Source organism: Bacillus sp. SIMBA_008 (assembly GCF_046535495.1).
GTDB classification, from domain to species: Bacteria; Bacillota; Bacilli; order Bacillales; family Bacillaceae; genus Bacillus; species Bacillus subtilis.
This window is the reverse complement of sequence record NZ_JAWRWL010000002.1, coordinates 744,089-858,924: the sequence shown is the minus strand read 5'-3', so window position 1 is coordinate 858,924 and position 114,836 is coordinate 744,089. Positions and strand designations below refer to the sequence as shown.

General features: G+C 45.2%; 117 protein-coding genes, 5 pseudogenes and 1 riboswitch (2 of these 123 running past the window's edge). Of the genes and pseudogenes, 58 read left to right on the top strand and 64 right to left on the bottom strand.

Features of this window, described 5'->3' with window-relative positions:
- On the top strand, window positions 1-265 hold the 3' end of the coding sequence (gene yhaM, locus SB658_RS09955; protein ID WP_003245698.1) for a 3'-5' exoribonuclease YhaM. 680 nt of this gene lie to the left of the window's left edge; only the last 265 of its 945 coding nucleotides appear in the window; its start codon lies beyond the left edge, outside the window; the stop codon is at window positions 263-265.
- 124 nt (window positions 266-389) lie between these two features.
- Complete coding sequence (gene yhaL, locus SB658_RS09950) at window positions 390-602, top strand: sporulation protein YhaL (RefSeq protein WP_003233252.1); 213 nt, start codon at window positions 390-392, stop codon at window positions 600-602.
- Window positions 603-642: 40 nt separating this feature from the next.
- Here the strand turns inward: yhaL and SB658_RS09945 are convergent, their stop codons facing one another.
- Entirely contained in the window at window positions 643-1,518 is an 876-nt protein-coding gene (locus SB658_RS09945; RefSeq protein WP_072173867.1) for a peptidylprolyl isomerase, read from the bottom strand.
- A 159-nt stretch (window positions 1,519-1,677) separates the two neighbouring features.
- Between SB658_RS09945 and yhzE1 the strand changes: the two genes are divergently transcribed.
- A complete protein-coding gene (gene yhzE1, locus SB658_RS09940) occupies window positions 1,678-1,764 on the top strand; it encodes a sporulation protein YhzE1 (RefSeq protein WP_003327753.1) in 87 nt (28 codons plus the stop codon).
- A gap of 124 nt (window positions 1,765-1,888) precedes the next feature.
- On the top strand, window positions 1,889-1,975 hold the full coding sequence (gene yhzE2 / locus SB658_RS09935) for a sporulation protein YhzE2 (protein WP_003155248.1): 87 nt from the start codon (window positions 1,889-1,891) through the stop codon (window positions 1,973-1,975).
- Between the two features lie 52 nt (window positions 1,976-2,027).
- Here the strand turns inward: yhzE2 and SB658_RS09930 are convergent, their stop codons facing one another.
- On the bottom strand, window positions 2,028-2,210 hold the full coding sequence (locus SB658_RS09930; protein ID WP_024571667.1) for a hypothetical protein: 183 nt from the start codon (window positions 2,208-2,210) through the stop codon (window positions 2,028-2,030).
- Window positions 2,211-2,317: 107 nt separating this feature from the next.
- On the bottom strand, window positions 2,318-2,836 hold the full coding sequence (locus tag SB658_RS09925; RefSeq protein ID WP_088467604.1) for a DUF3267 domain-containing protein: 519 nt from the start codon (window positions 2,834-2,836) through the stop codon (window positions 2,318-2,320).
- 207 nt (window positions 2,837-3,043) lie between these two features.
- Between SB658_RS09925 and SB658_RS09920 the strand changes: the two genes are divergently transcribed.
- Complete coding sequence (locus SB658_RS09920) at window positions 3,044-3,385, top strand: YhaI family protein (RefSeq protein ID WP_009966921.1); 342 nt, start codon at window positions 3,044-3,046, stop codon at window positions 3,383-3,385.
- Here the strand turns inward: SB658_RS09920 and SB658_RS09915 are convergent.
- Together SB658_RS09915 and SB658_RS09910 are read right to left on the bottom strand one after the other, a co-directional pair.
- Window positions 3,382-3,993, bottom strand: coding sequence for an HTH-type transcriptional regulator Hpr (locus SB658_RS09915; protein ID WP_003239501.1), 612 nt, complete (start codon window positions 3,991-3,993; stop codon window positions 3,382-3,384). The two genes, SB658_RS09920 and SB658_RS09915, sit on opposite strands and share 4 nt — an antisense overlap.
- Before the next feature lie 177 nt (window positions 3,994-4,170).
- Window positions 4,171-4,527, bottom strand: coding sequence for a YtxH domain-containing protein (locus tag SB658_RS09910; RefSeq protein ID WP_144500814.1), 357 nt, complete (start codon window positions 4,525-4,527; stop codon window positions 4,171-4,173).
- 129 nt (window positions 4,528-4,656) lie between these two features.
- Here SB658_RS09910 and yhzF point away from each other — a divergent pair, with 129 nt between their 5' ends.
- Window positions 4,657-4,848, top strand: a complete 192-nt coding sequence (gene yhzF, locus SB658_RS09905; protein ID WP_024571664.1) for a membrane protein YhzF — start codon at window positions 4,657-4,659, stop codon at window positions 4,846-4,848.
- Between the two features lie 73 nt (window positions 4,849-4,921).
- Here yhzF and trpP read toward each other — a convergent pair whose 3' ends face one another.
- The 3 genes from trpP to SB658_RS09890 all read right to left on the bottom strand — a co-directional run bounded on the left by trpP (window position 4,922) and on the right by SB658_RS09890 (window position 7,228).
- Window positions 4,922-5,440: a tryptophan transporter TrpP gene (gene trpP / locus SB658_RS09900; RefSeq protein ID WP_003233236.1), complete on the bottom strand. Its 519-nt coding sequence runs from the start codon at window positions 5,438-5,440 to the stop codon at window positions 4,922-4,924.
- 124 nt (window positions 5,441-5,564) lie between these two features.
- Window positions 5,565-6,644, bottom strand: coding sequence for a 3-phosphoserine/phosphohydroxythreonine transaminase (gene serC, locus SB658_RS09895; protein ID WP_032725316.1), 1,080 nt, complete (start codon window positions 6,642-6,644; stop codon window positions 5,565-5,567).
- A gap of 146 nt (window positions 6,645-6,790) precedes the next feature.
- Window positions 6,791-7,228, bottom strand: coding sequence for an HIT family protein (locus tag SB658_RS09890; protein WP_003233231.1), 438 nt, complete (start codon window positions 7,226-7,228; stop codon window positions 6,791-6,793).
- A 486-nt stretch (window positions 7,229-7,714) separates the two neighbouring features.
- On the opposite strand from SB658_RS09890, the gene ecsA reads away from it, so the two are divergent.
- Genes ecsA through SB658_RS09875 form a run of 3 tightly spaced genes read left to right on the top strand, consistent with a single transcriptional unit; the run spans window position 7,715 to window position 10,407 of the window.
- A complete protein-coding gene (ecsA, locus tag SB658_RS09885; RefSeq protein WP_024571662.1) occupies window positions 7,715-8,458 on the top strand; it encodes an ABC transporter ATP-binding protein EcsA in 744 nt (247 codons plus the stop codon).
- Complete coding sequence (ecsB, locus tag SB658_RS09880; protein ID WP_049140674.1) at window positions 8,451-9,677, top strand: ABC transporter permease EcsB; 1,227 nt, start codon at window positions 8,451-8,453, stop codon at window positions 9,675-9,677. The genes ecsA and ecsB overlap by 8 nt, the downstream gene beginning before the upstream one ends.
- A 19-nt stretch (window positions 9,678-9,696) precedes the next feature.
- Window positions 9,697-10,407 (top strand): EcsC family protein, encoded by a 711-nt coding sequence (locus SB658_RS09875; RefSeq protein WP_049140675.1) that lies wholly within the window; start codon window positions 9,697-9,699, stop codon window positions 10,405-10,407.
- 17 nt (window positions 10,408-10,424) lie between these two features.
- Here the strand turns inward: SB658_RS09875 and sndC are convergent, their stop codons facing one another.
- From sndC to hmoB, 4 genes and pseudogenes are all read right to left on the bottom strand, one after another.
- Window positions 10,425-11,615, bottom strand: a complete 1,191-nt coding sequence (gene sndC / locus SB658_RS09870; RefSeq protein WP_064911664.1) for an N-acetyl amino acid acetylase SndC — start codon at window positions 11,613-11,615, stop codon at window positions 10,425-10,427.
- A gap of 71 nt (window positions 11,616-11,686) precedes the next feature.
- Window positions 11,687-13,078 (bottom strand): hypothetical protein, encoded by a 1,392-nt coding sequence (locus SB658_RS09865; RefSeq protein WP_072692642.1) that lies wholly within the window; start codon window positions 13,076-13,078, stop codon window positions 11,687-11,689.
- Between the two features lie 65 nt (window positions 13,079-13,143).
- Window positions 13,144-13,461, bottom strand: a pseudogene (locus tag SB658_RS09860) (hypothetical protein).
- A gap of 44 nt (window positions 13,462-13,505) precedes the next feature.
- On the bottom strand, window positions 13,506-14,006 hold the full coding sequence (hmoB, locus tag SB658_RS09855; protein WP_003244748.1) for a heme-degrading oxygenase HmoB: 501 nt from the start codon (window positions 14,004-14,006) through the stop codon (window positions 13,506-13,508).
- Between the two features lie 121 nt (window positions 14,007-14,127).
- Between hmoB and SB658_RS09850 the strand changes: the two genes are divergently transcribed.
- From SB658_RS09850 to SB658_RS09825, 6 genes are all read left to right on the top strand, one after another.
- Window positions 14,128-16,272: a transglycosylase domain-containing protein gene (locus SB658_RS09850; RefSeq protein ID WP_064911666.1), complete on the top strand. Its 2,145-nt coding sequence runs from the start codon at window positions 14,128-14,130 to the stop codon at window positions 16,270-16,272.
- A 121-nt stretch (window positions 16,273-16,393) separates the two neighbouring features.
- Complete coding sequence (gene hemE / locus SB658_RS09845; protein WP_144500815.1) at window positions 16,394-17,455, top strand: uroporphyrinogen decarboxylase; 1,062 nt, start codon at window positions 16,394-16,396, stop codon at window positions 17,453-17,455.
- Window positions 17,456-17,526: 71 nt separating this feature from the next.
- On the top strand, window positions 17,527-18,459 hold the full coding sequence (gene hemH, locus SB658_RS09840; protein ID WP_014479346.1) for a ferrochelatase: 933 nt from the start codon (window positions 17,527-17,529) through the stop codon (window positions 18,457-18,459).
- 14 nt (window positions 18,460-18,473) lie between these two features.
- Complete coding sequence (gene hemY / locus SB658_RS09835) at window positions 18,474-19,886, top strand: protoporphyrinogen oxidase (RefSeq protein WP_032725328.1); 1,413 nt, start codon at window positions 18,474-18,476, stop codon at window positions 19,884-19,886.
- A gap of 146 nt (window positions 19,887-20,032) precedes the next feature.
- Window positions 20,033-20,608: a TetR/AcrR family transcriptional regulator gene (locus SB658_RS09830; RefSeq protein ID WP_014479348.1), complete on the top strand. Its 576-nt coding sequence runs from the start codon at window positions 20,033-20,035 to the stop codon at window positions 20,606-20,608.
- 69 nt (window positions 20,609-20,677) lie between these two features.
- Entirely contained in the window at window positions 20,678-23,005 is a 2,328-nt protein-coding gene (locus SB658_RS09825; RefSeq protein ID WP_064911667.1) for a YhgE/Pip domain-containing protein, read from the top strand.
- Window positions 23,006-23,046: 41 nt separating this feature from the next.
- Here SB658_RS09825 and fabHB read toward each other — a convergent pair whose 3' ends face one another.
- Window positions 23,047-24,024: a beta-ketoacyl-ACP synthase III FabHB gene (fabHB, locus tag SB658_RS09820; protein WP_144500816.1), complete on the bottom strand. Its 978-nt coding sequence runs from the start codon at window positions 24,022-24,024 to the stop codon at window positions 23,047-23,049.
- Window positions 24,025-24,152: 128 nt separating this feature from the next.
- On the opposite strand from fabHB, the gene SB658_RS09815 reads away from it, so the two are divergent.
- The 4 genes from SB658_RS09815 to SB658_RS09800 all read left to right on the top strand — a co-directional run bounded on the left by SB658_RS09815 (window position 24,153) and on the right by SB658_RS09800 (window position 26,801).
- Window positions 24,153-24,929 (top strand): YhfC family intramembrane metalloprotease, encoded by a 777-nt coding sequence (locus tag SB658_RS09815; RefSeq protein ID WP_038829127.1) that lies wholly within the window; start codon window positions 24,153-24,155, stop codon window positions 24,927-24,929.
- 26 nt (window positions 24,930-24,955) lie between these two features.
- A complete protein-coding gene (locus tag SB658_RS09810) occupies window positions 24,956-25,207 on the top strand; it encodes a hypothetical protein (protein WP_015715616.1) in 252 nt (83 codons plus the stop codon).
- Between the two features lie 133 nt (window positions 25,208-25,340).
- Window positions 25,341-26,381 (top strand): M42 family metallopeptidase, encoded by a 1,041-nt coding sequence (locus tag SB658_RS09805; protein WP_064911669.1) that lies wholly within the window; start codon window positions 25,341-25,343, stop codon window positions 26,379-26,381.
- A 12-nt stretch (window positions 26,382-26,393) separates the two neighbouring features.
- Complete coding sequence (locus tag SB658_RS09800) at window positions 26,394-26,801, top strand: ASCH domain-containing protein (RefSeq protein WP_003233192.1); 408 nt, start codon at window positions 26,394-26,396, stop codon at window positions 26,799-26,801.
- Between the two features lie 36 nt (window positions 26,802-26,837).
- On the opposite strand, the gene gltT is transcribed toward SB658_RS09800, so the two are convergent.
- Both gltT and yhfH read right to left on the bottom strand, forming a co-directional pair.
- Window positions 26,838-28,127 (bottom strand): glutamate/proton symporter GltT, encoded by a 1,290-nt coding sequence (gltT, locus tag SB658_RS09795; protein ID WP_003245579.1) that lies wholly within the window; start codon window positions 28,125-28,127, stop codon window positions 26,838-26,840.
- Window positions 28,128-28,397: 270 nt separating this feature from the next.
- Window positions 28,398-28,532 (bottom strand): protein YhfH, encoded by a 135-nt coding sequence (yhfH, locus tag SB658_RS09790; RefSeq protein ID WP_003244802.1) that lies wholly within the window; start codon window positions 28,530-28,532, stop codon window positions 28,398-28,400.
- Window positions 28,533-28,689: 157 nt separating this feature from the next.
- Between yhfH and SB658_RS09785 the strand changes: the two genes are divergently transcribed.
- From SB658_RS09785 to lcfB, 4 genes are all read left to right on the top strand, one after another.
- The gene (locus SB658_RS09785) at window positions 28,690-29,424 is read left to right on the top strand and encodes an MBL fold metallo-hydrolase (RefSeq protein WP_003233185.1); all 735 of its coding nucleotides are present in this window, start codon (window positions 28,690-28,692) and stop codon (window positions 29,422-29,424) included.
- A gap of 12 nt (window positions 29,425-29,436) precedes the next feature.
- Window positions 29,437-30,432, top strand: coding sequence for a lipoate--protein ligase (gene lplA, locus SB658_RS09780; RefSeq protein WP_003233183.1), 996 nt, complete (start codon window positions 29,437-29,439; stop codon window positions 30,430-30,432).
- A gap of 64 nt (window positions 30,433-30,496) precedes the next feature.
- Window positions 30,497-31,141, top strand: a complete 645-nt coding sequence (locus tag SB658_RS09775; protein ID WP_064911670.1) for an SDR family oxidoreductase — start codon at window positions 30,497-30,499, stop codon at window positions 31,139-31,141.
- A 117-nt stretch (window positions 31,142-31,258) separates the two neighbouring features.
- Complete coding sequence (lcfB, locus tag SB658_RS09770) at window positions 31,259-32,800, top strand: long-chain-fatty-acid--CoA ligase LcfB (protein ID WP_003233179.1); 1,542 nt, start codon at window positions 31,259-31,261, stop codon at window positions 32,798-32,800.
- Window positions 32,801-32,838: 38 nt separating this feature from the next.
- Here the strand turns inward: lcfB and SB658_RS09765 are convergent, their stop codons facing one another.
- The gene (locus tag SB658_RS09765; protein WP_003245187.1) at window positions 32,839-33,234 is read right to left on the bottom strand and encodes a YhfM domain-containing protein; all 396 of its coding nucleotides are present in this window, start codon (window positions 33,232-33,234) and stop codon (window positions 32,839-32,841) included.
- A 148-nt stretch (window positions 33,235-33,382) separates the two neighbouring features.
- Between SB658_RS09765 and SB658_RS09760 the strand changes: the two genes are divergently transcribed.
- Window positions 33,383-34,663, top strand: coding sequence for a M48 family metallopeptidase (locus SB658_RS09760; RefSeq protein WP_003233175.1), 1,281 nt, complete (start codon window positions 33,383-33,385; stop codon window positions 34,661-34,663).
- A 38-nt stretch (window positions 34,664-34,701) separates the two neighbouring features.
- On the opposite strand, the gene aprE is transcribed toward SB658_RS09760, so the two are convergent.
- Window positions 34,702-35,847 carry a subtilisin AprE gene (aprE, locus tag SB658_RS09755; protein ID WP_003233171.1) on the bottom strand — a complete coding sequence of 382 codons (1,146 nt, stop codon included), beginning with the start codon at window positions 35,845-35,847 and terminating at the stop codon, window positions 34,702-34,704.
- Window positions 35,848-36,281: 434 nt separating this feature from the next.
- Here aprE and SB658_RS09750 point away from each other — a divergent pair, with 434 nt between their 5' ends.
- The 3 genes from SB658_RS09750 (at window position 36,282) to SB658_RS09740 (ending at window position 38,983) form a co-directional block, all read left to right on the top strand.
- A complete protein-coding gene (locus tag SB658_RS09750; protein WP_003233166.1) occupies window positions 36,282-36,731 on the top strand; it encodes a GNAT family N-acetyltransferase in 450 nt (149 codons plus the stop codon).
- 71 nt (window positions 36,732-36,802) lie between these two features.
- Window positions 36,803-37,795: an NADPH:quinone oxidoreductase family protein gene (locus SB658_RS09745; RefSeq protein WP_003233163.1), complete on the top strand. Its 993-nt coding sequence runs from the start codon at window positions 36,803-36,805 to the stop codon at window positions 37,793-37,795.
- Window positions 37,796-38,011: 216 nt separating this feature from the next.
- Window positions 38,012-38,983 (top strand): ABC transporter substrate-binding protein, encoded by a 972-nt coding sequence (locus SB658_RS09740; RefSeq protein ID WP_003233159.1) that lies wholly within the window; start codon window positions 38,012-38,014, stop codon window positions 38,981-38,983.
- Between the two features lie 31 nt (window positions 38,984-39,014).
- Here SB658_RS09740 and phoE read toward each other — a convergent pair whose 3' ends face one another.
- The 7 genes and pseudogenes from phoE to SB658_RS09705 form a co-directional block, all read right to left on the bottom strand.
- The gene (gene phoE, locus SB658_RS09735; protein ID WP_003233157.1) at window positions 39,015-39,596 is read right to left on the bottom strand and encodes a phosphatase PhoE; all 582 of its coding nucleotides are present in this window, start codon (window positions 39,594-39,596) and stop codon (window positions 39,015-39,017) included.
- 70 nt (window positions 39,597-39,666) lie between these two features.
- Window positions 39,667-40,761: an acetyl-CoA C-acyltransferase gene (locus SB658_RS09730; protein WP_003233154.1), complete on the bottom strand. Its 1,095-nt coding sequence runs from the start codon at window positions 40,759-40,761 to the stop codon at window positions 39,667-39,669.
- Window positions 40,758-42,197 carry an acyl-CoA synthetase gene (locus SB658_RS09725; RefSeq protein WP_003233153.1) on the bottom strand — a complete coding sequence of 480 codons (1,440 nt, stop codon included), beginning with the start codon at window positions 42,195-42,197 and terminating at the stop codon, window positions 40,758-40,760. Before SB658_RS09725 ends, SB658_RS09730 begins: the two co-directional genes overlap by 4 nt.
- 6 nt (window positions 42,198-42,203) lie before the next feature.
- The gene (locus SB658_RS09720) at window positions 42,204-42,764 is read right to left on the bottom strand and encodes a biotin transporter BioY (protein WP_003233151.1); all 561 of its coding nucleotides are present in this window, start codon (window positions 42,762-42,764) and stop codon (window positions 42,204-42,206) included.
- 134 nt (window positions 42,765-42,898) lie between these two features.
- On the bottom strand, window positions 42,899-43,414 hold the full coding sequence (locus SB658_RS09715; protein WP_326255844.1) for a methyl-accepting chemotaxis protein: 516 nt from the start codon (window positions 43,412-43,414) through the stop codon (window positions 42,899-42,901).
- A gap of 240 nt (window positions 43,415-43,654) precedes the next feature.
- Window positions 43,655-44,281, bottom strand: a pseudogene (locus SB658_RS09710) (protoglobin domain-containing protein); the annotation flags it as partial.
- Between the two features lie 54 nt (window positions 44,282-44,335).
- Entirely contained in the window at window positions 44,336-45,865 is a 1,530-nt protein-coding gene (locus SB658_RS09705; RefSeq protein WP_015715629.1) for an FAD-dependent oxidoreductase, read from the bottom strand.
- A gap of 111 nt (window positions 45,866-45,976) precedes the next feature.
- On the opposite strand from SB658_RS09705, the gene SB658_RS09700 reads away from it, so the two are divergent.
- Entirely contained in the window at window positions 45,977-46,834 is an 858-nt protein-coding gene (locus tag SB658_RS09700) for an SDR family oxidoreductase (protein WP_003245662.1), read from the top strand.
- Between the two features lie 27 nt (window positions 46,835-46,861).
- On the opposite strand, the gene SB658_RS09695 is transcribed toward SB658_RS09700, so the two are convergent.
- Complete coding sequence (locus tag SB658_RS09695) at window positions 46,862-47,095, bottom strand: IDEAL domain-containing protein (RefSeq protein ID WP_003233142.1); 234 nt, start codon at window positions 47,093-47,095, stop codon at window positions 46,862-46,864.
- A 292-nt stretch (window positions 47,096-47,387) separates the two neighbouring features.
- On the opposite strand from SB658_RS09695, the gene comK reads away from it, so the two are divergent.
- A complete protein-coding gene (gene comK / locus SB658_RS09690; protein WP_003245329.1) occupies window positions 47,388-47,966 on the top strand; it encodes a competence transcription factor ComK in 579 nt (192 codons plus the stop codon).
- A 46-nt stretch (window positions 47,967-48,012) separates the two neighbouring features.
- On the opposite strand, the gene SB658_RS09685 is transcribed toward comK, so the two are convergent.
- On the bottom strand, window positions 48,013-48,912 hold the full coding sequence (locus tag SB658_RS09685) for an SDR family oxidoreductase (RefSeq protein ID WP_003245421.1): 900 nt from the start codon (window positions 48,910-48,912) through the stop codon (window positions 48,013-48,015).
- Window positions 48,913-49,128: 216 nt separating this feature from the next.
- Here SB658_RS09685 and SB658_RS09680 point away from each other — a divergent pair, with 216 nt between their 5' ends.
- Window positions 49,129-49,398, top strand: coding sequence for an excalibur calcium-binding domain-containing protein (locus SB658_RS09680; RefSeq protein ID WP_003233136.1), 270 nt, complete (start codon window positions 49,129-49,131; stop codon window positions 49,396-49,398).
- A gap of 42 nt (window positions 49,399-49,440) precedes the next feature.
- Here the strand turns inward: SB658_RS09680 and SB658_RS09675 are convergent, their stop codons facing one another.
- The 3 genes from SB658_RS09675 to SB658_RS09665 form a co-directional block, all read right to left on the bottom strand.
- Window positions 49,441-50,910: a sodium:solute symporter family protein gene (locus SB658_RS09675; RefSeq protein ID WP_003233134.1), complete on the bottom strand. Its 1,470-nt coding sequence runs from the start codon at window positions 50,908-50,910 to the stop codon at window positions 49,441-49,443.
- Window positions 50,907-51,107 (bottom strand): DUF3311 domain-containing protein, encoded by a 201-nt coding sequence (locus SB658_RS09670; protein ID WP_003224377.1) that lies wholly within the window; start codon window positions 51,105-51,107, stop codon window positions 50,907-50,909. The genes SB658_RS09675 and SB658_RS09670 overlap by 4 nt, the downstream gene beginning before the upstream one ends.
- Before the next feature lie 207 nt (window positions 51,108-51,314).
- Window positions 51,315-51,677, bottom strand: coding sequence for a YhjD family protein (locus tag SB658_RS09665; protein ID WP_003233132.1), 363 nt, complete (start codon window positions 51,675-51,677; stop codon window positions 51,315-51,317).
- Between the two features lie 151 nt (window positions 51,678-51,828).
- Here SB658_RS09665 and SB658_RS09660 point away from each other — a divergent pair, with 151 nt between their 5' ends.
- The 4 genes from SB658_RS09660 (at window position 51,829) to SB658_RS09645 (ending at window position 55,243) form a co-directional block, all read left to right on the top strand.
- Window positions 51,829-52,452 carry a TVP38/TMEM64 family protein gene (locus SB658_RS09660; RefSeq protein ID WP_003233130.1) on the top strand — a complete coding sequence of 208 codons (624 nt, stop codon included), beginning with the start codon at window positions 51,829-51,831 and terminating at the stop codon, window positions 52,450-52,452.
- Window position 52,453: 1 nt separating this feature from the next.
- Entirely contained in the window at window positions 52,454-52,960 is a 507-nt protein-coding gene (gene lepB / locus SB658_RS09655; protein WP_003233128.1) for a signal peptidase I, read from the top strand.
- Between the two features lie 179 nt (window positions 52,961-53,139).
- Window positions 53,140-54,639 carry a monooxygenase gene (locus tag SB658_RS09650; protein ID WP_003233126.1) on the top strand — a complete coding sequence of 500 codons (1,500 nt, stop codon included), beginning with the start codon at window positions 53,140-53,142 and terminating at the stop codon, window positions 54,637-54,639.
- Between the two features lie 76 nt (window positions 54,640-54,715).
- Window positions 54,716-55,243 carry a MarR family transcriptional regulator gene (locus SB658_RS09645; protein WP_015715632.1) on the top strand — a complete coding sequence of 176 codons (528 nt, stop codon included), beginning with the start codon at window positions 54,716-54,718 and terminating at the stop codon, window positions 55,241-55,243.
- A gap of 157 nt (window positions 55,244-55,400) precedes the next feature.
- Here the strand turns inward: SB658_RS09645 and glcP are convergent, their stop codons facing one another.
- The 4 genes from glcP to ntdA form a co-directional block, all read right to left on the bottom strand.
- Window positions 55,401-56,606, bottom strand: coding sequence for a glucose/mannose transporter GlcP (gene glcP, locus SB658_RS09640; protein ID WP_003233122.1), 1,206 nt, complete (start codon window positions 56,604-56,606; stop codon window positions 55,401-55,403).
- Window positions 56,607-56,677: 71 nt separating this feature from the next.
- Window positions 56,678-57,730, bottom strand: a complete 1,053-nt coding sequence (ntdC, locus tag SB658_RS09635) for a glucose-6-phosphate 3-dehydrogenase NdtC (protein ID WP_003233120.1) — start codon at window positions 57,728-57,730, stop codon at window positions 56,678-56,680.
- Window positions 57,731-57,743: 13 nt separating this feature from the next.
- Window positions 57,744-58,592 carry a kanosamine-6-phosphate phosphatase gene (ntdB, locus tag SB658_RS09630; protein WP_003233118.1) on the bottom strand — a complete coding sequence of 283 codons (849 nt, stop codon included), beginning with the start codon at window positions 58,590-58,592 and terminating at the stop codon, window positions 57,744-57,746.
- Window positions 58,564-59,889: a 3-dehydro-glucose-6-phosphate--glutamate transaminase gene (ntdA, locus tag SB658_RS09625; RefSeq protein WP_003233116.1), complete on the bottom strand. Its 1,326-nt coding sequence runs from the start codon at window positions 59,887-59,889 to the stop codon at window positions 58,564-58,566. The genes ntdB and ntdA overlap by 29 nt, the downstream gene beginning before the upstream one ends.
- A 103-nt stretch (window positions 59,890-59,992) precedes the next feature.
- Between ntdA and ntdR the strand changes: the two genes are divergently transcribed.
- Window positions 59,993-60,982, top strand: coding sequence for an NTD biosynthesis operon transcriptional regulator NtdR (gene ntdR, locus SB658_RS09620; RefSeq protein WP_003233114.1), 990 nt, complete (start codon window positions 59,993-59,995; stop codon window positions 60,980-60,982).
- A 213-nt stretch (window positions 60,983-61,195) separates the two neighbouring features.
- On the opposite strand, the gene SB658_RS09615 is transcribed toward ntdR, so the two are convergent.
- Window positions 61,196-62,350 (bottom strand): AbrB family transcriptional regulator, encoded by a 1,155-nt coding sequence (locus SB658_RS09615; protein WP_003233112.1) that lies wholly within the window; start codon window positions 62,348-62,350, stop codon window positions 61,196-61,198.
- 106 nt (window positions 62,351-62,456) lie between these two features.
- A pseudogene (locus tag SB658_RS09610) lies at window positions 62,457-63,661 on the bottom strand (MDR family MFS transporter).
- Between the two features lie 113 nt (window positions 63,662-63,774).
- Between SB658_RS09610 and SB658_RS09605 the strand changes: the two are divergent.
- Window positions 63,775-65,502: an SgrR family transcriptional regulator gene (locus SB658_RS09605; protein WP_032677412.1), complete on the top strand. Its 1,728-nt coding sequence runs from the start codon at window positions 63,775-63,777 to the stop codon at window positions 65,500-65,502.
- A gap of 29 nt (window positions 65,503-65,531) precedes the next feature.
- Here SB658_RS09605 and SB658_RS09600 read toward each other — a convergent pair whose 3' ends face one another.
- Entirely contained in the window at window positions 65,532-65,858 is a 327-nt protein-coding gene (locus SB658_RS09600; protein ID WP_009966950.1) for a four-helix bundle copper-binding protein, read from the bottom strand.
- 117 nt (window positions 65,859-65,975) lie between these two features.
- Window positions 65,976-66,413 carry a ferritin family protein gene (locus SB658_RS09595; RefSeq protein ID WP_003245806.1) on the bottom strand — a complete coding sequence of 146 codons (438 nt, stop codon included), beginning with the start codon at window positions 66,411-66,413 and terminating at the stop codon, window positions 65,976-65,978.
- A 183-nt stretch (window positions 66,414-66,596) separates the two neighbouring features.
- Here SB658_RS09595 and addB point away from each other — a divergent pair, with 183 nt between their 5' ends.
- From addB to hlpB, 5 genes are all read left to right on the top strand, one after another.
- Window positions 66,597-70,097: a helicase-exonuclease AddAB subunit AddB gene (addB, locus tag SB658_RS09590; protein WP_144500819.1), complete on the top strand. Its 3,501-nt coding sequence runs from the start codon at window positions 66,597-66,599 to the stop codon at window positions 70,095-70,097.
- Window positions 70,084-73,782, top strand: a complete 3,699-nt coding sequence (gene addA, locus SB658_RS09585; protein ID WP_003233100.1) for a helicase-exonuclease AddAB subunit AddA — start codon at window positions 70,084-70,086, stop codon at window positions 73,780-73,782. The genes addB and addA overlap by 14 nt, the downstream gene beginning before the upstream one ends.
- Before the next feature lie 71 nt (window positions 73,783-73,853).
- Window positions 73,854-75,029, top strand: coding sequence for an exonuclease subunit SbcD (gene sbcD, locus SB658_RS09580; protein WP_003233099.1), 1,176 nt, complete (start codon window positions 73,854-73,856; stop codon window positions 75,027-75,029).
- Window positions 75,026-78,418 carry an exonuclease subunit SbcC gene (gene sbcC / locus SB658_RS09575; RefSeq protein ID WP_003233098.1) on the top strand — a complete coding sequence of 1,131 codons (3,393 nt, stop codon included), beginning with the start codon at window positions 75,026-75,028 and terminating at the stop codon, window positions 78,416-78,418. Before sbcD ends, sbcC begins: the two co-directional genes overlap by 4 nt.
- Before the next feature lie 13 nt (window positions 78,419-78,431).
- A complete protein-coding gene (hlpB, locus tag SB658_RS09570; protein WP_003233097.1) occupies window positions 78,432-78,734 on the top strand; it encodes an HNH nuclease-like protein HlpB in 303 nt (100 codons plus the stop codon).
- Between the two features lie 36 nt (window positions 78,735-78,770).
- On the opposite strand, the gene SB658_RS09565 is transcribed toward hlpB, so the two are convergent.
- The 8 genes from SB658_RS09565 to SB658_RS09530 form a co-directional block, all read right to left on the bottom strand.
- On the bottom strand, window positions 78,771-78,989 hold the full coding sequence (locus SB658_RS09565) for a spore germination protein (RefSeq protein ID WP_003233096.1): 219 nt from the start codon (window positions 78,987-78,989) through the stop codon (window positions 78,771-78,773).
- 31 nt (window positions 78,990-79,020) lie between these two features.
- A complete protein-coding gene (locus tag SB658_RS09560; RefSeq protein WP_010886467.1) occupies window positions 79,021-79,422 on the bottom strand; it encodes a spore germination protein GerPE in 402 nt (133 codons plus the stop codon).
- Window positions 79,422-79,598: a spore germination protein GerPD gene (gene gerPD / locus SB658_RS09555; protein WP_003233093.1), complete on the bottom strand. Its 177-nt coding sequence runs from the start codon at window positions 79,596-79,598 to the stop codon at window positions 79,422-79,424. The genes SB658_RS09560 and gerPD overlap by 1 nt, the downstream gene beginning before the upstream one ends.
- Window positions 79,595-80,212, bottom strand: coding sequence for a spore germination protein GerPC (gene gerPC / locus SB658_RS09550; protein WP_015252404.1), 618 nt, complete (start codon window positions 80,210-80,212; stop codon window positions 79,595-79,597). Before gerPC ends, gerPD begins: the two co-directional genes overlap by 4 nt.
- A 22-nt stretch (window positions 80,213-80,234) precedes the next feature.
- Window positions 80,235-80,468, bottom strand: coding sequence for a spore germination protein GerPB (gene gerPB, locus SB658_RS09545; protein ID WP_003233090.1), 234 nt, complete (start codon window positions 80,466-80,468; stop codon window positions 80,235-80,237).
- Between the two features lie 14 nt (window positions 80,469-80,482).
- The gene (locus SB658_RS09540; RefSeq protein WP_003233088.1) at window positions 80,483-80,704 is read right to left on the bottom strand and encodes a spore germination protein; all 222 of its coding nucleotides are present in this window, start codon (window positions 80,702-80,704) and stop codon (window positions 80,483-80,485) included.
- Between the two features lie 422 nt (window positions 80,705-81,126).
- Complete coding sequence (gene yisI / locus SB658_RS09535; RefSeq protein ID WP_003233086.1) at window positions 81,127-81,297, bottom strand: aspartyl-phosphate phosphatase YisI; 171 nt, start codon at window positions 81,295-81,297, stop codon at window positions 81,127-81,129.
- A 145-nt stretch (window positions 81,298-81,442) separates the two neighbouring features.
- On the bottom strand, window positions 81,443-82,366 hold the full coding sequence (locus tag SB658_RS09530; RefSeq protein WP_029726290.1) for a CotH kinase family protein: 924 nt from the start codon (window positions 82,364-82,366) through the stop codon (window positions 81,443-81,445).
- Window positions 82,367-82,520: 154 nt separating this feature from the next.
- On the opposite strand from SB658_RS09530, the gene SB658_RS09525 reads away from it, so the two are divergent.
- From SB658_RS09525 to wprA, 3 genes and pseudogenes are all read left to right on the top strand, one after another.
- On the top strand, window positions 82,521-83,426 hold the full coding sequence (locus SB658_RS09525; protein ID WP_003233084.1) for a fumarylacetoacetate hydrolase family protein: 906 nt from the start codon (window positions 82,521-82,523) through the stop codon (window positions 83,424-83,426).
- 115 nt (window positions 83,427-83,541) lie between these two features.
- Window positions 83,542-83,898: a YisL family protein gene (locus SB658_RS09520; protein ID WP_003244937.1), complete on the top strand. Its 357-nt coding sequence runs from the start codon at window positions 83,542-83,544 to the stop codon at window positions 83,896-83,898.
- A 125-nt stretch (window positions 83,899-84,023) separates the two neighbouring features.
- Window positions 84,024-84,839 (top strand): annotated as a pseudogene (gene wprA, locus SB658_RS09515) (cell wall-associated protease WprA); the annotation flags it as partial.
- 30 nt (window positions 84,840-84,869) lie between these two features.
- Here wprA and SB658_RS09510 read toward each other — a convergent pair.
- A complete protein-coding gene (locus SB658_RS09510; protein ID WP_082201000.1) occupies window positions 84,870-85,451 on the bottom strand; it encodes a DUF2777 domain-containing protein in 582 nt (193 codons plus the stop codon).
- Between the two features lie 145 nt (window positions 85,452-85,596).
- Here SB658_RS09510 and asnB point away from each other — a divergent pair, with 145 nt between their 5' ends.
- Window positions 85,597-87,441: an asparagine synthase (glutamine-hydrolyzing) gene (gene asnB / locus SB658_RS09505; protein WP_144500820.1), complete on the top strand. Its 1,845-nt coding sequence runs from the start codon at window positions 85,597-85,599 to the stop codon at window positions 87,439-87,441.
- 129 nt (window positions 87,442-87,570) lie between these two features.
- On the opposite strand, the gene SB658_RS09500 is transcribed toward asnB, so the two are convergent.
- Entirely contained in the window at window positions 87,571-88,050 is a 480-nt protein-coding gene (locus SB658_RS09500; protein WP_010886470.1) for a DinB family protein, read from the bottom strand.
- 231 nt (window positions 88,051-88,281) lie between these two features.
- Between SB658_RS09500 and farP the strand changes: the two genes are divergently transcribed.
- Window positions 88,282-89,106, top strand: a complete 825-nt coding sequence (gene farP / locus SB658_RS09495; protein WP_119899222.1) for a farnesyl diphosphate phosphatase — start codon at window positions 88,282-88,284, stop codon at window positions 89,104-89,106.
- A 29-nt stretch (window positions 89,107-89,135) separates the two neighbouring features.
- On the opposite strand, the gene SB658_RS09490 is transcribed toward farP, so the two are convergent.
- Entirely contained in the window at window positions 89,136-90,503 is a 1,368-nt protein-coding gene (locus SB658_RS09490; protein ID WP_119899224.1) for an MATE family efflux transporter, read from the bottom strand.
- A gap of 123 nt (window positions 90,504-90,626) precedes the next feature.
- On the opposite strand from SB658_RS09490, the gene SB658_RS09485 reads away from it, so the two are divergent.
- From SB658_RS09485 to iolX, 3 genes are all read left to right on the top strand, one after another.
- Window positions 90,627-91,490, top strand: coding sequence for an AraC family transcriptional regulator (locus SB658_RS09485; protein ID WP_003245539.1), 864 nt, complete (start codon window positions 90,627-90,629; stop codon window positions 91,488-91,490).
- 17 nt (window positions 91,491-91,507) lie between these two features.
- A complete protein-coding gene (degA, locus tag SB658_RS09480; RefSeq protein WP_120363320.1) occupies window positions 91,508-92,521 on the top strand; it encodes a transcriptional regulator DegA in 1,014 nt (337 codons plus the stop codon).
- Between the two features lie 208 nt (window positions 92,522-92,729).
- A complete protein-coding gene (gene iolX, locus SB658_RS09475) occupies window positions 92,730-93,758 on the top strand; it encodes a scyllo-inositol 2-dehydrogenase (protein WP_015715649.1) in 1,029 nt (342 codons plus the stop codon).
- A gap of 50 nt (window positions 93,759-93,808) precedes the next feature.
- Here iolX and SB658_RS09470 read toward each other — a convergent pair whose 3' ends face one another.
- Both SB658_RS09470 and SB658_RS09465 read right to left on the bottom strand, forming a co-directional pair.
- Window positions 93,809-94,318, bottom strand: coding sequence for a DinB family protein (locus SB658_RS09470; RefSeq protein WP_064671447.1), 510 nt, complete (start codon window positions 94,316-94,318; stop codon window positions 93,809-93,811).
- A gap of 48 nt (window positions 94,319-94,366) precedes the next feature.
- Window positions 94,367-95,028, bottom strand: a pseudogene (locus tag SB658_RS09465) (LysE family transporter).
- Window positions 95,029-95,095: 67 nt separating this feature from the next.
- On the opposite strand from SB658_RS09465, the gene SB658_RS09460 reads away from it, so the two are divergent.
- Window positions 95,096-96,550 carry an aminotransferase-like domain-containing protein gene (locus tag SB658_RS09460; RefSeq protein ID WP_085186299.1) on the top strand — a complete coding sequence of 485 codons (1,455 nt, stop codon included), beginning with the start codon at window positions 95,096-95,098 and terminating at the stop codon, window positions 96,548-96,550.
- Window positions 96,551-96,557: 7 nt separating this feature from the next.
- Here SB658_RS09460 and SB658_RS09455 read toward each other — a convergent pair whose 3' ends face one another.
- A complete protein-coding gene (locus SB658_RS09455; RefSeq protein WP_003233060.1) occupies window positions 96,558-97,196 on the bottom strand; it encodes a pentapeptide repeat-containing protein in 639 nt (212 codons plus the stop codon).
- A gap of 205 nt (window positions 97,197-97,401) precedes the next feature.
- Here SB658_RS09455 and SB658_RS09450 point away from each other — a divergent pair, with 205 nt between their 5' ends.
- Window positions 97,402-98,208: an alpha/beta fold hydrolase gene (locus SB658_RS09450; RefSeq protein WP_003245141.1), complete on the top strand. Its 807-nt coding sequence runs from the start codon at window positions 97,402-97,404 to the stop codon at window positions 98,206-98,208.
- Between the two features lie 27 nt (window positions 98,209-98,235).
- Here the strand turns inward: SB658_RS09450 and cysC are convergent, their stop codons facing one another.
- The 3 genes from cysC to SB658_RS09435 all read right to left on the bottom strand — a co-directional run bounded on the left by cysC (window position 98,236) and on the right by SB658_RS09435 (window position 100,824).
- The gene (gene cysC / locus SB658_RS09445; protein WP_003245829.1) at window positions 98,236-98,835 is read right to left on the bottom strand and encodes an adenylyl-sulfate kinase; all 600 of its coding nucleotides are present in this window, start codon (window positions 98,833-98,835) and stop codon (window positions 98,236-98,238) included.
- The gene (gene sat / locus SB658_RS09440; RefSeq protein WP_003233054.1) at window positions 98,832-100,001 is read right to left on the bottom strand and encodes a sulfate adenylyltransferase; all 1,170 of its coding nucleotides are present in this window, start codon (window positions 99,999-100,001) and stop codon (window positions 98,832-98,834) included. The genes cysC and sat overlap by 4 nt, the downstream gene beginning before the upstream one ends.
- A 112-nt stretch (window positions 100,002-100,113) precedes the next feature.
- Complete coding sequence (locus SB658_RS09435; RefSeq protein WP_003244757.1) at window positions 100,114-100,824, bottom strand: phosphoadenylyl-sulfate reductase; 711 nt, start codon at window positions 100,822-100,824, stop codon at window positions 100,114-100,116.
- A 186-nt stretch (window positions 100,825-101,010) separates the two neighbouring features.
- Here SB658_RS09435 and SB658_RS09430 point away from each other — a divergent pair, with 186 nt between their 5' ends.
- Both SB658_RS09430 and SB658_RS09425 read left to right on the top strand, forming a co-directional pair.
- Window positions 101,011-101,697 carry a 2-phosphosulfolactate phosphatase gene (locus SB658_RS09430; protein WP_124059703.1) on the top strand — a complete coding sequence of 229 codons (687 nt, stop codon included), beginning with the start codon at window positions 101,011-101,013 and terminating at the stop codon, window positions 101,695-101,697.
- The gene (locus tag SB658_RS09425) at window positions 101,694-102,452 is read left to right on the top strand and encodes a phosphosulfolactate synthase (protein WP_017696556.1); all 759 of its coding nucleotides are present in this window, start codon (window positions 101,694-101,696) and stop codon (window positions 102,450-102,452) included. Before SB658_RS09430 ends, SB658_RS09425 begins: the two co-directional genes overlap by 4 nt.
- A gap of 44 nt (window positions 102,453-102,496) precedes the next feature.
- Here the strand turns inward: SB658_RS09425 and SB658_RS09420 are convergent, their stop codons facing one another.
- From SB658_RS09420 to SB658_RS09390, 7 genes are all read right to left on the bottom strand, one after another.
- Complete coding sequence (locus tag SB658_RS09420) at window positions 102,497-103,126, bottom strand: YitT family protein (protein WP_009966972.1); 630 nt, start codon at window positions 103,124-103,126, stop codon at window positions 102,497-102,499.
- Window positions 103,127-103,221: 95 nt separating this feature from the next.
- A complete protein-coding gene (locus SB658_RS09415; protein ID WP_124059704.1) occupies window positions 103,222-104,337 on the bottom strand; it encodes a mandelate racemase/muconate lactonizing enzyme family protein in 1,116 nt (371 codons plus the stop codon).
- A gap of 8 nt (window positions 104,338-104,345) precedes the next feature.
- Window positions 104,346-105,614: an MFS transporter gene (locus SB658_RS09410; protein WP_003233041.1), complete on the bottom strand. Its 1,269-nt coding sequence runs from the start codon at window positions 105,612-105,614 to the stop codon at window positions 104,346-104,348.
- 111 nt (window positions 105,615-105,725) lie between these two features.
- Window positions 105,726-106,574 carry a GNAT family N-acetyltransferase gene (locus tag SB658_RS09405; RefSeq protein ID WP_029726280.1) on the bottom strand — a complete coding sequence of 283 codons (849 nt, stop codon included), beginning with the start codon at window positions 106,572-106,574 and terminating at the stop codon, window positions 105,726-105,728.
- A 5-nt stretch (window positions 106,575-106,579) separates the two neighbouring features.
- Window positions 106,580-107,029: a GNAT family N-acetyltransferase gene (locus tag SB658_RS09400; RefSeq protein ID WP_029726279.1), complete on the bottom strand. Its 450-nt coding sequence runs from the start codon at window positions 107,027-107,029 to the stop codon at window positions 106,580-106,582.
- Window positions 107,030-107,119: 90 nt separating this feature from the next.
- Window positions 107,120-108,958 (bottom strand): bifunctional homocysteine S-methyltransferase/methylenetetrahydrofolate reductase, encoded by a 1,839-nt coding sequence (locus SB658_RS09395; protein WP_029726278.1) that lies wholly within the window; start codon window positions 108,956-108,958, stop codon window positions 107,120-107,122.
- An 89-nt stretch (window positions 108,959-109,047) separates the two neighbouring features.
- Window positions 109,048-109,165, bottom strand: a riboswitch (SAM riboswitch).
- A 106-nt stretch (window positions 109,166-109,271) separates the two neighbouring features.
- Window positions 109,272-109,763, bottom strand: coding sequence for a YajQ family cyclic di-GMP-binding protein (locus tag SB658_RS09390; protein WP_003233034.1), 492 nt, complete (start codon window positions 109,761-109,763; stop codon window positions 109,272-109,274).
- Between the two features lie 98 nt (window positions 109,764-109,861).
- Between SB658_RS09390 and SB658_RS09385 the strand changes: the two genes are divergently transcribed.
- Entirely contained in the window at window positions 109,862-110,758 is an 897-nt protein-coding gene (locus SB658_RS09385; protein WP_010886474.1) for a CvfB family protein, read from the top strand.
- 52 nt (window positions 110,759-110,810) lie between these two features.
- Here the strand turns inward: SB658_RS09385 and SB658_RS09380 are convergent, their stop codons facing one another.
- Genes SB658_RS09380 through SB658_RS09370 form a run of 3 tightly spaced genes read right to left on the bottom strand, consistent with a single transcriptional unit; the run spans window position 110,811 to window position 112,842 of the window.
- Entirely contained in the window at window positions 110,811-111,395 is a 585-nt protein-coding gene (locus SB658_RS09380; RefSeq protein ID WP_003244950.1) for a sporulation delaying protein family toxin, read from the bottom strand.
- Window positions 111,392-112,321: a sporulation-delaying protein SdpB family protein gene (locus tag SB658_RS09375; RefSeq protein ID WP_003233028.1), complete on the bottom strand. Its 930-nt coding sequence runs from the start codon at window positions 112,319-112,321 to the stop codon at window positions 111,392-111,394. Before SB658_RS09375 ends, SB658_RS09380 begins: the two co-directional genes overlap by 4 nt.
- Window positions 112,306-112,842 carry an SdpA family antimicrobial peptide system protein gene (locus SB658_RS09370; protein WP_003245405.1) on the bottom strand — a complete coding sequence of 179 codons (537 nt, stop codon included), beginning with the start codon at window positions 112,840-112,842 and terminating at the stop codon, window positions 112,306-112,308. Before SB658_RS09370 ends, SB658_RS09375 begins: the two co-directional genes overlap by 16 nt.
- A gap of 177 nt (window positions 112,843-113,019) precedes the next feature.
- Between SB658_RS09370 and SB658_RS09365 the strand changes: the two genes are divergently transcribed.
- From SB658_RS09365 to nprB, 4 genes are all read left to right on the top strand, one after another.
- Window positions 113,020-113,367 (top strand): PadR family transcriptional regulator, encoded by a 348-nt coding sequence (locus tag SB658_RS09365; protein WP_003233025.1) that lies wholly within the window; start codon window positions 113,020-113,022, stop codon window positions 113,365-113,367.
- Window positions 113,364-113,951: an HAAS signaling domain-containing protein gene (locus tag SB658_RS09360; RefSeq protein ID WP_003233023.1), complete on the top strand. Its 588-nt coding sequence runs from the start codon at window positions 113,364-113,366 to the stop codon at window positions 113,949-113,951. Before SB658_RS09365 ends, SB658_RS09360 begins: the two co-directional genes overlap by 4 nt.
- Before the next feature lie 19 nt (window positions 113,952-113,970).
- Window positions 113,971-114,264: a DUF3784 domain-containing protein gene (locus SB658_RS09355; RefSeq protein ID WP_003233021.1), complete on the top strand. Its 294-nt coding sequence runs from the start codon at window positions 113,971-113,973 to the stop codon at window positions 114,262-114,264.
- A 135-nt stretch (window positions 114,265-114,399) separates the two neighbouring features.
- Window positions 114,400-114,836, top strand: partial view of a neutral protease NprB gene (gene nprB / locus SB658_RS09350; protein ID WP_019712362.1) — the 5' portion only. Its footprint extends 1,180 nt past the window's final position; 437 of the gene's 1,617 nt are visible here — the first part of the coding sequence; its start codon is at window positions 114,400-114,402; the stop codon falls past the right edge of the window.

Here is a 114,836-nt window from a genome sequence, read left to right as displayed (position 1 = left end):
AAAAGCGGCTGAGGAGCTTCAAATCGATTCTGAAGAGGTGTTAATTCTTCAGCATTTGATTTTGAGTCACCATGGCAAAGCAGAATGGGGCAGCCCGAAACCGCCGATGGTGAAAGAAGCGGAAATTCTTCACTATATAGACAATCTGGATGCAAAAATGAATATGATGGACAGAGCGCTTGAACGCGTGAAGCCGGGCGAGTATACTGAACGTGTATTTGCACTGGAAAACCGTTCCTTTTATAAACCGACATTTCATAAATAACGTAAAAAGGACTGATGCTGACATATTCAGCTCAGTCCTTTTTGATGCGTCTTTCCCGCACATAACTCGTCTCATTCCCGCATATGGTTAAGAATAAAGAATCTATGCAAAGGGGGAGGAGCCCGTGTTATTTTTTCCGTGGTGGGTGTATCTTTGTATTGTAGGCATCATTTTCAGCGCATATAAACTTGTGGCGGCAGCCAAAGAGGAAGAAAAAGTAGACCAGGCTTTTATTGAAAAAGAAGGACAGATTTATATGGAGAGGATGGAAAAGGAACGAGAACGCCGCAGTTCTCAGCAGCATGAAGAAGAAAATCAAAACCATTCCATCGCATAAAAAAAGCTGTGCGGCTCAATGAGCCTGCACAGCTTTTTTATTATTTAGAACTGCTTGAAGAACTGCTAGTAGAAGCAGAAGTGTTAAATGTATCCTTCAAATCTTTATCCTTCACATCGATGTCAGCTTTTTTCATTACTTTTTGAACGGCTGCCTGCACAGCTGTGTTGTCATTAAGTTTTTGGTCGAGAACATCAGATTTCAGCTCTTTTTTCATATCTTCATATTTTCCGCGCTCTTCAGTCTTTTTGATGATATGGTAGCCAAATTGTGTTTTCACAGGATCGCTGACTTCGTTTGTTTTCAACTTGAATGCAGCTTTTCTGAATGTGGCATCCAGTTGTTCGTTATCTTTTGAAATCCAGCCAAGTTCGCCACCGTTTGTAGCTGAGCCTGTGTCTGTAGAGTATTCCTTCGCAAGAGCATCAAATTTCTCGCCTTTTTTCAGCTTTTTCTCTATTTCCTCAGCTGTCTTTTTGTCAGCGACAAGGATGTGGCTTGCGCGAATCTGGCCTTTTAAGCCTTCCCAGTATTCTTTAATTTCATCATCTGTAACTTTGATGTTATCTTTAGCCGCTTTTTGTGTCAGCAATTCATATTTTACTTGTTCTTTCAGGTAATCCTTGCCATATTGCTTTTCGAGGGCAGTATATTGATCGCCAAGCTGCGTTTTGTATTCCTTCAGCTTGTTGTCAATTTCTTTATCCGAAACTTTATACTTCTTGTCCAATACTTTTTCTTGCACTAGCTGTGTCAGTACGCTTGCGCCAGCTGTTTTCTTCATGTTTGTGTAAAGCTCGCCTTTTGTTACATCGCCTGCGTCTGTTTTTGCGATGACTTCTTTGTCGCCGCTGCTGCAAGCACTGAGAGCGAGGATGCTTGTAGCAGTGATAGCTGCTATTGCGATTTTCTTCATTGTTTTCAAACACTCCTAATCATTCCAAATTAAATTACCTATGCGTATCATAACATATTGTGGCTTTCTGTAAAAAGATTTTAAATAAAGGGCATTCGTCTAGTCAAACTTTTGCTGATGACATACTTATATATTGATCAAGAAAAGGAGGTATGTAACATGAGCGGAGGATACTCTAACGGATTCGCGTTGCTCGTAGTACTGTTCATTTTGCTTATCATCGTAGGTGCAGCTTACATCTACTAAGCAGCCCGAGGATCGCTTGCAACATAAGCGATCCTTTATTTTCACTAGCGCCTAATCGTTTCAAACATGAATTGCATAACATGTAATTGGTAAATAAAGCTTATTACAGGAGGTGCTTTTTAAGATGGGTGAAGTATTTGCAGGCGGATTCGCTTTATTGGTTGTGTTATTTATTTTATTGATTATCATCGGCGCTTCTTGGCTGTACTAATCAACATAAAAAAGCATAGCTGCTTAATCAGCAGCTATGCTTTCTTTCGTATTTACACTGTAAAGGAGATCTCCACAAACGAAGAGATCAGTAAAATTAATATAGATACATTAATAAATCGGAATACCTTATCTTGCCGCTCTTCAGGAATCTCTCTGACAAGGCATAATGTATTGGTGAGCCTGTTTATGAAATATAAAATAAACACGGCAGCCACGATAAAATAGAATAAAATGATGGGAGATTCCCCCTCTCTCTGAACTGTCCCATATTACATTACCAAATATTTATTAAAAAAGATAGAATGCAAATTGAAAAATCGCCACCAGCACCGGGGTTTGACTACTTTTCAACAAGAATATCCAAGCCGTCTGCTTCCTGATCAATAAAAGCGGTTTTCGGTGCTTTTATCAGCTTGAGAGCCAGCAGGAAATCAGGCAGACAGTAGCCGGCGTGAATGCCCGAGATCATGCAGAAATAATGAGCATGATTCGGAAATGCCAGTGCTGCGTAAAACAATACCGGTGTAATCAGCAAGAACGGGCTGACGAGTGAAATCAGCATTGTTGTTTTTGGTATACGTTTCCATGTGCGCATGCGCAATATGTAAAACTTTTTTTCTATTTTTCTTTTTTTGCAGATGATTGGCAGGACATGGATGACTTTATGTACAAATAAAATAACGACGAGCAAACCGCCGAATAAAGATACATATTCATCGCTTAAGCTTGTGCCAGGCCGCAACCGCTCAAAAGCTAAAAAGGTAGATATAAAAACCAAAATCATAAAACATACAGCAGTTAATATTATGCGAACGGCGCCATAATCCTTCATGAGATTTATGGTCTTCCAGCAATTCATCAAAGTCATCCTTCCATACATCTTGAATAGAATCTCAAAATAATTTACTCCTCCCAAGAGAAAAAATCAATGCTTTTTTAAGAAAAAATATCATCCGGCAGGTATTTTTTTGAAACAAGCAAACAAACTGCGAAATATGGGGTTAGAACTTTCTTCTCAGTGAATTATCAGCTAAAATAAGATTAAAGATAGAAAGAAGTGGTGTGGATGGATTCGATGGATCATCGCATTGAGCGATTAGAATATTACATACAATTATTAGTGAAAACAGTAGATATGGACAGGTACCCCTTCTATGCGCTTCTCATTGACAAAGGGCTGAGCAAGGAAGAAGGGGAAGCGGTTATGAGGATATGCGACGAATTGTCGGAAGAGCTGGCAACACAAAAAGCGCAAGGATTTGTAACCTTTGATAAGCTCCTTGCGCTTTTTGCCGGACAGCTGAATGAAAAATTAGATGTTCATGAAACGATTTTTGCCCTGTATGAGCAGGGGCTTTATCAAGAGCTGATGGAAGTCTTTATCGATATCATGAAGCATTTTGATTAACTGTTTACAGGTTCAAGCTCTTCAGCCGGTTCATCCGCCGCACTGTCCTTTGCTTTTTTCTTCAGTTTTCCGTTTACGCTTTCAAAGTCATTGTCAATATTGGTGAGTGACGTTTCGAAAATTTCCATAAAATCATCGCCGTAGATATGGCGTATCATACACATCATTTCTGCCACTTCAGGAAATTTTCCGAATAAATGATACAAAGGCTGTGACCCTTTAAAAACAGCGTTGCGTGTCGGATCAAATTCCTCAAGCAAGCTCCAGAATACCTCGGTACCTTCCTCAGTCAATTGGACATATGTGTTCCTTTTATCATTCAGCCGTTTGGAGAACCTTAAATATCCCCGTTCTTCCAGCTTTTTTGAAAAGTTGAATGCGGTTGATACGTGCATGACCCCGAACTTCGCGATTTCAGAAATGGAAGCTCCATTCAATTGATACGCAATCCATAAAATATGATGCTCATTAATATTCAGGTCATACGGTTTGAGCCATTGCTGCCAATCCTTCTCGATCGATTTCCAAAGAGCCTTGCTAAGCTGAGCCATTTTCTGGGTGAAGACCAGAGCTTCTTTCACATCATAGGGCGGTTCCACTCGATTCATTACGTCACCTGCTTCTCTTTTTCTTTTTCTCTATTATGCCAATAAAATAAAGATTAATAAAGATGAAAATGTAAGAATTTTTTAATAAATTCACAAACCATTGCGACGGCAGGGTTTTTCGGCCAAAAAAAATACGGGTCCAATTTTGGCCCGCATTTTTTTCTTTTGAATAGGATATTAGTTTTGTAAGGTTTTCTCCAGCTGTCTGATTTTCTCTTCGATATCGGCAATTTCTTTTTGCAGATCCTGCTGGTGAGGCTTGATCTCTTCCTGCCATTTTTTAATTGACGTTTGGAGCTCGCCGCCCACGTCTTTAATAACATCCGTGCTTTCTTTTGCCGCTTTGATCAGCTGGTCTTTTAATGCAAGCCCGTCTGACTTTAAGCGTTTGATTGTTTCATCAAAAGAATCATAATTGGTTTTCATTTTTTCACGCAGCTGCTTTCCTGAGGAAGGTGCAGTAAGAAGAACCGCTGCTCCTCCAATGATGCCGCCTACGAATAGTCCTGTTAATAGAGAACGTCCGCTCGCCATTACAATCACCCCGTCTTTTTCTTCAAAATAGGAATCATTCAGCATTTTTCATTTTTGTTGAAAGCCTGAACTTCTATACATAGCTTGCTTTATTTTAGCATATTTTTTAAGTGAAAAGGAGGGAGAAGGTTGTCTGTCTTTTTGATTGTATTATCCTGCATCACCCTTGCCTTCGCTTCAGGCGCTGTTTACTATATCAGACTTCTCAGCCAGGCTGCTTCTTATCCGCCCAAGAGGGTTATCCGGCAGAAAGCGCTTGTTTGTTCAACCGGAACCGCCTTTACACTATGTCTTATCTTTTTCACAAAACTCCTCGCTTAAAACATGCTGACATGCTGCGGGCGCTCTGTTCAAAAAAACCTCTCCCGGAAGCGGAAGAGGTTTTGTGTGACAATTATTTAGCAGCTTCCATAAAGCTTGAACGCCTTAAAATGGTTTGCACAATCGGATAAATAATGATCATTGAGATTGTATTCAGCACAGCGGCCGGCAGAACAACGGCCGCGAACAATGCAGCGAAACCGCCAGGCAAACCGACGATCAATAAAGCTGACGATAGAAACACAATTCCTGATAAGATGGTCCCGATCACTGTCAGCACAGCGGCTGCACCTGTTTTTCGGCTCTTTCTGAACAAGAGAAACAGGGAGAAGAACAGAAACGCTGATACGGGTTTATCAATGATGTTAGGGATCTGTCCGGCTGGAAACGCGGTTGTAAGCGCGGAAATGATTCCGGTCACAATCCCGATGACGAGTACATTTTGCACCCGCGGGAACAGCAGAATGCCCATGAACATCATGATCAGCATCATATCTGGTTTCATGCCGCCTAAAAAGGGCGGAATAATGGAATGAAGCGCTGCGCCGATTGCGGCAAACAGAGCCATAATGACTAACTCTTTTGTTTTCATAACTATGCTCTCCTCTGCTAAGCTTTTTGCCCTCCAATAATATGCTCATCATTTATTGCGAAGGCTTTACAGAATGTGTTATGCAAACAGTATACCAAACGGACGGTTTGCATAGCCAGACTTTTTACTCATTTTCCTGCTGGAATTTCTTCATGAACGCAGCTAATTTTTCACAGTCTTCGAGAGAGACCGCGTTATAAATAGAAGCGCGGCAGCCTCCAACCGAACGGTGTCCGCCAAGGCCGATCATCTTCGCATCTTTTGCTTTCTGGACGAATGTTTTCGTTAATTCGTCATCCCGAAGCGTGAAGGTGACATTCATGCGTGAGCGGCTGTCCTTTCTGGCATGTCCTTTATAGAAGCCGTTGCTTTCATCAATACAGCTGTAGAGAACCTGCGCTTTTTGTTCATTGCGCTGTTCAGCAGCTTCCACACCGCCGTTTTCCTTGAGCCATTCCAGAACGAGGCTCAGCATATAAATCGCAAATGTCGGCGGAGTGTTGTAGAGTGAATCCGCTTTGACATGTGTGGAATATTTCAGGATTTTTGGGACGTTCGCATTTTCATTTTTCAGCCAGTTTTTTTTCATAATGACTACAGTCACGCCGGAAGGGCCGAGGTTCTTTTGGGCGCCTCCGTAGATCACATCAAATTTGGACACATCGATTTTTCTGCTTAAAATATCGCTGGACATGTCGGCTACGAGCGGAATAGGAGAATTCGGAAACTCCTGCCACTGAGTGCCGAAAATTGTATTGTTGGATGTGATATGTAAATATGCGCCGTCTTTTACATCCGTAAGGTCAACCTCAGGAATATAGCTGTAATTGTCTGTTTCACTTGTAGCGGTGATAGACGTGTTCCCGAACAATTTCGTTTCAGCCAGTGCTTTTTCAGACCAAGCGCCTGTCATGACAAAATGTGCGGTTTTTTCAGGTGTTAAAAAGTTCATCGGAAGCATTGAGAATTGAAGGCTTGCCCCGCCTTGAAGAAACAAGATATCGTAATCTTCCGGAATGCCCATCAGTTCGATTAATAGGCTTTTCGCTTTTTGGTGCACCGCTTCATACTCTTTGCTGCGGTGGGAAAGCTCCATAACAGACATGCCGGATTCGTTAAAATCAATAAATTCTTTCTGTGCTTTTTGCAGAACTTCCAGTGGCAGCGCTGCAGGACCTGCGTTAAAATTCGTTGTACGTTCCATTATGATCTCTCCCTGTTTTCCACGTTAATGTATAAAATAATACAATTATCCTATCACAAAAATTCAGTTTTTTGATAAAAAATTAGAATTATCAAAAGAAATTGACGGATGTTTGCGAAATGTTCACAAAATAAAATAACCTCATCTTATGATGAGGCCAGGCGTTTTGCGATAGAGGAAGAGATGTTCTGCAGATCCTCCGGTTTATAATCATCAGCATGCGTTTTCCAAACCGCTCCGAATCCATCTCCTTTTCCGTAGCGAGGGATAATATGCATATGGTAGTGGAACACAGATTGTCCAGCTTTTTCGCCGTTATTGTTCAGCGTATTTAAGCCGATCGGTTCAAATTCATCCCGGATAGCGCGGGCGATTTTTGGAACAGCATGGAAATATTGTTTTGCTAATTCATCTGTAAATTCATATACATTCTCAATATGTGTTTTCGGAATGACAAGCGTATGGCCTTTTGTAACTTGGCTGATATCAAGAAAGGCAAGTACATGTTCATCTTCATACACCTTTGCGGATGGAATGTCGCCGGCGATAATTTTACAAAAGATACAATTCTCTGCACAATGCATGAGGGTTCCTCCTTATGAAATTGTTTAGTATGTATACACTCATCGTACCACAGAAATGCAGAAAATAGAAAACAGGATGAACGGCGAGCGTTCACCCTGAATGCAGAGGAAGAGCTTATATGAAGAAAATGTGTTATGCCTTTGGTAAGCACCTCATTTGTCAATAAAATGAAGACTTGTTTAATGCCTAACGATTCCTGCGATAAACACCTCATTTGACAATTTGCTTCATACATGAAGAATTCATCAATTCAGTGAAGAGAAATGGTTTGAGCATTGGACATGTTTATTTTCTATCCAACTGTTTCTAAGACGTCTTTGACAAACACCTCATTTTTCAGTTGATATGCTTTTCCTCTACAACTATTATGATGTCCAGAACCTGTCTCTTTATGACAGCAAATTCATCATTTGTTAAAAGGGAATTGTTTCAAATCAGGCCTTGTTTTTGGTACTATGAAGAAAAACACTATAAGGGGAGAAACTATGTCTCTGCTATCGGTAAAAGACTTGACCGGCGGATATACAAGGAATCCGGTTTTAAAAAGCGTATCATTCACCCTTGAACCGAATCAAATTGTCGGCTTAATCGGGCTGAATGGTGCTGGTAAAAGTACAACAATCAGACACATCATCGGGCTGATGGACCCGCATAAAGGTTCAATCGCATTAAACGGTAAAACGTTTGCTGAGGATCCGGAAGGCTACCGTTCACAATTTACCTATATACCTGAAACACCTGTTTTATACGAAGAATTGACGCTGATGGAGCATCTTGAACTAACAGCCATGGCATATGGACTGTCAAAAGAAACGATGGAGAAAAGGCTGCCTCCGCTTTTAAAGGAATTCCGAATGGAAAAGAGGCTGAAGTGGTTCCCGGCCCATTTTTCTAAAGGAATGAAGCAGAAGGTTATGATTATGTGCGCATTTTTGGCAGAGCCTGCGCTCTACATTATTGATGAGCCTTTTCTAGGGCTTGATCCGCTTGCCATTAACGCGCTGCTTGAACGGATGAATGAAGCGAAAAAAGGCGGGGCGAGCGTGCTGATGTCAACACACATTTTGGCAACGGCAGAACGCTATTGCGATTCGTTTATTATTTTACATAACGGCGAGGTGCGGGCGCGCGGCACGCTGTCAGAGCTCAGAGAGCAGTTTGGAATGAAGGACGCGGCGCTGGACGATTTGTATCTTGAGCTTACAAAGGAAGACGCTGGCCATGAATAATATGCTTGATATTTGGCAGTCGCGGCTGCAGGAGCATATCAAAGAAACAAGAACATACATGAAATATATGCTCAACGATCACCTCGTCATTGTTTTGATTTTTTTTCTAGCGGGCGCTGCAAGCTGGTACAGCAAATGGATACGGGACATTCCCGCTCACTTTCCATCCTTTTGGGTGATGGCCGTGCTGTTTTCGCTCGTGTTGACAAGCTCTTATGTGCGAACGCTTTTGAAGGAGGCTGACCTTGTTTTCTTATTGCCTCTTGAAGCAAAAATGGAGCCTTACTTGAAGCAGGCGTTTGTCTACAGCTATGTGTCTCAGCTGTTTCCGCTTATTGCGCTGAGCATCGTTGCGATGCCGCTTTATTTCGCAGTCACACCGGGGGCTTCGCTCGTATCGTATGCCGCGGTCTTTGTCCAACTGTTGCTGCTGAAAGCGTGGAATCAGGTAATGGAATGGCGCACGACTTTCCAAAACGACCGCAGCATGAAACGGATGGACGTCATCATTCGATTTGCGGCGAATACACTCGTTCTTTATTTTGTTTTCCAATCTGTTTATATGTATGCGCTTCTCGTCTATGTCATTATGGCTGTTCTTTATCTGTATATGTCTTCCGCAGCAAAACGGAAAACATTTAAATGGGAAAGCCATATTGAGTCCGAATTGAGACGAAAGCAGCGTTTCTATCGGATTGCCAACCTGTTTACTGATGTGCCGCATTTGCGAAAGCAAGCCAAACGCAGAGCTTATCTCGACTTTTTGCTGCGGCTTGTGCCGTTTGAACAGCGCAAAACATTTGCCTATATGTTCACCCGCGCCTTTTTGCGTTCGAGTGATTATTTGGGCATTCTTGTCAGATTAACGATCGTTTTCGCGCTGATCATTATGTATGTCTCAGCTAGCCCGCTGATTGCAGCGGTTTTGACTGTGTTTGCCATTTTCATTACGGGCATTCAGCTTCTGCCGCTCTTCGGCCACTTTGACCATCTGGCGCTTCAAGAGCTGTACCCTGTGAAAAAAGAAACAAAGCTGAAAAGCTATTTCTCTCTATTAAAAACTTCACTTAGTATTCAAGCGCTGCTGATGTCTGTTGCGTCTGCCTATGCAGCCGGCTTGACCGGTTTTCTGTACGCGCTGATCGGTTCTGCCGTTCTGATTTTTGTTGTTTTGCCTTCTTATATGACAACCAGGCTGAAAAAGCACGGAAAGCTGTGAACTGAAAAGGGGTAATCAAATGACAGATAATCAGCTGCTGATGCAGGAAGCTTTGCAATGGAAAATGCATTTTTTGCGAAAGGATTCCATGTTTGAACGCTTTTCGAAGCGTGTCCAGACGAAGGTGAATGAACGGATTCCTGAAAAAATCCATACGGTCGTCACCGAGAGTGTGAAAAAAATGGTAGAAGCGACAATGACCGGCTCCAATATCATTACTTATAAAAAGGATACAAGTGCACTGTCGCTCAGTGAAAAAAACGAATTGGCGAAAAAAACGATTGTTTCTTATCAGAAAGTGGCAGCTGCTGAGGGAGTCGGCACCGGAGCGGGCGGCATTTTTTTAGGCATTGCTGATTTTCCGCTGCTGCTTTCAATTAAGATGAAGTGTTTATTTACCTTGTCTTCCATTTACGGCTTTGATGTGAAGGATGCACAAGAAAGGATGTTTTTGCTGCTCGTGTTTCAGCTTGCATTTTCGAGTGACGATGGCCGTAAATCGCTTTTTTCTGTCATCGAAAATTGGGAGACGGAGAAAAAGAGCATCGACTGGAGAGTGTTCCAGCAGGAATATCGCGATTATATCGACGTCGTGAAGCTTTTTCAGCTTTTGCCGGGCGTAGGAGCGGCAGTCGGCGGAATTGCCAATTATAAGCTGCTTGCTCAGCTTGGAGAAACGGCAAGACATGTTTTTCATCTGAGGATATTAAAGGAAACAGCCGGAGAATAAACACTCCGGCTGTTTTTTTATAGCTGATGATAGGTGATCGCAGCGCCGGCAAGGACCTTGGCCGCTGTCAGTATGGCTTTTTCGTTGATATCAAATTTCGGATGGTGGTGGGAATAAACTCGATCTGGCTGTTCGGGAGCTGCACCTGTAAAGAAAAAAGTGCCTTTCACGTTTTGTAAGTAATAAGCAAAATCCTCGCCGCCCATTTGCGGTTCACCGTCAATGACCTGCTGAACGCCCTCGGTATTCTTTGCGGTGCTCACCAAGTGGCTCGTTTCGGCAGGATGGTTCACAACCGCCGGATAACCCTGTTCATAGGTGTACTCATAGGACGCGCCGTGCATGCTGCATATTCCTTTTACAACCGCTTCAATTTCTTTCTCCAGAATGTCCCGGACATTTTCATCAAAAGAACGCGCTGTGCCGATGAGTACTGCTTGGTCTGCGATGACATTAAACGGATTGTCGGCGATGAAGGAGCCTGTCGAAATGACGGCGGATTGAATCGGATTGACTTTGCGGCTGACAATGTGCTGCAAAGAGGAAACGATTTGCGAACCGATCAGGACGGCGTCTTTAGTATCATGCGGATGAGCGCCGTGGCCGCCCTTTCCGAAGACTTTAATCGTAAATCGGTCTGCCGCCGCCATTACGGCGCCGGGGCGGCAGAGAATAGTTCCGAGCGGCTCAGTTGCCCAAAGATGAGTGCCGAATATCACATCCGTGTTTTCTAGACAGCCGTCATCGATCATTGGCTTTGCGCCTCCCGGATAATATTCTTCTGCATGCTGGTGGATCATCACAAATGTTCCCTTCAGTTCATGTCTGTTTTGGTGAAGGACCTTGGCCACTGCGAGAAGAGCTGCGGTGTGGCCGTCGTGGCCGCATGCATGCATGACACCAGGCACTTTGGAGGCGTAAGGGACATCTTTTTCATCTTGAATGGGGAGAGCGTCAAAGTCGGCCCTCAAAGCGACTGTAGGGCCGGGTTCGCTTCCTTCTATATATGCTAAAACCCCTCTGCCGCCAACGTTTGTGCGGATTGGGACTCCTAACGATTCATAATAGGAAGCAATAAATGCGGCGGTTTTTTCTTCTTGAAATGAAAGCTCAGGATACATATGAAAATGGCGCCTGATCTCAACCATTTCTTCAAAACAGCTGTCGAGCTGTTTGTTTATCTCTTTCTGCAGTGTGGATATGGACAAAGCCGCTTCCCCCTTTTCTATGTTTTCCATGATTGTATAGAAAAAGTCTGAATATTTCAACTCATGCTGTTTTAAAGCATCATCACAGCTGCGAGGGTTGTCACCAAAAGGCCAATCGCGACGGGAATGAAGTTTTTTCTGGCAAGCTCAAAAGGATCAACTTTGCAAATGGCCGCCGCGGGAATCAACGCCCATGGGACCAGTGTTCCTCCGCCCACCCAGATGGCAGAGATTTGTCCGAGCGCGGTCAGAACGGCGGGATCGGCATGGAGAGCGGACGAAAAGAGCTTTGCGATGGAGCCGGCGAGAGAAATGCCAGAAAATCCTGAGCCGTCAAGGCCTGTTATGGCTCCAGCGGCAGTTAATGCAGCGGCGGCAAGCTCCTTTGACATAGGCATCATATGGGATAAAGCAATGCCAAGATCGTTGACAATGCCGTGGGAACCTTTAGGGAGTGAAGTGCCCAGTATGCTCTCATAGCCTGAGTCGCCAAGATAAAAGAAAGCGGCAATCGGGATGACGGGGCCGAAAACCTTAAAACCGAACTTAAATCCGTCAATAAAATAGCCGGTGATTTTTTCAAGCCCTTTATGCTTATACACGAAAAAATGAACGGTAAAGAGGATACAAATTGCAGACCCGCCAATTAACGCGGTGGCATCATTTCCTTGTAGGTTAAACAAGAGCATGCAGGCGATATCTGCAAGAAAGGCAAGCGGAATCAAAAAAGCCAGTATGGACCGCAGGCGTTTTGGCAAGTACAGCGAGTTGTCTTGTTCGCCGGAAAGAACGGGGGAAAAAGAAGCGGGATGCTCCTGTTTTTTGCGTTCGCGCTGAATCATGATAAAGGCAGCTGTTGTTGTTGTCACACCCATAATCAGCACAAGCGGAATGCTGGCCGAGACGACATCACCGACTGGAATGCCTGCTGCATCTGCAGTCAGCTTTGGCGCCGCCTGAATGACAAAGTCTCCTGAGAGGGCAAAACCGTGTCCGAATAAGTTCATGGCCATGGCCGCGGCAAGAGGCGTCAAACCGGCACGTGCGGCTGCGGGGAGCAGGACGGCGCCGATTAAAGCGACACCCGGAGAAGGCCAGAAGAAGAGAGAAATGGCGAACATCAGGCCCCCAATCAGCCAATAGGCAGTCACAGGCCCTCTCACAAGGCTTGCAAAGGGAGAAATCATCGCTTCATTTATCCCTGTTTTTGTTAACAAATCACTCATTGAAACGATAAAGCAAATGATGAAAATCGTGGGCAGCAGTTCGCCGGCCGCATAGATAAAGCTGTGGAATAAACTGCTGACAGAAGCTGAAAGTGAATGGCTGGCCCATAGCGATATGATAAAAATGCCGAATAGAGAAATAAATGTCGTGTCTTTTCTCAGCAGCATAAATAGGATAATTGCACCGATAAAAAACACATACAGAACATGGACAGACAAAATCCCGACTTCCATCATCGATCACTCCTTCCGCTTACAGATTATTCATAGGCGGGCGGAAGGTGCCGGGACAGAGGGGAGGGTTATGATGGAAGATGAACATTGATCTGTTTCAGCTGCTCAATCAGATGATGCCTTAATACTCTATTCGCTTTTTGCAGATGTTTTGGGAAGCATTCAGGAGAAATAATGACGCACCCTTCAGCAAGCCAGTTTTTTCTATAGGCGATGATGCTTTCCGATGGCTCTAAATATGAATCATCCTCGTGCTGCATCTCGTAATCATCAAATCCGAACTGAAAACCGCAGCACGGGCAGATTTCATGAGAATGATTGCCTTCATGATCATATGGCGGTTCAGCCAATCCCTTAAACCCGCAGACTGGGCAAGTATGCTTCATTTTGCTTTCCTCCCAATAAAATAAGCTGCCGGACATGCCGGCAGCTATTCGACAGCGAAATATGTGGTGACATAGGAAGGCCGGGAGAAGATCGACGTTGTGTCAATTCCGGCAGATGTATCGCGTTTTTTGTGGGCTTCTTTGTAAGAACCGGACTGCTGCCAGTCTTGAAAGGCGCTTTCCGTTTCCCACAAGGTCAGAATGACATAGGTGTCACTGTCAAGCGGACGGAGCACTCGAATTGCTTCAAAGCCAGGCTCGTTTTCGACTTTTCCCGCTCTGTTTTTAAATCTGTTTTCAAACAGCGGACGCCCTTCCTGAGTAACGGCAATATTGTTCAATACTGCAAAACCGGGATGTTTGATCTCTCCGACTTGGTCAATGACTTCATAAGCGTGTGGTGCCTGGAAAACGGTATCTCCGTTTGTTTCATGAATTAAAATGGCGTTTTCCTGCCCCTGCATCAAAAGGATATTTTCTGAGGGATGCTTCTGTACGATCGTTTTTAAAAAATCGGCTGTCCCATATGTAATATAAACCTTCATATCAGCCACCTCCTGCTTGCTAGTATATCAAAACAATGGTATAAGTTTCTATTGGCGAGTGCTTCGAACATAATTCCAAACAATTTTTCCCATACTACCTTTAGAAAGGCGAGGTGAGTTCATGTTTAAGATAAAGAAAAAGAAACTTTTTATACCTATCATTATTTTAGTGTTAACTGCTTTTCTCGCTTTAATAGGATATATTTCAATTATTTTTCTCGGCCATTATGTCATAGATGAAAAAAAGCTTATTCTTCATGCTTCTTCAAAAATTGTTGATCAAAACGGAGATGAGGTTGCAAGCCTGTATACAGAAAATCGCGAGCCGGTCTCGATCAATGAGATTCCAAAGCAGGTCAGAGAAGCGTTTATCGCTGTTGAGGATAAAAGGTTCTATGAGCATCACGGCATTGATGCAAAATCCGTCGGAAGGGCAGTGTATCGCGATATATTAGCAGGCGGAAAGGTGGAAGGCGGAAGCACGATCACCCAGCAGCTTGCCAAAAATATTTTTCTGACACATGACAAAACATTTCTAAGAAAAACAAAAGAAGTGATCATTGCGATTAATCTTGAACGGGATTACAGCAAGGACAAGCTGCTTGAAATGTATTTAAACCAGCTTTACTTCGGACACGGGGTTTACGGCATACAAGCGGCGTCCCACTATTATTTTAATAAAGAAGTAAAAGATTTGACTGTATCTGAAGGCGCTGTTTTGGCCGCTATTCCGAAGGCGCCTTCTACGTACTCTCCGATTTTGCACCCTGATAAAAATAAGGAGCGGCGTGATACAATTCTAGGTATGATGAATGACCAAGGCTATATCAGTGCGAAAGAGGCTGTCACCGCGCAAGGCCGAACGCTTGGACTGCATGTGAAGAAACAGTCGGAAACACCTTGGTTTGACAGCTACATTGACCTTGTGATCAAAGAGGCGGAGGACAAGTATTCCATTTCCGGAGAGCAGCTTCTTCAAGGAGGATACACGATCATGGTGCCGCTCGATTCGAAGCTGCAGAAAACGGCTTACCAGGTGATGAAAGAGGGTAGCTATTATCCCGGAACAGATCAGAATGCCGAGGGAAGCGCGGTCTTTATTAATAACAAGACAGGCGGTGTAGAAGCGGCCATCGGCGGAAGGGATTACACATCCAAAGGATATAACCGTGTCACAGCTGTCCGCCAGCCGGGTTCCACATTTAAGCCGCTTGCCGTATACGGACCGGCGATGCAGGAAAAGAAATTTAAGCCATATTCTCTATTGAAGGATGAGTTGCAGTCCTACGGAGATTATACGCCGAAAAACTACGACAGCCGGTATGAGGGCGAAGTCACTATGTCTGACGCCATTACGTACAGCAAAAACGCGCCGGCTGTCTGGACGCTGAATGAGATCGGCGTCGAAACAGGAAAATCTTATTTGAAAGCAAACGGCATTGATATCCCTGATGAAGGACTTGCTCTCGCTCTAGGCGGCTTGGAAAAAGGCGTTTCGCCGCTCCAGCTTGCCGGCGCGTTTCATACATTTGCCGCGAATGGAACGTATACGGAACCCTTCTTTATCTCGAGCATAATAGATGAAGACGGAGAAACAATAGCCGATCATAAAGAAGAAGGAAAGCGGGTTTTCAGCAAGCAGACGTCTTGGAATATGACGAGAATGCTGCAGCAGGTAGTCAAAAAGGGAACGGCTACGTCCGGCACCTATCACGGCGACCTGGCGGGAAAAACAGGTTCTACATCTTATACAGGCGTCTCCGGCGCGACAAAGGACGCTTGGTTTGCAGGCTATACGCCGAAAATAACCGGGGCAGTCTGGATGGGCTATGACAAAACGGATCAAAACCATTATTTGAAAGCCGGGAGCTCATACCCGACGCGGCTGTTTAAGGATATTTTGACACAGGCAGGAGAAACCGGTCATGTGTTCACAAAGCCTAAAAACATTAAAGACCTGGAAAGCCCGATTGAGTTGAAGCCGGTCAAAACACTCACAGCCGATTACACATTTAAAGCAGCGGGACTCTTTACTATTGAATTAAAGTGGGACGCTCAAGAGGATGATCGGGCCGTATACAGAATTTATGTAAACAAGGACGGCGAGGAGACGCTTCTTGATTCGGTTGAAGGGAAGGGAAGCTATGAAATTCCTTATGCCAACTTATTTTCGGGCGCGTCTTATAAAATTGTGCCTTATAATACACAGACAAAAAGAGAAGGGGAAGGAACCGATTATGTTCAGCCAAAATTGTTTTCCTCTTAATGGAATTCGGCGATTTTTTGAACTTTGAGCTACATTTCTATACCATTTGCCTAAAACAAGGTATAGTGTAATAAGTCAAGAAATACGAACGTATGGTTGCCGTATGAAAGGTGGAAATCAGATGAGTAAACGAGAAACGTTTAACGAGACGTTTTTAAAAGCTGCGCGGGGAGAAAAAGCGGATCACACGCCTGTGTGGTATATGAGGCAAGCAGGGCGCTCACAGTCGGAATACCGCAAGCTGAAGGAAAAGTACGGATTGTTTGAGATTACCCATCAGCCCGAACTTTGTGCGTATGTCACAAGACTGCCGGTTGAGCAATACGGAGTCGATGCTGCAATCCTTTATAAAGATATCATGACGCCGCTGCCGTCAATCGGTGTGGATGTTGAAATCAAAAACGGGATCGGTCCTGTGATTGATCAGCCAATCCGGTCTCTGGCGGACATTGAAAAACTCGGCCAAATTGATCCGGAACAGGACGTGCCGTACGTGCTTGAGACAATTAAACTGCTTGTCAATGAGCAGCTGAACGTCCCGCTCATCGGTTTCTCAGGTGCGCCTTTTACGCTTGCAAGCTATATGATCGAAGGCGGCCCGTCGAAAAACTACAATAAAACAAAAGCCTTCATGTACAGCATGCCAGATGCATGGAATCTGCTGATGTCCAAGCTTGCCGACATGATCATCGTGTACGTGAAAGCGCAGATTGAGGCAGGCGCAAAAGCGATTCAAATCTTTGATTCGTGGGTCGGCGCATTGAATCAGGCAGATTACAGAACATACATCAAACCCGTAATGAACCGGATTTTTTCAGAGCTCGCAAAGGAGAATGTGCCGCTGGTCATGTTTGGCGTTGGCGCAAGCCATCTTGCAGGTGATTGGCATGACCTTCCTCTCGATGTTGTCGGGCTTGACTGGAGACTCGGCATTGCTGAAGCCAGATCAAAAGGAATTACTAAAACAGTGCAGGGCAACCTGGACCCGTCCATTTTGCTTGCGCCATGGGAAGTCATTGAGAAGAAAACGAAGGAAATACTTGATCAGGGTATGAAATCAGACGGCTTCATTTTCAATCTTGGCCATGGGGTATTTCCTGATGTCAGTCCTGAGGTTTTGAAAAAACTGACAGCATTTGTCCATGAATATTCACAAAACAAAAAAATGGGTCAATATTCCTAAGCATATCTTTTGGTATCTTAATGATATCCTGTCAAAATGTTTGTATCAGATCATTAAAGAGGGTGTAAACAGTGAGTAGAAAGAAAATGGGGCTTCTCGTGATGGCGTACGGCACGCCTTATAAGGAAGAAGATATTGAACGTTATTATACACATATCAGAAGAGGCAGAAAGCCTGAGCCTGAAATGCTTCAAGATTTGAAAGACAGATACGAAGCGATTGGCGGCATTTCACCGCTTGCCAAAATCACAGAAGAGCAGGCGCATAATCTGGAACAGCACTTGAATGAAATTCAGGATGAGATTACGTTTAAAGCGTATATCGGATTGAAGCATATCGAGCCGTTTATTGAAGACGCCGTAGCAGAGATGCATAAGGATGGCATTACAGAAGCAGTCAGCATCGTGCTGGCGCCGCATTTCTCCACGTTCAGCGTTCAGTCCTACAACAAACGTGCCAAAGAAGAGGCTGAAAAACTCGGCGGCTTAACGATTACGTCAGTTGAAAGCTGGTACGATGAACCGAAGTTCGTGAAATATTGGGTTGACCGAGTGAAGGAAACATATGCGTCAATGCCTGAGGATGAAAGAGAAAACGCAATGCTCATCGTATCCGCACACAGCCTGCCGGAAAAAATCAAAGAATTTGGAGACCCGTACCCGGACCAGCTGCATGAATCGGCGAAATTGATTGCTGAAGGCGCAGGCGTTTCCGAATATGCTGTCGGCTGGCAAAGTGAAGGGAACACGCCTGATCCTTGGCTCGGACCCGATGTTCAGGATTTAACACGTGATTTATTCGAACAAAAAGGCTATCAAGCATTTGTATATGTTCCTGTTGGGTTTGTCGCGGATCACTTAGAAGTGCTTTATGATAATGATTATGAATGCAAAGTGGTTACTGACGATATCGGCGCAAGCTATTATCGGCCGGAAATGCCAAATGCCAAGCCTGAATTTATTGATGCTTTGGCAACAGTCGTATTAAAAAAATTAGGACGTTAAAGAAGGCGATGAACATGAGTGACGGCAAAAAACATGTAGTCATCATCGGCGGCGGCATTACCGGTTTAGCCGCCGCCTTCTATATGGAAAAAGAAATCAAAGAAAAGAATCTGCCGCTTGAGCTGACGCTTGTTGAGGCAAGTCCGAGAGTCGGCGGGAAAATCCAGACTGTCAAGAAAGACGGCTATATCATCGAAAGAGGGCCAGACTCATTTCTGGAACGAAAGAAAAGCGCCCCGCAGCTTGTTAAAGACTTAGGTCTTGAGCATTTGCTTGTCAACAATGCGACCGGACAATCCTATGTGCTTGTAAACCGCACCCTGCATCCAATGCCGAAGGGCGCTGTAATGGGGATACCGACAAAAATTGCGCCGTTTGTTTCTACGGGTCTGTTTTCTTTGTCCGGGAAGGCCAGAGCTGCTATGGATTTCATCCTGCCTGCAAGCAAAACAAAGGATGATCAGTCATTGGGAGAATTCTTCCGCAGACGTGTCGGAGATGAAGTGGTCGAGAACTTAATCGAGCCGCTTCTATCAGGGATCTACGCAGGCGACATTGACAAGCTCAGCCTGATGTCGACATTCCCGCAATTTTACCAGACGGAACAAAAGCATAGAAGCCTGATTCTCGGCATGAAAAAAACAAGGCCTCAAGGCTCAGGCCAGCAGCTGACGGCAAAAAAACAAGGGCAGTTCCAGACTCTGTCAACCGGTTTGCAGACCCTTGTAGAAGAGATCGAAAAGCAGTTAAAGCTGACGAAGGTGTATAAAGGCACAAAAGTGACCAAACTCAGCCATAGCGGCTCTGGCTATTCGCTCGAACTGGATAACGGCGTCACACTTGATGCTGATTCAGTAATTGTGACTGCTCCGCATAAAGCGGCTGCGGGAATGCTTTCTGAGCTTCCTGCCATTTCTCATTTGAAAAATATGCACTCCACATCCGTGGCAAACGTCGCTTTAGGTTTCCCTGAAGGCTCCGTCCAAATGGAGCATGAGGGCACGGGTTTTGTCATTTCAAGAAACAGTGACTTTGCGATCACAGCCTGTACGTGGACGAATAAAAAATGGCCGCACGCAGCGCCGGAAGGCAAAACGCTGCTTCGAGCATATGTCGGAAAAGCTGGAGACGAATCCATTGTCGATCTATCAGATAATGACATTATCAACATTGTGTTAGAAGACTTAAAGAAAGTCATGAACATAAACGGCGAGCCGGAAATGACATGTGTCACCCGATGGCATGAAAGCATGCCGCAGTACCATGTCGGCCATAAGCAGCGTATCAAGGAGCTGCGTGAAGCACTTGCATCTGCGTATCCTGGTGTTTATATGACAGGCGCTTCTTTTGAAGGTGTCGGCATTCCCGACTGCATTGATCAAGGAAAAGCTGCCGTGTCTGACGCGCTTACCTATTTATTCAGCTAAAACCTCCGCTTTATCGCGGAGGTTTTTTTGATGTGCAATGGCAATATTGTGTAAAAAAATGATTGAATTGAACAGCAGGTTATGATACATTTGCATATGTACTTAATGACTAAAATGTTCAAACGGTCAGTTTTGAGGTGAATACAATGTCAATAGATCGAAAAAAGCTCATTTTGGAGGCGGCTACAAAGTCTTTCACGCAGTTCGGGTATAAAGCGACGACAATGGATCTTGTCGCAAAACTTGCGAACGTGGGGAAGGGGACCATTTATACTTTTTTCAAAAACAAAGAAGAGCTGTTTGACGAGATTTTCACTACTTTATTAAAGGAAATGAAGCAAAAAGCGGATGAAGCGATGGAGCCGAACCTTCCGTTCCATGAAAATGTGCACAGAGCGCTGTTTGCCATTCTGGAGTTCAGGAAAACACATCAGCTGACGATTAAAATTTTCCAAGAGAATGCCGAGATTGGTACAATGGCAGTTCAGGAAGTGATCCAGAAAATGGAGCGAGCCATACTGTCTTATATCAAAAGTAAGATTGAAGACGGGATCAAAAGCGGCGCAATCAAGCCGTGCGACCCTGAACTGACAGCCTTTGTGATGCTGAAGCTTTATATCGCGCTCATTTTTGACTGGGAAAAACAACACCCCCCGCTTGATAAAGAGACAATTGCGGGACTGCTTGAATTGTATGTTGTCAAAGGATTGTCAGCGAACTAGATAATCCTTTCTCTTTGCAAGAAAATGACCTTTTTCATGATGAGTCAGTTTTAGAATGGAGGCATCAGGATGAACACAATACGAAGTCAGTGGAAAGACATCGTAACAAGTAAAAAATTATTGATTCCCATCATCGCCATTTTGTTTGTCCCGCTTATTTACAGCGGCGTATTCTTAAAGGCTTATTGGGACCCGTACGGCACAGTTGACCAGCTGCCTGTCGTTGTCGTCAACCAAGACAAGGGAGCAACGTATGAAGGAGAAAAACTTCAAATCGGTGATGATCTGGTCAAAGAATTAAAGGATAATAACAACTTTGATTGGCATTTTTCCAATGATCTCGACCAATCGTTAAAGGACTTATTGAATCAAAAATATTATTTAGTTGTCGAGATTCCTGAGGATTTTTCTAAGAATGCCAGCACTGTATTAGACAAAAATCCGAAAAAATTGGATCTGAAATACCACACAAATGCAGGTTCTAACTATGTAGGGGCAACGATCGGCGAAAAAGCGATTGATAAACTGAAAGCCTCTGTTTCAAAAGAAGTGACCGAGCAATATACGAAAGTTATTTTTGATAACTTTAAAGATATCGCAAAAGGTTTGAGCGACGCGAGCAGCGGCGCGAAAAAAATTGATGACGGCACAAAGGATGCGAAAAACGGAAGCGCACAGCTGAAAGAAAATCTGGCGAAGCTGAAGGAAAGCACCGCTACCATCAGTGACAAAACAGCGCAGCTTGCAGATGGAGCGGCTCAGGTGACGAGCGGCATCCAATCACTTGATAGCTCGCTCGGTAAATTCCAGGACAGTAGCAACCAGATTTATGATAAATCTAGTCAGCTTGCAGCAGGATCAGGCGAACTGACAAGCAAGATGAATGAACTTCTTGCTGGACTTCAAAATGTGCAGAAGGGTGCGCCTAATCTTACTGACGGGCTGGATCAGCTCAACAGTAAAGCCCAAGAAGGTTCTGAGAAAGCAGCAAAAGCGGAAAAGCTCATTAATGCGCTCGATTTAACGAAGCTTGAAACTGCTGTAAACAATCTGGAAAAATCAGAAACTGCGATGAAGGAATTTAAAAAACAGCTGTCTGACTTTGAAAACAGCTTAAAAAACCGTGATCAGGCATTCAAAAATCTCATCAATTCGAGTGATTTCTTAACAGCGGAGCAAAAAAGCCAGTTGATCAGCTCTGTTGAAAAGCAGCTGCCGAAAGTTGATGCGCCTGATTTTGATGAAATTTTAAGTGGGCTTCCTTCAGCTGATCAGCTGCCTGACATCGCAACGATAAAAAGCTCTCTTGAAGACGTGAAAGCGCAGGTGGCGCAGGTGAAAGCCATGCCGGAAGCTACATCTAAGCTTTATAACGGCGCAAAAACAATCCAAGATGCAATTGACAGATTAACTGAGGGAGCTGATAAGATATACAATGGTTCACAGAAGCTGACAGATGGCCAAACTAAACTGACAGCCGGCATCGGTGAATATAATAAGCAGTTCGCAAAAGCAAAAGCGGGCTCAGAGCAATTGGTGACAGGAAGCAGCCAAGTATCCGGCGGATTGTTTAAGCTGTTAGACGGGTCTAAACAGGTCCAAAGCGGATCATCAAAACTTGCAGACGGATCTGCATCACTTGATATAGGTTTAGGCAAGCTATTGGACGGCACAGGAGAGCTGTCTAGTAAGCTGAAGGATGCGGCTGACCAAACAGGAGATATCGATGCTGATGATCAAACATATGGCATGTTTGCGGATCCGGTTAAAACCAAAGATGATGCCATTCATTCCGTTCCTAACTATGGAACAGGGCTGACACCTTATATCCTGTCAATGGGCTTGTATGTCGGCGGCATCATGCTGACGGTTGTCTTCCCGCTGAAGGAAGCGTCAGGACGTCCGAGAAACGGTTTTGAGTGGTTCTTCAGCAAATTCAATGTCATGATGCTTGTAGGAATCATTCAATCATTGATTGTGGCGACGGTTCTTCTATTGGGAATTGGTCTCGAGGTAGAGAGCACGTGGAGATTTTACGTGTTTACGATCATTACGAGTCTCGCTTTCCTGGCGATGATTCAATTTTTGGCTACCACGATGGGCAACCCTGGACGTTTTATCGCAGTCATTATTTTAGTGCTGCAGCTGGGAGCGAGCGGAGGAACCTTCCCGCTTGAATTGCTCCCGAATTTCTATCAGGTCATCCATGGCGCGTTGCCGATGACCTACAGCATTAACGGATTCAGAGCGGTCATTTCAAACGGTGACTTTGGCTACATGTGGCAGATGGCCGGTGTCTTAATCGGCATCGCCCTCGTCATGATTGCACTAAGCATTACTTACTTTACAATGTTAAGCCGGAAGGAAGAATCATCAGAAGAACAGCCGGCTTCATAAAGAAAAAGAACTTGTTTCCTTGGAAACAAGTTCTTTTTTTGTTACATTCCCCATTTAATAAGCAATCCTGTATAGGTTAATCCGCCGCCAAACCCGAAAAGCAAAACAATTTGATCTTTTTTCAGCTTCCCGGCTTTCACTGCGAGATCGAGCGCCAAAACAATTGAAACCGAAGACGTGTTTCCGTAGTGCTCAACACTAGTGAGCGTTTTTTCAATCGGGAACGGTGTTTTTTCACAAATTGACTCGATCATGCGCAAGTTGGCGCTGTGAGGAACAAACCAATCGAGATCATCAGAGCTGAGTCCTGCTTTATGTAAAAGCCGTTCAAATTCGCCAGGGACGGTTCTTGCGGCCCATTTATATACCTCGCGTCCGTTTTGCACCATTTTTCCAGAACCGACAAGCTGCACACCGTTTATTTCATTTCGCAGTCCGGCACGATACAAAATGTCGCCGCCGTTCCCGCTTGTTCCTTGTACAGACGCAAGAAATCCCGGCGTCTCTTCATCTCGTTCCACTAACAGCGCACCAGCGGCATCGCCGAACAGAACGCATGTCGTTCGATCGGTATAATCCGTTACCTTTGATAACGTCTCTCCGGCGATCACGAGAATTTTTTGATGAAGGCCAGATGTGATCAATCCATTTGCCAAATGGAGGCCGTAAGTCAGCCCGGCGCATGTCGCATTAATATCCAGCGCGCCGGTGCTTTCCCAGCCGAAATATTCCTGTACGCGGCATGCCGTACTCGGAAAGGCGTAATCGGATGTGGTTGTGGCAACGAGGATCATATCGACATCATCAAGTGTTCCTTTATAACGGCTCTTGAGATTCTTCACCGCTTCTATGCATAAATCAGAGGTAAATTGATGTTCATCCGCAATCCGGCGTTCTCTCATTCCTGTGCGCTGAACGATCCATTCATCAGAGGTATCAACGATCTTTTCTAAATCTGCATTGGTTAAACGTCTGTTCGGCGCATAGGTGCCGATAGCTGTAATTTTTGCTTTTGACATATGAATCACTCCTTATGGTCAGATTATAACACTAGATATTAGTATCTGGTACTAAAAAGGAGGTTTTTTTACAAAAAAAGAGAAGTGTAGAATAGGGAATCTATGAAAAAGAAAAAGGAGGCTGAAAAATGGTCAGTCAAGAAGCAGTAGTCTTTTTGGCATTATCCGGGGCTATTGCGTTTCTGTTGCCAATCGGGCTGATTGTATGGTTTAAGCGAAAGTATGGCGCCTCGCTTAAAGTATTTTTTATTGGCGCTCTCACGTTTTTTGTCTTCGCTCAGCTGCTGGAAGGCGGCGTTCATGTTTATGTACTGCAAGTGAATGAAATCACGAAAGAAGTGATGCAACATCCATTATGGTATGGCGTTTACGGCTGCTTGATGGCCGGAATTTTTGAGGAGTGCGGAAGGTATATGATGATGCGATTTTTTATGAAGCGCCATCATACTTGGGCGGATGGTCTGGCTTTCGGGGCAGGCCATGGCGGGCTTGAAGCCATCCTGATTACAGGCTTGTCCTCTATCTCACTTATTGTATACGCATTTGCAATCAATAGCGGGACGTTTGAACAGCTTTTGGTCAATGGCGACGTCAAACGGGCGCTTTTGCCGATACAGGAGCAGCTGCTGCATACTCCTTCGTATGAATGGATGCTGGGCGGAATAGAAAGAATCAGTGCCATTGCCGTCCAAATTGGGCTGTCTCTGCTTGTTCTGTACGCGGTTAAAAGCCGCCGGCCGCTGTTTTTGTTGTATTCTATTCTTTTACATGCACTGTTTAATGTACCGGCGGTTTTATATCAGAGAGGAATCATAGAGCATGCTGCAGCTGTTGAAATCATTATTGCTCTTATAGCGGCTTTATCAGTTTATTGGATTGTAAAAGCAAAAAGGGTGTTTCAATAAAAGGTCCAAGCAGCAGCAATGCCCGCTTGGAAAAATGTGAATGGAAATATTCATTAAGCATGGGTCATCAGAATATTTCTGATTCAGTCTTTACAATGACAGCAAGAATGTCTGTGTTTTTTACAAGAGAAACAATGGTGTTTCTTTTTCTTCTTCTCGCAAGGGTCATGGCATTCTTTCTTTTTCTTGCAATGGTCGTGGAAATCTTTATCGAACCACTCGTCAAAGAACCAAAAATCATCGAACCAATCGTGACAACGACATTTCTGTTCATGTGAATGACGACAGCACATAGAAATCCCTCCTCTTCCCATGCTCTCTACAGCATATGAGAGATTGATAGGAAAAGATTGGACGGGTCCCTCGGGAAAAGAGTATATTTTAAGTAGAAAATAAAAGGAGGAATGCCCTATGACGTCTGTACGTAAAACGATGGAGCTCATTAAAGAACTGGTATCGATCCCAAGCCCGACCGGAAATACATATGAGGTGATCAATTATATTGAAAGCCTTTTAAAAGAATGGAAGGTAGAAACGGTTCGGAACCACAAGGGCGGCTTAATTGCAACGCTTCCAGGACGCGACACATCCCGGCATCGCATGCTGACTGCGCACGTTGACACCCTTGGCGCTATGGTAAAGGAAATTAAAGCGGACGGCCGGCTGAAAATCGATTTAATCGGCGGGTTCCGCTACAACTCGATTGAGGGGGAGTATTGCCAAATTGAAACCGCCTCAGGAAAAACGTACACAGGCACAATCTTAATGCATCAAACGTCTGTGCACGTATACAAAGACGTGGGAAAGGCTGAGCGGAATCAAGAGAATATGGAGATCCGCCTAGATGAACCTGTTCACTGCCGGAAAGATACGGAGGAGCTTGGCATTGGCGTCGGAGATTTTGTGTCGTTTGATCCCCGTGTCGAGATCACATCAAGCGGATTTATTAAATCGCGCCATTTGGATGACAAAGCAAGCGTCGCCTTATTGCTCCGCTTAATTCATGAAATTCAAACAGAAGACATTGAGCTGCCGTATACAACCCATTTTCTTATTTCCAATAATGAAGAAATCGGTTACGGCGGGAATTCGAATATTCCTCCTGAAACAGTTGAATATTTGGCGGTTGATATGGGCGCTATCGGTGACGGGCAGGCGACAGATGAATATTCAGTATCAATCTGTGTGAAGGATGCGAGCGGGCCGTATCATTATCAGCTCAGAAAGCATTTAGTTCAATTAGCCGAGAAGCATCATATTGACTATAAGCTTGATATATATCCGTACTACGGGTCTGATGCGTCAGCAGCGATCAAATCCGGGCATGATATTGTGCATGGCCTCATAGGGCCGGGAATTGACGCTTCCCATGCATTTGAACGCACCCATAAATCATCTCTTCGCCATACCGCTAAGCTTCTGTATTACTATGTACAGTCACCAATGGTATAAGGGGGAGGACCAATGAAGATTTATAAGCTGAAAAGCACATTCGGCTGGGAAGGTGATGATGGGTTGGGAGAACAGCTGATTCAGCAGATCCTTGCCGGAGAAAAAACCGCCACGTGCGCGCCGAAATCATTGTATTCAAAAGATGAATTGAGGGACGTTTATCAAACAGCGGGTCAGCTTGTTACCGTTTATGATAAACATGACAATCCAAGATGCAATATAAAAGTGACAGATGTCTTTGAAACCACCTTTGGTGCGCCTGATATGAGGTTAGTCAAAGGAGAGGGCAATGGAGACCGAATTGAGGAGTTTCAAGAGGATCATCGGATGGCATGGGCGGAACTGATCAAAAGCGGTGAACTGGAGCTGAATGAGGATACTGTTTTGATTACAGAACTGTTTGTGCTTGTTAAAGATTAAAAAAGCCTGCGGGGCAAGAACCCCGCAGGCTTTTCATTAACCAGAAATGGTTGCGTTTTGTTCTGTTTTCGATTGGGACATAACAGTTTCTGCTTTCGCAGGATTAAACATGCCTTCCCATTTAGACATCACAACGGCAGCAAGCGCGTTACCAGTCAGGTTGACAACTGTACGTGCCATATCCATGATGCGGTCTACGCCGGCAATAAAGGCAAGTCCTTCAGCCGGAACGCCGATGGTGCCAAGCGTTGCAAGCAAGACAACAAAAGAAGTACCAGGCACGGCAGCCATCCCTTTGGATGTCACCATTAAGACGAGCACAAGCGTAATTTGGTGCCAAATCGTCAAATCAATGCCATATACCTGTGCTAAAAAGAGTGCGGCAATAGATTGATAGAGAACGGAACCGTCTAAGTTAAACGTGTAACCGATCGGAATGACAAATGAAACAATGCCTTTTGGACATCCGATTTTCTCCATTTTTTCCATGATACGCGGAAGAACCGTTTCAGAGCTGGACGTACTGAACGCCAGTAAGATTTCGTCCTTCATGTAAGCAAGGAACTTGAAGATGCTGATGCCGGCAATTTTTGCGACAATCCCGAAAATAACAATTAAGAAGAAAGCAAGCGCGACATAAACCAATCCGACAAGCTTTCCGAGAGAGATAAGAGAACCGAGTCCGAATTTAGACACAGTCACTCCGATAAGAGCGAAAACGCCGAATGGCGCCACTTTCATCACAAGGTTTACAACGTGGAACATGGCATGGGATACACCTTCAAAAAAGGCTAATACAGGCTTGCCTCTTTCACCGATCGCGGAAATACCCAATGCAAATAGTACTGTAAAGCAGATGATGGCTAGAAGATCCCCTTCGACCAATGACTGGAAGAAGTTTGTCGGCACAATATGGAGGAACGTTTCCGCCACTGATTTATTACTTTGTTCTTTTTCAGTTTCAACATATTGACTGATGTCCGATTTTTGAGCTTCGTGTATATTAACTCCTGTACCCGGATGGAAGATGTTTGCAAGGGCTAGTCCGAGAATAATGGCAAAAGTCGTGATGATCTCGAAGTACAGAATCGTTCTGAAGCCTAATTTACCGACTTGCTTTCCATTTCCTGCACCGGCTACACCGATGATTAAGCTGGAGACAACAATAGGAATCACTATCATTTTGATTAAGCGTAAAAAGAGATCCCCGATTGGCTGCAGGTAAGTAGGCAATGCTGGGTTGCCATACCAAATGACGCCAACAATGACACCTAGAATAAGTCCAACGAATATTTGTGTGGCTAATCCAAACTTAATTCTTTTCATAGATTACCTCCCAAAAAACAAAGTATCAACATATATCATGAATAGACATATATTTAATCTCACTATTAGATCAAATTATAATAGATAAGAAATCAATTCGTCTATAGTAAATTATATTTCGAAAATAAAGAATATTCAATGACATTATGATAATCACCAGAATTATCTAAAAACAGGTGAGCTTTGACCTAACCTGACTATTATTTCAAAATTAAGAGATATGTGAAAAAATAAGAAAATCCCACGCGTAAGGCGCGGGATTTTCGCTCATTACAAATCGTTTACTTTTATACAGTCATTGCAGATATTACCATAGCACTCATGCTGCTCTTCTATCTTTTTTCCGCATTCCGCACACTTTTTCGAAGGCAGGTTTCTAAAAAATTCTGTGATTTTCCCCAGCATAACCAATCCCTCTTTCCCCTTTGTAGTGATTTCATTGTAATATAACAGATTGTAAAAATCAATAACTGTTTTGATACAATGTTTAAAACATGCTTTTTTCAAGAAAAATGGGTATATTGAAGGAGGATCAATTTTTTTGAAAAGATAGGAGGACATTATGAAAGTTACAGTTATCGGATGCTATGGCGGTTTTCCGGCCGCAAATGAAGCGACGTCAGGCTATTTGTTTCAGTCAGGTGATTACTCTCTGCTTGTTGATTGCGGCAGTGCCGTTTTGTCTAAGCTGTTCGGATATGTGCCGGCGGAAAAGCTGGATGCAGTCGTTCTGTCTCATTATCACCATGACCATATCGCTGATATCGGGCCGCTGCAATTTGCCAAGCAAGTCGGTTCGTTTCTCGGCAAAGGAGAGCATACGCTTCCGATTTACGGACATGATGCTGATATAGAACAGTTTCAAAAGCTTACATATAAAACACATACAAAAGGGATCGCCTATCAGCCGGATCAGCCGCTGACTGCAGGTCCGTTTACGATTACCTTTTTAAAAACAATTCACCCGGTGACGTGCTATGCCATGCGGATTACTGACGGCAGCCACACTGTCGTTTATACTGCTGATTCCAGCTATCAGGATTCATTTATACCGTTTTCGAAAGATGCTGATTTATTGATCTCGGAATGCAATTTTTATGCCGATCAAGACGGAACAAGTGCAGGCCATATGAACAGCCTGGAAGCGGGGCGCATTGCAAAAGAAGCGGGAGCGGGAGAACTGCTGCTGACACATTTGCCGCATTTTGGCGTGCATGACAATCTTCGCAAAGAAGCGAAAACCGTTTTTAACGGAGAAGTGAATATTGCGAAATCAGGTTTTGTGTGGGAAGGATAAAGGAGGAGCACCATGTTATTTATAGATAATCAAAATATCAATGATCCGCGGATCAATCTTGCTATCGAGGAGTACTGTGTAAAGCATTTAGACCCTGAACAGCAATATTTGCTCTTTTATGTGAATCAACCGTCTATTATCATTGGGAAAAACCAAAATACAATAGAAGAAATCAATACAAAATATGTAGAGGAAAACGGGATTATCGTCGTCCGCCGTTTATCAGGCGGGGGCGCTGTGTACCATGATCTGGGGAACTTGAACTTCAGCTTTATTACCAAGGATGACGGGGACAGCTTTCATAACTTTAAAAAATTCACTGAGCCGGTGATTCAGGCGTTACATCAGCTTGGGGTTGAAGCCGAATTAAGCGGCCGGAACGACATTGTAGTGGATGGCCGGAAAATATCCGGAAACGCTCAGTTTGCAACGAAAGGCCGTATTTTCAGCCACGGCACCCTCATGTTTGATTCAGCCATTGATCATGTTGTATCAGCATTAAAGGTGAAAAAGGATAAAATTGAATCAAAAGGCATCAAATCGATCAGAAGCCGAGTGGCAAACATCAGTGAGTTTCTCGATGATAAAATGACCACCGAAGAATTCCGCAGCCATTTGCTTCGCCATATTTTTAACACAAACGACATTGGAAACGTGCCGGAGTATAAGCTGACGGAAAAAGATTGGGAGACCATTCATCAAATTTCGAAAGAGCGCTATCAGAATTGGGATTGGAACTACGGCCGCTCGCCGAAATTTAACCTTAATCATTCGAAACGTTATCCGGTTGGATCGATCGATTTGCGCCTAGAGGTCAAGAAAGGCAAAATCGAGGACTGCAAAATCTTCGGAGATTTCTTCGGTGTCGGTGATGTATCTGAAATTGAAAACCTGCTGGTCGGAAAACAATACGAACGCAGCGTCATCTCTGATGTGCTCGAAGGTGTGAATCTCAAGCATTACTTTGGGAACATTACGAAAGAGGATTTCCTTGATCTGATTTACTAAGGCAAAACACATCGTTTGAAAGAGCGGTTGTGTTTTTGAAATAATGGAGGCAGGAGGGATTCACATGAAAGTGTTTTTAATCGGAGCGAACGGACAAATCGGGCAAAGACTCGTCTCTTTATTCCAAGGTAATCCTGATCATTCCATCAGAGCGATGGTCAGAAAAGAAGAACAGAAAGCGTCTCTTGAAGCTGCCGGTGCAGAAGCTGTGCTTGCGAATCTGGAGGGCAGCCCGGAAGAAATCGCCGCTGCGGCAAAAGGCTGTGACGCGATCATTTTCACAGCCGGTTCCGGCGGCAGCACAGGCTATGATAAAACACTGCTGGTGGATCTCGATGGAGCGGCAAAAGCCATTGAAGCTGCGGACATTGCCGGAATCAAACGGTTTATTATGGTCAGCGCCCTGCAAGCCCATAACCGTGAAAATTGGAATGAGGCACTCAAGCCTTATTATGTGGCCAAGCATTATGCTGATAAAATTCTGGAAGCGAGCGGTTTAACCTATACGATTATCCGTCCGGGAGGCCTTCGCAATGAGCCTGGAACGGGAACTGTTTCAGCAGCGAAGGATCTGGAGCGGGGATTTATTTCCCGTGATGACGTTGCAAAAACGGTCATTGCCTCTTTAGATGAGAAGAATACGGAAAATCGGGCCTTTGATCTGACAGAAGGAGATACGCCGATTGCCGAAGCATTGAAGAAACTATGACAGTACTGACACTCAGGGCTTTTTGCTCTTGAGTGTTTTTTTCAGTTTCTCTATAATGGAGGAGAAAGCTTGGCTTCAATAATGAATGACTATTCATTCACTTTAAGGGGTGGGAGAATGAATCTTGTTTCAAAATTGGAAGAAACAGCATCTGAGAAGCCCGACAGCATCGCATGCAGGTTTAAAGATCACATGATGACGTATCAAGAGCTGAATGAATATATTCAGCGATTTGCGGACGGCCTTCAGGAAGCCGGTATGGAGAAAGGGGACCATCTAGCTTTGCTGCTTGGCAATTCGCCTGATTTTATCATCGCGTTTTTTGGCGCTTTAAAAGCTGGGATCGTGGTTGTTCCCATCAATCCGTTGTACACGCCGACAGAAATTGGTTATATGCTGACAAATGGCGATGTAAAGGCGATCGTGGGCGTTAGCCAGCTTTTGCCGCTTTATGAGAGCATGCATGAATCGCTGCCAAAGGTTGAGCTCGTCATTTTATGCCAGACGGGGGAGGCCGAGCCGGAAGCTGCGGACCCAGAGGTCAGGATGAAAATGACAACGTTTGCAAAAATATTGCGGCCGACATCTGCCGCTAAACAAAACCAAGAACTTGTCCCTGATGATACCGCGGTTATTCTATATACGTCAGGAACGACTGGAAAACCGAAAGGCGCGATGCTGACTCATCAGAATTTGTACAGCAATGCCAACGATGTCGCAGGCTATTTGGGAATGGATGAGCAGGACAATGTAGTCTGCGCTCTTCCCATGTTTCACGTGTTTTGTTTAACCGTCTGCATGAATGCACCGCTGATGAGCGGCGCAACTGTCTTGATTGAGCCTCAATTCAGTCCGGCATCTGTTTTTAAGCTTGTTAAGCAGCAGCAGGCGACCATTTTTGCCGGTGTACCTACGATGTATAATTACTTGTTTCAGCATGAAAACGGAAAGAAAGATGATTTTTCTTCCATCCGGCTGTGCATTTCAGGAGGCGCGGCAATGCCAGTCGCGTTGCTGACGGCGTTTGAAGAAAAATTCGGCGTTACCATTTTGGAAGGCTACGGGCTCTCGGAAGCATCACCCGTCACGTGCTTTAACCCGTTTGACAGGGGCAGGAAGCCGGGCTCCATCGGGACAAGTATCTTACATGTCGAAAACAAGGTCGTAGATCCGCTCGGACGCGAGCTGCCCGCTCACCAGGTCGGCGAATTGATCGTGAAAGGCCCCAATGTGATGAAGGGCTATTATAAAATGCCGATGGAAACAGAGCATGCATTAAAAGACGGGTGGCTTTATACGGGGGACTTGGCAAGACGGGATGAGGACGGCTATTTTTACATTGTTGACCGGAAAAAAGACATGATCATTGTAGGAGGATACAATGTGTATCCGCGGGAGGTGGAAGAGGTGCTGTACAGCCATCCGGACGTCAAGGAGGCGGTTGTCATCGGCGTGCCGGACCCCCAAAGCGGGGAAGCGGTAAAGGGATATGTGGTGCCGAAACGCTCTGGGGTAACAGAGGAGGACATCATGCAGCACTGTGAAAAGCATCTGGCAAAATACAAGCGGCCTGCCGCCATTACGTTTCTTGACGATATTCCGAAAAATGCGACGGGGAAAATGCTCAGACGGGCACTGAGAGATATTTTGCCCCAATAAAATGAAAAAGCGAAGCGGTTAGCTTCGCTTTTTCATTTTCAATCCTTTGCTTCTTTTTTAATAATATTTAGCAGCGCCTTTGTATCATTTTTGCTTAATTTGTAGTATGTGCCATCCTTCAAAAAAACGGCTTGCTGGCTGCCGTCAATCCATAGTCTGAATGAGTCATACCGGTCTTTATGAAACTTGATTGTCCCTTCGTAATCAGGGGCTGATGTTTTTTCTGTCTTCACCTGTTTTCCCTGATTCATAATATCCAGCATATCTTTGACGTGCTGTCTTTTTTCAATCTCGATATCTTCCTGGCCGCTTGAAGACAGTGTGATCAAATCCGCGTCTACCGATTGATACACATCGCCTGATCGGCTGTAAAGATAAAAAAATGCGATAAACACAAGACCGATTACCACGATGGCTGCCACTATTTTTTTCATTTGCATCACTCCAAACATTGTTAGTTTTCCCAGCGATCGGGCTTTCCATGCTTAAAAGGGTGGAAAAGTGCGGAACACAGCTTGGTTCTAAGAATTTGAATTTATGATTACAATAGAAGTAACGGGTTGATGTGAGGAGTGAGGCGTTATGCGCAAGTGGATTGCGGCAGCAGGACTTGCTTACGTGCTGTACGGGCTGTTTTTTTATTGGTATTTTTTCCTGTCGGGTGATTCCGCAATACCGGAAGCCGTGAAAGGGACGCAGGCTGATCCGGCTTCTTTCATGAAGCCGTCTGAGTTGGCAGTGGCCGAGCAGTATTCGAATGTCAAGAATTTTTTATTTTTTATCGGGGTACCACTTGATTGGTTTCTGTTTTTTGTTCTGCTTGTCAGCGGTGTTTCAAAGAAAATCAAGAAATGGATCGAAGCGGCCGTGCCTTTTCGGTTTTTGCAGACCGTTGGTTTTGTGTTTGTGCTTTCGCTGATTACAACATTGGTGACGCTGCCTTTAGATTGGATAGGCTATCAAGTATCGCTTGACTATAACATTTCCACACAGACAACGGCCAGCTGGGCTAAGGATCAGGTTATCAGCTTTTGGATCAGCTTTCCAATCTTTACGCTTTGCGTTCTCGTTTTTTATTGGCTGATCAAAAGGCATGAAAAAAAATGGTGGTTATACGCCTGGCTGTTAACAGTGCCGTTTTCGCTGTTTCTGTTTTTTATTCAGCCGGTCATTATCGATCCTTTATACAATGATTTTTATCCGCTGAAAAACAAAGAGCTTGAAAGCAAAATTTTAGAGCTGGCAGATGAAGCCAATATTCCGGCTGACCATGTATATGAAGTGAACATGTCAGAAAAAACAAATGCGCTGAATGCCTATGTTACAGGAATTGGGGCCAATAAACGGATTGTATTGTGGGATACGACGCTGAACAAACTTGACGATTCAGAAATTCTGTTTATTATGGGCCACGAAATGGGCCATTATGTCATGAAGCACGTTTACATCGGTCTGGCTGGCTATTTGCTCGTGTCGCTCGCCGGATTTTATGTCATTGATAAGCTTTACAAGCGGACGGTTCGCCTAACCCGCAGCATGTTTCATTTAGAAGGGCGGCATGATCTTGCGGCACTTCCGCTGTTATTGCTTTTGTTTTCTGTTTTGAGCTTTGCGGTTACGCCTTTTTCTAATGCTGTCTCGCGTTATCAGGAGAATAAGGCTGACCAGTATGGGATCGAGTTGACAGAGAACAGAGAAGCCGCTGTTAAAACGTTTCAGGATTTGGCCGTGACGGGGCTGAGCCAGGTTGATCCTCCGGTGCTTGTGAAGATTTTCAGAGGCAGCCATCCGTCGATCATGGAACGGATTCAACATGCGGAGAAAGAAGAGAATGCGCCGGAACATCAGGATGCTGACAAATAAAAAGAAGCAGGTATGGAGGAACCTGCTTCTTTTTACTATTATTGTGCAGCTGCTTGTACGTTGATTAACCCTTTTCCATAGTAGAAAGAGTTTCCAAGATATGTTGCAGTGCTTTCTAAACGATCACGGACTTGCGCGTTTGTCCAAGTCGGGTGCTTAGAAAGAATTAACGCTGCTGCTCCGGCAACGTGAGGAGTCGCCATGGACGTTCCGTTATAAGCGCCGTAAGTGCCTCCAGGAAGTGTGCTTTGGATGGACACGCCAGGAGCCATCACATCAAGCTCAGAACCTGCGCTGGAGAATGAAGCTCTTTGGTTGCTGCTGTTTACCGCACCTACTGCAATAGTAGAAGGATATTTTGCAGGGTAGCCGACTGTGCTTGTGCTTCCGGATGAACCTTCGTTTCCGGCTGCGGCAGCAACGACGATACCGCTGGAAACGGCTTTGTCAACGACTGTTTTCAGCGCTGTAGAACCAGTAGGTCCGCCAAGGCTCATGTTGATAACATCCATATTGTTGGAAATGGCCCACTCAATGCCGTTAATAATCCAGCTATATTGGCCGCTTCCTGTTGAATCAAGCACTTTTACTGCATATAATGATGCGCTTGGCGCTACGCCCAGAACACCGATTGAGTTATTAAGAGCGGCAATCGTACCGGCTACATGCGTACCGTGAGAACTGCCGTCCTGGTATGGGTTTGTTTCAGAAGGTACGAAGCTTGCTCCGCCTCTGACGTTTAAGTCAGGATGAGAAGAGTCAATTCCGCTGTCGATAACAGCTACTTTTACGTTAGAGCCTGTGTAGCCTTGAGAGTGAAGAGCCGGCGCTTTAATTTGAGAAATGCCATAAGGAACAGATTGCGCATATTCATGTGCAATATGATCTTCTTCCACATATGCAACGCTCGGATCTTTTTTCAATTCTTTTACAGCTTTTTCATCCAATGTTGCTGCGGCCGCGTTAACATACTTAAATTGCTTTTGAACCTTTCCGCCTTTTTCAGAAATAACATCCTTTTTCTTGGCGGAACTCATGGCACTCATTGTCTGTTTAAATCCGACAATGTATTTCTTTTCTGTACTGCTTTTTCCGGCAGCCTGCGCAGACATGTTGCTGAACGCCATCGTAAAGATTAACGTTAACGCAAACAACAAGCTGATCCACAATTTTTTGCTTCTCACTCTTTACCCTCTCCTTTTAAAAAAATTCAGAGTAGACTTACTTAAAAGACTATTCTGTGAATTTATTGTAATAGATGGAATAATATTTTAGTAGACCCATTTTTTTGAGATGATTTTATCTCTATTTAGGTATATCATCTCTCGCTATTTCCGTAGAGACTCGAAATAACTATTTTCATACAGAAAAGAACGAAAATAGACATGAGTAAATGTTCATTATGCTGAAATGTCATGCTTTTTTAGGTTAAATGCTCCTGAGTCCCGGCAAATTCCTGTCGAAAAAATTCGTTCAAATGACCTGCGTGTGCTTCCGTGAGAACAATGGATATTATCGTGATATTTTTTCAAAGCATGATGATAAAAGTATTCTGAAAAATAAACTTTACAGAAAAGGGATAGAATGAAAAAATTATTGAGAGGGAGGAAGAAATAAGATGAACATTCGCCAAGCAAAGACATCAGATGCGGCCGCCATTGCGCCGCTGTTTAACCAATATCGGGAATTTTATAGACAGGCATCCGATTTGCAAGGGGCAGAGGCTTTTTTGAAAGCTCGTTTGGAAAATCACGAGTCTGTTATTTTGATAGCAGAAGAAAATGGAGAATTCATAGGCTTTACCCAGCTCTATCCAACGTTTTCTTCTGTGTCAATGAAAAGGATATACATATTAAATGACTTATTTGTCGTTCCTCATGCGCGTACAAAGGGAGCCGGCGGCCGGCTGCTTTCTGCCGCAAAGGATTATGCAGGGCAAAACGGGGCAAAATGTTTAACACTTCAGACTGAGCACCACAACCGGAAGGCAAGAAGCTTGTATGAGCAAAACGGCTATGAAGAGGATACCGGATTTGTCCATTATTGTCTCAATGTGCCGGCGAAGTGAAAATGGCGGCTTGATGATTTGGTTTTTTGAACGTTCTTCGGTTACGATATAAATGAAAAGGAGTGTGCCGAATGTCAACGTTATTTCAAGCCTTGCAGGCAGAAAAAAATGCCGATGATGTTTCAGTCCATGTGAAAACCATATCAACAGAGGATTTGCCGAAGGATGGTGTCCTGATTAAAGTTGCTTATTCCGGCATTAATTACAAAGATGGTCTGGCCGGAAAAGCAGGAGGCAATATCGTCAGAGAGTATCCGCTTATTTTAGGCATTGATGCTGCGGGTACGGTCGTCTCTTCCAATGATCCGCGTTTTGCGGAGGGGGATGAGGTGATCGCGACAAGCTATGAGCTCGGTGTCTCACGTGATGGCGGATTAAGTGAATACGCTTCGGTGCCTGGTGACTGGCTGGTGCCTTTGCCACAGAATCTTTCGTTAAAAGAAGCGATGGTGTACGGAACGGCGGGATTTACTGCGGCGTTATCAGTGCATCGGCTTGAACAGAACGGTCTGTCTCCGGAAAAAGGCAGCGTGCTAGTCACAGGAGCAACCGGCGGTGTCGGCGGAATTGCGGTATCGATGCTGAACAAGCGGGGTTATGATGTGGTGGCAAGTACCGGAAACCGGGAGGCGGCTGATTATTTGAAACAGCTTGGTGCAAGCGAAGTAATCAGCAGGGAAGATGTCTATGACGGAACGCTTAAGGCGCTGTCCAAGCAGCAATGGCAGGGAGCGGTTGATCCAGTCGGCGGAAAACAGCTTGCCTCGCTTTTAAGCAAAATTCAATACGGCGGATCTGTCGCAGTGAGCGGCTTAACCGGCGGAGGAGAAGTTCCGGCAACCGTGTATCCTTTTATTCTTCGCGGAGTAAGCCTGCTCGGAATCGATTCAGTATATTGTCCGATGGACGTCAGAGCCGCTGTTTGGGAGCGCATGTCTTCTGATCTCAAGCCTGATCAGCTGCTGACCATCGTGGACAGGGAAGTATCATTGGAAGAAACGCCGGGTGCGTTAAAAGATATTTTGCAAAATCGCATTCAAGGAAGAGTGATTGTGAAGCTTTAACAGGATCAGCTTGCAGAGAATGTTATTTTTCTGCAAGCTTTTTTGTGGACAGGATGATCAGCTGCTGAAATGCTGTGTCGCGAAACAAGATTTTCCTGTAAGCCGAACTTTCTCTTCTCATTTTAAAAATAATTGGTGATAATGATTCTCATTCCGTGTTATACTACTCTTGGACATCTTAACCATAGAAACTACCAACAGGAGAGACTGGAACATATGAAAAAAACACTGATTATTCTTACAGTTTTACTTCTTTCTGTCTTAACGGCTGCTTGCTCGTCTTCAAGCGGCAATCAAAACAGTAAAGAACATAAAGTGGCGGTAACACATGATTTAGGGAAGACAAATGTGCCTGAGCATCCGAAGCGGGTTGTTGTTCTTGAGCTAGGTTTTATTGATACACTGCTTGATCTCGGCATTACGCCTGTCGGGGTTGCCGATGACAACAAAGCGAAGCAGCTGATCAACAAGGATGTGCTGAAGAAAATTGACGGCTACACATCTGTCGGCACTCGCTCACAGCCAAGCATGGAAAAAATCGCTTCATTAAAACCCGATTTAATTATTGCTGACACGACCCGGCATAAGAAGGTGTACGATCAGCTGAAAAAAATAGCGCCGACGATTGCACTTAATAATTTAAATGCTGATTATCAGGATACAATTGACGCTTCGCTTACGATTGCAAAAGCAGTCGGCAAGGAGAAGGAAATGGAGAAAAAGCTGACGGCGCATGAAGAAAAGCTTAGCGAGACAAAGCAGAAAATCAGCGCGAACAGCCAGTCCGTGCTTTTGATCGGAAATACAAATGATACCATTATGGCCAGGGATGAAAACTTCTTTACATCGAGACTTTTAACACAGGTCGGCTACCGATATGCAATCAGTACGTCAGGCAATAGCGATTCAAGCAATGGCGGCGACTCTGTGAATATGAAAATGACACTGGAGCAGCTGCTGAAAACAGATCCGGATGTGATCATCCTGATGACAGGAAAAACAGATGACCTCGACGCCGACGGTAAACGCCCGATCGAAAAGAATGTCCTTTGGAAAAAACTGAAGGCAGTGAAAAACGGGCATGTATACCACGTGGATCGTGCGGTGTGGTCTCTGCGCCGCAGTGTAGACGGGGCGAATGCCATTTTGGACGAGCTTCAAAAAGAGATGCCGGCTGCTAAGAAATAAAAGAAAAGACAGGCAAACGCCTGTCTTTTTCTTATTTGATAAAGCCGGATAAGTGGCTGTTGATATTATAGTCTTTTATCCGCCATTTTTCTTCTGCAAATTCAATGTTGCTGAGGCAGGCGTTGACGAGACGGGTGCTTTGAAGCTCCGGGTCACCGCCGGATATTTCTGTCAGCAGGGCGTGAATTGCCGCACCGTGCGCCACGATCAGCACCTTCTTGTTTGGATACGCCTGATTCACTTTTGCCAAACCGCCCATCAGCCTGTCAGTGAGTTCTTCTAAGGTTTCCATATTCGGATAGATGTTATCTGGATAGCGCTTTGTCCGTTCCTCCAGCGGCATGCCCTCCGCGTCGCCGTAATCGCGTTCCTTAAAATCATCCATCTCGACTATCGGAAGATGCAGATATTCATTAATAATTTCCGCGGTTCTTTTCGCTCTTTTCAGCGGGCTCGTCACAATAATATCCCAAGAAAAGTCCTTTACATATTCTCCGGTTTCTCTTGCTTGGCGTTCACCTGTTGCGTTTAGCGGGATATCGGTTTTGCCTTGGCATTTTTGCTGCAGGTTCCAATCGGTTTCTCCATGTCTTACTAAACAAACGGCTGTCATAAAATCCCCTTCCTGACTTTATTCATATCGCTATTATACTAAATCGAAAGCGTGTGTCCTATGAAAAAGCCTATGCAAGAACTTCAAATAATAAAGCCAGTCCGATTCCGCCGCCGCTTCCGATGGCTGCAACAGCATATTGACAGTCTGGCCGTCTTTTCGCTTCATAAAACAATCTGGTTACCAGAGCTGCACCTGATGCACCGTACGGATGGCCAAGAGCTAAGGCGCCGCCGCGCACATTGATTTTTGAAAAGGGAATGCCGAGTTCTTGCGAGCAGACACAAATTTTGACGGCAAAGGCTTCATTGATTTCAAATAAATCGATATCATCAGGTGTTACATCGTGTGTATGTAAGAGCTGACGAATCGCGACAACCGGTGCCGCGGGCGGAAAGTTGGGGTGAATGCCGCTGACAGCGCTGCCGATAAACCGAAGCACAGGCTTAAGTCCCAGGGCTGCTGCTTTTTCTTCTTCCATTACCAAAAGAGCGGCTGCTCCGTCTGCTATGCCACTGCTGTTGGCTGCTGTGACTGTTCCGGAGCTGGTGTCGAAAACCGGCTTTGCACGGGGAATAATCGCTTCTATTGGCCGCGTTTTCAAAAATGCTTCGTCCGTCTCCAATTCCCCGAGAGCAACAACTTCTTCACGGTAAAATCCTTCATCATGCGCGTTCCTGCTGCGTTGATGGCTGAGAAGCGCGTACTCATCCTGCATGCTTCTGCTGATGGAATAGCGTGCAGCCGTATATTCTGCCGCAATGCCCATGTCTGGATCGCCGATCGCATCTGGAGAAAAGCGAGCCCGTTCTGAAAAAGGGGATTGGCTGCTGCTTTCTGAGCCGCCCGCGATATACATCGTGCCGGCTCCCGCTTGAATAAGGCTGCAGGCATAGCGCACAGCTTCAAGGCCGGAGCCGCACTGTCTGTCAATTGTCATTCCGGGAACCGATAAAGGCAGTCCGGCTTGAAGGGCTGACAGTCTGGCCAGGTTGCCGCCTCTGCCAGTAGCGTTTCCGAGAATGACCTCGTCAACTTGATCCTCTAGCTTTCGGCTGAGACAGCGGATGATGGGAGCCGCCAAATCCTCCGGCAGGAAGGGCTTCAGCAGTCCGTTTTGATTTCCAAAGATCGTTCGTTTTGCATCAACAATAACCGCATTCATTTATACTGTACACTCTCTTCCAGCCATTTTTTCACTCTGGAACGGGCAATTTTTCCGCTGCTCGTTTCCGGCAAGCTGTCTGCAAACACCCATTTTTTCGGAATTTTATAGGAGGCTAATTTCTGTTTACACCAGGCTTTCAGTGTTCTGGCATTAGCGTTTCCAAGAATGACAGCTACAGCGATTTCTCCCCAATACTCGTCGGGAATGCCAACGACAGCCGCGCTTTCAACCTCTGGGCAGGCGAGAAGCACACGTTCAATTTCTTCTGGGAAAATATTTAATCCTCCGTACACGATCATCCCGTTTTCTCTTCCTGATATGTATAGAAAGCCCTCTTCATCAACGTAGCCCATATCATCTACTGTCATCCATTCATCTGGTGTGCTGCCGTTCACATAGCCGGAAAACCTCATCGGGCTTTTGACAAATATTTTTCCGATTTCTCCTGGCTGGCAGCGTTCTCCTCCAGCGTTGCGGATTTCGATCCGGACATTATGAAAAGGGCGGCCCGCTGAATGCGGCTTCCGTTTGCTGTCTTCCGGTGAAGAAAACGTCACAAAACTAAGCTCTGATGTGCCGTAAAAATCGTACAGCTTGAGATGAGGCCATGCAGCGGCAAGCTTCTTCTTGGATTCTGCCGGCCAGTCTGCGCCGGATGAAATGATTTTGACGGGACTGTCGGGAAAACCCTCAATCCTTGCGAGGGCGTCTGTCATCGTCGGTACGGTATAGAGAACACTGATGGATTCACGGCACAGCCATTCCTTCGCTTTGGCAGGAGAAAACTTTTTCAGCAAACAAACGGTTCCTCCGAGAAACAAAGTGCTGACAGCCCCATATAGGAAGTGAGAGGACATTAACGTCCCGGGAATCAATACCGTGTCATTTGATGAAATTGAAAAATCTGTTTCTGTACAGGTAAAGCTCTCTATCCATGAGCGGTGAGATCGCGTAAAGGCCTTCGGTTTTCCTGTCGAGCCCGACGTAAATCCCATATAAAAAGGGTGCTCCGGATCAATGGTAGGCAAGGGATCAGCGGTTGCTTCAGAAATATCTGCCATACAGTTATCCAGCAAAACAACAGGTATCTGGCTATCTGTCAGTTTGTTTTTAAAAAAGGCTAAAGTAACCACAAGATCCGCATTGCTTATGGACAGCCGCTCCTTACATTCAGCCGGGCTCCAGCGTGTGTCGATGGGAATGGCTGTGCATCCAGCCGCTGCGGCTCCGGCAAACAGCTGTAAAAACGCCAGACTATTTGGGAGCAGGATCGCCACACGATTCGGCATGCTCGGCTGTGACCGCAGCCAATTTGCGGTTTGAGAGACAAGCCGATCCCAATCATGGTACGTGATTTGCTCCGATTCAGTCTGGATCGCTACACGGCCGGGCGATGTTTCGGCAGTAGATGAATAGGTATGAGTAATTGTCATGTAGTGTCATCCTCCTTTTGTAAACATCGTATCAGAAAGAGACAAGGCTTGAGTGATTTTTATCGCCAGAAATGCAGATACAGCCGCTTTTATCAAATCACCAGGCACATATGCAAGGCTCATGAAGGCGGCCTGTGACAAATCAATATGCATGATAAAAGCTTGTACCGGTATACCAAGCAGATAAATAAAGATGATGCCGAATACGATATGAGTGAAAAAGAGACGCAATACTGTCACCTTCCGCAGCCTGTTAGCGGCTAAACTGATCAGCCATGAAGCGAGGGGATAAGCAATCAAAAAGCCTGCGCTCGGTCCGAAAAACACACCAAAACCGCCTCGTCCGCCGGGCAGCAGCGGCGCTCCGAAGGCGACGAGCAGCAAAAAGACAAGCTGGCTTAAGAAAGCAGACTTTGGCCTGAGGATGCTGCCTGCCAACATGACACCAAGCGTTTGCAATGTAATCGGAACAGGTGTAAAGGATAAGAAGAGAGGGGGCATAAAGCCGAGCACTGCCATCAGCGCGGTGAAAATCGCAATATGCATCATGTCGATTAATTTCAGCATGTGAAATCCTCCAAACAGTAATCAAATATGGTTATACAATAAATGCAGGTAATTATTATGTCAACTGATTTTTAATTTAAGTTTACATAATGAACGCAAAAAAACCGGCCGTATCGCAGACCGGTTTTTGATGGTTATTCTTCTGTCAGGATGACAAGCGAATCAACGGAAGCGGCCACATGGGAAACGGCGCGGCTGACTTCCTGAAGCCCTCCAAGAAAGGCTTGCAGATCGACGTCGATTTTGCCTGATTGCTCTTTGCTGATTTTCATGCTGTGGACGATTTCATCGAATAAGCGGTTAATTTGCGTCATTTTTTCTTTACTTTCGCTGACTAGCTCATTCACGTCTTTGATATGCTTGGATACAATGTTGATTTGTGTATTCGTATTGTTCACAAGCTCAGAAACAGTAGAGACGGTTTTTTTCGTATCCTCAGAAAGCTTCCGCACTTCATTTGCCACGACAGCAAAGCCTTTGCCGTGTTCTCCAGCGCGGGCGGATTCAATAGATGCATTGAGCGAGAGAAGGTTTGTTTGTTCAGCTATGCCTGTGACGATGCCGAAGATTTTTTCAATTTGCTGCGCGATTTCATCCAGCTTGACCATTTCTTTTTCGATTTGGACAAGGCTTGTGTCAATTTTGTTCATCTGTTTTTGCTGGACTTCTAGCTCTTTTTTTCCGCCGATCGACTTTTCTTCAACAGTGCTGGATGTTACAGTGCCGGCTTTGGATGCTTGAGAAATGCCTTCAGATTTGTCCACAAGCTCTTGAACTGATCTGCTTGTTTCTGAAAACAGATTGGCAATCGATCCAGAGGTTTCTTGAATTTTCTGATGAAGAAGGTTTTTCTTTTCTTCTTGTTCATCACGGATTTGGTTGTACTCGCTTTGAAACGCTTCAAGGACAAGCTGCTGTTCTAAGTTCAAGATTTTTGTTGTTGCTTTAATGGCTTTTAGCAGTTCTTGCTGATTTGTAATGGATGCTTCATAAATGTCAATCATTGACAAAAGAAGCTCTTGAAACGCACCCATATACCATTTTGGCAAAAGGCCGATTCTTAAATGGATGGAGGCGATTCGGTTACGCTTTTCAATGAATTCATCATCGATAACGCCTGCAAACATTTCCTGAATATGCCGTTTTAACGTTTGTTTTAAGCGGTCAACTGAGCTGTGATCATTAATGATATCCATCAATGAGCTTTCATGGTCAAGGTTTTTATAAAACGCATCAACGATATTTACGATATTTTCTTGAATGAGTGGCTGAAGCTGCTCTAACACGTAAAGCTCAGCATCTCCCAACCTGACCATTTTGAGCTGTTTTTTGACATCTGCATGTTTGTTTGTGAGCTGAATGCGGTTTTTTTGCTGTCCGTTTGAATCTGAAAAGTAAGCTGTTTCTTGTTTTCTGTCTTTTTTAAATAACAATACAATGATCCCCCTTGGGAAAAATATAATTTTTACTTTTTGGCTTTTTAAGCCTTTTTCTTTTTTATCGGCCAAGGGAAACATGAATGAAGCTGCAGATGAAAAATATTTGAAAAACCGTTCATTAAAATGAACGGTTTAATCGAGATCTATTTGTTTTAATGGTTTAATGGCCGGACCCTCTACAACTTCGCCAGATGGCTTAAAGCGTGACCCGTGGCACGGACAATCCCACGTATGCTCACTGTCGTTCCACTCGACCTCGCAGCCTAAATGGGTACAAGTCGTATCAACGAGATGGAGGCAGCCTGTCTCATCCCGAAATGCTCCCGCTCGCCTGCCGTTTATGGTGACGGCTTTCCCTTCTCCTGGCGAAATGTCTTCAAATTGGACATCAGGCTTTTCAAGCTTTCCTTTAATCAAATGCTTGACGACATCGGCATTGTAGGAAATCACTTTCTGCAACCCGGGATTCAGATGGAAACGGGACGGAGTGAAAATGCTTTCGTATGGATTGTCTTTTTTCTCTACAAGGTCTGACAATAGAGTGGCTGCGACTGCTGAGGACGTCATGCCCCATTTTTTGAACCCGGTCGCTACTAGAATATTGTCCTCATTTTCCGACATCGGCCCGATAAACGGGATTTTGTCGATCGTCACTAGATCTTGTGTGGACCAATAATATGGAATGCTTTCGATGCCGATTGTGCTTTCGGCCAGTTGTCTCAGTGTTTCATAATGTGTAGACATGGCTTTTCCCTGGCCTGTTTTATGGCTTACTCCGCTGAAGAGAATCAGCTTTTCACCGTTTACAACCGTATAGCGGAGCGCCACTGACGGCTGATCGATACTCAAATACATGCCCTCGGGATACTCGATCTTCGGCTTGATGGCAAGGACATAAGATCTGTCGGAGTACATTCTCGCAGCATATAATCCGCCTCCGTCATAAAAAGGGAAGTGGGAACAGCATATGATAAAGCTGCTCTTAATGGCGTGCCGGCTTTTTGTTACCACTTCGGGCCTTTCGCCTTTTTTGATATCAAGCGCAACGGTCTCTTCATAAATTCGGCCGCCTTTTTGAACAATTTGCTCCAGAAGCGCTTTTAAGTATTGCAGCGGATGAAATTGAGCTTGATTCTTCATGACAAGCGCCAGCTTAGAACCTAAGGGAATTGGAAGATCCTTGATAAGGTCTCTTTCAATTCCGAGCTTTGTGTATGCCTCATGCTCGGTGCGGATTTTTTGAACAGCGTTTTCATTTGCCGTATAAAGATATGCGTCTTGCTCGATCCATTCACAATCAATTTGATGTTCATCCACAATGCCTTTTATGTAATCAATTGCGTTTTGGTTTGCTTCATAATAAAGCCTCGCATGGTTTAATCCGAAATGGCGGATAAATTCGTCGTATATCATGTCATGCTGTGCGGTAACTTTAGCAGTTGTATGCGCAGTGGTTCCGTTAAGAACCTGATTTGCTTCAATCAAAACGACACGGAAGCCTCTCTTCGTAAGTTCATATGCCGTTGTGATTCCCGTAATCCCGCCTCCGATAATGGTGACGTCACATTCAGTGTCCTCTTGAAGCGCAGGAAAAGAAGGCAGGTCAGTTGATGTTTTCCAGTATGTTTCAGGTGCTTCCTTTGCAAAATGTTGATTAGCCAAGCCGTTATACCTCCAATCAGATTTATTCTTAATTTTTCCATATTCTATCTTTTCATACATAGGAAGCAGGCATTGTTCATAACATAATAAGGTTGAAAAGGAGTGATTTCATTGGCGAATCAAAAAAAGAAAACATTACCGCCTCAGCACCAGAACCAGCAGCCTGGTTTTGAATATCTGATGGACCCGCGTCCGGTTTTTGATAAGCCGAAGAAAGCGAAAAAATTAGAGGGCAAAACCGCTATTATTACTGGAGGAGACAGCGGGATTGGACGCGCTGTCTCGGTGTTATTCGCAAAAGAAGGGGCTAATGTGGTCATTGTGTATTTGAATGAACATCAGGACGCCGAGGAAACAAAGCAGTATGTAGAAAAGGAAGGGGTAAAATGCCTGCTGATTGCAGGAGATGTCGGGGATGAAGCGTTTTGCAATGATGTGGTCGGGCAGGCAAGCCAAGTGTTTCCATCCATTGATATATTGGTTAACAATGCAGCTGAGCAGCATGTCCAGCCCAGCATTGAAAAAATCACCAGCCACCAGCTGATCAGAACCTTCCAAACAAACATTTTTTCCATGTTTTACTTAACAAAGGCAGTGCTGCCTCATTTAAAGAAAGGGAGCTCTATTATTAATACCGCTTCAATTACCGCCTATAAAGGCAATAAAACGCTGATCGATTATTCAGCGACAAAAGGCGCGATCGTTACGTTTACAAGGTCCCTTTCCCAGTCGCTTGTTCAGCAGGGCATACGGGTCAATGCAGTGGCACCGGGTCCCATTTGGACACCGCTTATCCCGGCCAGCTTTGCCGCAAAAGACGTGGAAGTGTTTGGTTCAGACGTGCCGATGGAACGCCCGGGACAGCCGGTCGAAGTGGCGCCAAGCTATCTATACCTTGCCAGCGACGATTCCACATACGTCACAGGGCAGACGATTCACGTCAATGGCGGAACAATTGTGAACGGATAATAAAAAGCCAATCCTTGAAGGATTGGCTTATTCGCTCTGCTTGAGCGCTGCATATTCTTTAGAGAGCGTAAGAAACGCATCTTTATCTTTTTCGTCCAAGGCTTTGTTAATTTGGTCCGTCAGCATGGCAAGCCGACGGTTATACAAGGATTCATCGAGCACCATTTGAATGTAAATATCCGTCATTGTGACATCGAATTCTTTTGTTTTTTGCGTGTTGCGGGACTTCATGAGCTCAGTGTACGATTTTTTCTCTTTCATAAAGAATCCCCCCAATGCCTTTTTTATAGTATATGGATAACGGTCGAAAAAATCAATAAATTTTTATAATTTTTAGACAACTAATACTTGGCAATCTATCGACATATCCTGCAAAATGCCGTAAACCGGCAAGTCTTATGAAAGTAAAATCGGTTTATTACTAGTCATTTAGTACCATTAAATATCATTAAAAGATGATTTTATCTTAAATGTTAAAAAAACCTGTCGTTTTATAAAAACAGATGATAGATTATTAGTATAAATTTTGCAGAAAAAGGATGGAGGCCATAATATGAGTCAGAAAACAGACGCACCTTTAGAATCGTATGAAGTGAACGGCGCAACAATTGCCGTGCTGCCAGAAGAAATAGACGGCAAAATCTGTTCCAAAATTATTGAAAAAGATTGCGTGTTTTATGTAAACATGAAGCCGCTGCAAATTGTCGACAGAAGCTGCCGATTTTTTGGATCAAGCTATGCGGGAAGAAAAGCAGGAACTTATGAAGTGACAAAAATTTCACACAAGCCGCCGATCATGGTGGACCCTTCGAACCAAATCTTTTTATTCCCTACACTTTCTTCGACAAGACCCCAATGCGGCTGGATTTCCCATGTGCATGTAAAAGAATTCAAAGCGACTGAATTCGACGATACGGAAGTGACGTTTTCCAATGGGAAAACGATGGAGCTGCCGATCTCTTATAATTCGTTCGAGAACCAGGTATACCGAACAGCGTGGCTCAGAACCAAATTCCAAGACAGAATCGACCACCGCGTGCCGAAAAGACAGGAATTTATGCTGTACCCGAAAGAAGAGCGGACGAAGATGATTTATGATTTTATTTTGCGTGAGCTCGGGGAACGGTATTAGAAAAATAGGAAGGAGCTGACCGAACAGGGCAGCTCCTTTCATAAAGCTATGCCGTCGGAATTCCTCCGGTGATGCCATATACCTGAGATGTCACATAGCTTGAATTCTCTGAAGCTAGAAATACATAAACATCGGCCAATTCCACTGGCTGCCCAGCGCGATTTAATGGAGCTGGCGGCGTGCCTTGTCCGAATTTCGGGATGTTTTCCGTCGGCTGTCCGCCGGAAATTTGCAGCGGTGTCCAAATTGGTCCGGGCGCAACTGAATTTACTCTGATGCCTTTGGAAGCAAGCTGTTTTCCCAGTCCGACGGTAAAGCCGATAATGGCGTTTTTCGTTGCTGCGTAATCTAACAGCATCGGGCTTGGATTATAGCCTTCAACTGAGGTAGTTGTGATAATTGAAGCTCCCTCCGGCAAATACGGAAGCGCCGCTTTTACAACCCAGTAAAGGGAAAAGACGTTCACTTCAAATGTTTTATAGATTTGTTCAGTAGGCAGATCTTCGATGTTTTCGACCGCTTGCTGTTTGCCTGCAACGAGCGCTAGCACATCAAGTCCGCCGAGTTCGTGATGCGACTGTTTGACTAGATCTTGGCAAAAGGATTCGTCGCTCAAGTCTCCGGGGATCAGCACTGCTTTTCGGCCTTCTGCTTCAATCAGCTCTTTTACCTCTTCAGCATCTGGCTGTTCCTCGGGCAAGTAGTTAATAGCCACATCGGCACCTTCTCTGGCGTAAGCAATTGCGGCAGCGCGGCCGATACCGGAATCGCCGCCCGTGACAAGCGCTTTTCGACCCGTTAGTTTACCTGATCCTTTGTAGCTTTTTTCTCCGCAATCAGGGACAGGCTTCATGTTCTTTTGCAGGCCTGGCGGTTCTTGATATTGTTCGGGAAATTCATCATGAAAAAATGCTTTTATAGGATTCGTAAGATTTGAATCAGACATCAGCAACGCTCCTTTTCTGTTTGGTGTACATTCGTATGTGTACCCCTGAGCATAAGCAGAAAAACATGTTTTGGCAGTATGAATAGTGAAGGAAAAAGAAAACAAGAAAAAACAAAGCCTTCTTCCATATTTATCTTGTCAAATAAGACTATATGAATTATGATAAATTCGAGCTATAAATCAACTAAATATTGGGTGTTGGGAGAGTGAATCGTCATGAAAAAAGCGGCGGCGGTTTTGCTGTCACTCGGTCTCGTTTTCGGTTTTTCATACGGAGCTGGCCATGTGGCGGAAGCCAAAACAAAGGTGAAGGTCTATAAGAACTGCAAGGAGCTAAACAAAGTATACAAAGGCGGAGTGGCCCGCACATCGAAGGTGAAAAACAAAGGCGGAAAAACGAAGTACAAGCCTTACGTTTCTAAGGCACTTTACGATGCCAATAAAAACAAAGACCGCGATAAAGATCTTATCGCCTGTGAACGGTAAATAAGAAAAAGCAATCTGGTGTCCAGATTGCTTTTTTTATGCTTAGGCCGCCTGATCGGCCGCAGCGCTTTTCGCCTTCCTTGTCATAAGGCTGACTGCCATCATGACCGTGATATTCAAAAGCAGGGCGACGATGCCGACATTCAAGTCTTTTGCGGCTTGCGGCAGAGCCGGAAATAAAGTGCCGATCGTCGTTTCCGTCATTGTAATATAAGTAACTGCTCCGACACCTGCAATAATGCCGGCGAAAGCTCCTTGCTTTGTCACCATATTATGCTTGAGCAGGCTGAACAAAAGGGCGGGGAATAGCTGTGTGACAAGGCTGTAGCCCATCAAAAGCAGCGTAACGATGGTATTCCCGCCTTTGAAGGTAAAATACACCGAAATCAGCGCAATCACCGGCACTAAAAACTTAGCAAGCGCCGATACTTGCTGTTCTGTCGTGCGGGGCGCGATTACCTTGTACACATTTTTTGCAAACAGTGTGGAGGCGGACATTAAGATCATAGACCCTGGCACAAGTGCTGTCAGCAGTCCGGCAGCACCGATAATTCCGACAAACCAAGGGTCAAATGCTTGCAGAGACAGTCTCAAAAGCGACAAATCCCCGTCTGCGCCATTCAGATCTGGAACTTGCAGGATAGCCGCAAAGCCGACGAAAAGGACGAAGAGCAGGACCAGCTGGTACAAAGGCATGATGATGGCGTTTTTACGAAACACTTTTGGGTTTTCGGCTGAATACGAAGCGGAAAACGTGTGAGGCCACATGTAAAAACCAAGCGCTGTCAAGAGTACGGTTGAACTGAACCAGGCCACACTTTGTCCCGATTCGGGGAGCGTAAGAAAGCCAGGCTTTGCCGTTTCAATCTGCTGAAACATGTCTTGAAATCCGCCGTAGTAATGAATTGGCAAATACACACCTAAAAACAGAACGACAACCAGAATCATGATGTCCTTCACAACCGATATCCAGGCAGACCCGTGAATGCCTGAAACCATAACATAAACCGTGATGGAAACAGCGCCGATCCAGATGGCAGCGGTCGGGGTGATTTTGCCGTACGAGGTTTCCGATACAATCAGCCCGAGGCCTTTCAGCTGCAGTACAAGATAGGGAATGAGTGCGGCGATGCCGACCAGTGAAACGAGAATGCCAAGCAGCGGACTGTTGTATTTTTTTGTGAAAAAATCAGACTGCGACATCAGTTTATGCTGTTTCGCGTACGTCCAAACTGCTGGAAGAAGCCAGTAAGAAAGGATGTAGGCCAGACATCCGTAGGCGATGATATAAAAGGCTGGACCGCCTTTTCCGTAGGCCCAGCCGCTGCCGCCGAGAAACGTAAAAGTAGTATAAATTTCGCCTGCCATCAAAAGGAAGACGAAAACAGTTCCGAAGCCGCGCCCTCCGACCGTCCACTGCTCCAGGTTCATGTCTTTTCCTTTTTGGGCGCGTATACCGAGAAAAATACTCAAGAGCAGGACACCGAAGATGATGATGAGAGCTGCATTCATTCTGCTTCCTCCTTTTTATTTTCCTTGTCGAGGACATACACAATCGCCATCAGCGCAGAGGTCAAAAGAGCCCACATCACAATATAGGCAAGAATAAACGGCATGCCGAACACATAGGGGGTCACCTTATTTGCAAAAGGGATGCCGAGTAAGATTCCGATAAAGGGTAAAGCGGCAAGAACGTGAATCAGTTTCATAGAATCCTCCTTCTATTTAGGATTGAGGTGTACAAGCCTAAGCGTACTGAAAATGATGTCGCAGATATCGCAGCACATGTCATTTTTTGGAGTGAAAGGCTGTGGTTCGAATTATAAATAAATTTATTTTGTTTGTATAGTGTGAATTGTCTGAAATTAATGCTCTGAATCGCCCGAAGAGGGAACGGGCAGTATGATTCAAAAGGCTCAGAGTCTGTCTGGGGCAAATAGATAGTATGTTAATAATTCGCTGACCTGCTCACGGATTCGCGGATTAAAATAGCGATGGTTTTCTTCATAACCGTCGATGACAAATGTATAGAGTGTAAAGGCCTCATCGCGTTCCGTCTCGCGGATTGCAATTTTTCTTTTCCTCAGTTCTTTTCTGACCTCCATCAAATCCTTTTGTGCTATTTTTAATGATTCGCTGATAAGCTGTTTATAAGGATGCTTCAATTTTAATGTGCTTTCTTCAATTCCGGCGAGATCACGGTTAAAAATCGTAATGGCCATGGGCAAAAAGAGAGCCCGTTCAATTAAATCGTATATTTCCTCCTGCAGATTTGGCATATTGACTCCTTCTTTCTAAGGGAACGTTTGTTCTATTTGTATTCTATATCGGCTGGTGAAATGTTTCAAGACAGAAAAAATCACCAAAACTTTTTAGTTTTCTGCTGATAATGTGTAGAATAAGGATAGACAAACCCGGTAAGGAGTATAAATGTTGGAGCATTTTTTATCCTATTTGACACAAGAACATTTAACTGAATTATTTCAAAGCTATAGGGCTTTCGGTCCGCTCATTGCTGTGCTGCTGCCTTTAATTGAAGCATTTCTCCCGTTTTTGCCGCTGATCGTGTTTGTGGTGGCGAATACGAACTCGTTTGGCTTGTGGGAAGGATTCATCCTATCCTGGGCGGGATCAACTGCTGGTTCCATTCTCGTCTTTTTGATTGTCCGTCAATACGGACAGAGAAAATTGCTTGGATTTATCCGCAGTCATCCGTCTGTCAGAAAGCTGATGTTATGGGTGGAAAGACACGGCTTCGGTCCCATGTTTCTTCTGCTTTGTTTTCCATTTACACCGTCAGCCGCGGTGAATGTTGTTGCCGGTTTGTCAAGGATCGGAACGCGGCCGTTTATTTTGGCGGCAGCCTCGGGGAAGCTTGTCATGATTTTTATGATCAGCTTCATCGGATATGATCTGCACGCGCTGATTACACAGCCGATTCGAACGGTCATCGCCGTATTGGTGATCACTCTCTTATGGTATGTCGGCAAAAAGGTGGAGCGGTATCTGCATGTAAGAGCCAGTCAGCGTGAGCATGATGGAGGGAGACAGTAACATGAAAAAACGGTTTTGGTTTCTTGCCGGTGTAGTGTCCGTTGTTCTCGCCATTCAGGTTAAAAATGCTGTCTTTATTGATTACAAGGTAGAAGGCGTCAGTATGAACCCGACCTTCCAGGAAGGAAACGAATTGTTGGTCAATAAATTTTCGCATCGATTTAAAACCATCCATCGCTTTGACATCGTCCTTTTTAAAGGCCCTGATCATAAAGTGCTGATTAAACGGGTAATCGGCTTGCCCGGTGAAACGATCAAATATAAAGATGATCAGCTGTATGTGAACGGAAAGCAGGTTGCTGAGCCATTTTTGAAGCATTTGAAATCTGTTTCTGCCGGCAGCCATGTAACGGGTGATTTTTCTTTGAAAGATGTGACGGGAACAAGCAAGGTGCCGAAAGGAAAATATTTTGTCGTTGGAGATAATCGCATATACAGCTTCGACAGCCGGCATTTTGGTCCGATAAGAGAAAAAAATATTGTCGGTGTGATTTCTGATGCCGAATAAAAAGACGCTAATTGAAGAGGCGTCTTTTTGTATGCCGTTTGGAAAAATGTGTTGAAGAAAAATTTGTAAGGAGATATAATCAAAATTGTTACCTATGTAACAAAATTTATATATTTTTTGATTAGAGGGCCGTTTTTATTGGTTTTTGTTCGTTTTTCATGAAACAAAAGGAGTGGTGAATGATGATGAAATATGAAGCAGTGATTATAGGAGGAGGGCCGGTCGGATTTATGCTGGCTTCTGAGCTTGCGATGGCCGGAGTGGGAACATGTGTGATTGAACGGCTTGAAAAACCTGTTCCGCATTCCAAGGCATTGACGCTGCATCCCCGAACGCTGGAGCTCCTTGAGATGAGAGGGATTTTAGAGCGGTTCGTATCCAAGGGAAGCAAGATACCTTCCGGACATTTTTCAATGCTGGATACCCGTCTGGATTTTTCAGGCTTGGATACGAGCTGTCCTTACACGCTTTTGCTCCCGCAGTCAAAAACAGAAAAGCTTCTTGAAGATCATGCACGAAGCCTGGGAACAGAGGTGTTTCGGGGTGCCGAGGCGCTGGCGGTTACGCAAAACGGGGAAGCGGTCCAAACGATTTTTAAGGATCGGGACGGCAGTGTACGGACGATCACAAGCAAGTTTGCCGTTGGGGCAGATGGCGCCGGAAGTACCGTCCGGAAACAGGCAAAAATTGAGTTTCCGGGAACAGACAGCACTGTCACCGCTGCGCTTGGGGATGTGGTGCTCCTTTCTCCGCCGCCGTCAGGCGTGCTGTCCCTTTGCACAAAAGAGGGCGGTGTTATGATTGTTCCGTTATCTCCAGACCGATACCGTGTCGTTGTGATCAGCCCTTATCGCACGCAAACGCCGAAAGATGTGCCTGTGACTGAGGAAGAGCTGAAAGCTGACCTCCTGCGAATTTGCGGAACTGACTTTGGTTTAAGCAACCCTTCGTGGATGTCGCGGTTCGGGAACGCCGCGCGCCAAGCGAAACGGTATCGGGACGGCAGAATCTTTCTTGCGGGTGATGCCGCGCATATTCATTTTCCGGCGGGCGGGCAAGGACTGAATGTCGGTCTTCAGGATGCAATGAACCTTGGGTGGAAACTGGCGGCGGCCATCAAAGGCTCTGCGCCTTCATGGCTTTTGGACAGCTACCATGACGAGCGGCATCCGGCAGCGGAAGGGCTCCTCAGAAACACGGAGGCACAGACAAAGCTGATCGATTTCACTCAAGCAGGCCTCCATTTGCGAAGCATGATGTCGGAGCTGCTGGCCTTCCCTGATGTGAATCGATATGTAGCAGGGCAAATTTCTGCACTCGATGTCAGATATGAAGCTGATCGTACCATGCCGCCGAATCGTTTGAACGGGGCACGGCTCCCTGACATGAAGCTGATTCTTTCCGACGGCAGTTCGGAATGGCTGTACAGCTTTTTCCAAAACGGGTCATTCGTTTTGCTGTCATTGAGGCAGGAAGCTGATGAGCATATCGAAGTGAAAGGCTTACGTACGGTAACCGCCTCGCTTGCAGAACCGAATGAAAAGTTGCGGGATGTGCATACCATATTGGTTCGTCCCGATGGACATGTAGCCTGGGCGGTGGATGCATCAGCGCCCGATTGTGCCGAGGTGATTCAAAAAGGGATCAGCCGCTGGTTTTCCGTCACCAGCCGAATATAATTCAATTCGATTGTTTCATCTGTAACAAAACGGTATGATAGAAGAAACAATCGAATGAAAAAGGATGGAAAACCCGATGAACACAGATCATACGAAACGCAATCTTTTTGAATTGTATGCGGAGCTCATTCATCAGCAGGAGAAATGGGAGGGGCTTATTAAAGCCTTTTTATCTGACGAATTGGGGAAGCTGGATGTAGAGCACGGGAGTAAATCTCAATTGACGATGACAGAAATTCATGTTCTATCCTGTGTCGGGGACAATGAACCAATTAATGTCACGTCGATAGCAGAAAAAATGAATACGACAAAAGCGACTGTATCACGCATCAGCACAAAATTGCTCGGCGCAGGATTCCTTCACAGAACACAGCTCAGCGATAATAAAAAGGAGGTCTACTTCCGATTGACGCCTGCTGGAAAAAAGCTGCACAGTTTGCACAAATATTATCATCAGAAGGCTGAACAGCGTTTTCTGTCATTTTTTGACCGCTATACCGAGGAAGAGATTCTTTTTGCGGAACGGCTGTTTCGGGATCTGGTGACAAAATGGTATCCGTCGTCAGAAGAAATTGAAGGGGGGCTTCCTAGCATTTTTAAATAAAAAACACGCACTGCGGTGCGTGTTTTTCGCTTTGTTTCTATCTTTTTCAAGGCTGTAACGTAAATCAGATTTCCTCTTGAAGAATGAAATTCAAGATGTTCAGGAATTTGCACTGCTTATACGATATGTCTATTAGTATCTTTATTTTATACGTTTTCTACTGTGTTTTTGATGCTTTGTTTTCAAGTGAAATAGGGTCTTCTGTTTTAGTTCTCCTAATCTTTACAGAAATACCTACTAGAATGACCGCCATAGTTGTAAATATTCCCATGGTTAATAAGATCGTATCCTGGTTTAAACTCCATCCAATTAAGAAAGAGATGATCGCTCCTCCGAAACTTGCCGAGGCAATAAATAAACTTGTAACTTCGTCAACGTACTTCTGAATAATGATTGATGCTAGTGTTAAAGCAATGGGAAATATCCCCGCTATACTTAGGCCAATCAAAAATGTACCACTCAATTGAAGTATTGGGTTACTTATATAAGAGAAGGCAATCAACAAAACAATTAAACAACTACAGCTAAAAAGAAGGTATTTGGAAAAATCAAGCCTTCTACTTACGAAACCAATCAATATTCTTCCTATGATGATCCCTACCCAGAAAAAGGAGACACTTATAAGACTAATTTGTTCATTGTCTTGGTTTATCATGATTGAAGGTAAAAAGTTGGCAAAATTTGTTTCGATTCCAGCATATAGGAAAGCAAAAAATACAAAAAAGCCTAATTGCTTTGATTTTTTTCTATCTCCTATAAAGTATTGAAATGCTCCTCCATCTGAAAAGGTCACTTGTTGGTTGGCATTCTTAGCGTACTTTCGGTTCTTGGACAAGAAAATTAACCACCCTACAAATAGGACGAATAAAAAGGTGAATATACAGTAATACGGTAAAAACCAGTTATTGATATCTATGAAGGAATTAATTAATAATGGGAAAGATAAAGCGCCTAATCCAAAGAGAACTTCCAGCTTACTCATTTTTTCTGCATTACTTTCGAAATTAGCAATAACAAACGAACCAACTGTCGTTTCTAATGTGCCTGCCCCATATCCTAAGAGAAAAGCCATTACAATAATATAATACCAATCCTTGGTTAGAAAAAAGATACTTAACGCTACAAGCATTATTGTCAAAGCTAAAGTAAGTGTCCTAAAATGACTGTATTTCTTAATCATTAACGGTGCGATTAATACTCCGCTCAGAAATCCGGTAAACTGAAAGAAGATTATGACCGAAATATCATCTGTTGTCTTGTTAAAAGCCTCTAATAGAAATGGTGTCAAACTCCCTGTTGATATATGGATAATACCTACTGTAAAAAAGAAAGCATATCCAAATAAATATGTCCCTCTTAACATTCATTACACCCCTATATGAAAAAGCAGGAAAGTAAATTCCTGCTTTTTTAGTAACTTCTCTCTTTGAAATACTAGTTGACTGCTGAAACAGACCTTGGTTGAGAGTTGCTGTCTTTCTCAAAGAACATTTCTAACACTTCCTGAGATCTAAAACCATCACTAAAAGAAGGGATCTCAACCCAATCATTCTGAGTTGATGCAATCCAATTGATTAACTCGCTTCTAAAAGAATCAGCCCATCCATAAAACTCGTTTGGCGGATCGTTTAATAGGCTTTGCGGTACTGGGCAGTCTACCACGTTCAAGCCATCTATGAGCTTGTAAACGTGAGGATTACCTGTGTGGTATTTAAACTCTTTTTTGTGTCCAACTACCTCAATGCTAAAACCACAGTCTTCAGGTACAGAACATTTTGATGTGATGATATTTACAAATACCTTGTTCTTCAGCTGGCCATAAATTTCTGCATAGTCATCTACAAGTACCTGTTTATCCTCTTTTGTTTTTACATTTGTGTTCATCTTTGCCCTTACTGATTCTGTGATGAAATCACTCTCGAACAAATACCATACCATGTCAATAAGGTGAATACCCAGATCCCCCAATGACCCGCTGGTTTTCTTACTATTAGCGTCATCTCTCCAAGTAAACTTCTTACGTCTAAGTGCACTATTTTTCTTGAAGTGTACTTTTATGGACAGTATGTTACCTAGTTCATTATTGATAATTAAGCTTTTTAAGATATTTACGTAAGATAAATATCTATAATTAAATCCCATACTGGCTCTTACGCTCAACCTTTCAGCGGTATCTTTCATTATGCTTGCTTCTTCAAGAGAAATAGCCATAGGCTTTTCACACAATACATGCTTATGTTTTCCTAATGCTTGCAAAGCATATTCTTTATGGCAAAAGTTTGGTGATGCTACAATTAAACCTTCTGAGGCATCAATTAGTTCATCTGCGTTTTCAAATGACTTCCCGCCGAAAGTTTTCACAAAGCTTTCCGCATTTTGTTGATTTATGTCATATACCCCTACTAACTCTGCATTTTTTATTGTAGATAAAGCAGTTGCATGCGCTCTTGCAATACCACCTGCACCTATGATTCCTATCTTCTTCATTTTTATTTCCTCCTCATGATCCAATTAATTTTTTTAAGGTATTAGTAATTCCTTTTGAGTACTCACTATCAGTTATAAGGTTGTGCAAGTTTTTGGCTTCCTGTGTTGCATTTTTTAGCAGATATCCATTCCCTACTGTCTGTAACATACGAACATCATTTCCACTATCCCCAAATGCGATAGCTCTTTCGGTATTTAGGTTGTATTTCTCTAACATAAACGTTACAATTTCATTCTTTCCTGTCCCTGTGGGGATAAAATCTACATCATAGCTGTCTTCTGGATCGCCTGCTAAGGGATTACACCGATTTATATTTACTGAAACGCCATATTCCTCGCAGATTTTTTCAATTGCTAATAGGTTTTTCTTGTCGTTTATTTCATCTTGTTCCTGATAGTAGAAGTTATGCTTATACCGTGACTTTCCTAATTGAGTTTGAGGATTCAAAAGAATGTTATGATTTTCATGTAGCTGTTTCACAAGTTTTTCAACCTTTTCTTTACTAAACCCTTCATTAATGCGACTGTTCCACTTGTTATCTTGCTGACCGAAGTTATGCTCTGAAAAGTACGTAATTTCAGTTCCAAGATCACTAGCTATAAAATGCGGAAAATATCTAAATTTTCCTCTTCCCATTTTATCGAGAATAGATTCTATACTGCTCCCAGTAACCCATCCGATTATTAGCTTCCCATCTTTACTTTTTTGTTCTAGATAGTCTTCGAGTTCATAGATGTCTTGTTGCTTTTGTTCGTCGATTGTATGCGGAAAATACGTTTCATCAAAATCACAAAAAACAATATACTGAGGATGTTCAACCGTGGATAACGTTTTATACTCCGATTTCTTGCTTAATAACATGAAACAGTCCCTCCATTACTCTGTCTTGTTCTTCTAAAGTAAATGACGGATATAAAGGCAAATGCAGTACCTGACTATGAGCCTTTTCCGTATGAACCAATTGGAGTCCTGCATACTTGTCCTGTACTAAAGGAGTTTTTTGCATATGAGACAGTATTGGATAATATACATCTGTTTGAACACCAAAATCTTCATTTAATTTAGTCATGATATCTGCCCGATCTTCTGTTCTTACCTTAATAGGAAACAGATGCCATACATGATCTTCACTTAATTCTGGTAATTCAATATAGCCTTTATTCTGCAACTCTGCTAATTGGGTAATGTATCTATCCGCCAAGAACAATCTTTTGAAGTTGTTTAATGAAAGGTACTTCATTCTCTCTAAACCAATTGCTGCCTGTAAATTGTCCATTTTTGAATTAAATCCAAAATTGATGACTTTCTTATTTTTTACATTTACTTCAAAACCGTGATAACTAAATTGAATGCATTTTTTAGCGAGTTCTTCATTATCAGTTGCTATTGCCCCAGCCTTGCCACATACACCAAAATTCTTATAGGGATTAAAACTTAATGTAGTGATGTCTGCATACTTTCCTAAGTCTGTCAGTCCAATTCCTTGGCAGGCATCTTCAATTACTTTCAATTTATAACGATTTGCGATTTGACGAATATGCTGCATGTCTGAATGTTTTCCGTATAAATGCACAGGTAGAATAAACTTTGTATAAGGAGTTATTGCTTCTTCAATTTTGTCAGGATCGATGCAGAATGTTTGTGGGTTAATATCTACATAGATAGGAACGCCTCCCAAAGCTAACACAGCATTTTCAGTAGCTGAAAAGCTATTAGCCGGCATGATAACTTCATCCCCTGGGTTTAATCCTAAAGCCAATAAACCTATCATAATAGCATCGGTTCCACTGCTGGTTGCAATTACATACCTTTTATGTAAATATGTAGATAAAACTTTTTCGAATTGCTCTAAATAGGAACCACTCGTAAATTTTCCAGTTGGCAAAACTTCAGTTAATGTATTTAAGATATCTTCCACTTCATCATTGGTTATTAATCTGTCTACAGGCAAAAAAGGGACTTTACTGATTTCACGATTTTTTTGATAGTTGAAAAGATCATGTTCAATATCTATCTTTTCTTTTAATACTTGTTTCCACCGCTCGTTTACAATACTGTCTTCAATAACAAGTTCTTTTCCTTGTACGTCACCTTTTAAGTGTTTTAATAGTGACATGTTTTCTTTGCTTTTACCTGAAATCTTAACCTGTTTTTGCATGAACAGTACCTCCAATGATTTTATAATCTAAAAATTTATTACAAATTTATCCTAGTTTCTGAAATCGGTAACATGTCAACAACTTTTTTAAGGAAGGGAAAATATGCCTACAATTGATGAAATAGCAAAATTATGCAATGTGTCTAAAACCACAGTGTCAAGAGTATTGAATAATCATCCTTATGTGTCGAAAGAAAAAAGAGATATGATCTTAAAGGCTATTAACGAACTTGACTACACTCCCAATTATTTAGCTCGGAATTTTAGGAGAAATAAGACACAAACGATAGCTTTATCGGTTCCGAGTATCGACCATCCATTTTTTGCTCAATTAATAAAAGGGGTCTCTCATGAAGCACTGTTTAAGAATTACAAGGTAATTGTATTTCAGACCTTTTATGACAAACAGACGGAGCTAGAATTACTAGAGTTATTGAAGCATAAAGAAGTGGATGGCATTATTCTTGGGACTTTAGAAAATGAATGGGATCAGATATCCCCTTTCTTAAAGTATGGTCCTATCTTATTATGTAATGAATATCATCACTCAGCGGACATCACGATAATTGGGTATGATGAATTTGAAGCCGCATACATGGGGGTAGTACATTTAATTGAAAGAGGGCATGATAAAATTGGGTTTTGTTTTGATACTCCATATAGCGAAGCTCAATGTCAGAGGAAAGAGGGTTACTTGAAAGCTTTACAAGATTACAATTTACATCATAGAAGCGAATGGATATTCGGCGAAATGTTTAATATCGAGGATGGCTTTCGTGTTTTTCATAAGATAAAGGATCTAAAGGACAGACCCTCAGCAATATTTACAGGAAATGATCAAGTCGCCGCAGGGATTATTAAACAGGCGATGAAAAATGGCTTTAAAGTTCCAGAAGACTTAGCTGTAATTGGTTTTGACAACCAATTGATCTGCCAAGTCGTTACTCCGACCATAACAACAATTGATATCCCCGTAATAGAATTAGGCCAACAGGCTGTGTTGAAAATCATCGAGTCCATTTCGGGTAATGCCACTTTAAACAGAAGAATTATTAAACTGCCAACAAAGCTTATTATAAGAGAATCAACGTAACGATAGATTTCCCTTTATCATTTTATATCTTTATATAAGAAAAAGAGGTTATTCATTTTAACCTCTTTTTCAATCGTAAGTCGTCAATTATTTCTTTCATTTCACCCTCTGGCAGCACTCACTTCAAACCTGATCCATTAACAACGAAATATCCGCTTATATTTCCCCATCTCGATGGTTTGCGAATTAAAAGTTCTTGAACCTTTTTTTCAACTAGGCACTACTGCCGCTGATTGAGCTCTTTTTGTCTTTTTTTTCACCATGAAGATGGTGAAGCAGACGATAAAACGGCGGCAGCAGGGCAATAACCAGAATGACGCGAATGACCTGAACCGCAACGACAAAGGTGGAATCAGCGTGTAAGGTAACTGACGTCGTCGCCATCTCTGCAATCCCGCCGGGCGCAAATGCCAGAACAGAAGTGATGAGCGAAATTCCTGTCAGCTCGGAAACGATCACGGCGCTCAAAAACATTGCTGCGATTAAACCGACGGACGAGACAAACCCGACGATGATAATACGGGTGACGCCGGCAAACATGCTTTTGTACATCTTAGAGCCGATCGTTGCCCCGAGAAATACTTGTGATACATGGTTAGCTTGTGACGGCCACCATGCCGTCATGTCGTGCCCTGTCACCGCAGCTCCGCCAACATGTACAATTGCTACACCGAGCATGCTGCCGAGCAGCCATGGAGCTGGAAATTTTAAAAATTTCGCAGCTTTGCAAGCTCCCCAGGCAGCGAGAATAAGAATGACGGTCCACAAAACGGGAGCGAGCCTAAAATCTGTCGTTGCAGAAGAAATCGTCTCTGCTGCGGCACTTGCGGTACGATCTTGTTTTGTATAGATCAGAATGACTAAAAACGGAATGGAAAGCACCACGAGCAGCACACGCATCATTTGAACGAGGCTGACTATAGCGGTATTGGCGCCTACTTCCTGTGCGATGCTCGGCATGGCTGAAAGCCCGCCGGGAGCGGTGCCGACAAAGCTAGTCATCATATCCGTTTTGCTGAAACGCCAAAGCACATATCCTGACAGCATGGCCAGCAGGATAGACAATATCAGCATAACGCCGACTGAAAACCAATGGTCTTTGAGAACAGAGAGAACGGATAAATTCAGCTTTTGGCCCAATTCGATGCCGAGGATCATCTGCCCGAGGGCGAGCCATCGTCGGTTAATTCCTTTTTGGTCTGGTGCCATCATCAGCCATGCCGGCCGTATCATGGCGAGGCAGCAGGCGACAATCAGTGTTCCGATCATCCATCCAATTGATATTCCGGTTAATGAAAGAATAAACCCCCCGGCTGCACTGATTGCGATAAACCATAGATCTTTGAGGAGATTTTCGTCTTTCTTCAATGTAAAACCCTTCTTCCTTTTTCACGTAACACTCCAATTGTTCACGTAGTGAATGTATTTATTACTATAGTATATTTTTGTTGATAAAGAAATTATGAATTATTTTCTATAAGCGATTCACTTTTCTTATGACCTTGTGTTCGAGCTTTCTATTGTGTAAGTCAGAGATAAACCCGCTGTCAGCAGACACACGGCAAGAGCGTAAAAAATCACTTCTCCGCCAAATGATGTCAGGATCAGCCCGCCTGCCAGCGGTCCGATTGAGCGGGATATATCCCAATGCAGACCATAGACAGCATAAAACCGGCCCAGCAAATGAGGCGGCGCCAATTTTGATATGAAGGTCTGGATGTGGGTTAGCCCGATGCTTTCGCCAACCGTCATCACCGCTGCCGTCACTAAAAGCATTGTCAGGGAGGTTGAGCATGCAAAACCGGCAGCCGCAAGGGTGTAGCAAATATAAGTAATGAAGAGGATCGTTTTCATTGAAAGCTTTTCGGTCCCTTTGACAAGAGGTACTTGGAGAACACAGCTGAATAAAGCTTTTGCTGCTGAATAGATGGTCAGCATGGACAGATAATCAGAAAACATGTTTTTGCTGAACAGTCTGTATGTTGTTTCTGTTTGTGCATATAACATGCTGATGGGGAGAGAGAGCAGCAAAAGAAGCAGGACAGGCCTGTATATTGTAAAGCTCGCGGACATTTTCGGGGTAACAGCTGGGTGTAGCGGCTTTGTCTCAGGCAGTTTCAGTGCAGCGATCAGAAAGTAGATAAACAATGCTGCAGCATCTAATGCGAATATCCACACGGGGTTATGATTGTACAGCAGCATCCCCACTAGCGGTCCTGCCGTCAGACCCGTCGAATAGATCGCATTGATGACCGCAAACACTTCCGAACGTCTGCTTTCCGGCGTGCTTTCAGCGATTTGGGCGCGGGAAGCGGGAATGTACAACGATCTTCCGATGCCATTCATGACATAGAGAATAGCGAAAACATACGCATGCTCAGCAAATACAAACCCTGTCATTGCCGCTGATTGAAGAAGCAATGCGGTCAAAATCGCTGTGCGCCGCCCAAGCCGGTCCGTCACCCGTCCTGCAGCGAGCGTCAGGAAAATATCAGCAAATGGCTGAAGGCTGATGATCAGCATTGGCATCATGATACTGCCGTTTAATTGTTCATGCAGATACAGCACCATAAAAGGTCCCATCATTGCACCTGTCAGGCTTGTCAGCAATTCGCCGAAAAAGCGGAGCCGAACGGGAGCGGTATATCTCGATTTTATAGAGTGAAAACTGGTCAACATGTGATCGCCGCCTTTCGCTGTTTGATATAGTAGTAGTGTATAGAAGGGGCGGCGGCCCAAAAAGTGAAGAAAAGAAGAGATAAAAGTTCCCCTTTTGTCGGGAGGTGCGGGGATTGAAGCTGATAGAGCACTACGTGGCGCTTGTAAAAACAGGCTGCGCCGAGTATGGGCAAATGAACGAAATGACGCTCACTGAGATTGCCGACTGTTTATTTTGTACAGAAAGAAATGCAAAGCTCATTTTACATAAGCTGGAGAACAGCAATTGGATTATCCGGGAAAGCGGGGCGGGGCGCGGCCGCAAATCTAAAATCGCGTTTCTTCGGAGGCCTGAGGAACTGCTTCTTCAAACTGCAAAGGAATATACCATGTCAGGAAAGCTTAAAAAGGCAAAGGAGCTGCTTCAGCAGTATCAGTCCGCGTTTCCAGGGCTTCAAAACGAATATAACATGTGGCTATCAGAGGTATTCGGATTTGTGACGGAGACAGGCGAGAATGGGGCGAAGGATGTCCTGCGGCTGTTCATCACGCCTGAATCTGTCAGCAGTTTGGATCCATGCCAAATATTTTTGCGGTCTGAGGGCCATTTCGTCAAACAGATATTTGATACACTCTTCACGTTTGATTCGGATATGCAGGAGCCGAAGCCTCATTTGGTTCATGGATGGGAAGAGGTCGGAAAAAAACAATGGAGATTTTTTCTTCGAAAAGGTGTGTCATTTCATAATGGACAGCCGCTGACATCGCGGGACGTTGCGTTTACATTTCAGCGCTTTTTGGAACTGGCTGACAACCCGTATAAATGGCTTCTGCACGGAGTGAAACAAGTCTTAGAAAAGGGCCCTTATTGTGTGGAGCTCATACTCGATAAGCCGAATGCGCTTTTGCCGTATGCTCTTTGTGATGAACGGCTGTCCATACTGCCGGCAGAACAGGGCGGCGGGAAAAATGGAACAGGGCCTTTTCAGATGAATCAGCAACATAGCGGGATGCTTGTGCTTGAAGCCAATGAGCGCTACTTCAAGGGACGCCCCTATTTGGATCGCGTTGAGTTTGTGTTTTCTGAGCAAGCCGGAGAGATGAACGGTTTTACCATTCAAGAAAAACAAACATGTCCTGAGCAGCAAACTGTCTTTGATGAGCGGCATGTTCAGTATTTGTCGCTTAATCTGAAAAAGAAGGGGCCTCTTCAGCACCGAAGCTTTAGAAAAGCGCTCCGGCTGCTGATTTCCTCTGAACGGCTCGTTCGTGAAGCGGGAGGGCACCGAAGAATTCCGGTTACGTCCTTTTTGCATCCGAGTCCTTTTGAGTGGGAGGGCGTTTCGCCATCTGAATTGTTGAAAAAAAGCGGATACGAGGGCGAAACAATCGTGCTTTATACCTTTTCGGAAACGGATCATCGTGAGGACGCCGAATGGATTCAAAATATTTGCGCCCAGCACGGTATCAGGCTTACACTTCAATTCTGTGATGCTGCTGATCTGCGACGGCCGGAAATCGTGCAGATGGCGGATATCATTCATGACAGTGCGACGTTTTATCAAGACAGCGAGTTTGGTTTTCTGCATTTGCTGCTGTCGGAGAACAGTTTCTTGTATCAGCATCTATCTGAAAAGCTGACACAGATTTGCTCAGGAATGACAGAGCGGATGTTTTCCATGCCTGACCGCTGTTCGAGAATCAACATCCTGCGTGACATTGACCGGCAGATGATACAGGAGCTGAACGCGATCCCGCTGTATCAAAATGTGCTCCAGGTGACATCAAGTAAAAATGTAAAAGGCCTGGTGCTTGATGAAGAGGGATGGATTGATTTGTACTCCGTATGGCTGTCCAAATAAAAAGAGGGTTCTTTTTTGAACCCTCTTTTTTACGCTGCCATGCTGCGGCATTGTTCAGCACAGGTGAAGCAGGCTTTCGCACATGCTTGGCAATGATCATGATCGTGCTTTCCGCATTCAGTGCCGCATGCTTCACAAATATCGGCGCAAAGTGCACAAATTTCTTTCATAAACGGGCTGTCCGTTTGCATGGCTTTGACCGCCAGCGCGCAAATATCCGCGCATTCCCTGTCAAGCCGGATGCATCCGCTGAGATGATGCTGCACGCTTTCTTCCAAGCATTTAGTGAAACAATGATTGCAAGCCTTCATGCAATCGATGCAAGCCTCAATACAAGCCTCAGAATATTGCTCCATGGTTGATTCCCCCTGTATGACAGTATATGGTTTTATGTTTCACGGCTGCATTTGAAAAAAACAGGGGAGTGTGTTTTTAGCTAAGGGGATATGTACATATACCCTGAATGGGTATATCTAACGTTCCATCAGATAGTATAGGAACCAGACAGCGTGATTTTGTTCATCACGTGCTGCGCGCGTAAAGACGCCTTTCGCTTTTAAGTTTGACGTTTCCTCGGCCGCACGCAAGTAAAAGTCGACGGTTTCTTGTTCATCTTTAAAAGCGGCGTCCAGTCCTCTTGTGAAATTGTCCGGGCATTCTTCCGTTTGTTTCGGCATGATGTGTTTGCCGGTAATTGAACCATACAGTGTGGAAAATTCACGGAGGTGGCGAATCTCGTCACGCCTGATTTCTTCAATCTGTTTTCTGACCTCATCGCTGTGGGCGAGTTCGGCAAGCTTGCGGTAGCATTGAATAGCACTGAATTCTCCGTTGATGGCCTTCTGCAAATTCCGAATCAAAACAGGATCTTCCCGGTATGGCACCGGATAGGGATAGTAGCTGTAATGCAAGGGGATTCAACTCCATTCTTAGGAATTGGGCTTCTGTAAAAGTATATGTTGGGCAGGGAGAGATGTGCGGAGATAATCAGCTTTTTATATGTGAAAAGGCCGTTTTTACCAATAGATCAGATTGGTCATTTTCGTCAACATTCGATAAAATATAGAGAGATAAAAAGAGAGGGGTCTTCTAATTTGGGAGCAGAGTTTTTAGTAGGCAGGTCCGGGAGTGGAAAAACGAAGCTGATCATCAACAGCATTCAGGATGAATTGCGCCGGGCTCCATTCGGGAAGCCGATCATTTTTCTAGTCCCGGATCAAATGACGTTTTTAATGGAATACGAGCTTGCTAAAACGCCAGATATGGGCGGGATGATACGCGCTCAAGTGTTCAGTTTTTCACGATTGGCCTGGCGCGTCCTCCAGCATACGGGAGGAATGAGCAGGCCGTTTCTGACGAGCACCGGCGTACAAATGCTCCTGCGGAAGCTCATTGAGGAGCATAAACAGGAGTTCAAAGTCTATCAAAAAGCGAGTGACAAAAGCGGGTTTACCGCACAGGTTGAGCGGATGCTGACAGAGTTTAAGCGCTATTGTCTGGAACCGGAGGATATCCGCCGGATGGCGGAAAGCGGAACGGCTTCCGAGTATCGCGGAGAACGTGTTTTATCTGAAAAGCTCCATGACTTATCAATTCTGTATCAGCAAATGGAAAAAAGCCTCGCAGATCAATATCTTCACTCTGAGGATTATTTGACATTGCTGGCAGAGCATACCCCGCTTGCGGAAGATATAAAAGGCGCCCATATCTATGTGGATGGCTTTTATCAGTTTACCCCGCAGGAATTCAGGGTGTTGGAGCAGCTTATGGTTCATGCGGAGCATATCACGTTTTCGCTCACAGCGGACAAGCCGTCATATGAGCGGGAGCCGCATGAACTGGAATTGTTCAGAATGACGGGGAAAACCTATTACCGCCTGCATCAGAAGGCGAAGGAACTGAATTTGGACATTACGTATAAAGAGCTGAGCGGGACTGAGCGGCATACAAAGACGCCGGAATTGGCGCATCTAGAGGCACAGTATGAAGCGCGTCCGGCCATTCCATACGCAGAAAAACAAGAAGCCCTTACTGTGATGCAGGCCGCAAACAGACGAGCTGAGCTGGAAGGCATTGCTCGGGAAATTCACGCCCTAGTCAGAGAGAAGGGATATCGCTATAAGGATGTAGCAATTCTTGCGCGCCAGCCGGAAGACTACAAGGATATGGTGAAGGAAGTTTTCGCAGATTACGAGATTCCTTATTTCATTGACGGAAAAGCATCTATGCTGAACCATCCGTTAATTGAATTTATCCGGTCGAGCCTTGATGTTCTGAAAGGGAATTGGCGTTATGAAGCGGTGTTTCGCTGCGTGAAAACCGAACTGCTATTCCCGCTCAATGAACCGAAGGCCAAAGTGAGAGAACAGGTCGATCAGCTCGAAAATTACTGTATCGCCTATGGTATTAAAGGCGACCGCTGGACAAAGGGCGATCGGTTCCAATACAGGCGTTTTGTGTCATTGGATGATGATTTTGCGCAGACTGATCAGGAAATCGAAATGGAAAACATGTTGAATGACACCCGCGATTGGATTGTTCCGCCGCTTTTTCAGCTTCAAAAACGCATGAAAAAAGCGAAGACGGTTCAAGAGAAGGCGGAGGCGCTCTATCGTTATTTAGAAGAGACGGATGTGCCGCTGAAGCTGGATCAGGAAAGGCAGCGTGCTGAGGATGACGGCAGAATTATTGAAGCGCAGCAACATCAGCAGGCGTGGGACGCAGTCATTCAGCTGCTTGAGGAGTTTGTTGAAATGATGGGAGATGATGAGATTTCTCTTGATTTGTTTCAGCAAATGATAGAAGCCGGCGCGGAGTCGCTTACATTTTCTCTAATTCCGCCTGCGCTTGACCAGGTGTTTGTCGGCAATATGGATTTGTCCAGAATGTATGGCACCTCCTGCACCTTTGTGCTCGGGGCAAACGACGGCGTTCTGCCGGCACGCCCTGATGAAAACGGGGTCCTGTCGGATGACGACCGGGAATGGCTGAAAACGATTGGGGTTGAGCTATCCTCAGGCGGACGAGAGCGTTTGCTTGATGAGCACTTCCTCATCTACATGGCGTTTTCAAGTCCGTCTGACCGGCTTTACGTATCGTATCCGATTGCTGATGCAGAAGGAAAAACGCTTTTGCCGTCGATGATCGTTAAGCGGCTGGAAGAACTGTTTCCGCATCATAAGGAGCGCCTGTTAACAAATGAACCTGAACAGGTCAGCGATGAGGAACAGCTGATGTATGTCGTGAATAAAAGCGTGGCACAGTCCTTTACCGCGAGCCAGCTCAGGTTATGGACACGGGAATACGACATCAGCGACGTCTGGTGGAGCACGTACAATGTGCTGATGAGTGAGCCGGACAGGCTGCAGTCGAAAAAGCTGTTCTCAAGCCTGTTTTTCCGGAATGAAGTGAAGCAGCTTGAACGCAGCGTGTCGAGACAGCTCTATGGTGAACGCATTCAGGGCAGTGTATCGAGAATGGAAACCTTTAACGCATGCCCGTTTTCCCATTTTGCGTCACACGGGCTGCATTTGAAGGAACGGCAATTCTTCAAGCTTGAAGCACCGGATATCGGCCAGCTGTTTCATTCCAGCTTAAAGCTGATTTCTGATAGGCTGCGTGAGCAAAAGCTGGATTGGCGCGATTTAACGAAGGAGCAGTGCGAGCTGTTTTCCTATGATGCGGTAGAGCGGCTGGCACCGAAACTGCAAAAGGAAATTCTGCTCAGCTCAAACCGGCATTATTATGTGAAGGAAAAACTGCAAAAAATTGTGACACGTGTGTCCGGCATTTTAAGCGAGCATGCGAAAGCGAGCGGATTCGTACCGATCGGGCTTGAACTGGGCTTTGGAGGAAAAGGGCCGCTTCCGCCGCTGACCTTTCAACTGAAAAACGGCTGTACGATGGAACTCGTCGGGCGAATTGACCGTGTTGATAAGGCTGAAAGCTCAAAAGGCCTGCTCCTCAGGATTGTCGATTATAAATCAAGCGACAAAGGCCTTGACTTAGCGGAAGTATATTACGGATTGGCACTGCAAATGCTGACGTACCTTGATTTATCGATTACACATTCAGCTGACTGGCTCGGGATGAGGGCGACGCCTGCCGGAGTGCTGTATTTCCATATTCATGACCCGATGATTCAATCTAATCTCCCGCTTGGGCTTGACGAGATTGAACAGGAGATCTTTAAGAAATTTAAAATGAAGGGCTTGCTCCTCGGTGATCAGGAAGTGGTTCGCCTCATGGATACAACCCTTCAAGAGGGACGTTCAAATATCATAAACGCCGGCTTGAAAAAAGACGGCTCTCTCAGATCAGACTCAGCAGCAGTCGGTGAAAAGGAATTTGATCTTTTGACAAAGCATGTGCGCCGCACCTTCCAAGAAGCGGGCGAACAAATCACCGACGGGCGCGTATCCATTGAGCCGTACAAAATGAAGAACAAGACGCCGTGCACATACTGTGCGTTCAAATCAGTATGCCAATTTGATGAATCACTGGAAGAAAACGAGTATCGCCCATTAAAGGCTGAAAAGGACAAGACAATACTTGAGTGGATAAAAAAGGAGGCGGATGGCAATGAACATTCCTAAACCGGCAGACAGCACATGGACAGATGACCAATGGAATGCCATTGTTTCAACCGGCCAGGATATTCTTGTGGCAGCGGCTGCGGGCTCTGGTAAAACCGCTGTGCTCGTTGAACGAATGATTCGGAAAATCACCGCGGAGGAAAACCCAATAGATGTAGACCGTCTTCTCGTTGTGACATTTACAAACGCCTCAGCGGCAGAGATGAAGCACCGAATCGCAGAAGCCTTGGAAAAAGAGCTTGTACAGCGCCCCGGCTCGCTGCATATTAGACGCCAGCTGTCTCTTTTAAACCGGGCCAGCATTTCGACGCTCCATTCCTTTTGCCTGCAAGTGCTGAAGAAATATTACTACTTGATCGATCTTGATCCGGGCTTTCGGATAGCTGATCAGACGGAAGGCGAGCTGATCGGGGATGAAGTGCTTGACGAGCTGTTTGAAGACGAATACGCAAAGGGCGAAAAGGCGTTTTTTGAGCTTGTTGACCGCTATACGACAGACCGGCATGATCTGGATCTGCAATTTCTCGTTAAACAGGTGTACGAGTATTCCCGATCCCATCCCAACCCGGAGGCGTGGCTGGAAAGCTTTGTTCATTTGTATGATGTATCAGAAAAGAGCGCCATCGAGGAGCTGCCGTTTTATCAATATGTCAAAGAAGATATTGCAATGGTGCTTAACGGGGCGAAGGAAAAGCTCTTGCGCGCGCTTGAGCTGACGAAAGCGCCGGGCGGCCCGGCGCCGCGTGCTGACAATTTTCTTGATGATCTTGCTCAGATTGATGAACTGATTCAGCATCAGGACGATTTCAGTGAACTATATAAGCGGGTGCCCGCCGTCTCTTTTAAGCGTGCCAAAGCAGTAAAAGGGGATGAGTTCGATCCAGCGCTCCTTGATGAGGCGACAGATTTGAGGAACGGCGCAAAAAAACTGCTTGAAAAGCTCAAAACCGACTACTTCACGCGAAGTCCTGAACAGCACTTGAAAAGCCTAGCCGAGATGAAGCCTGTCATTGAAACGCTCGTACAGCTTGTCATCAGCTATGGAAAACGATTCGAAGCTGCGAAACAGGAAAAATCAATCATCGATTTTTCGGATTTGGAGCATTACTGTTTAGCGATTTTGACAGCTGAGAATGACAAAGGTGAACGTGAGCCGAGCGAGGCTGCAAGGTTTTATCAGGAACAGTTTCATGAGGTGCTCGTTGACGAATATCAGGATACCAACCTCGTGCAGGAATCGATTCTGCAGCTCGTCACAAGCGGTCCGGAGGAGACTGGTAACCTGTTTATGGTAGGAGATGTCAAACAGTCGATTTATCGATTCAGGCTTGCGGAGCCGCTTCTTTTCCTCTCTAAATACAAACGGTTTACAGAGAGCGGAGAAGGCACGGGGCGGAAAATCGATTTAAATAAAAATTTCCGAAGCCGGGCTGATATTTTAGACAGCACAAACTTTTTATTTAAACAGCTGATGGGCGGCAAAATCGGTGAGGTCGATTATGACGAGCAGGCTGAGCTGAAGCTTGGTGCAGCGTATCCGGACAATGACGAGACGGAAACAGAGCTGCTGCTGATCGACAACGCAGAAGATACGGATGCAAGCGAGGAAGCAGAAGAGCTTGAAACGGTGCAGTTTGAGGCAAAAGCCATCGCTAAGGAAATTCGTAAGCTGATTTCATCGCCGTTTAAGGTGTATGACGGAAAAAAGAAAACACATCGCAATATTCAATACCGAGATATCGTGATTTTGCTCCGTTCGATGCCGTGGGCTCCGCAAATCATGGAGGAGCTGAGAGCACAGGGCATACCGGTTTACGCCAATTTAACGTCAGGCTATTTCGAAGCGGTCGAAGTCGCCGTCGCGCTTTCTGTGCTGAAGGTGATTGATAATCCGTATCAGGATATACCGCTTGCCTCTGTGCTGCGCTCACCGATTGTCGGAGCAGATGAAAACGAGCTGTCTTTGATCCGGCTTGAAAATAAAAAAGCGCCGTACTATGAGGCGATGAAAGACTACCTGGCTGCTGGTGACCGGAGCGATGAGCTTTATCAAAAGTTAAATACGTTTTACGGACATCTGCAAAAATGGCGCGCGTTTTCGAAAAACCACTCAGTATCTGAGCTGATTTGGGAAGTGTACCGCGACACCAAATATATGGATTATGTCGGCGGCATGCCGGGCGGAAAACAGCGCCAGGCCAATTTGCGTGTTCTTTATGACAGGGCGCGTCAATATGAATCAACGGCATTTCGCGGCTTGTTCCGTTTCCTGCGGTTTATCGAACGCATGCAGGAGCGGGGCGATGATCTTGGTACGGCGAGAGCGCTCAGCGAGCAGGAGGATGTTGTCCGCTTAATGACGATCCACAGCAGCAAAGGGCTCGAATTTCCAGTCGTGTTTGTAGCAGGTCTCGGCCGGAATTTCAACATGATGGATTTGAACAAATCGTACCTGCTGGATAAGGAGCTCGGATTTGGCACGAAGTATATTCATCCGCAATTACGCATCAGCTATCCGACACTTCCGCTCATTGCGATGAAGAAAAAAATGCGCAGGGAGCTGCTGTCAGAGGAATTGCGTGTGCTCTATGTTGCATTAACGAGAGCGAAGGAAAAGCTGTTTCTGATTGGCTCATGTAAGGATCATCAGAAACAGCTTGCAAAATGGCAGGCATCCGCGTCCCAAACTGATTGGCTTCTGCCGGAATTTGACCGCTATCAGGCGAGAACGTATCTAGATTTCATTGGGCCGGCTCTTGCCAGGCACAGAGACTTGGGGGATTTGGCTGGTGTGCCAGCACACGCTGACATCTCAGGTCACCCGGCTCGTTTTGCCGTTCAAATGATCCATTCCTATGATTTGCTTGATGATGATCTGGAAGAAAGAATGGAAGAAAAAAGCGAGCGCCTAGAAGCGATCCGCCGAGGTGAACCAGTTCCCGGCTCGTTTGCGTTTGATGAAAAAGCCCGCGAGCAGCTGAGCTGGACCTACCCGCATCAAGAAGTGACGCAAATTCGGACAAAGCAATCAGTTTCTGAGATCAAGAGAAAAAGAGAGTACGAGGATGAATACAGCGGCAGGGCCCCTGTAAAACCGGCTGATGGAAGCATTCTGTACAGACGTCCCGCTTTTATGATGAAAAAAGGCCTGACAGCGGCAGAGAAAGGGACTGCCATGCATACGGTTATGCAGCATATCCCGCTGTCACATGTGCCGTCGATAGAAGAAGCTGAGCAGACGGTTCACAGGCTTTATGAAAAAGAGCTTCTCACTGAAGAACAAAAAGACGCTATTGATATAGAAGAAATCGTGCAATTTTTCCATACAGAAATCGGCGGACAGCTGATCGGTGCTAAGTGGAAGGACCGGGAAATACCATTCAGCTTAGCGCTTCCGGCCAAGGAGATCTATCCTGATGCACACGAGGCAGATGAGCCGCTTTTAGTGCAGGGTATTATTGACTGTCTCTATGAAACTGAGGACGGATTATATCTATTGGATTATAAGTCGGACCGGATTGAGGGCAAATTCCAGCATGGATTTGAAGGAGCGGCCCCGATCTTGAAGAAACGATATGAAACGCAAATTCAGCTGTACACGAAGGCAGTGGAGCAAATTGCAAAAACAAAGGTAAAGGGATGTGCGCTTTATTTCTTTGACGGAGGGCACATTCTGACATTATAGCGAGATCCATAAGCTCCGGAATTTCAGGCGGAGCGGGTCTCGTTTTCTATATAAAAGAGAGGTGAAAGCATTTGCGGATTTTACATACGGCTGACTGGCATCTTGGAAAAACGCTTGAAGGAAGAAGCAGGCTGAGTGAACAGGCCGATGTGCTGGATGAACTGAATACGATTGTAAAGGATGAGCAGATCGATGCCATTGTAATGGCGGGGGATGCATTTGACACCGTAAACCCGCCAGCTTTAGCCGAGCAGCTGTTTTATGAAAGCCTGTCTGCGCTTAGCGACAGAGGAAAGCGCCCGATCGTCGTCATTGCCGGAAATCACGATAATCCTGACCGTTTGTCCGCCGCTTCACCGCTGACACATGAAAACGGCATTCATTTAATCGGTTATCCGACAACAGAGCCGATTCATATTGAAGTGCCTTCAGCAGGAGAGCTTTTGGCGGTTGGAGCGCTGGCGTACCCATCTGAAGCGCGGTTAAATGAAGTGCTATCCGATACGTTTGATGAAAAGCTGCTCCGTGATCACTATGATGTGAAAATCAGGCAGGCGTTTGAGCATATGACAAGCCGGTTCCGGACCGATGCAGTGAAGATTGCCGCCAGCCATATTTATGTGGCAGGCGGAAACCAAACCGATTCAGAGCGGCCGATTGAAGTCGGCGGTGCATACACGGTGGCTGCTGAAAGCCTGCCGGCAGATGCCGCTTACGTTGCGCTCGGCCATTTGCATCGCCCGCAAACGATCAAGCGGGCGCGGACGCTTGCGCGTTATTCAGGATCTCCGCTCGCCTACAGCTTTTCTGAAGCGGGCTACGCTAAATCAGTGACGATTGTGGACGCAAAGCCTGGGGAAGAGGCCACTTGGCAAGAGGTGTTATTATCAAGCGGCAAGCCACTTGTGAAGTGGAAAGCGGCAAATGGATTAAGTGAGGTGTACAGCTGGCTGGATGAAGGCAGAGATCAGAATGCTTGGATTGACTTGGAAATCCGTGTCGCGGACCAGCTGTCACTTGAAGAGATTCACAGGCTGCGGAAGGCGCACCCGGGCTTTATCCATATCAGGCCGGTTTTTGAAGAACAGAACAAAGACCGGGAACGGATCGAGGTTAAACATGTCTCAATCGAGGACCGCTTTAAGAAATTTTATGAAAAACAAACTGGCGGTGCGGTGCCGGATGAAGAAATGGTGAAGCTGTTTTTAGAGCTTGCATCAGGCGTTGAAGAGGAGGATGCGAAATGAAGCCGATCGCCTTAAGCATTAAGGGGCTCCACAGCTTTAGAGAGGAGCAGACGATAGATTTTGAAGGCCTTTCCGGTGCCGGTGTTTTCGGCATTTTCGGCCCGACAGGAAGCGGTAAATCCTCTATACTCGACGCAATGACGCTTGCTTTATACGGAAAGGTGGAACGGGCGGCGAATAATACGCACGGAATCTTAAATCACGCCGAAGATACGCTGTCTGTGTCCTTTACCTTTGCGCTTCAGACGAATCACCAAATCTCATACAAAGTCGAGCGTGTGTTTAAGAGAACGGATGAAATGAAGGTAAAAACGGCACTTTGCCGCTTCATCGAAATCAAGGACGAGCATACGGTGCTGGCTGATAAAGCCAGCGAAGTGAATAAAAGAGTGGAGGAGCTCTTAGGGCTGACGATCGACGATTTTACGAGAGCGGTGGTGCTGCCCCAAGGGAAATTTGCTGAATTTCTGTCTTTAAAAGGGGCAGAGCGCAGGCATATGCTTCAGCGTTTATTTAATTTGGAGCAATATGGAGACAGGCTTGTGAAAAAGCTGAGACGGCAGGCGCAGGAAGCCAATGCGAGAAAAAATGAAATGCTTGCTGAACAGTCCGGTCTCGGTGAGGCGAGCTCAGAGGCAGTGGAGCAGGCTGAAAAGGTTCTCGAACAAGCTGAAGCCCGGCTGGAAGCGATGAGGAAGAACCGTGATCAGGCGAAGGAGCGGTTTACAGAGCATCAGGAGATATGGAATGTCCAAAAGGAAAAATCCACTTATGAAGAAGAGGAAAAACGTCTCGCAGAAGAACAGCCGCATATAGACAGCATGCAAAAACGCCTGCTGGAAGCAGAAACAGCAGCAGCCCTTAAACCCTATGCGGACCGGTACGCAGAAGCGATCCAGCATGAGGAGCAAGCTGAAAAGGAACAAACGCTAGCCCAAAAGGATTTAGCAGACCGGACAGCTTTCTTTCAGCAAAAACATGAAGAGTATGAAGCGTGGCGCCAGCATAAAAGCGAGAAAGAGCCTGAGCTTTTAACAGAGCAGGAACAGCTTTCACGCTTGCAGGAAATCGAAATCAAACTGAGTGAGGCCAAGCAAGAGGAAGAGCGCAAAAAGGCTGACCTCCGGCAGAAAGAAGCGGCTCTTCAATCTGTCATGAATGAATTAGAGGCCGTAACAGACCGCCTGACACGAGGGCAAAACAGACAGACAGAATTGAAACAGCAGCTCAAATCCCTGCAGGTGACATCCGATGAGCGAAAAAGCTGCCAGCAGGCCGCAGAAATGGCATTGCGCATCAGACAAACCGAGGAGCAAATCAAAAAAGAGAAAAAACGAAGTGAAGAATTGAACCTCGTGCTGCAGAAGATGAATGAAGAGAAGAATACACTCGTTCAAAAGACGGAAGCGGAAGAAAACAACATCATTCAGGCATATGAGGCTGTACAAACTGTGTACCATTTGGTGTGCGAAACGGAACGCTCATTAACACATATGACGGAAGAGGCTAGAAAGAGTCAACACACGCTTCACTTACAGCGTGAAAAAGCAAGGGTGGCACTGCTGACAAAAGAGTTAGCCCAAAAGCTGACTGCCGGTAAGCCTTGCCCGGTATGCGGTTCAACCGATCATGATCCATCTGCCTCAGTACATGAAACATATGAAGCCGACAGCCATCTTGAAGAGGACATCAAACGGACAGATGTATTATTGACGGAAGCTGCAGCTCTCAGCCAGGAGATTCTTTCAGCCAAAATTACGCTTGAAGAACAGTCCGCGCGCTTTATTGAACAGTGTCCGTTTTTGCAGACAATTCAAGCACAGAACCTTGAAGCGGCAGCTTCCTTCGAACATCAGCCGGTGTATGAAGCATTTGAAACTGCCAAATTTGAATGGAAACGAATCAAGCAGGACATTCTTTCTGTTAAGACACGAATGGCACAAATGATTGGCGCCTATCAGGAGTCTTTAAAAAAGGCCGAGCAGCTTAATGAAAAAATCGGTTTTGAAAAAAGAGAAGCTGACCGTATTGAAAGCATCATCAGCGAGCTTCAATCCTCAATGGACAGCAGTCTGAATATGTTTAAAGAAGCATTTCAGAATCAATCTGTGGACGAGGCAGAAAAATGGCAGCAAGCCATTGAAGAAAAGGACCGGGCTGCAGAAGAATGTGAAAAACGAATTGAGAAGAGTATCGCGTTTCTTGCTGAGCATGAAGCACAAAAGGAAAAACTGCGGGAATCTGGACACCGGCTTGAACGGGAAAAGCTGGAGCTTCATTATGCGGCTGAACGCATCAAGAGCGTGATAGCTGATTATGAGCACGAACTCGGAGATTATGCAAAAGGAGATTCGATTCAAATCAAACTCCGCTCTGTCCAGCAGGATCTAAAGCTGTTAAAGGAAAAAGAACAATCTTTATATGAAGAACTGCAAAGCGCCCAAATGAAGCTCAACCAAGCGAAAAGCCGCGCTTCGGCAAGCGAGCTCACTCTTCAAGAGGCGAAGGGCAGATTGGAAAAAGCAAAAGCTGCTTGGCTTGAGCATACAAAAAACACCTCCATTACCCGGACTGAGGAGGTTGAACAAAGTCTCATCCCAGCTGATGAACTTGAAAAGATGAAAACCGGCATAGACCAGTTTATGGATAAACTGAAGCAAAATGCTGCAAACTTAAAACGAGTAGCAGAGATACTTGCCGGCAGAGCATTATCAGAGAGCGAATGGAACGAAACCGTTGCAGCATTACAAAAAGCTGAGGACGCATTTGGCGCTGCTATAGAGGAAAAAGGCGCGGCAGCAAAAGCACTGGCTGTCATTCGCGACCATCATAAACGGTTTAATGAAATTGAAGCTGAACTGAAAAAATGGCAGACGCATATCGACAGGCTGGACAAGCTGCAAGCTGTGTTTAAAGGCAATACCTTCGTTGAATTTTTAGCTGAGGAGCAGCTTGAAAGCGTTGCGAGGGACGCCTCAGCAAGACTCAGTATGCTGACAAGACAGCGCTATGCCATCGAAGTAGATTCAGAAGGCGGCTTCGTGATGCGGGATGACGCGAATGGAGGCGTAAGACGCCCGGTTTCCAGTTTGTCTGGAGGAGAGACCTTCCTCACCTCGCTTTCACTTGCTCTTGCGCTGTCTGCTCAGATTCAGCTTCGCGGGGAATACCCGCTGCAGTTCTTTTTCTTAGATGAAGGCTTCGGCACACTGGATCAAGATCTGCTTGATACGGTTGTAACGGCCTTGGAAAAACTTCAGTCAGACAATCTGGCTGTCGGTGTCATCAGCCATGTGCAGGAACTGCGTGCACGGCTTCCGAAAAAGCTGATCGTCCATCCGGCTGAACCGAGCGGCCGCGGTACGCGGGTATCACTTGAGTTGATGTAAGGGAGGAGCGGATATGGCAAAGCAGACTGCCGGAATATGTGAGCTGTGCGGCCGGAGCGATGTCCAGCTGACAGAGCATCATCTCACACCGAAAGAGGAAGGCGGAACGTTTTTGCCGACAGCGATGCTCTGTATTCCTTGTCATAAACAGATTCATGCCTTATATACCAATCAAGAGCTCGCCGTACGTTTAAACGGAATGGCTGAACTCAGAAGCGATCCAGAGCTTGCCCGGTTTGTCAAATGGATCAGAAAACAGCCGCCTGAGAAGCTGATCAAAACAAAGAAATCAAATGAACGAAAAAAGAAAAAATGACTAAAAAGCAGCCCTCTCTTTGCAGAGCGGCTGCTTTTATCCGTTTCCAACCATATCCTGATCGTTGACATCGGGGTCTATATAATTTGTCGCGTTGACTGCATTATTTAATAGAAGGAAATCTCCCGTGTTTCCTGCTCCCGAACCGAGCGCAGATTTTGAAGAGCTTTTCGGAGAAAGGTAAAAGGAATCACCAAAGTTTACGACTCCGCCCGATATGGAATTGATAGCTATAGGCCCGACAATTGCTGGCATAAACGACACCCTTTATCGAAGTCTCTGTTTATTATATGTTCTTGGCGGGCGATTGTGAGCGCGGAGACTGAATCTGTCTGATATGTTTGAGTCTCGCATCACCGCGAATAAGCGAAGCTGATCCGGCATGTAAAACAGAAGAGGCTGAGACCCCTTGAATTTTGATGCTGCGAACATAAATAGCCGGCACCTCGTGGCAAAACGCGCTTTGTACACCTGTTTCGGGGAGCGGCTTCACAGCCTGCTGCTGAAAGATCTGATACTCCTTTTTGTTAAATGAGCCTTCATTATGGTAAAACGTGGACAGAGAACGCTGCACAGCAAATACTTTTACACTCATATCGATTTCATTTGTGTCGCCAACTTGAAACACACTTGCGATCCCGAGGGAATTAAACTTAACTAGTCTGATGCGCGATATGCGTTTAAGCATTATTCTGGCGCAAGCGGAGCAAACGGCCCAATAATAAGAGATTCAGGCGGTGTATCAAAAATAGAAGACAGGTAAATGGATTCAGTGTCTCCGATGTGGAAAACGGAGGAACTGGACACACCGTTCATCCGGATGTCCCCGACTTCTAAGCTGCGGTTGATGACTGTAAAGATCATGCTTGCTCATCTCCTTTCATTTCTGATGGAATATGCTCCAGAAAGTGTTCTACAGCGCGGATGACATCACGCTTCACATGCTCAGCGATATGTTCTGCATATTGTGCAGGCGGTGTATGTTCTTCTTTTTTGATATGGGACATATAATAATGGATTCGGCTGTCCATTTGTTTTCTGATGTCTTCAATAACATGATGTCTGTTTGTATCGTCAAGTCTGCTGTCATATTGGTTTTCAAGCTGTTCCAAAATATCTGGGATTTCCTCGGTTAAGTACATGTCGACATTCTGGCGGATCTGCTGCATGAGCTGAGCGCTCTCTTCCTGCTGCATCATCCCGATTTGCGGTGTCGACTGGCTGACGTCAAAGTTTTGGACGCTGTTCGGGTCAGTCGGATTTAAACCGATGTTCAAAGTCCCGTCGAGCCTTTCGATTTTCAGCTGATCAAATTTATACTCCACACGCTCAATGGTAGTGGCCGGCCGCTGTTTCATCGTATTCATTTCAGTTTGAATCTCTTTCAGCTGACGTTCGAGCTGCTGAATGTGAATCGCCTGCTGCTGAACGAAGGAATTCAAGTTTTGCAGGTAAGAGGAAACAGATTGATCATACATGTTCTTCACCTCTTTCATATGATTAACGGCCAGGAGGCTGGAGCGGGACCAATGAACCTGTGTCGGGCTCCTGCAGCTGGAGCGGTTGCCCTGAGCCAGAAACTTCTGGTGCCGGTTCTACATAGCTTCCTGTATTATACAAATTTGACAGTGACTTGATTGATCCGGCGCTCCCGATTTGCAGAATGGAGGAGTTGCTGATTGATTCCAGCCGGAGATAGTTGATTTGAATGGTTTGATTAATATAGAAGTTCATGAGCCTCACTCCTTTTACGCATTGGCCACGATCGGCTGATCAACCGCATCATTGTCATACACATTCGTCGCGTTTTGATAATTCATCACCTTGAGGCTGTCGCCGGTATTAAAGCTGCCAGCACCGGCAAACGTTCTGACCTGAGCCTGAGGAGAAATCGTAATGCAGTCCCCGATGTGAACGACTCCGCTCGTACCAATCGCATTAATTTTAAACGCTCCGACAATGGCCGGCATACGAGCACATCCTTTGTTGAAAAATTAAAAAAAGACAGGTAAAGTGAAATGACAATTCCGATTTCAATTGGGCTATTCACGATAGCTTATGACAAACGCACATATGTGTGAGAGAAATTTAAAGGGGACATATCGGCTCTTTATGAAAGCGCTTTATTTTTTCGGGCCGTTATGTTTAAACATGGCAAAAGAGGATGTTGGGTATAAATTGAGCGGAAATGCGGCGAAGGATGCCGCTATCCGCCTATGGTGATTTTTGTTTATTTCTTTGGTGTTTTTGCGTGTAGAATGCTTTTTGGAGTATGTCGTGCTGCGGTATTCGATTTTTGGGCGGGCACATTCTCGCCCTGAGGTATATCCCAGAAGTGCTGAGCAAAAAGCGGAGTTACATGTGGTGTATTCTAATTGTTATAGAAAATGATTTACATACGGGAGTTTTCAAGATATCTCCCAAAAATCATTTCTTCTTTAATCCGGGTATTCAGCAGGATATCCAGCTCTTGGCTGCATTGAATCGTTTCTTTTGAATTCATGCCATATTTTTGTGCGGTTTCAATTAGTGTGATCCTCATTTCTTCAATTTTACTGTTCATTACGCTATCTCCAATTCTAGATTTTATTTTGATATAAATACAGGATATCGTTAGTATAACCTATTTTGGCTCAAAAGGTTGCCTTTCGTCAATTTGACTAAAAAAGCGACAATTTTTGCTGCGGCCTTTTTTAATGGAGAAAGGACTAAAGTCTTGCTAAGTGTGCTTGCAAAAAGTCCTGCCGTTCCTCAATTTCTCTAAGTATGTTGGTCTGCTCCTTTTCGATTTGAAAGGGGCTTTTTTTGATAAAAGGATCATCAGCAGCACTTTGACAAATGTCAAGGTGCCATTCGTTGATGAGAGGAGATAATCGTTCAATAGTAAACGACCGCTTCAGCACGTTTTTCATTAAGGTGTGATATTGCGACCTGAAGGCGGGAATGGATAGAAGCCTTGACGAAAGCGTCTTTCCTTTTGTCAGAAGCGGGTCTTCTTCATACCATTCTTGTACGGCAAGCGATCTTGTCTCCATCGGGGAAACGTAAAGCCGACCGGATTCGTTTAAACAAAATGTGTAGTAAAAGCCTTGATTGGTGCAGGCGTTGCCGATCAGCCACAAAAAAAACAGCTTGACATCCAGATACAATTTAATCCTTTCAGCCAATTCGTCATCTCCGGCTGTGCGGATCAGTATGAAAAATTCATGTAAGAATGCCGAGAAATCATTGTTAAAAAGGGACAATGGAACCCTTGGATCGGCCGTCTTCACTCCGTAACTCCTTTTACCGGCTGGCTGATGGTTCTTGATGTTCAAATAAATGCCTTCAGGCTGGCCATTGATGGTCAGAAAGCTGTACGAGGCAACGGGAGCAGGTACGCCGATCTGGTCAAAAAAACAATAGGCGAGTCTGCGCCGCATCAGGGACGGATCATCCTGTTCTGCATTCAAAAAAAGTGTCCTTTCACCAAGCAGAGACTTTTCCCAGCTGATTTCATAGGATGCCTTTTCCGCTCTGTCACGCTGTGTGAGAAGAATGGGAGAAACAGATCGATCTGTTACGAAAAGCCCCTTGGCTGTACCTTTCCTTTTCAGCTGCTCCCGATGAAAAAATAAATGCACGCGCTCCATATTCTTTCCTCCTTCTCAAAACGACATTTGTATGATATGTAGAGCAAGCCCGTCCTGAAACGAAATGAAAACGGAATTGAGAAAAAGGGATTTCAGCATTCGACAGAGAATACATGAAGGAGCATTCTGATTTAAAAGATGATGGAGGAATAACATGAAATTTGCGACAGGGGAACTTTACAACCGAATGTTTGTCGGCCTGATCATTGATGATGAGAAAATTATGGATTTGCAAAAGGCTGAAAAAAAACTGTTTGAACTTGAGACGATTCCGGGATCGCTGATTGAATGTATCGCAGAAGGGGATAAATTCGTTGCGCATGCAAGGCAGCTGGCCGAGTGGGCAAAGAAACCGAATGATGAGCTGGGATCATTTATGTATTCATTATCTGAGGTGAAGCTCCATGCACCCATTCCGAAGCCATCAAAAAATATCATCTGCATCGGCAAAAACTACCGGGATCACGCGATTGAAATGGGAAGCGAGGCTGATATTCCGGAGCATCCGATGGTATTTACAAAATCGCCGGTAACGGTTACGGGGCATGGTGATATCGTAAAGAGCCATGAAGAGGTTACCTCTCAGCTTGATTATGAGGGAGAACTTGCTGTCGTGATCGGAAAAAGCGGGACCCGCATTTCAAAAGAAGATGCATATGACCATGTTTTCGGATATACGATTGTGAATGATATCACGGCGCGTGATCTGCAAAAAAGGCATAAGCAGTTTTTTATCGGAAAAAGCTTGGATACGACATGTCCGATGGGGCCCGTGCTTGTACATAAATCAACGATTCAGGAGCCAGAGCGCCTCAAGGTTGAAACAAGAGTCAACGGCGAGCTGCGCCAATCCGGTTCGGCAAGCGATATGATCTTTTCCATTCCGGAATTAATTGAAACCCTCTCAAAGGGGATGACGCTTGAAGCGGGCGACATTATTGCCACCGGTACGCCGTCTGGTGTCGGCAAGGGGTTTACGCCTCCAAAATTCTTGCGGTCAGGTGATAAAATTGATATTACAATTGATCCGATCGGAACGCTGTCAAACCAAATTGGCTGAATAAAACTGGAGGGCGGACCCGGACCCGCCCGTTTTTTCTGATAATCATCTTTGTGACAGAGGACAAGTTCATGGTACTATAAGTGGGGTAATTTATCTGATAGGGGGAACATATATGACACACCTACATATTACGACATGGGTGGTAGCGCTGATTCTGCTTTTCGTCAGCTACTCGCTGTATTCGTCAGGAAGTGCAAAGGGCGCAAAAATCACTCATATGATTCTGCGGTTATTCTATATCCTTATTATTTTGACAGGAGCTGAGCTGTTTGTCCGTTTCGCCAACTGGAACGGAGAATACGCCGGCAAAATGATTCTGGGCATTATCACCATCGGCCTGATGGAAATGCTCCTCATCCGCAAGAAAAAAGAAAAATCAACAGGAGGCCTGTGGGTCGGCTTCGTCATTGTCCTTTTGCTGACAGTGCTGCTCGGTCTGCATTTGCCAATTGGTTTTCAATTGTTTTAATAGAAAAACCTATGAACCCGGCTCTTTGATAGAGCTGGTTTTTTTTATATTTATCCCCTCATATTCCAAATCATTTAAAATAACCTTAAAATTCCCTGTAAGCGGTATCTCGTCCTATGAAATAAGGTCTGGACATCTCTGCTCCAGGGTCTGATATCCCGAGCTTAGTGCCGAACGGAAATGTCACGTACATGAGCGGAACGTCTATGGCGACGCCGTATGCTGCCGCTGCTGCAGGATTGCTGTTTGCTCAAAATCCTAAGCTGAAAAGAACAGAAGTTGAGGATATGTTGAAAAAGACGGCAGATGATATTTCCTTTGAAAGTGTCGATGGCGGAGAAGAAGAGTTGTATGACGATTATGGCGATCCGATTGAAATTCCGAAGACACCTGGTGTAGACTGGCATTCAGGCTACGGGCGGCTGAATGTCATGAAGGCTGTCAGCGCAGCTGATTTACAGCTTAAGGTCAACAAGCTGGAAAGCACTCAAACAGCTGTCAGAGGAAACGCGAAGGAAGGCACACTTATCGAGGTGATGAACGGCAAAAAGAAACTCGGCAGCGCCAAAGCCGGAAAAGACAATGCGTTCAAGGTCAATATCGCGACTCAAAAACAGGATCAAGTACTGTATGTGAAAGCAACAAAAGGCGATGCGAAAACATCGTATAAAGTTGTCGTCGTCAAAGGAAAACCTTCCGGCACACCGAAAGTAAACGCGGTGAAAACGAAGGATACGGCAGTAAAAGGGAAGGCAAACAGCAAAGCGATGATCAGAGTGAAAAACAAATCAAAGAAAGTCATTGCTTCTGCCAAAGCTGACGCAAAAGGAACGTTTTCGGTGAAAATCAAAAAACAAAAAGCCGGAACGGTGCTGTACGTCACGGCTGCGGATACAGATAAAAAAGAAAGCAAGGAAGCAAAAGTGGTTGTTGAAAAGTAACCAAAAAGCGGTGCTCGATGCACCGCTTTTTTATTTGCGCCCCCGTTGGACTGCTGAATACATAATGGATCGCTTTCCGTTTGAAGCCGTCCATTCAAAACGGTCTCCTGTCCCTTCGCTGCTGTAGTGATGCTGCATCGCGCATTGTGCGGTGTCATTTGAAAAGTGATAAAAGGACACACCCTGCCCCGCCGAAGTATCCGAAAAGACTCCTTTATTATAAGAAAAGACGCAATCGAATACCGATAAGCCGAAGCTGTGCAAGTGCTGCAGAAATGCGAGAAAGGTTTCGTCGTCAAGCGAATCCAAAAGCGCCATGAGAGGCCGCTTGACTGATTTCTCATAGCGGATGCGTTCTCCGCCGGAAAGGGAGATGTTTTCTGCACCGCATGCCAAAACCAACTTGTCCTGAAAGCCGGCTTGCTCCCACTTTCCTTTATGATGGACCCAGATTGGGCTGTGTTGGAGACTGTCCGCCAGCAGTATATCGCCTTCACCGTTTTCGATTAAGCAGATGCCGTCTTCAATGAGGATGGTGCCGTATTCCCACTTTCGTTCCTCTGTATATAACAATTGTTTCCGTTTCATCCATGCTGTCTCCTTTTTCTTCATTCCTCTCTTTTCTTTCCAATTCAAGCCTGTCCCATACAACTCTTTTATGGACAAATCAACTATCTGCCTATAGATGCATAAACTTACTAAGGTGCTGAAAGAAACGAAATTGTTACGAAAGAAACGGGATTGGAGCTGATGTCACATGTGTGGAATTACGGGTTGGGTCGATTTTAAAAAGCAGCTCGTCCAGGAAAAACAAACGATGGACAGAATGACAGACACTCTTTCCAAACGAGGGCCTGATGATTCAAACGTTTGGGGGGAGCACCATGTTTTATTCGGACATAAAAGACTTGCGGTTGTTGATATTGAAGGCGGACGCCAGCCGATGGCGTGTACCTATAAAGGGGATACGTACACCATTATTTACAATGGCGAGCTTTATAACACGGAAGATTTGCGCAAAGAATTGCGGGCGCGGGGCCATCAATTCGAGCGTACGTCAGATACCGAGGTGCTTCTGCACAGCTACATCGAATGGCAGGAAGACTGTGTCGACCATCTCAATGGCATATTCGCTTTCGCTGTGTGGGATGAAAAGCGAAATTTGTTGTTTGCCGCGAGAGACCGTCTCGGCGTAAAGCCGTTTTTTTACACGAAGGAAGGCTCTTCATTTCTCTTCGGTTCGGAAATCAAAGCAATCCTCGCGCACCCTGATATAAAAGCGAGAGTGGACAGAACGGGACTTTCTGAAATTTTCGGTCTTGGACCGTCCAGAACCCCGGGCACTGGCATATTTAAAGGCATAAAAGAAATCCGCCCGGCTCACGCGCTGACATTTTCCAAAGACGGACTTAATATTTGGCGTTATTGGAATGTTGAAAGCGAAAAACATACGGACAGTTTTGATGACACGGTTGCCAATGTCAGATCGTTATTTCAGGACGCGGTGACGCGGCAGCTTGTGTCGGATGTGCCGGTTTGCACATTCCTATCAGGCGGTCTGGACTCAAGCGCAATTACAGCGATTGCGGCGGGCCATTTTGAAAAGGAAGGAAAAGCACCGCTTCATACTTATTCGATTGATTACGAAGAGAACGATAAATTTTTTCAAGCAAGCGCTTTTCAGCCGAATGATGACGGACCATGGATTGAAAAAATGACAGAGGCTTTCGGCACAACGCACCACAAATGCGTCATCAGCCAAAAAGATCTCGTTGATCATTTGGAGGAAGCTGTACTGGTCAAAGACTTGCCGGGAATGGCGGATGTCGACTCATCCCTGCTGTGGTTTTGCCGGGAAATCAAAAAGGACTTTGTCGTCAGCCTATCGGGAGAGTGCGCGGATGAGATTTTCGGCGGGTACCCGTGGTTCCATACGGCAGATGTTGAGTCTGGCTTTCCATGGATGAGATCAACGGAGGAGCGGATCAAGCTGCTTTCTGACTCATGGCAGAAAAAATTGAATCTGAAAGAATACGTAAATGGCAAATATGAAGAAACCTTGGCAGAAACGCCATTATTAGATGGTGAAACGGGTGTGGATAAAGCAAGAAGACAGCTGTTCTATTTAAATATGCTTTGGTTTATGACGAACCTTTTGGATCGGAAGGATCGCATGAGCATGGGGGCGAGCCTGGAAGTGCGGGTGCCGTTCGCCGATCACCGGCTTGTGGAATATGTTTGGAATATTCCGTGGGAAATGAAAATGCATGATAATCGGGAAAAAGGCATTTTACGCAAAGCGCTTGAAGGTATTTTGCCTGATGACACTCTGTATCGCAAAAAAAGCCCGTATCCGAAAACACATCATCCGGAATATACAAAAGGCGTCAGCGAGTGGCTGAAAACGATCAGAAGCCAAAAGGACTCCGTGCTCCATACCTTACTGGACAGAAAAAAATTAGATCAGCTTTTAGAAACGGAAGGCTCCTCCTTCAAGGTCCCGTGGTTCGGGCAGCTCATGAAGGGGCCTCAGCTGATCGCCCATCTTGCTCAAATTCATACATGGTTTGAAGCGTATCGCATTGATATTGACGAGAGGTAGGTTCAATACAAATGTGATTAAAAGCCAGAGATGTATAGATTTAAATAAGAAGGATAGATGAGCAGGGAAATATATGCTCTATCTATCCTTTTTTGTACAACAGCACTATCGAATTGCCCCCGCATTCCTTCAATAAGAATGAATAGGTTTTAATGTTCTGCCGATAAAACTAGCTGATACCGGGCTTAACTTTAATTCCCTAGCCCATACAGAAAGTTGACCAATATGGTGAATTTCGTGAGCGATGATATGGTGTAATATTTCATCTCGCGTATATAAAACACCTGTCTCCCAAGGAACGCTTACAAGTTCATCTTTTATTTGATCTGAATGTGTTTGTAAAACATCAATTATTTCAGTTCGGAATGTATTTGAGAGAGATTTCACTTTATTGAGTGTTTGATAATCAGCGAACTGAACAGCGATATCTTCTTTTCCTTGGATAGCACGAATCCAACTATATTCCACATCAATAATATGAAAAAGGGTATATAAAATATTCTCTACTCCGCCAAGACGGTTTTTAAGTAATTCTTCAGTGGTTAGTTGATGACACCAAGTAAACCATTGATCTCTAACCTGCCAGTTATATTCAAAAAATTTCATCACTAAACTCACTCCAATACTATCATGTATCATAACAATTAGCCCTTTTTTCCGTGATTCCTCTATTAATGAAGTGATGATTGAGAAATGTTTACATTCTACCTGTTGTATGGCATTAAAAATAATAATGCATATCTCGTCGATGATGCTGTGCGTCTTGTTACTTTTACAAAGTAAGAATCGGCATTTTCTTCATATACAATTAGGAAAAAACATACTAGACTTGAAGAAGCAGTGATACATAGGAGTGAGAAAATGAAAGAGATAAAAGAAGCTTACCAGCAATGCGGACAGATTGTTGGCGAATACGCGCCAGCCTGTTTCAAAGCATTATCATATCTCCCGCTAAAGCAAAGACAAGCCTCTTGGGCAGTATTGTCGTTTTGCCACACGGCGGCCAGTGCAGACGAAAAGGTATTGCCCGCATTTGAAGCTAAAGCTGATCATGTTTACCAAAGGACAAATAACGGTAATCAACATCTATGGAAGGCTTTTGATCATGCGTATCGGACCTTTACATTGGAAAGCGAACCTTTTCGGGAGTTTATTGCCGCACAAAAAGAAGACGCCAAGCCGTATGATGACCTTGATGAACTGCTCATGTACGCATATCGGACGGGCGGTGCTGCCGGATTGATGCTGCTGCCGATACTGACACGCCGAAAACAAGATCAGCTCAAACAAGCAGCCGTCTCTCTAGGCTTGGCCGTACAGCTGGTTCGCTTCTTAAGTGATCTTGGCACAGATCAGCAAAAAAACCGCATTCCCCGTCAGGTAATGCAGCAATTCGGCTATACAGAGGCTGATCTCCAAAAAGGCACCGTAAATAAAGCGTTCACAATGACGTGGGAGTATATCGCTTTTGAAGCAGAAGCCTACCTTGAAGAGTGTCAGGATGCCTTGCCGCTATTTCCGCAGTATTCTCAAAAAACGGTGAAAGCCGCTCTTCATTTGCACCGGGCTGTTTTAGAAAAAATCCGGGCGAAGCAGCACGATGTATTTCAACATCACTTCGCTCTCACAGAGACCGAAGTGAAGCAGATTCTGTCTGATATCTAAAAAACACCCGGCCTTGATTGAGCCGGGTGTTACGCCATACCTTTTTGAATCCAGATACGTGAGCGCCATCTTCTGTACATTAAGATTCCCCGGACCCATTCATCCGCGATAAAAGAAATCCAAATGCCGGCAAGACCGAAACCGAGGTGGATGCCGAAAAGATAAGCAAGCGGGAGGCCAATGCCCCACATTGAAATCATTGCCATGTAAACCGGGAATTTCGCATCCCCTGCGGCCCGCAGAGAGTTAATGATGATGACATTAAACGAGCGGCCTGGTTCAAGAATAATGGTCATGGCAATCAATAGGCTTGCAGTTGCTATAATATCAGGGCTTTGTGTGAAGAGGCCGATCAGGTCTTTTGAAAAGATCGTCATCAAAACAGATGTAGCCGCAGCAATTCCGAGTGCCCAATATAAGCTCTTCATGCAGCGCTCATAAGCGGCATCAAATTGTTTGCCGCCGATATAACGGCCGATTAAGATTTGTGTACCCTGGCTGATCGCAGTGCCGAACAGCAAAATAAACATCGTAATATTTTGCGTATACACTTTTGTTGTCAACGCCTGCGCGCCCATGATGGCGATAAAATACGTGACAATCATTTGCGAAAGGTTGTATGAAAGCTGCTCTCCCGCAGAAGGAATGCCGATTTTCAGCAGCTTGCGCAAATGCTCTTTATGCATATGAAAGACTTTTTTCAGCGACATCTTCAGCTGGATGCGTTTGTTGACAATCACAATCATCGCGATTAATCCGATGACGCGGGCGATAGATGTGGACATGGCCACACCGGCAACGCCGAGAACAGGAAAGCCGAACAAACCGAAAATCACAACAAAGTTTCCGGCAATGTTTAAAATGTTCATGCCGATAGTGACAAACATTGTATCTTTTGTGTAGCCGTAGCTTTTTAAGATCGCGCTGAATGTCATGATTAAAGCCTGAATAAAGGACAGACCTCCGACAACTTGTAAAAAGACTTTCGCATCAGGCATCAGTGTGTCTGATAATCCCATCATATGAAGCAGAGGGACAGCCGCGAAAAAGACGACGGCGCTGATGGCCAGGCTGATGAAGAAGTTGGCGCCGATTGACACATAAGCGACTTCCATGGCTTCTTTCTTTTGCCGTGAGCCTAGAAATTGTGAAATGATAACGGTCGTTCCTGTTGCGATAAAGCTGAACATCACGATAATTAAATTTAAAATCTGGTTGCTGACGCCGACTGCTGCCACGCTGTTATCCGAGTATTGGCTGAGCATCAGTGTATCGGCATTACCCATAAACATATATAATGAGACCTCAATAAAGATCGGCCAAGTAAGCGAAAATAATGAGAACGTTTTGTCAGCGGGTTTTTTCAAAGCAGTTGATTTGAAGACAGCTTGTTTCATAGTGTCTAACCCCTTTCGTAAATAAAATCAACGTTTTAAAGTGTACCTCCATTTCCTTATAATAAAAAGGGATAGAAACGATACTTCTTGTAAAAATCCGACTTAAAAAGGAGGATGATTCAAATGCCTCGCATCCTGTTTACAGTCCCGCCTTTTCCGGTATTTATCGCAGCCGGGGAAGGGGTTTTTAAAAAAGGAGAAACCCATGTGAAACGTGTATTCTCCGTGTTTGATCTGATATATGTCAAACAGGGAACGTTATATATAACGGAAAATGAAACATCGTTTTCTGTTGAAGGCGGCGAGTACATCTTGCTTTCTCCCGGTCTTGAACACTACGGGACGAAGGGCAGTGATGAAGCAACCTCCTACTATTGGCTTCACTTCGATGAACATCGATATGAATTTACGGCAAAGGGAGGCAGCAACTGGTCTGAGCTACAGCAGGAAAAAGGGAGCTTCGAAGAGCCGGCCCGCTACGGATTGGCTTTGCCGAGAAAAGGCAAGGTGCAGCGCCCGCAGTTTATGGCCCAGCAGTTTGAAAAGCTGATCGATTACTCCGCGGAAAACTCTGATTTGCCCCTCAGAAAGCAAATCTTATTTGAGGAGCTGATGCTGCATCTTCAAAAAGAAGCGTTCCAAATACCGTCTGCGAAAGAGCGGGTTGCCTGGGAGGCGGCCCGGTACTTACAGGAGCACTATAAGGAAAAGACGACAATCAAGGATCTGTCGCTCGCCCTTCACTATCATCAGGATTATGTGAGCCGCTGCATGCAGCAGGTGCTCGGCGTAACTCCGGCACAATACACGAACCGGGTGAGAATGACTGAAGCGAAGCGTCTTTTATCCTCTACAAATGATAAAATGGGCGTTATTGCGGAAACGGTCGGAATGGAAGATCCGACATACTTTTCAAAACTCTTTAAGCAGATAGAAGGCATTTCACCAATTGAATACCGGAAAATTGTCAGCCGGAAAGTTCAATAACCAGACGAGGGATGAACATGAAAACAACAATTTACGATGTGGCAAAGGCGGCGGGTGTCTCGATCACAACTGTGTCCCGTGTGATAAACAATACGGGGAGAATCAGTGATAAAACACGGCAGAAGGTCATGAATGTCATGAATGAAATGGCATACACGCCCAATGTCCACGCCGCGGCGTTAACGGGAAAACGAACGAATATGATTGCTCTCGTGGCGCCTGATATTTCAAATCCGTTTTACGGCGAACTGGCCAAAAGCATTGAGGAAAGAGCGGATGAGCTCGGTTTTCAAATGTTGATTTGCAGCACCGATTACGATCCGAAAAAAGAAACAAAGTATTTTTCTGTGCTGAAACAGAAAAAGGTGGATGGCATTATTTTTGCAACAGGGATTGAAAGCCATGACAGTATGTCTGCTTTGGAGGAAATCGCCAGTGAACAAATTCCGATTGCCATGATTTCTCAGGATAAGCCGCTTCTTCCGATGGATATTGTTGTGATAGATGACGTTCGTGGCGGATATGAGGCTGCCAAGCATCTTCTGTCACTCGGCCACACGAACATCGCCTGCATTATCGGAGACGGGTCAACGACAGGCGAAAAAAATAGAATCAAAGGCTTCCGTCAGGCGATGGAGGAAGCGGGCGTGCCCATTGATGAATCACTTATCATCCAGACGCGGTTTTCCTTGGAAAGCGGCAAGGAAGAAGCGGGAAAATTGCTCGACAGGAACGCTCCGACTGCTATTTTTGCCTTCAACGACGTATTGGCTTGTGCCGCCATACAAGCTGCGAGGATAAGAGGCATAAAAGTGCCGGATGAACTTTCTATCATTGGTTTTGATAATACGATACTCGCAGAAATGGCGGCTCCGCCCCTGACAACCGTAGCCCAGCCGATAAAAGAGATGGGGCGGAGCGTCATCGAACTGCTGGCAGAAGCAATAGAGGGAAAACGAAAGGCGAAACAAAAAATAGTGCTCCCGCCTGAGCTTGTAGTCAGACATTCTACATCACCGCACAACACATGAGCCCGCTAATGAGCGGGTTTTTTCATTATGACAGTTGAAGCCAAAAAAACATATTGCGTGTAAACCAAAGGCAGTGTAAAATAAAACCATCTTTCGAGAAAGCGCTTGCGCAAAATGGTAGAGCGGATAGAACCGCTGTTTTTTTAGCTGTTAAGAGAAAGCGCTTTCCCAAAGCGAGCCCGAAATGAGATAAAGGAGAGGATGGGACGTGGAACATCAAGTAAGGTGCGCAGTATTGGGATTAGGAAGGCTCGGTTATTATCATGCGAAAAATCTCGTCACCAGTGTGCCGGGGGCAAAGCTGGTTTGTGTCGGTGATCCGTTAAAAGGGAGAGCGGAGCAGGTTGCCAGAGAACTCGGTATCGAAAAATGGTCAGAGGACCCGTATGAAGTGTTAGAAGATACCGGCATTGACGCTGTCATTATCGTAACGCCGACAAGCACACATGGTGATATGATCATCAAAGCTGCCGAGAACGGCAAACAGATCTTTGTTGAAAAACCGCTGACATTAAGCCTTGAGGAATCTAGAGCAGTTTCTGAAAAAGTGCAGGAGACAGGTGTCATCTGCCAAGTCGGCTTTATGAGACGGTTCGATCCAGCATACGCAGATGCCAAGCGGCGGATCGACGCTGGAGAAATCGGCAAACCTATCTATTATAAAGGCTTTACGCGCGACCAAGGCGCGCCTCCTGCAGAATTTATCAAACACAGCGGTGGAATTTTTATCGACTGTTCCATCCATGACTATGATATTGCCCGTTATTTGCTAGGGGCGGAAATCACTTCTGTTTCAGGACACGGCAGGATTCTGAACAATCCGTTTATGGAGCAGTACGGTGATGTGGATCAGGCGCTGACGTATATTGAATTTGACTCCGGCGCAGCGGGGGACGTCGAGGCAAGCAGAACCTCTCCATATGGACATGACATTCGGGCGGAGGTGATCGGGACAGAGGGCAGTATTTTCATAGGAACATTGAGACATCAACATGTGACCATCCTATCGGCTAAAGGGAGCAGTTTTGATATCATTCCAGACTTTCAAACTCGTTTTCATGAAGCCTACTGCTTGGAGCTTCAGCATTTTGCCGAGTGTGTCCGGGATCGAAAAACACCGATTGTGACAGATATCGATGCGACGATCAATTTAGAAGTGGGCATCGCGGCGACCAATTCCTATAAGAGCGGCAGGCCCGTACAGCTTGATGTGAAGCGCGCTTATACAGGTATGTAAAAGCTAATGTGTTGCATTTGAGGCTTTCCGCAAAAAAAAGCAAGGACATTTTAGCCCTTGCTTTCTCTTTTCTCATATAAATAGTACATATAATCAGTAGGTACGCCTGAATGGCCCAGCTGTCTCAGCATGGCGGTTACGTTCCCTCTGTGGTAAGTGCCGTGATTGACGACATGCAGGATGGTGTCTGCATAGGTTGATTCCAGTGTACCTAGTTTCGGATGCTGCATTGTGAAGGTCTGTTCTAAGTCCGTCTGGCGGCTGAAGAAATCATGATACTGTGACTCCAGCTCGGCAGCGTGCTGTTTAATCGCTGCCATATTACCTTGCGCGGACTCTAATTTGCCTGCGCTGTCTATAATCTCTTGGTAGGCCACTCCCGAAAGAACATTCAGCCAAATGTAGTCAGCCCTGCACATATGAAGCAGCACGTCGCTGACAGAAGGAAATACGCTCTTTACTTCTTGATAGGCAGTTTCCTCCGGCAGATTTTCGATATGGGTAAATATTTTCTTGTTTGCCCAAGAATGATAGTCATAAAACTGTTTTGCATCAGTCATCAGCATGCCCCCTTTTCTAAGAAATTCGTTTTTTCATCTGTTTCTCCTTCAATTGCAAAAGAGTGACACCCCAAAATATCCTGCCGCTGCCCACATTACCGCTGCAGAGCATTTGTTTACGATCAGCATAAGCCTGCCGCTCGTATCTATCGTCTGAAACAATCGGCCCGCTATTGCAAGGCTGATAAACCAAATCCAAGACACAGCGATGCAGGCGGCCATAAAGAGCCATTTCTCAAGCCCCGAATATTGAAGAGAGCTCGTGCCGATGACGCCGATCGTGTCCAGAATGGCATGCGGGTTTAAAAGAGAAACAGCGGCCGCAAATGCAACTTGCTTTTTTGGTGTGAACGTATGTTTCTCATTTTGGCTTGTGTTCGGACGGCTGTTCCAAGTCACCCAGCCCATATAGAGCAAAAATAAAAATCCGCCGGCCATCATGACTGTCTCAAACACAGGCAGCTCCTGCACAATGACAGACACGCCCGCAACGGCTAATACGATTAACAAGGTATCGCAGACTGAAGCACTGATGACAGCTGGGAGAGCCCGCCAAATATGCTTTTGCCACGCGCCTTGCTGAAAAATAAACACATTCTGCACTCCCAGCGGCAAAATTAAGCCAAACGCGAGCACAATTCCGTGAATGATTGCATTCATGCTGAAAAAGCTCCTTTCACATTTTTTTCAATCATAAGAGAGATTGTCACTAAAGTCTCCAGCCATTTGGTTGGGTTAGAAACCAGCCAAATGTATAATGTGTAAAAAAGGGGGGGCATGACCTTGTCGCAATGGCAGCCAAGCCGAAAGTCGGATGTTCCGCTGCATCGGCAGATCGAACAATATATGAAAGACAAGATTCTTCACGGAGAGTGGGCTGTAGGGACGAAAATCCCCTCACAGAGAACGCTGGCCGACATATTTCAAGTCAATCGCAGCACAGTCACAGCAGCCATAGATGAACTCACGTCTCAAGGCTTGTTAGAGGGAAGAAGAGGCGGCGGTACGAAGGTTGTAAACAGTACTTGGAGCATGCTGGCGGCTGAGCCTCCGCTTGATTGGAGCGATTACGTCCGTTCGGGCATTCATCGCGCCAATTCTTCCATCATTCAAGCTATTAATCAGAACGAACCAAGAGCGGATATCATCAGATTAGGAACTGGAGAACTTTCACCGGATCTTGTGCCTGCTGACACAATTGGACGGATGTTTCAGCAAATCAATCCGGGCGCCCTGTCTTTAGGATATGAGCAGCCGAAAGGAAACCGTCAGCTGCGGGAGGCAGTGGCCGACCATTTAAAAGGAAAGAAGATCCATGTGTCACCGTCTGCAATTTTAATTGTGTCCGGTGCACTTCAGGCACTTCAGCTCATCTCAATTGGACTTTTAAAACGAGATTCTGTCATTTTGACGGAGAAGCCGTCCTACCTTCAATCCTTGCATGTATTTCAATCAGCTGGGATGCGGCTTCGCGGCTTGCCGATGGATGATGAAGGGGTCAAAGCGGGGCTTGTTTCTTCTAATCGAAAACAATATGGAGGACAGCTGCTTTACACGATTCCGTCGTTTCATAATCCGACAGGCACAGTCATGTCAGAGCAGCGAAGGAAAGAGATCATCAGCCTGTCAAAAAAAGAGCAGCTGCCCATCATTGAGGATGATGCGTACGGTGATTTATGGTTTGAAGAAAAACCGCCGCAGCCGTTGAAAGCCATGGATCATGAGGGCAATATTCTGTATCTGGGTACGTTTTCAAAAACGGTTAGCCCCGGTCTGCGAATCGGCTGGCTTGCAGGTCCGGAGCCGGTTATTGAAAGGCTGGCGGACATTAAAATGCAGACAGACTACGGATCAAGCGGCCTGTCCCAGTGGGCGGCTGCCGAGTGGCTGTCACAGGGATATTATGAAGAGCATCTGACTTGGGTACGCAGGAAGCTTAAAGAAAGGAGAGACGCCGCCGTTCATTTTCTCGAGCGGTATGCCGGGGACATTGCCACGTGGCGGATTCCCGCAGGCGGCTTTTATATTTGGGTGACATTTCACAAAAACCTGCCTGTTAGCCGTTTCTTTTATGGATTGCTGAAACGGCAGGTGCTTGTGAATCCCGGCTACATTTATGACGGTGAAGACCGAAACAGCATCAGGCTGTCATATTCCTATGCATCTCTTGGAGATTTGGAAACTGGCATTAAAGCGGCAGCTGAAACAGCACGCCGCCTGATGATGTCCTAGGCTTTGGTTATACGATGACAGCTCCCAGTGCCCTGGCGAAGGCAATCGCGTGCTCAGGTGCGATTTTGCAGCCTTTCAATTTGTCGAGGGAGACATGAAGCTGTTCAAAACGGCACGTGCTGATGTCCATGTTTTGAAGGGACGTGCCGGTAAAGCTGGCGCCTTCCAATTCGCATCCGTCAAAGTGTGTCTGCTGGAGCACCGTATCGCTGCATTCACTTTGCATAAGAGCACAGTGATCAAATCGAACTTGTTTCATATTTGAGTACGAAAATGAGCTGAAATGTCCGTGGCATTCCTCGAATGAAACATTCCGCAGCGTTGCTTCCGCCACATTCATTCCAACCATTTTTGACTGCTTAACTGAAGTTCTGTGAATGACAGCCCCGCTGAAATCGGCGTTTGATAAATCGCATTTTTCAAAGATCACATCGGTCAGTTCAATATGCCGAAAAGACACATCGATAAAGACGACATTTCTGAATACCGTTTTTTCAACACATAGTCTTTCGATATCTTCGCCGCAGATGGTGCAATCTTCAAACAAATGCATGCTGATTACATCATCCTGTGTCACGGCATCATGAAAATCTGCGGTTTGCAGGTTTTCCGGTATGTTCGGTTTTTGAATTGCGATTTTATTCATGTGATGACATCCTTTGCTGCCCGAAAAACAGAGGCTTCCGGGTTCAATTTAATAGATCGTTAAGGAAATTGATACATATAGTAAATCGTGAAGAGCCTTTTCTTGGTACAGCAGCCCGCTTGTTTTGTAAGCATAAATGGAAAGCTTCCTATACGTCAAGGCGTTTACAGGCCGAAAAAGCCAAAGGGAACAGGAGGAATGCGGAATGGGGCATTACATCAAAACCGAGGAGCATGTGACACTGTTTGTAGAGGATATCGGACATGGAAGGCCGATCATCTTTTTGCACGGGTGGCCGTTGAATCATAAGATGTTTGAATATCAAATGAATGAGCTTCCGAAAAGGGGATTTCGTTTTATCGGCGTTGATTTGCGGGGATATGGGCAATCTGACCGCCCTTGGGAAGGCTACGATTATGACACGATGGCCGATGATGTGAAAGCAGTCATTTATACGCTGCAGCTTGAGAATGCGATTCTTGCCGGTTTTTCAATGGGCGGCGCAATTGCAATCCGTTATATGGCAAGGCATGAAGGAGCCGATGTTGATAAGCTGATTTTACTGTCTGCGGCGGCCCCCGCGTTTACAAAACGCCCGGGTTATCCGTACGGGATGAGGAAGCAGGATATTGACGATATGATTGAATTGTTCAAAGCTGATCGGCCCAAAACACTGGCTGATTTAGGGAAACAGTTTTTTGAGAAAAAAGTGTCTCCAGAGCTTAGGCAGTGGTTTCTCAATCTGATGCTGGAGGCTTCCTCCTACGGGACGATCCACTCGGGCATCGCATTAAGAGACGAAGATCTCAGAAAGGAACTTGCTGCAATCAAGGTGCCGACGCTGATCCTGCACGGGAGAAAGGATAGAATTGCGCCGTTTGATTTTGCGAAAGAATTGAAGCGCGGCATCAAACAGTCGGAATTGGTTCCGTTTGCAAACAGCGGGCACGGAGCATTTTATGAGGAAAAAGAGAAGATCAACAGTTTGATTGCGCAGTTCTCCAACTCATAAGAAAAAACCCGACATTGATCGGGTTTTTTATATAATTCCTCTGTTTTGCAGTGCGTTAATGATGAGATCAGCTCCATCGGAAATAGAGGTCTGGTCAGACTCAATGATGAAATCGGGTGAAAGCGGCGCTTCATACGGAGAATCGATCCCGGTGAAATGTTTGATCTCTCCGTTTCGCGCTTTTTTATAAAGCCCTTTTGGATCGCGCTGTTCACAAACATGCAGCGGGCACTTCACATAAATTTCGAAGAACTCACCTTTAGGAAAGAGCGCTCTAACCATGTCCCGATCCTCTCTGAATGGAGAAATAAAAGCCGTTAAAATCATTTGCCCGCTGTCGACAAACAGCTTCGCCACTTCTCCGATCCGGCGGATGTTTTCAATCCTGTCACCAGTCTGAAATCCAAGATCTTTGTTTAAGCCGTGGCGGATATTATCACCGTCAAGCACGTAGCTCTGAATGCCCTTGCGGTAAAGCTTTTCATCGACAGCATTGGCCAGCACCGATTTTCCGGAGCCGGACAAACCTGTAAACCAAAGGACGCAGCTTTTGTGTCCGTTTAAGGACTGTCTGTCAGACTTTGAGATGGCAGCGGGATGCCAAATGATGTTCGGATTGTGTGTCATTGCAATTCCCCGCTGTTTTGCTTGATGGCAACAGGCTGTTGGTGAAGTCCCTTGATCAGCACGGCTGCGACCTCAGGCCGGCTGAATTCTTTAGGCGGCTTTTTGCCTTGGCGGAGAAGCTCTCTCACTTTTGTGCCTGATAAGTGGATGTGGTCTCTCGGGCTGTGCGGACATGTTTTGGAGGTGCCCATGTTTCCGCATTTTCGGCAATAAAAGCTGTGCTCAAAAAACAGCGGCTTGATGCCCAGCTCTTCCTCTGTGAATGATTGAAAAATATTTTGGGCGTCGTATGTTCCATAGTAGCTGCCGACACCCGCGTGATCACGGCCTACAATAAAATGGGTACAGCCGTAATTTTTTCGGACGAGCGCATGGAAAATCGCTTCCCGCGGACCTGCATAACGCATGGCGGCAGGGAAAACCGATAACATGACACGATCCTTTGGATAATAGTGATTAAGCAAAGCCTGGTAGCTCTCCATTCTGATATCGCTGGGGATATCGTCTGACTTTGTTTCTCCGACAAGTGGGTGAAGCAGCAGACCGTCGACCGTTTCTAACGCTGTTTTTTGAATGTATTCATGCGCTCTGTGAACAGGGTTCCTGGTTTGAAAGCCGACAATCGTCTTCCAGCCGAGTTTTTGAAAGGCCGCTCTTGTTTCAGCGGGCGTTGCATAAAACTGTTCGAAAGATTTGTCAGGCAGGCTGCTGACCGTGATAGGCCCTCCGATATAGTAATCCGGGCGCGCCAGCAATTTTTTTACGCCTGGGTGGGCAGGATCGTTTGTTTTAAAAACAGACAGTGCTTCTTGTGTTTTATCAGGCTGGTATATATCGGTGACTGTGATCATGCCGTAGGTAACACCGTCTTTCACAAGCTTGACGTGATCTCCGGCAGACAGCTGTCTTGCTGTTTTTTCTCCGACAGGCAGCGTAATCGGCAGGCTCCACGGCAAGCCGTTTGCCAGCCTCATCTCTTTCACAACGGAATGATAATCTTTTTCTCCCAAAAAACCTGTTAACGGGCTGTAGCCGCCGATCGCAATAAGCTCCAGATCACTCAGTGCAAGCTGATCCAGCTCTGCTTGGCACGCGCACCCTTCAAAATGGCATGCGGGATCACAGCGGTTGATTAATACCCCTCCGTGGGGTTCGTTTCCATTCAACGTGTTCAACCTCCATTTATACGTTTCCTTGTTTTCTTTTCTGCACTTAATGAAAGTTTGACATCAGCGCCTTAACATCATTTCGATTCTCACATCAAGAACCTGCCATCCGCTATTCTTGATGCAGGCCGCATTCTGTTTTCTCCCGTCCGGCCCATCTTCCAGCCCTCTCATCGTTCGGGTCCGGGGAAGGCAGTGTACACATTTCACAGCCTATGCTCGGATAATGTTGATCGTGCAGTTTGTTATAAGGCAAATTGTGCAGGCGGATGTACGTCCAAACGTCATCCCATGTCCAGTGGATAAGCGGGCAAATTTTGATGAGCTCAAACTTCTGGTCCAGGTTTACGTATTGAATATGCTTTCTCGTTGGTGACTGATCCCGGCGCAGTCCTGAAATCCAAGCTGTCATGCCGGACAGGTGCTTTTTGAGCGGTTCGATTTTCCGCAATTGGCAGCAGAGGTTCGGGTTATGCTTCCACAGCTCTCCGCCGTACTTCGTCCCCTGTTCTGTTAAGCTCAGCTCGGGTTCGAGCATCTGGATTGCAAATCCCGGATATCGTTCTTTGACGGTCTCGATCAGCTCATATGTTTCCTGAAAATGAAGCCCGGTATCCAAAAAGATGATGTGTGCGTTTTTGTTGATTTTTGATATTAAGTCGAGAAGCACCATTCCTTCTGCGCCAAAGCTGCAGGCGTACACAATCTTTTCTCCGTACGTTCGGTAAGCCCATTTCAACACATCGAGCTCATCGATCAATTGATCCGTTATCTGTTTGGACAGCATGTCGTTCCAAGTGTCATATGTGATGGTTTCGTTCAATGTTTTCCCCCCGTTTGCATCTGCTTTTTTTATCTATTGATCGAGTTATAGGCAGACTATTCATTTTTTGCATAAAGGTTCAGGGTTTTTAGGGGCTGCGCCCGCCTAAAATGAGGTGCGGAACCATTAAGAGCCCGGCTGAATATGCTTTTTAGCAAAATGGTTTTATGCCCAAGGAGAGGTAGTATGCCGATTGCCATTTATCAGGGGCATCATCATTCGCTTGCCCCGGCTGATATTAACATCGTCATTGATGTCATCAGAGCCTTTACGGTCGCCCATTATGCGTTTATCGGCGGGGCGAAAGAGATTTTGTTGGTCCGGACAGCTGATGAAGCCTTTGCGCTGAAAGACACCTATCCGGATTATGTATTGACGGGAGAGGAAAAGGGGGTCGGTATTAGCGGATTTGATTTAGATAATTCTCCAAAGCGCATGGCTGTGCAGAATATGGCGGATAAAAGCCTGATCCAGAAAACAACAAACGGCGTCACAGCAGCATTGGGGGCACTGAATGCAAAGCATCTGTTCGTAACTGGATTTTCCAATGCCAAAACAACGGCACAGCATGTGAAAAAGCTCGCCGAAAACGATTGTGTCATAAACATTGTGGCTTCCCATCCATCCGGTGATGACGATATGGCATGTGCGGAGTATATCAAAGGCATCATTGAAGGGACAAATGCGGTAACGGCTGCGGAGGCGATTCAAAGAATAAAACGCTCTTCTGTTGCGGAGAAGTTTTTTGACAGCCGCCAGCCATTATTTGATTCGGAAGACATCGTTTACTGTACAAAAGAACTGACGGGCGATTTTGTGATGAAAGTGAAACAAGATGGAGAAGTTCCAACGATAGAGAGGGTCATAATATGAATGATTTTTCACTAGAATTGCCAGTGAGAACAAACAAGCCGAGAGAAACCGGGCAGTCCATTTTAATTGATAACGGCTATCCCTTGCAATTTTTCAAAGATGTCATAGCCGGAGCGTCCGACTATATTGATTTTGTAAAATTCGGCTGGGGCACATCATTACTTACGAAAGATCTTGAAGAAAAAATCAGCACACTGAAAGAACATGACATTACATTTTTCTTTGGCGGCACACTGTTCGAAAAGTACGTAAGCCAGAAAAAAGTGAATGAATTTCATCGGTATTGCACCTATTTCGGCTGTGAATATATTGAGATCTCAAACGGTACGCTCCCGATGACAAATAAAGAGAAAGCGGCTTTCATTGCCGATTTTTCTGATGAATTTCTTGTGCTCAGTGAGGTGGGCAGCAAGGATGCGGAATTAGCAAGCCGGCAAAGCTCTGAGGAATGGCTTGAATATATCGTTGAGGATATGGAAGCGGGCGCGAAAAAAGTGATTACAGAAGCCAGAGAAAGCGGAACGGGAGGGATCTGTTCCAGCAGCGGCGATGTCAGATTTCAAATTGTTGACGACATCATTTCCTCGGATATTGATATCAACAGGCTGATTTTTGAAGCGCCTAACAAAACGCTTCAGCAAGGGTTTATTCAAAAAATCGGGCCGAATGTGAATCTGGCCAATATTCCATTTCATGATGCCATCGCGTTGGAAACGCTGCGTTTAGGGCTAAGATCCGATACCTTTTTTCTGTAAAACAGCGGCTGCGGGGCTCTCGTCGTGAAGAGAGCCTCTGCCTATTATTTTTTATGGCGGTACATAGGCGTGAGATAGGGAAGTGAGGTCAGACGGATGTTGTAGATGAAGTCGATGACTCTTGTCGATATCACTTGGCATATCAGGGCTTGAATGACAATGCCCCAGTCAATAATAGACGCGGTGACCATAAAAATGATGCAATTCATGATGAGCAGGATCGTACCAGGATTCCCGCCGCGGTAGATAGAAATCATCAGAGCAAGGGCTCCGAATCCTCCGTTCGAAATTTTATATTTGTATAAAAGTCCGATGCCGAGTCCCAATAACACTGCGCCGCTTGCCAGATCAAGCCACAGATTAGATGTGATATCCGGAAAAACCGCATCAAAGATCAATACCGAGACAGAGGTGACGGTGATAGAAGCGAGGGTGCCGGTGAATGTTCTCATCTCCAGCCATTTTAAAGCGGTAAAAAGCATTGATACATTCACAGCCCACACTGAAAATCCGTGGGGGATTTGAAACAGATAATGCAATAGCACCGCAATACCTGCTGCACCGCCTGTCGGAATATCATGCGGAAATAAAAACAAGGACATGCCGAGTCCTTGTAGTACGCCGCCTACGACAATCATAAACGTAAGTTTTGCTTTCATCAGCAGTTCAGCCATTAAGTCATTTGCTCCTTTATGAAAAGACTTGTCCGCTGTTTTCATTTTATGAGGCTGTCCATGATTTATGTCTCAAAATAAAGAAATGGCCCAGCTTAATATGCTGAGCCATCCCACTTGTAGCGATTGACGATCTCCTTATTGATCTCTGTTCCAATGCCTTTTCCTTTCGGGATATGGACCATTCCTTTTGAAGGCTGCAGGCTGACGAGATCTGTAAAAGGATTCTCCATGACGTCCCACTCGATCGGTTCAATGTGATCGTTCTTCATTTTAGACCATGGGGGCAGACAGGCTTGTGCAAATAAAGCATAGAGCCGTGAGAGCGATCCGTCATATGCATGGGCGGATGCTCTGACGCCAAAATAACGCGCGAGCTGGAGGCAGTCCCGAAACTCATCAATTCCGTTGACATGCATGACATCGGGCTGAATGATATCCAAACAGCGCTGTGAAAGAAGAGGCACATATTGCGCCGGGCCTTTCATATTTTCTCCGCCGGCAACAGGAACAGACAAACGGCTTCGAAGCATAGCGTAATCCTGCGGCTGATCAAAGGGCAAAGGCTCCTCAAGCCAGCCAATGTTCGTCCATTCGGAGAAATAGCGCTCCCATTTAAAAGCCGCAGCGGCATCGTAGCTTTGGTTTGCGTCCAGAATCATCGTAATGGAGCTGCCTGCTGTATGCTGCAGCGCATTGATGTGCCGGACATCCTCCTTGAATGAAGTCCCGCCAATTTTGACTTTGATTTGCTCAAACCCTTTTTTCAACTGGGCTTCAACATTGGAGACTGAGCGGCTGATCCATTGCGGGGAGTCTGAGTACGATTGAAAAGACGCGTACACAGGAATCTCCTCTCTGTATCGCCCGCCCCATAATTCGCAAACCGAACAATCCGCAGCTTTGGCTGCAATCTCTGTCAGCGCCATGCTTACAGCGGAGGCCGCCCTCTGGTGCCATTTTTGAATCGTGCGCACTAATGACAGGCGGCTGCCAGCCTGTTTTCCTAATAGAAACGGGATGATCCGCTTCGTAAAACCGACATGGAGAGCAGGGAGCCAATCAACGCATTCTCCCCAGCCGTCTATCCCGCTTTCGGTGATAATCCTGATGAGATAACAAGTCCGATATCGTTTAAACCCATTGGCATCTCCGTATGGCTTTTCTAATCGGTGAAATAGCGGAAAGGTTTCAATTTGTACAATTTTCACACTGGGTGCTACCTTTCCTCAGCGGGCTGGAGCCGATTGCCAGCCATTTTAGGGTCTTCTTTTTCTTTTGTTTCTTCATTGTTTTGCTTCACATGGATGAGCATCATCACAAGAATCCCGACAACGAGAGTCAATCCCGCGATGCTTAAAAACATGCCGGGTCTGGACCATTGCATCAGGCGGCCGAAAATCGGAGGACCGATCGCTACCCCTAAGAAACGTACAGAGCCGTACAGCGAGGTGACAAATCCCCGTCTTTCCTTGCCGACAGCCCCGGTAATAAAACTGTTCACACAAGGAAGGACAAGACCTGAGCCTATACTGCTCAGTACAAGAACACTGATAAAAAGGACAAGATTTTCAATGAATGACAGTGCCGCGTAGGATACGGTCATGAACGCCAATCCAAGTACGATCAGCTTTTTCATTAACGATTGCTTTTGCCCGATTTTGCTTCCTGTTGTATAGGACGTCACACACATAACCAAAAGCGGAATCGCTAAAATCAAGCCTTTTTTCACGCCGTCGGTGTCGTATGTTTTTTCAAGAACATCTGAGAGATAAAACAGGATGCCGAATAAAGTAAACAAACAGGTCGCACCGGCTAAATAAGCGGTAAACAGCCATCTGCCTTCATGTTTAAAGACACTTAACAGCCCTTTTGCATATTTTCCGATTGGTGGCGGTTCTTTTTCCTTTTTCTTTTCTTTAATAAAAATCCAAGTCAGTACGATCGAAATGATACAAAACACAGGAAAGGCAAAAAACGCGCCATACCAGACAAGCAGGGCGATCAGCGAGCCAATGATCGGCGATAGCACTTTCCCCATGCCGTTTGAAGCTTCAACAAGGCCGAGCACCTTGCTCTCCTGGGCGCCTTTAAACAGATCTCCCGTCAGTGCCATGGCAATTGGGCCGGTTCCGGCTGCCCCGATTCCCTGTAACGCTCGTCCTGCCATGACCCAAGGATAGGCATTGTCAAAAAAACCTGCCGCAAACCCGGCTAACAAACCGCCGGCACCATACAAAATTAAGCAGGGAATAATGATGACTTTCCTTGAGAATCGGTCTGCGAGATAACCGACAATCGGAATCGCAAATGCTGCAATCAAGGAAAATACTGTGATCACGAGACTGACTTGAAATTGTGATAAATGAAGTTCAGATTTCATTTTTGGCAAAATCGGAATAAGCATCGAGTTTCCTAGGGTTAATATTAAAGGGATTGAACCGATTGCCACAATCGTCATTCCGTTATTTTGTTTTGATGATTCCATCTCAGAGCACACTCCTTTTCTTCTGCTTAGAATGTCCCTGATGGCTTCGTTTATTCAGCGATCAGACAGCAAAAAACCGAACAGAAGATACCTGTTCGGGAAAAAAGAGGGTTAACCGAGAGCCTGTGAAATCAAAGCATATAAGTGTCCATTTTGAATAGGCGCTTTTTTCTGATAGAACAAAATCGGAGGTTCATCATCTTTATGAAATCCCATTTCTATCAGGCTGTCATGCAGAGACGTGTGTTCACTCGGTATATCGATTCGCATCGGCCCTTGTTTGCCGGCCGCCAGCCTTGTAATTATCTGTGCTGCAACATCTGATGATGGAGCGATGATAGGGCCGAATTTCAAATTGGCCGGTGTCTGTACAGAAAGTCCGTAGCCAATGAGCTGTCCGTCCTGATTTCTGGCGATGATACATTCGCATGAAGCAGAAATAAGCTGCTGCAAAAGGTTTGATCGATCTCCGCCAAAGGCAGCCAGATCCGCCGCGGTTAAGTCGTGAAAGTCTTGTTCTCTAAAGGATGTCAGTTCAGCATCAAGCTTTTTTGTATAAGGTTGAAAACTGTGACAGCTGTACTTTCGCACTGAACCTGCCGTATGAAAACCTGCTTTTTCATAAAGCGGCAAACCTTCTTTTGTGGCGCAAAGCCTGATGGCGGTGTTTTCATCCGTTTGGGTAATACAGGCGTTTACCATACGCCGGCCAAGACCGAGCCGTTGATATTCTTTGTCAACGATCACGAGGCCGATAGAAGCAAGCCGGCCAAACAAAAACAAGCCGATGCAGGAAATAATATCACCGCTGACATTTTGATAGCCGAAAAAGCGTCCTTGCTGGACAAGCAGTGCCAGCTCTTGTTCGCCGTAATCCGGCCACCCGGCTTGCCTGCAAAGCCGCAATAGACTAGGGATATGTTCTTCATGAAGCTTAATCAGCTCATCGATTACCCTCATACAGATCACCTGCTTGTTTCGAGTTTTTTATACATGATGATATGTGTGCCTATGCCGGGAATCTCAAACGGTTCGCCGAGTTCTTCCCAGCCAAGCTTTGAATAGTAGCCTTTCACATGGCTTCTGGCATTGCACCAGACTGCCTGAACGCCGTTCTTTGCCAGTTTCTCTTCCGCGTGTTTGATCAGCGTGCTCCCGCCTTTTTGATCACGATATCCTTCAAGCGTTGCCATGCCTCTCAGCCGATATGCTGGGGATTCTGTTATTAATGGCTGATTTTGCGGGGAAAAAGAAGCGATGCTGATCAGCTTTCCTTCAAAAAACGCGCCGAGATGAAAGGAGCCTTTTGCATGATCCTCTTCATATTTGCATTGTTCAATGGATTGATGGGGACGCAGAATGCGGTGCCGAATTTCATATGTATCTTCCGCGGAAATGGTTTTGACTTCGAGCATAATGTTCCTCCTCATGACTGTTTTTCTATATCGTAACACGAATCCCGTTGAAAAAGACCGCCCGATTGGATCAGACAGTCTTTTAAGGGATTAATGCAAAAAGATATTTTGGCGCTGCTCATCTTTTTGCTGAATATATGAAGTGAGCTCAGCGGTTAAGTCAGATCTGAGGAAAGGCGTTATCAAGTAGATGCCGTTAAACAGCTCGCATGCCGTATCCAGCAGGGAGCGTGCAATTGCAAGGCCTTCCGCCTTTTGCTTTTCTTTATCTTCACCGGCATGGGCCATTTTTTCGCGAATCGTATCAGACAGCTTAATGCCGGGAATTTCATTATGGATGAATTCGGCATTCCGGCTGCTTGTCAGCGGCATGATGCCGATATAGATCGGCGTCTTCAGATGTTTTGTTTCGTTATGGATATCGACAAGCTGCTGCTCGGAATAGACAGGCTGAGAAACAAAATAATCTGCGCCGCAATCTATTTTTTTCTCAAGCCGTTTTACCGCTTTATCCAGATGGCGGACGTTAGGATTAAATGCGGCGGCAACTGAGAAATTCGTTTTCTTGCCGAGCGGTTTTCCAGACAGAGACAGACCTTCATTGAATTGTTTGATCAGCCTGATTAAATCAAAAGATGTTAAATCATATACAGACGTCGCACCAGGAAAATCCCCGATTTTAGAAGGGTCACCTGTAATAGCAAGCACGTCATTCAGCCCTAGCGTATCAAGGCCCATTAAATGTGACTGTAAGCCGATAATGTTACGGTCACGGCACGTAATATGGACAAGGGAACGCATATCGAGCTGCTGCTTGACAAGGGCACCGCAGGCAACATTGCTGATCCGCGGGGTCGCCAAAGAATTGTCGGCGAGTGTCAGGGCATCGATTCCCGCTTCTTTTAATTCAGCAGCAGCGGACAGAAATTTGTCAAAGCTCAGTTTTTTCGGCGGGTCCAGTTCTACGATAATAGAGCGTTTTTTCGCTGCGATCTCATCCAGGCCGGGCTCGGTTCGCTCGTGATGAACAGAAATGAATTCTTTGGCCCGGGTTTTGACTTCTTTTTCCGTAATCGGAGCCAGTCCGCCAACTGCTTCCGCCATCGCCCTGATGTGATTCGGCGTTGTGCCGCAGCAGCCGCCGATAATCCGCGCACCTTGCTTACGGAATTCTGACGCGCTGTTTTGAAAATACGTGCCGTCTGTTTCATAGACGAGCCGTCCCTCTTCAAGCGAAGGAAGACTGCTGTTCGGATAAACGGATAAGAATACGTCATCAAAAATTGGCACTTCGCTAAGCGCTTCAATCATGTGATAAGGCCCGAGCCGGCAGTTAATGCCGACGATATCAGCCCCGAGATCCGCAATCGATCGCAATGCTTCAGAAAGAGGTGTTCCGTCCTGCAATACGCCTTGCTCGTGCATGGAGACATTGAGCATTATCGGAAGATCAGTCTCTTTGCGCGCGATTTTCAGCACTTCACGGGCTTCTTCCAAATCATAATATGTTTCTAACAGCAAGCCATCCGGCTCTTCATGCAGCAGCAGATACAGCTGCTCGCGGAAGCTGCGCTTAATTTCGTCAAGACTGTACGCGTTTTTATTAAATGTGCGTATGCCGCCCATCGTTCCAAGCACGTATGCATCGCCTGCTGAAGCCCGCGCGATCTTTACGGCCTCCTGATTCATTTTTTTGATGTCATCCTCAAGCCCGTGTCTGGATAATTTAATATAGTTGGCCCCGTACGTATTCGTTTGAATAATGTTGGCTCCCGCTTCAACGTACGCTTTATGTATGCGCTGAATTTCCTCCGGCTTTGAAATATTGAGCTCCTCAAAACACCTGTCAATGCCATAGGAGTAGAGGAGCGTCCCCATGGCGCCGTCACCGATTAACACCTGTCTTTGCAAATCTTCTAAAAGTCCCATTGTCTGCCTCCTTTATTCACATCAGCAAGGAAAAAAGAGAAATAAAAAAAGTCCTCTTAAGAAGAAGACTTTGTCAGTGATTTTGTCTCTTCTTATCTTCCAAGCTGTTCGAGCTTGCTGGATTTAGCACCTTGGTCATGGCTGATCGCCATTACACCGGTTGCTGAAGCTTCGTCGGGCCAGTCCCTCTGCTTCTCTTGATAAGAACGGATATGAAATTTTCGTGTCAGGAAGTGCCAAAAGATATCTGGCGTTTTTCCCTTTCTCCAAATTTACCGAAAATAAAGACAATAATCAATAGGAATCAGAAAATTTATCTGAAATTTATAAATTGAACGTCAATTGGCAGATCTGCTCCCCGTACAGCTGAGATAATCTGCTGCAGGTCATCTTTGTTTTTTCCGGTGACACGCACTTGATCATCCTGCACCTGAGACTTTACTTTCAGTCCGGAGTTTTTGATGATCGTATTGATTTTTTTTGCGTTGTCCTTGTCAATGCCTTGAACAAGCTTTGCACGCTGGCGCACCGTTCCGCCTGACGCGTTTTCAACCTTGCCGTAATCAATGTTTTTTGTCGGTACGTTTCGTTTAATCAATTTGCTGACCAGCACATCTTTCAGCTGGCTTAATTTGAATTCGTCATCGGAAACGAGGACCAGCTCCTCTTTATCTAAAGAAATGTCGCTTTTGCTGCCTTTAAAGTCATATCGGGTACTGATTTCCTTCAGTGCGATTTGGATTGCGTTTTGCACTTCAGGCAATTCCACCTTGGATACAATATCAAATGAACTTTCTTTTGCCATATGAAAACCTCCATAACATTTAACTTATGTGTTGATTATAGTAGAATAAAGAGAAACTTCCAACAGAACAAAGAATCAATTTGTGATGATTGGAAAAAATGTTAACAAAATCCGCAGAGAATAAGCGGAACAGGAAGGACGATAGCATGAGACCAGGGCAGCAATTAACCTTGAGTATAGATCACCAAACCGACTTCGGTTACTTTTTAACCGATGGGGAAGATACGATTCTCTTACATAACAGTGAAATGACTGAGGATATCGAGGACAGAGACGAAGTAGAAGTCTTTATATACGTAGACCAGCAGGAAAGGCTTGCGGCCACGATGAAAATTCCGATCATCAGCGCGGATGAATATGGCTGGGTTGAAGTGGTGGATAAAGTGGAAGATATGGGCGTTTTCGTTGATGTCGGTTTATCGAAGGACGCACTAGTCGCAACTGAGCATTTGCCGCCGTACGAAGATGTCTGGCCGCAAAAAGGGGACAAACTTTACTGTATGCTGAAGGTGACGAACCGGGGGCGCATGTTTGCGAAACCAGCGCCGGAAGATATCATCAGCGAACTGTTTACCGACGCTTCAGAAGATCTGATGAATAAAGAGCTGACAGGTACGGTGTACAGGCTGATCGCATCGGGTTCATTCGTGATCACGGATGACGGTATCCGCTGTTTTATTCACCCGTCAGAAAGAAAAGAGGAGCCAAGACTGGGTTCAAGAGTCACAGGCCGGGTGATTCAAGTGAAAGAAGACGGTTCAGTCAACTTGTCGCTGCTTCCGAGAAAACAGGATGCAATGTCAGTTGATGCTGAGTGCATTCTAACGTATATGAGAATGAGAAACGGTGCCATGCCGTACAGTGACAAAAGCCAGCCTGACGATATCAGAGAACGTTTTAATATGAGCAAAGCCGCCTTTAAACGCGCGCTGGGCCATTTGATGAAAAACGGAAAAGTGTATCAGGAAAATGGATGGACATACGAGAAAAAATAGCATGAAAACGGCTCGCCTGCAGCAGACTGCGGAGCGAGCCGTTTTTTTATGTCTAGTTTAATTCATCAACCAGCGTTCTGATTGCCATTTCGCGATCCACATTGTCTGAAATCGCAATCGGCGTAATATCAATGGCGAGAATGATCAGAATCAGGGCACCTGCTGCAGCAACATAAGAAACATAATAGAAATAGTTAGCGGTATCAACAGTGTTGACAAGCTCGGCCTGAACTCTGGATGTATCATCCTTAGAAGCGGCGATTTCCTTTGCAGCTTCTACTTTTTCTTCAACGATTTGACCTGCTTTTTTCAGCAGTTCATCCACTTTCAATGCATCTTTGCTGTAAACAGCTTTCTTCAGGTTATCAAAAAAGTCAGCATCCTCTTTTTTAATATCAGCGACAACCTGATTGGCAAAAGCCTTTGCCTGTTTTGTGTTGAGTTTGTCTGTCATCGCTTTATTAAAGACCTCTGGAAGCTGTTTGCCAACTTCCCCTTGGGCAAACACAAAGCCTTTAAAAATTTCCTCACCTGAATACTCAAGCTGCTTTGCCTGTGCCACACTTTCTTGCTGCTTCACCAAAAACACAGTCGTCACCAATACAACCGACAAAAATACTAGAAACGCCTTCTTCAAACTGAAACCTCTCCCTTCTTGTGTTTTTTATTCCACAACAGTCTGCGAATATATGTAAATTGAATCGTGGAATCGATAGGAGTGAGATACAATATCAAAATGCCGGCCATGATAATCGAAAAACTGATGAGGCCCAGCATGACTGCAAAAATCTCATGCATAAAAACAGCGATGATCAAAATCAATCTCCAATGCTTCTTCGGCGCAAACAGTGCCGCGAAGATGACAATTTGAACCAGCAGCGTCCCCCATGTCGGAATCACCACGAACGGACTTGTTACAATTGGCTTCGTTAACGCCTGAAAAAAGCCGTTGAAGCCAATGGTTTTTTCCTGGGCGAAATAATAGACGGCCGTTCCGTCCACCCATTCCTGCTGAGATAGCTTAGCGACGGTAGAGTGAAAATAAAGCACCGCCACTTGGATTCTGATCACAAAATAAGAAATAAAAGCTGTTATTTTTCCAAGTGTTCTTTTGCCCTCTATAGGTCTCGTACTCCAATGCCATTTTCTCGGATCGGTCAGCGTGATGGGAAGCAATAAAAAGGTCATGACTGCTGCTGCCTGCTCGCCTCCGTCGATGACGATCAGCGATGACTGCAGGCTGTAACTGACATACCAATGCAGAACCCCGGTGATTCTGGGGCGCCAGCCAATGACAACAAGCACCAGAATGGCAATGCAGACCCATCTGAAAAGATTTAACATCATATAGTTATTTTCGCCGAGACAAAAGAGACTGAGATTCATTTTACAAGCTGGATAGCTGCTGATCCCGCTGGCTGGCTTCATAATGAGGCTCGGGTGATTGATGAGCAGCGTCAGCAGGCTGGATAGCGCAATGATGCTTCGCGCGAGGCCATATACATTTGTCCACGGGTTTCTTTCGTCCCATCTGGTGATGGTCTGTTTTATGTTTTCGAGCATGAGATCACAACCTTGACTATGCTTTTTACCTGATAAGACGAAGGGGTATATTTAGAATAGCTCCAAGGAACAATATCCTCTTTCGTCAAATAGTAGCTGCCACAAAGCAGCGGGCGGGGAGCGGGTGTTTTTAATTGCACGGTTTTGGCTTTGCTTTTGCATGCGCCGAGGTCCTTTTCTTTACATGCTGTCCACTGTTCCTTGCCGACTTGGCTGTAGATCACGCCCATTTCAACGCCTTGTGACCGCCCATACCGATACAGGCCGAATAGGTTGTCAGCCCTCATATTGGGCCATCTGACCTTGGCGCTGGCATTTTCAGCCTCATATAAGCCGATTGCAGTATCACGCGGATTTTTGCTAAAAAAGCCCCAGCCCTGAGGGAGGATGCTGGACATGAGAAATTTGGAGTCCTTTGTCAGCGGAATCGGGGTTGTCCCTAAGCTGCCAATAATAGAAAACAGAAATAGCGAACCCCAAAGGATTGAAAAAATGACAAAAAATGATATCGATTTCTGCATTCGACTGCTCCTTTTAACCTGAAGAATCGTTTTTACACTTTTCATAATATAAAAACATTTATGTAATAAAAAGGTTAAAAAGTATGAGAAATTCCATTTTTGTTAAAAGGAAAAACAGGACATTTTACACTGCTATATGTGATTGATATATAGTGTTTTTTTCGATATATTTAAACCATGAAAACGAATCAAGTTAATGACCGCTGGATTGTTCAATTTCGAAAAGGGATTTTCGAGCTGGCCATCCTATCCCTACTGCATTCTAAACCGATGTACGGTTATGAGCTGACGTCATCCTTAAAAACCACCTCGGCTCTGGCTATTTCAGAGGGAGCGATTTATCCGATTCTGAAACGTATGACCGAGAAGGGATGGATCGAATTTTTTTGGGAAGATTCACTGGACGGCCCGAAAAGAAAGTATTACAAAATGACACAAAAAGGAGAAGAAATGTTAAAAGAACGGCTGGAGAAATACCTGGAAACCCATCAAGCCTTACTGTCTTTATCGGGGGATTTGCTATGAATGGACAGCTTATCATTGACCGATACATGGAGGAACTAAATGCAGAGCTGGAGAATATGCCTGATGTAGAGAGAGAAAACGCTATCGACGAATTAAAGGGGCATATCACCGCTTTCGTTCAAGACAGAATCAAAGCCGGCCTTAGTGAAGAGGAACTGCAGGAAGCTGTTGAATCTGAATTTTCTCATCCGAAGGAGCTTGCCGAATTGATGATGGGTGATGGGGGAGAGACGAAAAGGAGGAGGTCTTTATTGGGCAAAAGCTGGCTTTCGGTCCTTCTCATTGTCACGATTATCGCCCTGCCGCTGCTGCCGTCCGACTTCAGACATCTGCCGCTGGCTGTTTATTTAATGGTGCTCGCCGGATATGTATGGAAGCGGAAAAAATTGATGATGTTTGCAGGTGTCAGAAAAAACAAAATGCGCTCTCAAAAGGAGATTGTTACGATTTCGCGAGTCGGTGCGGTTTATCTGCTGTTTTTAGCAGTGGTGCTTCTTTTGAGCCCGTTCCTCAATGCGCTTGTCGTCCTGCTGCTGATTGCAGTAAGCTGCGCCGCTTTTTTTCTTTTTCTTAACATCAAGTAATCTTGTAGGAGGCTGTAAGATGGAAATCAGCATCAATTATCTATTAATTGTCATCGCGCTTTTATTCTTTGTGGTTGCCTATTTTGTCGGAATCAAAAAACAAACCTGGATGCTGGCTGGGTTTAACGAGGCGCGTATACGGGATAAAGACCGGCTGGCCAGAATAGCAGGCTACTTTTTCTTGAATTCCGGTTTGTTCATTTTGCTGAATAGTTTTATCTCATTTCAAGGTCAGGAGCAGCTCATACCTCCGCTTATACTGGCATATGGAGCAGGGGTTATTATTTATGTCAATAAAAAATTAGTAGAGTAGAAAAAGAAGGGCAGAGCGAAATATCTCTGCCCTTCTTTTTTGGGAAAATAAGAACGAAGCACCACATACAAGTTTTTGTATTTTTGATAGGATGAAGAAAAATGGTAGATTCCAAAATAGGAAGGATGTGGTGTTTTGCGCAACCTGACCAAGACATCTCTATTACTGGCCGGCTTATGCACGGCGGCCCAAATGGTTTTTGTAACACATGCCTCAGCTGATCAAAGCATCAAATACGACCATACGTATCAAACCCCTTCATACATCATCGAAAAGTCACCGCAGAAGCCGGTACAAAACACAACCCAGAAAGAATCGCTATTTTCCTATCTTGACAAGCATCAAACGCAGTTTAAGCTCAAAGGGAATGCGAACAGCCATTTTCGTGTTTCGAAAACCATAAAGGATCCAAAGACAAAACAAACGTTTTTTAAATTAACGGAGGTTTACAAAGGAATTCCGATTTACGGCTTTGAACAAGCGGTCGCGATGAAGGAAAACAAACAAGTGAAAAGTTTCTTTGGAAAGGTGCATCCGCAAATCAAGGACGTCTCCATCACACCGTCTATTTC

Bases quoted from the DNA above. Each gene is read 5' to 3' on its own strand.
- SB658_RS09400 (WP_029726279.1), bottom strand. From the start codon at position 107,029: ATGCTCGAAGTCAAAACCATTTCCGCGGAAGATACATATGAAATTCGG.
- SB658_RS09410 (WP_003233041.1), bottom strand. From the start codon at position 105,614: ATGGAATCATCAAAACAAAATAACGGAATGACGATTGTGGCAATCGGT.
- SB658_RS09395 (WP_029726278.1), bottom strand. From the start codon at position 108,958: ATGGGACTTTTAGAAGATTTGCAAAGACAGGTGTTAATCGGTGACGGC.
- SB658_RS09455 (WP_003233060.1), bottom strand. From the start codon at position 97,196: ATGAATAAAATCGCAATTCAAAAACCGAACATACCGGAAAACCTGCAA.
- SB658_RS09470 (WP_064671447.1), bottom strand. From the start codon at position 94,318: ATGACTGATGCAAAACAGTTTTATGACTATCATTCTTGGGCAAACAAG.
- SB658_RS09730 (WP_003233154.1), bottom strand. From the start codon at position 40,761: ATGAATGCGGTTATTGTTGATGCAAAACGAACGATCTTTGGAAATCAA.
- SB658_RS09370 (WP_003245405.1), bottom strand. From the start codon at position 112,842: ATGCAGAAATCGATATCATTTTTTGTCATTTTTTCAATCCTTTGGGGT.
- sbcC (WP_003233098.1), top strand. From the start codon at position 75,026: ATGAAGCCGATCGCCTTAAGCATTAAGGGGCTCCACAGCTTTAGAGAG.
- ntdA (WP_003233116.1), bottom strand. From the start codon at position 59,889: ATGCAAAAACAGGTTAAGATTTCAGGTAAAAGCAAAGAAAACATGTCA.
- SB658_RS09485 (WP_003245539.1), top strand. From the start codon at position 90,627: ATGCCTCGCATCCTGTTTACAGTCCCGCCTTTTCCGGTATTTATCGCA.
- gerPD (WP_003233093.1), bottom strand. From the start codon at position 79,598: ATGATCTTTACAGTCATCAACCGCAGCTTAGAAGTCGGGGACATCCGG.
- SB658_RS09670 (WP_003224377.1), bottom strand. From the start codon at position 51,107: ATGAAACTGATTCACGTTCTTGCCGCTTTACCCTTTATCGGAATCTTA.
- SB658_RS09425 (WP_017696556.1), top strand. From the start codon at position 101,694: ATGAATGATTTTTCACTAGAATTGCCAGTGAGAACAAACAAGCCGAGA.
- ntdC (WP_003233120.1), bottom strand. From the start codon at position 57,730: ATGAAGAAGATAGGAATCATAGGTGCAGGTGGTATTGCAAGAGCGCAT.
- ecsA (WP_024571662.1), top strand. From the start codon at position 7,715: ATGTCTCTGCTATCGGTAAAAGACTTGACCGGCGGATATACAAGGAAT.
- SB658_RS09675 (WP_003233134.1), bottom strand. From the start codon at position 50,910: ATGAATGCAGCTCTCATCATCATCTTCGGTGTCCTGCTCTTGAGTATT.
- addA (WP_003233100.1), top strand. From the start codon at position 70,084: ATGAACATTCCTAAACCGGCAGACAGCACATGGACAGATGACCAATGG.
- SB658_RS09850 (WP_064911666.1), top strand. From the start codon at position 14,128: ATGTTTAAGATAAAGAAAAAGAAACTTTTTATACCTATCATTATTTTA.
- SB658_RS09740 (WP_003233159.1), top strand. From the start codon at position 38,012: ATGAAAAAAACACTGATTATTCTTACAGTTTTACTTCTTTCTGTCTTA.
- yisI (WP_003233086.1), bottom strand. From the start codon at position 81,297: ATGAACAGTAAAATTGAAGAAATGAGGATCACACTAATTGAAACCGCA.
- glcP (WP_003233122.1), bottom strand. From the start codon at position 56,606: ATGTTAAGAGGGACATATTTATTTGGATATGCTTTCTTTTTTACAGTA.
- gerPC (WP_015252404.1), bottom strand. From the start codon at position 80,212: ATGTATGATCAATCTGTTTCCTCTTACCTGCAAAACTTGAATTCCTTC.
- SB658_RS09945 (WP_072173867.1), bottom strand. From the start codon at position 1,518: ATGAAGAAAATCGCAATAGCAGCTATCACTGCTACAAGCATCCTCGCT.
- SB658_RS09360 (WP_003233023.1), top strand. From the start codon at position 113,364: ATGAATGGACAGCTTATCATTGACCGATACATGGAGGAACTAAATGCA.
- SB658_RS09650 (WP_003233126.1), top strand. From the start codon at position 53,140: ATGATGATGAAATATGAAGCAGTGATTATAGGAGGAGGGCCGGTCGGA.
- SB658_RS09355 (WP_003233021.1), top strand. From the start codon at position 113,971: ATGGAAATCAGCATCAATTATCTATTAATTGTCATCGCGCTTTTATTC.
- SB658_RS09525 (WP_003233084.1), top strand. From the start codon at position 82,521: ATGAAATTTGCGACAGGGGAACTTTACAACCGAATGTTTGTCGGCCTG.
- yhzE2 (WP_003155248.1), top strand. From the start codon at position 1,889: ATGGGTGAAGTATTTGCAGGCGGATTCGCTTTATTGGTTGTGTTATTT.
- SB658_RS09915 (WP_003239501.1), bottom strand. From the start codon at position 3,993: ATGAATCGAGTGGAACCGCCCTATGATGTGAAAGAAGCTCTGGTCTTC.
- SB658_RS09775 (WP_064911670.1), top strand. From the start codon at position 30,497: ATGAAAGTGTTTTTAATCGGAGCGAACGGACAAATCGGGCAAAGACTC.
- SB658_RS09800 (WP_003233192.1), top strand. From the start codon at position 26,394: ATGAAGATTTATAAGCTGAAAAGCACATTCGGCTGGGAAGGTGATGAT.
- lepB (WP_003233128.1), top strand. From the start codon at position 52,454: ATGAAAAAACGGTTTTGGTTTCTTGCCGGTGTAGTGTCCGTTGTTCTC.
- gerPB (WP_003233090.1), bottom strand. From the start codon at position 80,468: ATGAACTTCTATATTAATCAAACCATTCAAATCAACTATCTCCGGCTG.
- SB658_RS09910 (WP_144500814.1), bottom strand. From the start codon at position 4,527: ATGGCGAGCGGACGTTCTCTATTAACAGGACTATTCGTAGGCGGCATC.
- yhzE1 (WP_003327753.1), top strand. From the start codon at position 1,678: ATGAGCGGAGGATACTCTAACGGATTCGCGTTGCTCGTAGTACTGTTC.
- serC (WP_032725316.1), bottom strand. From the start codon at position 6,644: ATGGAACGTACAACGAATTTTAACGCAGGTCCTGCAGCGCTGCCACTG.
- SB658_RS09695 (WP_003233142.1), bottom strand. From the start codon at position 47,095: ATGAAAGAGAAAAAATCGTACACTGAGCTCATGAAGTCCCGCAACACG.
- yhfH (WP_003244802.1), bottom strand. From the start codon at position 28,532: ATGCTGGGGAAAATCACAGAATTTTTTAGAAACCTGCCTTCGAAAAAG.
- trpP (WP_003233236.1), bottom strand. From the start codon at position 5,440: ATGAAAACAAAAGAGTTAGTCATTATGGCTCTGTTTGCCGCAATCGGC.
- SB658_RS09490 (WP_119899224.1), bottom strand. From the start codon at position 90,503: ATGAAACAAGCTGTCTTCAAATCAACTGCTTTGAAAAAACCCGCTGAC.
- SB658_RS09785 (WP_003233185.1), top strand. From the start codon at position 28,690: ATGAAAGTTACAGTTATCGGATGCTATGGCGGTTTTCCGGCCGCAAAT.
- SB658_RS09890 (WP_003233231.1), bottom strand. From the start codon at position 7,228: ATGCATTGTGCAGAGAATTGTATCTTTTGTAAAATTATCGCCGGCGAC.
- hlpB (WP_003233097.1), top strand. From the start codon at position 78,432: ATGGCAAAGCAGACTGCCGGAATATGTGAGCTGTGCGGCCGGAGCGAT.
- SB658_RS09600 (WP_009966950.1), bottom strand. From the start codon at position 65,858: ATGGAGCAATATTCTGAGGCTTGTATTGAGGCTTGCATCGATTGCATG.
- SB658_RS09645 (WP_015715632.1), top strand. From the start codon at position 54,716: ATGAACACAGATCATACGAAACGCAATCTTTTTGAATTGTATGCGGAG.
- ntdR (WP_003233114.1), top strand. From the start codon at position 59,993: ATGCCTACAATTGATGAAATAGCAAAATTATGCAATGTGTCTAAAACC.
- gltT (WP_003245579.1), bottom strand. From the start codon at position 28,127: ATGAAAAGAATTAAGTTTGGATTAGCCACACAAATATTCGTTGGACTT.
- SB658_RS09430 (WP_124059703.1), top strand. From the start codon at position 101,011: ATGCCGATTGCCATTTATCAGGGGCATCATCATTCGCTTGCCCCGGCT.
- SB658_RS09875 (WP_049140675.1), top strand. From the start codon at position 9,697: ATGACAGATAATCAGCTGCTGATGCAGGAAGCTTTGCAATGGAAAATG.
- hmoB (WP_003244748.1), bottom strand. From the start codon at position 14,006: ATGAAGGTTTATATTACATATGGGACAGCCGATTTTTTAAAAACGATC.
- SB658_RS09725 (WP_003233153.1), bottom strand. From the start codon at position 42,197: ATGACAATTACTCATACCTATTCATCTACTGCCGAAACATCGCCCGGC.
- SB658_RS09385 (WP_010886474.1), top strand. From the start codon at position 109,862: ATGTTAACAAAATCCGCAGAGAATAAGCGGAACAGGAAGGACGATAGC.
- SB658_RS09715 (WP_326255844.1), bottom strand. From the start codon at position 43,414: ATGAACAAAATTGACACAAGCCTTGTCCAAATCGAAAAAGAAATGGTC.
- SB658_RS09745 (WP_003233163.1), top strand. From the start codon at position 36,803: ATGTCAACGTTATTTCAAGCCTTGCAGGCAGAAAAAAATGCCGATGAT.
- SB658_RS09920 (WP_009966921.1), top strand. From the start codon at position 3,044: ATGGATTCGATGGATCATCGCATTGAGCGATTAGAATATTACATACAA.
- SB658_RS09685 (WP_003245421.1), bottom strand. From the start codon at position 48,912: ATGTCTGATTCAAATCTTACGAATCCTATAAAAGCATTTTTTCATGAT.
- SB658_RS09720 (WP_003233151.1), bottom strand. From the start codon at position 42,764: ATGCTGAAATTAATCGACATGATGCATATTGCGATTTTCACCGCGCTG.
- SB658_RS09805 (WP_064911669.1), top strand. From the start codon at position 25,341: ATGACGTCTGTACGTAAAACGATGGAGCTCATTAAAGAACTGGTATCG.
- SB658_RS09760 (WP_003233175.1), top strand. From the start codon at position 33,383: ATGCGCAAGTGGATTGCGGCAGCAGGACTTGCTTACGTGCTGTACGGG.
- SB658_RS09390 (WP_003233034.1), bottom strand. From the start codon at position 109,763: ATGGCAAAAGAAAGTTCATTTGATATTGTATCCAAGGTGGAATTGCCT.
- SB658_RS09405 (WP_029726280.1), bottom strand. From the start codon at position 106,574: ATGAGGGTAATCGATGAGCTGATTAAGCTTCATGAAGAACATATCCCT.
- SB658_RS09565 (WP_003233096.1), bottom strand. From the start codon at position 78,989: ATGCCAGCAATTGTCGGGCCTATAGCTATCAATTCCATATCGGGCGGA.
- SB658_RS09560 (WP_010886467.1), bottom strand. From the start codon at position 79,422: ATGCTTAAACGCATATCGCGCATCAGACTAGTTAAGTTTAATTCCCTC.
- SB658_RS09365 (WP_003233025.1), top strand. From the start codon at position 113,020: ATGAAAACGAATCAAGTTAATGACCGCTGGATTGTTCAATTTCGAAAA.
- degA (WP_120363320.1), top strand. From the start codon at position 91,508: ATGAAAACAACAATTTACGATGTGGCAAAGGCGGCGGGTGTCTCGATC.
- SB658_RS09825 (WP_064911667.1), top strand. From the start codon at position 20,678: ATGAACACAATACGAAGTCAGTGGAAAGACATCGTAACAAGTAAAAAA.
- SB658_RS09540 (WP_003233088.1), bottom strand. From the start codon at position 80,704: ATGCCGGCCATTGTCGGAGCGTTTAAAATTAATGCGATTGGTACGAGC.
- phoE (WP_003233157.1), bottom strand. From the start codon at position 39,596: ATGACAGCCGTTTGTTTAGTAAGACATGGAGAAACCGATTGGAACCTG.
- SB658_RS09865 (WP_072692642.1), bottom strand. From the start codon at position 13,078: ATGATGGAAGTCGGGATTTTGTCTGTCCATGTTCTGTATGTGTTTTTT.
- SB658_RS09665 (WP_003233132.1), bottom strand. From the start codon at position 51,677: ATGCCAAATCTGCAGGAGGAAATATACGATTTAATTGAACGGGCTCTC.
- SB658_RS09815 (WP_038829127.1), top strand. From the start codon at position 24,153: ATGGTCAGTCAAGAAGCAGTAGTCTTTTTGGCATTATCCGGGGCTATT.
- ntdB (WP_003233118.1), bottom strand. From the start codon at position 58,592: ATGTTATTAAGCAAGAAATCGGAGTATAAAACGTTATCCACGGTTGAA.
- lplA (WP_003233183.1), top strand. From the start codon at position 29,437: ATGTTATTTATAGATAATCAAAATATCAATGATCCGCGGATCAATCTT.
- fabHB (WP_144500816.1), bottom strand. From the start codon at position 24,024: ATGTCAAAAGCAAAAATTACAGCTATCGGCACCTATGCGCCGAACAGA.
- SB658_RS09375 (WP_003233028.1), bottom strand. From the start codon at position 112,321: ATGCTCGAAAACATAAAACAGACCATCACCAGATGGGACGAAAGAAAC.
- SB658_RS09510 (WP_082201000.1), bottom strand. From the start codon at position 85,451: ATGAAGAAAAAGGAGACAGCATGGATGAAACGGAAACAATTGTTATAT.
- hemE (WP_144500815.1), top strand. From the start codon at position 16,394: ATGAGTAAACGAGAAACGTTTAACGAGACGTTTTTAAAAGCTGCGCGG.
- ecsB (WP_049140674.1), top strand. From the start codon at position 8,451: ATGAATAATATGCTTGATATTTGGCAGTCGCGGCTGCAGGAGCATATC.
- SB658_RS09925 (WP_088467604.1), bottom strand. From the start codon at position 2,836: ATGAATTGCTGGAAGACCATAAATCTCATGAAGGATTATGGCGCCGTT.
- SB658_RS09530 (WP_029726290.1), bottom strand. From the start codon at position 82,366: ATGGAGCGCGTGCATTTATTTTTTCATCGGGAGCAGCTGAAAAGGAAA.
- SB658_RS09520 (WP_003244937.1), top strand. From the start codon at position 83,542: ATGACACACCTACATATTACGACATGGGTGGTAGCGCTGATTCTGCTT.
- SB658_RS09750 (WP_003233166.1), top strand. From the start codon at position 36,282: ATGAACATTCGCCAAGCAAAGACATCAGATGCGGCCGCCATTGCGCCG.
- SB658_RS09420 (WP_009966972.1), bottom strand. From the start codon at position 103,126: ATGGCTGAACTGCTGATGAAAGCAAAACTTACGTTTATGATTGTCGTA.
- SB658_RS09830 (WP_014479348.1), top strand. From the start codon at position 20,033: ATGTCAATAGATCGAAAAAAGCTCATTTTGGAGGCGGCTACAAAGTCT.
- SB658_RS09765 (WP_003245187.1), bottom strand. From the start codon at position 33,234: ATGAAAAAAATAGTGGCAGCCATCGTGGTAATCGGTCTTGTGTTTATC.
- lcfB (WP_003233179.1), top strand. From the start codon at position 31,259: ATGAATCTTGTTTCAAAATTGGAAGAAACAGCATCTGAGAAGCCCGAC.
- cysC (WP_003245829.1), bottom strand. From the start codon at position 98,835: ATGACACACAATCCGAACATCATTTGGCATCCCGCTGCCATCTCAAAG.
- SB658_RS09450 (WP_003245141.1), top strand. From the start codon at position 97,402: ATGGGGCATTACATCAAAACCGAGGAGCATGTGACACTGTTTGTAGAG.
- SB658_RS09680 (WP_003233136.1), top strand. From the start codon at position 49,129: ATGAAAAAAGCGGCGGCGGTTTTGCTGTCACTCGGTCTCGTTTTCGGT.
- asnB (WP_144500820.1), top strand. From the start codon at position 85,597: ATGTGTGGAATTACGGGTTGGGTCGATTTTAAAAAGCAGCTCGTCCAG.
- hemY (WP_032725328.1), top strand. From the start codon at position 18,474: ATGAGTGACGGCAAAAAACATGTAGTCATCATCGGCGGCGGCATTACC.
- comK (WP_003245329.1), top strand. From the start codon at position 47,388: ATGAGTCAGAAAACAGACGCACCTTTAGAATCGTATGAAGTGAACGGC.
- SB658_RS09660 (WP_003233130.1), top strand. From the start codon at position 51,829: ATGTTGGAGCATTTTTTATCCTATTTGACACAAGAACATTTAACTGAA.
- SB658_RS09460 (WP_085186299.1), top strand. From the start codon at position 95,096: ATGACCTTGTCGCAATGGCAGCCAAGCCGAAAGTCGGATGTTCCGCTG.